Annotated in this window: 102 protein-coding genes and 1 pseudogene (2 of these 103 only partly in view); 46 read left to right on the top strand and 57 right to left on the bottom strand. The window is 67.5% G+C overall.

From position 1 onward, the window contains the following. The 3 genes from ACM1PE_RS07895 to ACM1PE_RS07905 form a co-directional block, all read left to right on the top strand. Positions 1 to 1,478: the 3' portion of an acyl-CoA synthetase gene (locus ACM1PE_RS07895; RefSeq protein WP_419342918.1), read on the top strand. 145 nt of this gene lie to the left of the window's left edge; only the last 1,478 of its 1,623 coding nucleotides appear in the window; the start codon falls outside the window, past its left edge; its stop codon occupies positions 1,476 to 1,478. A gap of 145 nt (positions 1,479 to 1,623) precedes the next feature. Next, the gene (locus ACM1PE_RS07900) at positions 1,624 to 3,480 is read left to right on the top strand and encodes a phosphoenolpyruvate carboxykinase (GTP) (protein WP_059379349.1); all 1,857 of its coding nucleotides are present in this window, start codon (positions 1,624 to 1,626) and stop codon (positions 3,478 to 3,480) included. A gap of 166 nt (positions 3,481 to 3,646) precedes the next feature. Further along, positions 3,647 to 4,276 (top strand): class I SAM-dependent DNA methyltransferase, encoded by a 630-nt coding sequence (locus ACM1PE_RS07905; RefSeq protein WP_419342921.1) that lies wholly within the window; start codon positions 3,647 to 3,649, stop codon positions 4,274 to 4,276. A 1-nt stretch (position 4,277) separates the two neighbouring features. Here ACM1PE_RS07905 and ACM1PE_RS07910 read toward each other — a convergent pair whose 3' ends face one another. The 7 genes from ACM1PE_RS07910 to ACM1PE_RS07940 form a co-directional block, all read right to left on the bottom strand. Then, positions 4,278 to 4,775 carry an ureidoglycolate lyase gene (locus ACM1PE_RS07910; protein ID WP_419342923.1) on the bottom strand — a complete coding sequence of 166 codons (498 nt, stop codon included), beginning with the start codon at positions 4,773 to 4,775 and terminating at the stop codon, positions 4,278 to 4,280. Beyond that, complete coding sequence (locus tag ACM1PE_RS07915; protein WP_059379352.1) at positions 4,775 to 5,509, bottom strand: ABC transporter ATP-binding protein; 735 nt, start codon at positions 5,507 to 5,509, stop codon at positions 4,775 to 4,777. Before ACM1PE_RS07915 ends, ACM1PE_RS07910 begins: the two co-directional genes overlap by 1 nt. Next, positions 5,502 to 6,239 (bottom strand): ABC transporter ATP-binding protein, encoded by a 738-nt coding sequence (locus ACM1PE_RS07920; RefSeq protein WP_419342925.1) that lies wholly within the window; start codon positions 6,237 to 6,239, stop codon positions 5,502 to 5,504. The genes ACM1PE_RS07915 and ACM1PE_RS07920 overlap by 8 nt, the downstream gene beginning before the upstream one ends. Then, positions 6,239 to 7,219: a branched-chain amino acid ABC transporter permease gene (locus ACM1PE_RS07925; protein WP_419342926.1), complete on the bottom strand. Its 981-nt coding sequence runs from the start codon at positions 7,217 to 7,219 to the stop codon at positions 6,239 to 6,241. The genes ACM1PE_RS07920 and ACM1PE_RS07925 overlap by 1 nt, the downstream gene beginning before the upstream one ends. Before the next feature lie 2 nt (positions 7,220 to 7,221). Next, positions 7,222 to 8,112 carry a branched-chain amino acid ABC transporter permease gene (locus ACM1PE_RS07930; RefSeq protein ID WP_059379354.1) on the bottom strand — a complete coding sequence of 297 codons (891 nt, stop codon included), beginning with the start codon at positions 8,110 to 8,112 and terminating at the stop codon, positions 7,222 to 7,224. A gap of 150 nt (positions 8,113 to 8,262) precedes the next feature. Next, positions 8,263 to 9,471, bottom strand: a complete 1,209-nt coding sequence (locus ACM1PE_RS07935; protein WP_419342927.1) for an ABC transporter substrate-binding protein — start codon at positions 9,469 to 9,471, stop codon at positions 8,263 to 8,265. A 165-nt stretch (positions 9,472 to 9,636) separates the two neighbouring features. Next, positions 9,637 to 11,208 (bottom strand): amidase, encoded by a 1,572-nt coding sequence (locus tag ACM1PE_RS07940; RefSeq protein WP_059379356.1) that lies wholly within the window; start codon positions 11,206 to 11,208, stop codon positions 9,637 to 9,639. Positions 11,209 to 11,382: 174 nt separating this feature from the next. On the opposite strand from ACM1PE_RS07940, the gene ACM1PE_RS07945 reads away from it, so the two are divergent. Then, complete coding sequence (locus tag ACM1PE_RS07945; RefSeq protein ID WP_054459156.1) at positions 11,383 to 12,072, top strand: FadR/GntR family transcriptional regulator; 690 nt, start codon at positions 11,383 to 11,385, stop codon at positions 12,070 to 12,072. Between the two features lie 6 nt (positions 12,073 to 12,078). Here ACM1PE_RS07945 and ACM1PE_RS07950 read toward each other — a convergent pair whose 3' ends face one another. Genes ACM1PE_RS07950 through ACM1PE_RS07960 form a run of 3 tightly spaced genes read right to left on the bottom strand, consistent with a single transcriptional unit; the run spans position 12,079 to position 14,613 of the window. Then, positions 12,079 to 12,660 carry an amino acid synthesis family protein gene (locus tag ACM1PE_RS07950; protein ID WP_419342928.1) on the bottom strand — a complete coding sequence of 194 codons (582 nt, stop codon included), beginning with the start codon at positions 12,658 to 12,660 and terminating at the stop codon, positions 12,079 to 12,081. Positions 12,661 to 12,696: 36 nt separating this feature from the next. Beyond that, a complete protein-coding gene (locus ACM1PE_RS07955; protein WP_419342929.1) occupies positions 12,697 to 13,662 on the bottom strand; it encodes a Bug family tripartite tricarboxylate transporter substrate binding protein in 966 nt (321 codons plus the stop codon). Positions 13,663 to 13,704: 42 nt separating this feature from the next. After that, positions 13,705 to 14,613, bottom strand: coding sequence for an NAD(P)-dependent oxidoreductase (locus tag ACM1PE_RS07960; protein ID WP_059379359.1), 909 nt, complete (start codon positions 14,611 to 14,613; stop codon positions 13,705 to 13,707). A gap of 125 nt (positions 14,614 to 14,738) precedes the next feature. Between ACM1PE_RS07960 and ACM1PE_RS07965 the strand changes: the two genes are divergently transcribed. The 6 genes from ACM1PE_RS07965 to ACM1PE_RS07990 all read left to right on the top strand — a co-directional run bounded on the left by ACM1PE_RS07965 (position 14,739) and on the right by ACM1PE_RS07990 (position 20,942). Next, complete coding sequence (locus tag ACM1PE_RS07965) at positions 14,739 to 15,659, top strand: LysR family transcriptional regulator (RefSeq protein WP_059379360.1); 921 nt, start codon at positions 14,739 to 14,741, stop codon at positions 15,657 to 15,659. 179 nt (positions 15,660 to 15,838) lie between these two features. Further along, positions 15,839 to 16,627: an SDR family oxidoreductase gene (locus ACM1PE_RS07970; RefSeq protein WP_059379361.1), complete on the top strand. Its 789-nt coding sequence runs from the start codon at positions 15,839 to 15,841 to the stop codon at positions 16,625 to 16,627. A 20-nt stretch (positions 16,628 to 16,647) separates the two neighbouring features. Further along, entirely contained in the window at positions 16,648 to 17,889 is a 1,242-nt protein-coding gene (locus tag ACM1PE_RS07975; protein WP_059379362.1) for a styrene monooxygenase/indole monooxygenase family protein, read from the top strand. Then, a complete protein-coding gene (locus ACM1PE_RS07980) occupies positions 17,886 to 18,413 on the top strand; it encodes a flavin reductase family protein (protein WP_059379363.1) in 528 nt (175 codons plus the stop codon). Before ACM1PE_RS07975 ends, ACM1PE_RS07980 begins: the two co-directional genes overlap by 4 nt. A 25-nt stretch (positions 18,414 to 18,438) precedes the next feature. Next, the gene (locus ACM1PE_RS07985; RefSeq protein WP_419342930.1) at positions 18,439 to 20,049 is read left to right on the top strand and encodes a phytoene desaturase family protein; all 1,611 of its coding nucleotides are present in this window, start codon (positions 18,439 to 18,441) and stop codon (positions 20,047 to 20,049) included. After that, positions 20,046 to 20,942 carry a SphA family protein gene (locus ACM1PE_RS07990; RefSeq protein ID WP_059379365.1) on the top strand — a complete coding sequence of 299 codons (897 nt, stop codon included), beginning with the start codon at positions 20,046 to 20,048 and terminating at the stop codon, positions 20,940 to 20,942. Before ACM1PE_RS07985 ends, ACM1PE_RS07990 begins: the two co-directional genes overlap by 4 nt. Here the strand turns inward: ACM1PE_RS07990 and ACM1PE_RS07995 are convergent. The 6 genes from ACM1PE_RS07995 to ACM1PE_RS08020 all read right to left on the bottom strand — a co-directional run bounded on the left by ACM1PE_RS07995 (position 20,887) and on the right by ACM1PE_RS08020 (position 27,290). Then, entirely contained in the window at positions 20,887 to 22,122 is a 1,236-nt protein-coding gene (locus ACM1PE_RS07995) for an MFS transporter (protein ID WP_419342931.1), read from the bottom strand. The two genes, ACM1PE_RS07990 and ACM1PE_RS07995, sit on opposite strands and share 56 nt — an antisense overlap. Positions 22,123 to 22,146: 24 nt before the next feature. Beyond that, positions 22,147 to 22,494: a DMT family protein gene (locus tag ACM1PE_RS08000; protein WP_059379367.1), complete on the bottom strand. Its 348-nt coding sequence runs from the start codon at positions 22,492 to 22,494 to the stop codon at positions 22,147 to 22,149. 78 nt (positions 22,495 to 22,572) lie between these two features. Further along, positions 22,573 to 23,085, bottom strand: a complete 513-nt coding sequence (locus ACM1PE_RS08005; protein WP_419342933.1) for a hypothetical protein — start codon at positions 23,083 to 23,085, stop codon at positions 22,573 to 22,575. Positions 23,086 to 23,386: 301 nt separating this feature from the next. Next, positions 23,387 to 24,721 (bottom strand): sigma-54-dependent transcriptional regulator, encoded by a 1,335-nt coding sequence (locus tag ACM1PE_RS08010; RefSeq protein ID WP_419342934.1) that lies wholly within the window; start codon positions 24,719 to 24,721, stop codon positions 23,387 to 23,389. Next, the gene (locus tag ACM1PE_RS08015) at positions 24,706 to 26,073 is read right to left on the bottom strand and encodes a sensor histidine kinase (protein WP_419342935.1); all 1,368 of its coding nucleotides are present in this window, start codon (positions 26,071 to 26,073) and stop codon (positions 24,706 to 24,708) included. Before ACM1PE_RS08015 ends, ACM1PE_RS08010 begins: the two co-directional genes overlap by 16 nt. 188 nt (positions 26,074 to 26,261) lie before the next feature. Further along, positions 26,262 to 27,290, bottom strand: a complete 1,029-nt coding sequence (locus tag ACM1PE_RS08020; protein ID WP_059379371.1) for an AraC family transcriptional regulator — start codon at positions 27,288 to 27,290, stop codon at positions 26,262 to 26,264. Positions 27,291 to 27,507: 217 nt separating this feature from the next. On the opposite strand from ACM1PE_RS08020, the gene ACM1PE_RS08025 reads away from it, so the two are divergent. Continuing rightward, positions 27,508 to 27,975: a MarR family winged helix-turn-helix transcriptional regulator gene (locus ACM1PE_RS08025; RefSeq protein ID WP_118933967.1), complete on the top strand. Its 468-nt coding sequence runs from the start codon at positions 27,508 to 27,510 to the stop codon at positions 27,973 to 27,975. Continuing rightward, on the top strand, positions 27,965 to 28,423 hold the full coding sequence (locus ACM1PE_RS08030; protein WP_118933966.1) for a hypothetical protein: 459 nt from the start codon (positions 27,965 to 27,967) through the stop codon (positions 28,421 to 28,423). The genes ACM1PE_RS08025 and ACM1PE_RS08030 overlap by 11 nt, the downstream gene beginning before the upstream one ends. A 47-nt stretch (positions 28,424 to 28,470) precedes the next feature. On the opposite strand, the gene ACM1PE_RS08035 is transcribed toward ACM1PE_RS08030, so the two are convergent. Continuing rightward, positions 28,471 to 29,334: a pirin family protein gene (locus tag ACM1PE_RS08035; protein WP_419342937.1), complete on the bottom strand. Its 864-nt coding sequence runs from the start codon at positions 29,332 to 29,334 to the stop codon at positions 28,471 to 28,473. A 168-nt stretch (positions 29,335 to 29,502) separates the two neighbouring features. On the opposite strand from ACM1PE_RS08035, the gene ACM1PE_RS08040 reads away from it, so the two are divergent. The 4 genes from ACM1PE_RS08040 (at position 29,503) to ACM1PE_RS08055 (ending at position 35,247) form a co-directional block, all read left to right on the top strand. Then, positions 29,503 to 30,033, top strand: a complete 531-nt coding sequence (locus ACM1PE_RS08040) for a DNA-deoxyinosine glycosylase (protein ID WP_419342938.1) — start codon at positions 29,503 to 29,505, stop codon at positions 30,031 to 30,033. A gap of 127 nt (positions 30,034 to 30,160) precedes the next feature. Then, a complete protein-coding gene (gene dsrO, locus ACM1PE_RS08045; RefSeq protein WP_059379375.1) occupies positions 30,161 to 30,931 on the top strand; it encodes a sulfate reduction electron transfer complex DsrMKJOP subunit DsrO in 771 nt (256 codons plus the stop codon). A gap of 19 nt (positions 30,932 to 30,950) precedes the next feature. After that, positions 30,951 to 31,985, top strand: coding sequence for an NrfD/PsrC family molybdoenzyme membrane anchor subunit (gene nrfD / locus ACM1PE_RS08050; RefSeq protein ID WP_059379390.1), 1,035 nt, complete (start codon positions 30,951 to 30,953; stop codon positions 31,983 to 31,985). Positions 31,986 to 32,046: 61 nt separating this feature from the next. After that, positions 32,047 to 35,247: a tetrathionate reductase subunit A gene (locus tag ACM1PE_RS08055; RefSeq protein ID WP_419342940.1), complete on the top strand. Its 3,201-nt coding sequence runs from the start codon at positions 32,047 to 32,049 to the stop codon at positions 35,245 to 35,247. 27 nt (positions 35,248 to 35,274) lie between these two features. On the opposite strand, the gene ccmI is transcribed toward ACM1PE_RS08055, so the two are convergent. The 15 genes from ccmI to ACM1PE_RS08130 form a co-directional block, all read right to left on the bottom strand. Then, positions 35,275 to 36,570 (bottom strand): c-type cytochrome biogenesis protein CcmI, encoded by a 1,296-nt coding sequence (ccmI, locus tag ACM1PE_RS08060; RefSeq protein ID WP_419342941.1) that lies wholly within the window; start codon positions 36,568 to 36,570, stop codon positions 35,275 to 35,277. Beyond that, on the bottom strand, positions 36,567 to 37,061 hold the full coding sequence (locus ACM1PE_RS08065; protein ID WP_118933963.1) for a cytochrome c-type biogenesis protein: 495 nt from the start codon (positions 37,059 to 37,061) through the stop codon (positions 36,567 to 36,569). The genes ccmI and ACM1PE_RS08065 overlap by 4 nt, the downstream gene beginning before the upstream one ends. Further along, a complete protein-coding gene (locus ACM1PE_RS08070) occupies positions 37,058 to 37,579 on the bottom strand; it encodes a DsbE family thiol:disulfide interchange protein (protein ID WP_059379378.1) in 522 nt (173 codons plus the stop codon). Before ACM1PE_RS08070 ends, ACM1PE_RS08065 begins: the two co-directional genes overlap by 4 nt. Then, positions 37,579 to 39,585, bottom strand: a complete 2,007-nt coding sequence (locus tag ACM1PE_RS08075) for a heme lyase CcmF/NrfE family subunit (RefSeq protein WP_419342942.1) — start codon at positions 39,583 to 39,585, stop codon at positions 37,579 to 37,581. Before ACM1PE_RS08075 ends, ACM1PE_RS08070 begins: the two co-directional genes overlap by 1 nt. Continuing rightward, complete coding sequence (gene ccmE / locus ACM1PE_RS08080) at positions 39,582 to 40,037, bottom strand: cytochrome c maturation protein CcmE (protein WP_059379380.1); 456 nt, start codon at positions 40,035 to 40,037, stop codon at positions 39,582 to 39,584. Before ccmE ends, ACM1PE_RS08075 begins: the two co-directional genes overlap by 4 nt. Continuing rightward, positions 40,034 to 40,201, bottom strand: coding sequence for a heme exporter protein CcmD (gene ccmD, locus ACM1PE_RS08085; protein ID WP_118933961.1), 168 nt, complete (start codon positions 40,199 to 40,201; stop codon positions 40,034 to 40,036). The genes ccmE and ccmD overlap by 4 nt, the downstream gene beginning before the upstream one ends. After that, a complete protein-coding gene (gene ccmC, locus ACM1PE_RS08090) occupies positions 40,198 to 40,986 on the bottom strand; it encodes a heme ABC transporter permease CcmC (protein ID WP_118933960.1) in 789 nt (262 codons plus the stop codon). The genes ccmD and ccmC overlap by 4 nt, the downstream gene beginning before the upstream one ends. 7 nt (positions 40,987 to 40,993) lie before the next feature. After that, positions 40,994 to 41,659, bottom strand: a complete 666-nt coding sequence (gene ccmB, locus ACM1PE_RS08095; protein WP_419343821.1) for a heme exporter protein CcmB — start codon at positions 41,657 to 41,659, stop codon at positions 40,994 to 40,996. Beyond that, complete coding sequence (gene ccmA, locus ACM1PE_RS08100) at positions 41,625 to 42,299, bottom strand: heme ABC exporter ATP-binding protein CcmA (protein WP_419342943.1); 675 nt, start codon at positions 42,297 to 42,299, stop codon at positions 41,625 to 41,627. The genes ccmB and ccmA overlap by 35 nt, the downstream gene beginning before the upstream one ends. Beyond that, positions 42,286 to 42,924, bottom strand: a complete 639-nt coding sequence (locus tag ACM1PE_RS08105) for a cytochrome c3 family protein (RefSeq protein WP_059379383.1) — start codon at positions 42,922 to 42,924, stop codon at positions 42,286 to 42,288. The genes ccmA and ACM1PE_RS08105 overlap by 14 nt, the downstream gene beginning before the upstream one ends. A 15-nt stretch (positions 42,925 to 42,939) precedes the next feature. Then, on the bottom strand, positions 42,940 to 43,416 hold the full coding sequence (locus tag ACM1PE_RS08110; protein WP_059379384.1) for a nitrate reductase cytochrome c-type subunit: 477 nt from the start codon (positions 43,414 to 43,416) through the stop codon (positions 42,940 to 42,942). Between the two features lie 20 nt (positions 43,417 to 43,436). Next, positions 43,437 to 45,932, bottom strand: coding sequence for a periplasmic nitrate reductase subunit alpha (gene napA / locus ACM1PE_RS08115; protein WP_419342944.1), 2,496 nt, complete (start codon positions 45,930 to 45,932; stop codon positions 43,437 to 43,439). Beyond that, on the bottom strand, positions 45,916 to 46,233 hold the full coding sequence (locus tag ACM1PE_RS08120) for a chaperone NapD (RefSeq protein WP_059379386.1): 318 nt from the start codon (positions 46,231 to 46,233) through the stop codon (positions 45,916 to 45,918). Before ACM1PE_RS08120 ends, napA begins: the two co-directional genes overlap by 17 nt. A 23-nt stretch (positions 46,234 to 46,256) precedes the next feature. Next, the gene (gene napE / locus ACM1PE_RS08125) at positions 46,257 to 46,415 is read right to left on the bottom strand and encodes a periplasmic nitrate reductase, NapE protein (RefSeq protein ID WP_013393095.1); all 159 of its coding nucleotides are present in this window, start codon (positions 46,413 to 46,415) and stop codon (positions 46,257 to 46,259) included. Between the two features lie 232 nt (positions 46,416 to 46,647). Beyond that, positions 46,648 to 47,556: a LysR family transcriptional regulator gene (locus ACM1PE_RS08130; RefSeq protein WP_419342945.1), complete on the bottom strand. Its 909-nt coding sequence runs from the start codon at positions 47,554 to 47,556 to the stop codon at positions 46,648 to 46,650. Between the two features lie 868 nt (positions 47,557 to 48,424). Between ACM1PE_RS08130 and ACM1PE_RS08135 the strand changes: the two genes are divergently transcribed. Next, the gene (locus tag ACM1PE_RS08135) at positions 48,425 to 53,263 is read left to right on the top strand and encodes a YadA-like family protein (RefSeq protein ID WP_419342946.1); all 4,839 of its coding nucleotides are present in this window, start codon (positions 48,425 to 48,427) and stop codon (positions 53,261 to 53,263) included. A 71-nt stretch (positions 53,264 to 53,334) separates the two neighbouring features. Beyond that, complete coding sequence (locus tag ACM1PE_RS08140; protein WP_280014941.1) at positions 53,335 to 53,859, top strand: SecDF P1 head subdomain-containing protein; 525 nt, start codon at positions 53,335 to 53,337, stop codon at positions 53,857 to 53,859. A gap of 16 nt (positions 53,860 to 53,875) precedes the next feature. On the opposite strand, the gene ACM1PE_RS08145 is transcribed toward ACM1PE_RS08140, so the two are convergent. Next, positions 53,876 to 54,730 carry a 3-keto-5-aminohexanoate cleavage protein gene (locus ACM1PE_RS08145; RefSeq protein ID WP_419342947.1) on the bottom strand — a complete coding sequence of 285 codons (855 nt, stop codon included), beginning with the start codon at positions 54,728 to 54,730 and terminating at the stop codon, positions 53,876 to 53,878. Then, positions 54,727 to 55,689 carry a 3-hydroxyacyl-CoA dehydrogenase family protein gene (locus ACM1PE_RS08150; RefSeq protein ID WP_419342948.1) on the bottom strand — a complete coding sequence of 321 codons (963 nt, stop codon included), beginning with the start codon at positions 55,687 to 55,689 and terminating at the stop codon, positions 54,727 to 54,729. The genes ACM1PE_RS08145 and ACM1PE_RS08150 overlap by 4 nt, the downstream gene beginning before the upstream one ends. Before the next feature lie 122 nt (positions 55,690 to 55,811). Here ACM1PE_RS08150 and ACM1PE_RS08155 point away from each other — a divergent pair, with 122 nt between their 5' ends. Then, entirely contained in the window at positions 55,812 to 56,720 is a 909-nt protein-coding gene (locus ACM1PE_RS08155) for a LysR family transcriptional regulator (RefSeq protein WP_059378440.1), read from the top strand. A 198-nt stretch (positions 56,721 to 56,918) separates the two neighbouring features. Beyond that, positions 56,919 to 57,386: a MarR family winged helix-turn-helix transcriptional regulator gene (locus ACM1PE_RS08160; RefSeq protein WP_370127811.1), complete on the top strand. Its 468-nt coding sequence runs from the start codon at positions 56,919 to 56,921 to the stop codon at positions 57,384 to 57,386. Between the two features lie 18 nt (positions 57,387 to 57,404). On the opposite strand, the gene ACM1PE_RS08165 is transcribed toward ACM1PE_RS08160, so the two are convergent. Continuing rightward, complete coding sequence (locus ACM1PE_RS08165) at positions 57,405 to 58,394, bottom strand: XdhC family protein (protein ID WP_419342949.1); 990 nt, start codon at positions 58,392 to 58,394, stop codon at positions 57,405 to 57,407. A gap of 61 nt (positions 58,395 to 58,455) precedes the next feature. On the opposite strand from ACM1PE_RS08165, the gene ACM1PE_RS08170 reads away from it, so the two are divergent. The 5 genes from ACM1PE_RS08170 to ACM1PE_RS08190 all read left to right on the top strand — a co-directional run bounded on the left by ACM1PE_RS08170 (position 58,456) and on the right by ACM1PE_RS08190 (position 62,868). After that, on the top strand, positions 58,456 to 59,082 hold the full coding sequence (locus tag ACM1PE_RS08170; protein WP_419342951.1) for a nucleotidyltransferase family protein: 627 nt from the start codon (positions 58,456 to 58,458) through the stop codon (positions 59,080 to 59,082). Positions 59,083 to 59,330: 248 nt separating this feature from the next. Further along, positions 59,331 to 60,293, top strand: coding sequence for an amidohydrolase family protein (locus ACM1PE_RS08175; protein ID WP_059378445.1), 963 nt, complete (start codon positions 59,331 to 59,333; stop codon positions 60,291 to 60,293). 20 nt (positions 60,294 to 60,313) lie between these two features. Next, positions 60,314 to 61,138 carry an alpha/beta fold hydrolase gene (locus ACM1PE_RS08180; RefSeq protein WP_419342952.1) on the top strand — a complete coding sequence of 275 codons (825 nt, stop codon included), beginning with the start codon at positions 60,314 to 60,316 and terminating at the stop codon, positions 61,136 to 61,138. Between the two features lie 30 nt (positions 61,139 to 61,168). Further along, positions 61,169 to 62,236: a 2,5-dihydroxypyridine 5,6-dioxygenase gene (locus ACM1PE_RS08185; protein ID WP_419342953.1), complete on the top strand. Its 1,068-nt coding sequence runs from the start codon at positions 61,169 to 61,171 to the stop codon at positions 62,234 to 62,236. 11 nt (positions 62,237 to 62,247) lie between these two features. Continuing rightward, on the top strand, positions 62,248 to 62,868 hold the full coding sequence (locus ACM1PE_RS08190; protein WP_059378449.1) for an N-carbamoylsarcosine amidohydrolase: 621 nt from the start codon (positions 62,248 to 62,250) through the stop codon (positions 62,866 to 62,868). A gap of 73 nt (positions 62,869 to 62,941) precedes the next feature. Here the strand turns inward: ACM1PE_RS08190 and ACM1PE_RS08195 are convergent, their stop codons facing one another. Genes ACM1PE_RS08195 through ACM1PE_RS08210 form a run of 4 tightly spaced genes read right to left on the bottom strand, consistent with a single transcriptional unit; the run spans position 62,942 to position 66,422 of the window. After that, positions 62,942 to 63,460: an aromatic-ring-hydroxylating dioxygenase subunit beta gene (locus tag ACM1PE_RS08195; RefSeq protein ID WP_059378451.1), complete on the bottom strand. Its 519-nt coding sequence runs from the start codon at positions 63,458 to 63,460 to the stop codon at positions 62,942 to 62,944. Positions 63,461 to 63,477: 17 nt separating this feature from the next. Then, positions 63,478 to 64,767 (bottom strand): aromatic ring-hydroxylating dioxygenase subunit alpha, encoded by a 1,290-nt coding sequence (locus ACM1PE_RS08200; protein ID WP_059378452.1) that lies wholly within the window; start codon positions 64,765 to 64,767, stop codon positions 63,478 to 63,480. A 39-nt stretch (positions 64,768 to 64,806) separates the two neighbouring features. After that, positions 64,807 to 66,105: an NAD(P)/FAD-dependent oxidoreductase gene (locus ACM1PE_RS08205; RefSeq protein ID WP_118933893.1), complete on the bottom strand. Its 1,299-nt coding sequence runs from the start codon at positions 66,103 to 66,105 to the stop codon at positions 64,807 to 64,809. A gap of 2 nt (positions 66,106 to 66,107) precedes the next feature. Then, entirely contained in the window at positions 66,108 to 66,422 is a 315-nt protein-coding gene (locus ACM1PE_RS08210) for a non-heme iron oxygenase ferredoxin subunit (protein ID WP_054459045.1), read from the bottom strand. A gap of 403 nt (positions 66,423 to 66,825) precedes the next feature. Here ACM1PE_RS08210 and ACM1PE_RS08215 point away from each other — a divergent pair, with 403 nt between their 5' ends. The 9 genes from ACM1PE_RS08215 to ACM1PE_RS08255 all read left to right on the top strand — a co-directional run bounded on the left by ACM1PE_RS08215 (position 66,826) and on the right by ACM1PE_RS08255 (position 77,435). Then, entirely contained in the window at positions 66,826 to 67,929 is a 1,104-nt protein-coding gene (locus ACM1PE_RS08215) for a TRAP transporter substrate-binding protein (protein WP_059378455.1), read from the top strand. A 23-nt stretch (positions 67,930 to 67,952) separates the two neighbouring features. Continuing rightward, entirely contained in the window at positions 67,953 to 70,355 is a 2,403-nt protein-coding gene (locus tag ACM1PE_RS08220) for a xanthine dehydrogenase family protein molybdopterin-binding subunit (protein ID WP_059378456.1), read from the top strand. Further along, entirely contained in the window at positions 70,352 to 71,179 is an 828-nt protein-coding gene (locus ACM1PE_RS08225; RefSeq protein ID WP_059378457.1) for an FAD binding domain-containing protein, read from the top strand. Before ACM1PE_RS08220 ends, ACM1PE_RS08225 begins: the two co-directional genes overlap by 4 nt. Before the next feature lie 5 nt (positions 71,180 to 71,184). Beyond that, complete coding sequence (locus ACM1PE_RS08230) at positions 71,185 to 72,405, top strand: xanthine dehydrogenase family Fe-S subunit (RefSeq protein ID WP_419342954.1); 1,221 nt, start codon at positions 71,185 to 71,187, stop codon at positions 72,403 to 72,405. 63 nt (positions 72,406 to 72,468) lie between these two features. After that, complete coding sequence (locus ACM1PE_RS08235; protein WP_059378459.1) at positions 72,469 to 73,494, top strand: ABC transporter substrate-binding protein; 1,026 nt, start codon at positions 72,469 to 72,471, stop codon at positions 73,492 to 73,494. Next, positions 73,491 to 74,300 (top strand): ABC transporter ATP-binding protein, encoded by an 810-nt coding sequence (locus ACM1PE_RS08240; RefSeq protein ID WP_059378461.1) that lies wholly within the window; start codon positions 73,491 to 73,493, stop codon positions 74,298 to 74,300. The genes ACM1PE_RS08235 and ACM1PE_RS08240 overlap by 4 nt, the downstream gene beginning before the upstream one ends. Next, positions 74,297 to 75,073: an ABC transporter permease gene (locus ACM1PE_RS08245; RefSeq protein WP_059378462.1), complete on the top strand. Its 777-nt coding sequence runs from the start codon at positions 74,297 to 74,299 to the stop codon at positions 75,071 to 75,073. Before ACM1PE_RS08240 ends, ACM1PE_RS08245 begins: the two co-directional genes overlap by 4 nt. Positions 75,074 to 75,147: 74 nt before the next feature. Beyond that, entirely contained in the window at positions 75,148 to 75,774 is a 627-nt protein-coding gene (locus tag ACM1PE_RS08250; RefSeq protein ID WP_059378463.1) for a TRAP transporter small permease subunit, read from the top strand. 2 nt (positions 75,775 to 75,776) lie between these two features. Beyond that, the gene (locus ACM1PE_RS08255; RefSeq protein WP_059378465.1) at positions 75,777 to 77,435 is read left to right on the top strand and encodes a TRAP transporter large permease; all 1,659 of its coding nucleotides are present in this window, start codon (positions 75,777 to 75,779) and stop codon (positions 77,433 to 77,435) included. Between the two features lie 35 nt (positions 77,436 to 77,470). Here ACM1PE_RS08255 and ACM1PE_RS08260 read toward each other — a convergent pair whose 3' ends face one another. From ACM1PE_RS08260 to ACM1PE_RS08275, 4 genes are all read right to left on the bottom strand, one after another. Then, positions 77,471 to 78,271 carry a class I SAM-dependent methyltransferase gene (locus ACM1PE_RS08260; protein WP_118933887.1) on the bottom strand — a complete coding sequence of 267 codons (801 nt, stop codon included), beginning with the start codon at positions 78,269 to 78,271 and terminating at the stop codon, positions 77,471 to 77,473. 308 nt (positions 78,272 to 78,579) lie between these two features. Beyond that, the gene (locus ACM1PE_RS08265) at positions 78,580 to 79,404 is read right to left on the bottom strand and encodes a class I SAM-dependent methyltransferase (protein WP_251880691.1); all 825 of its coding nucleotides are present in this window, start codon (positions 79,402 to 79,404) and stop codon (positions 78,580 to 78,582) included. A 123-nt stretch (positions 79,405 to 79,527) separates the two neighbouring features. Beyond that, complete coding sequence (locus ACM1PE_RS08270) at positions 79,528 to 80,211, bottom strand: GntR family transcriptional regulator (protein WP_419342955.1); 684 nt, start codon at positions 80,209 to 80,211, stop codon at positions 79,528 to 79,530. A gap of 11 nt (positions 80,212 to 80,222) precedes the next feature. Next, positions 80,223 to 81,998: an IlvD/Edd family dehydratase gene (locus ACM1PE_RS08275; protein WP_280014926.1), complete on the bottom strand. Its 1,776-nt coding sequence runs from the start codon at positions 81,996 to 81,998 to the stop codon at positions 80,223 to 80,225. A gap of 220 nt (positions 81,999 to 82,218) precedes the next feature. Between ACM1PE_RS08275 and ACM1PE_RS08280 the strand changes: the two genes are divergently transcribed. Beyond that, positions 82,219 to 83,214 carry a Bug family tripartite tricarboxylate transporter substrate binding protein gene (locus tag ACM1PE_RS08280; protein WP_059378475.1) on the top strand — a complete coding sequence of 332 codons (996 nt, stop codon included), beginning with the start codon at positions 82,219 to 82,221 and terminating at the stop codon, positions 83,212 to 83,214. A 287-nt stretch (positions 83,215 to 83,501) separates the two neighbouring features. Continuing rightward, a complete protein-coding gene (pdeR, locus tag ACM1PE_RS08285) occupies positions 83,502 to 85,499 on the top strand; it encodes a cyclic di-GMP phosphodiesterase (RefSeq protein ID WP_059378477.1) in 1,998 nt (665 codons plus the stop codon). Between the two features lie 24 nt (positions 85,500 to 85,523). Here the strand turns inward: pdeR and ACM1PE_RS08290 are convergent, their stop codons facing one another. After that, on the bottom strand, positions 85,524 to 86,408 hold the full coding sequence (locus ACM1PE_RS08290) for a crotonase/enoyl-CoA hydratase family protein (RefSeq protein WP_054459094.1): 885 nt from the start codon (positions 86,406 to 86,408) through the stop codon (positions 85,524 to 85,526). Positions 86,409 to 86,754: 346 nt separating this feature from the next. After that, a complete protein-coding gene (locus tag ACM1PE_RS08295) occupies positions 86,755 to 87,498 on the bottom strand; it encodes an SDR family oxidoreductase (RefSeq protein WP_059378479.1) in 744 nt (247 codons plus the stop codon). Positions 87,499 to 87,614: 116 nt separating this feature from the next. Between ACM1PE_RS08295 and ACM1PE_RS08300 the strand changes: the two genes are divergently transcribed. Next, on the top strand, positions 87,615 to 88,526 hold the full coding sequence (locus tag ACM1PE_RS08300) for a LysR family transcriptional regulator (RefSeq protein WP_419342956.1): 912 nt from the start codon (positions 87,615 to 87,617) through the stop codon (positions 88,524 to 88,526). On the opposite strand, the gene ACM1PE_RS08305 is transcribed toward ACM1PE_RS08300, so the two are convergent. The 4 genes from ACM1PE_RS08305 to ACM1PE_RS08320 form a co-directional block, all read right to left on the bottom strand. Next, complete coding sequence (locus tag ACM1PE_RS08305) at positions 88,505 to 89,899, bottom strand: GntP family permease (RefSeq protein ID WP_059378482.1); 1,395 nt, start codon at positions 89,897 to 89,899, stop codon at positions 88,505 to 88,507. The two genes, ACM1PE_RS08300 and ACM1PE_RS08305, sit on opposite strands and share 22 nt — an antisense overlap. An 86-nt stretch (positions 89,900 to 89,985) precedes the next feature. After that, positions 89,986 to 90,795, bottom strand: coding sequence for an aminoglycoside phosphotransferase family protein (locus ACM1PE_RS08310; RefSeq protein ID WP_059378484.1), 810 nt, complete (start codon positions 90,793 to 90,795; stop codon positions 89,986 to 89,988). Positions 90,796 to 90,824: 29 nt separating this feature from the next. Then, positions 90,825 to 92,090, bottom strand: coding sequence for an MFS transporter (locus tag ACM1PE_RS08315; protein WP_419342957.1), 1,266 nt, complete (start codon positions 92,088 to 92,090; stop codon positions 90,825 to 90,827). An 8-nt stretch (positions 92,091 to 92,098) separates the two neighbouring features. After that, positions 92,099 to 93,523 carry an amidase gene (locus tag ACM1PE_RS08320; RefSeq protein WP_419342958.1) on the bottom strand — a complete coding sequence of 475 codons (1,425 nt, stop codon included), beginning with the start codon at positions 93,521 to 93,523 and terminating at the stop codon, positions 92,099 to 92,101. A 124-nt stretch (positions 93,524 to 93,647) separates the two neighbouring features. Here ACM1PE_RS08320 and gcvA point away from each other — a divergent pair, with 124 nt between their 5' ends. After that, positions 93,648 to 94,544, top strand: coding sequence for a transcriptional regulator GcvA (gene gcvA, locus ACM1PE_RS08325; RefSeq protein ID WP_419342959.1), 897 nt, complete (start codon positions 93,648 to 93,650; stop codon positions 94,542 to 94,544). Between the two features lie 4 nt (positions 94,545 to 94,548). Here the strand turns inward: gcvA and ACM1PE_RS08330 are convergent. After that, positions 94,549 to 94,990: pseudogene (locus ACM1PE_RS08330) on the bottom strand (NUDIX hydrolase). Positions 94,991 to 95,138: 148 nt separating this feature from the next. Between ACM1PE_RS08330 and ACM1PE_RS08335 the strand changes: the two are divergent. The 4 genes from ACM1PE_RS08335 to ACM1PE_RS08350 all read left to right on the top strand — a co-directional run bounded on the left by ACM1PE_RS08335 (position 95,139) and on the right by ACM1PE_RS08350 (position 98,918). Beyond that, the gene (locus tag ACM1PE_RS08335; protein ID WP_059378492.1) at positions 95,139 to 96,014 is read left to right on the top strand and encodes a LysR family transcriptional regulator; all 876 of its coding nucleotides are present in this window, start codon (positions 95,139 to 95,141) and stop codon (positions 96,012 to 96,014) included. 131 nt (positions 96,015 to 96,145) lie between these two features. Continuing rightward, on the top strand, positions 96,146 to 96,931 hold the full coding sequence (locus ACM1PE_RS08340; protein ID WP_059378493.1) for an aldolase: 786 nt from the start codon (positions 96,146 to 96,148) through the stop codon (positions 96,929 to 96,931). A gap of 44 nt (positions 96,932 to 96,975) precedes the next feature. Continuing rightward, a complete protein-coding gene (locus ACM1PE_RS08345; protein WP_419343822.1) occupies positions 96,976 to 98,313 on the top strand; it encodes an MFS transporter in 1,338 nt (445 codons plus the stop codon). Between the two features lie 11 nt (positions 98,314 to 98,324). Continuing rightward, on the top strand, positions 98,325 to 98,918 hold the full coding sequence (locus tag ACM1PE_RS08350; RefSeq protein WP_118933898.1) for a 2-hydroxychromene-2-carboxylate isomerase: 594 nt from the start codon (positions 98,325 to 98,327) through the stop codon (positions 98,916 to 98,918). Between the two features lie 60 nt (positions 98,919 to 98,978). Here the strand turns inward: ACM1PE_RS08350 and ACM1PE_RS08355 are convergent, their stop codons facing one another. Together ACM1PE_RS08355 and ACM1PE_RS08360 are read right to left on the bottom strand one after the other, a co-directional pair. Continuing rightward, a complete protein-coding gene (locus ACM1PE_RS08355; protein WP_410469187.1) occupies positions 98,979 to 100,295 on the bottom strand; it encodes an MFS transporter in 1,317 nt (438 codons plus the stop codon). 252 nt (positions 100,296 to 100,547) lie between these two features. Continuing rightward, on the bottom strand, positions 100,548 to 101,438 hold the full coding sequence (locus ACM1PE_RS08360; protein WP_419342960.1) for a LysR family transcriptional regulator: 891 nt from the start codon (positions 101,436 to 101,438) through the stop codon (positions 100,548 to 100,550). Positions 101,439 to 101,537: 99 nt separating this feature from the next. On the opposite strand from ACM1PE_RS08360, the gene ACM1PE_RS08365 reads away from it, so the two are divergent. Further along, positions 101,538 to 102,893 carry a dihydroorotase gene (locus ACM1PE_RS08365; RefSeq protein ID WP_306632969.1) on the top strand — a complete coding sequence of 452 codons (1,356 nt, stop codon included), beginning with the start codon at positions 101,538 to 101,540 and terminating at the stop codon, positions 102,891 to 102,893. Between the two features lie 11 nt (positions 102,894 to 102,904). Further along, the gene (locus ACM1PE_RS08370; RefSeq protein WP_419342961.1) at positions 102,905 to 104,167 is read left to right on the top strand and encodes a Zn-dependent hydrolase; all 1,263 of its coding nucleotides are present in this window, start codon (positions 102,905 to 102,907) and stop codon (positions 104,165 to 104,167) included. A 34-nt stretch (positions 104,168 to 104,201) separates the two neighbouring features. Here the strand turns inward: ACM1PE_RS08370 and ACM1PE_RS08375 are convergent, their stop codons facing one another. From ACM1PE_RS08375 to ACM1PE_RS08390, 4 genes are all read right to left on the bottom strand, one after another. Further along, positions 104,202 to 105,440 (bottom strand): ABC transporter substrate-binding protein, encoded by a 1,239-nt coding sequence (locus ACM1PE_RS08375; RefSeq protein ID WP_419342962.1) that lies wholly within the window; start codon positions 105,438 to 105,440, stop codon positions 104,202 to 104,204. 122 nt (positions 105,441 to 105,562) lie between these two features. Then, the gene (locus ACM1PE_RS08380) at positions 105,563 to 106,306 is read right to left on the bottom strand and encodes a GntR family transcriptional regulator (RefSeq protein WP_059380589.1); all 744 of its coding nucleotides are present in this window, start codon (positions 106,304 to 106,306) and stop codon (positions 105,563 to 105,565) included. Positions 106,307 to 106,308: 2 nt separating this feature from the next. Continuing rightward, positions 106,309 to 107,925, bottom strand: coding sequence for an AMP-binding protein (locus ACM1PE_RS08385; protein WP_419342963.1), 1,617 nt, complete (start codon positions 107,923 to 107,925; stop codon positions 106,309 to 106,311). A gap of 3 nt (positions 107,926 to 107,928) precedes the next feature. Then, complete coding sequence (locus ACM1PE_RS08390; protein ID WP_419342965.1) at positions 107,929 to 108,969, bottom strand: cyclase family protein; 1,041 nt, start codon at positions 108,967 to 108,969, stop codon at positions 107,929 to 107,931. 103 nt (positions 108,970 to 109,072) lie between these two features. Here ACM1PE_RS08390 and ACM1PE_RS08395 point away from each other — a divergent pair, with 103 nt between their 5' ends. Then, positions 109,073 to 110,068, top strand: a complete 996-nt coding sequence (locus tag ACM1PE_RS08395; protein WP_059380587.1) for a Bug family tripartite tricarboxylate transporter substrate binding protein — start codon at positions 109,073 to 109,075, stop codon at positions 110,066 to 110,068. Then, positions 110,065 to 110,787 (top strand): SDR family oxidoreductase, encoded by a 723-nt coding sequence (locus ACM1PE_RS08400; protein WP_118935018.1) that lies wholly within the window; start codon positions 110,065 to 110,067, stop codon positions 110,785 to 110,787. Before ACM1PE_RS08395 ends, ACM1PE_RS08400 begins: the two co-directional genes overlap by 4 nt. Here the strand turns inward: ACM1PE_RS08400 and ACM1PE_RS08405 are convergent. Further along, positions 110,784 to 111,181: the 3' portion of a GlxA family transcriptional regulator gene (locus tag ACM1PE_RS08405; protein WP_419342966.1), read on the bottom strand. 478 nt of this gene lie beyond the right edge of the window; 398 of the gene's 876 nt are visible here — the last part of the coding sequence; its start codon lies beyond the right edge, outside the window; its stop codon occupies positions 110,784 to 110,786. The two genes, ACM1PE_RS08400 and ACM1PE_RS08405, sit on opposite strands and share 4 nt — an antisense overlap.

Genomic DNA, 111,181 nt, shown 5'->3' on the forward strand with positions numbered 1-111,181 from the left:
GCGCGCAATCGCGCTACACCTTCGATCAGATCAGGACCCAGTCCAACCGCCTGGCGCACAGCCTGGAGCGCCACGGCGTCAAGCGCGGCGACCGCGTCGCCGTCTACCTGCCGCAGGCGCCCGAAACGGCGGTGACCCATATCGCGGTCTACAAGATGGGCGCGGTGGCGGTGCCGTTGTTCACGCTGTTCGGCGTGGACGCGATCCAGTACCGCCTGGCCAACAGCGGCGCGGCCGCATTGGTGACCGATGCGGAAGGCTGCCGCAAGCTGCGCGAGATCCGCGCCGGGCTGCCCGACCTGAAGGTGGTCTATTGCATCGACCCAGACTGCCCGGACGACGCCGTGCCTTTCCACGCTGCGCTGGCCGCCGAATCCGACGACTACACGCCGGTGGCGACGGCGGCCGACGACCCGGCCGTCATCATCTATACGTCGGGCACCACCGGCAAGCCCAAGGGCGCGCTGCACGCGCACCGGGTGCTGCTGGGCCATCTGCCGGGCGTGGAGATGTCGCACGAATTCTTCCCGGAGAATGCCGCGCTGATGTGGACGCCGGCCGACTGGGCCTGGATCGGCGGCCTGCTGGACGTGCTGTTGCCGTCCTGGCACCACGGCGTGCCGGTGCTGGCGCGCCGCTTCGAGAAGTTCGACGGCGCCAGCGCCTTCGAGCTGATGGCGCGCCATGGCGTGACTCACACCTTCCTGCCGCCCACCGCACTCAAGATGATGCGCGGCGCCGAGCTGCCGGCCGGCGCCGGCGCGCTGGCGCTGCGCTCGGTGGCCAGCGGCGGCGAGTCGCTGGGGGCCGAACTCATAGACTGGGGCCGGCGCGTGCTGGGCGTGACCATCAACGAGTTCTACGGCCAGACCGAATGCAACATGCTGGTGTCGTCCTGCTCGTCCCTGTTCGACCCCTGCATTGGCGCCATCGGCCGCGCGGCGCCGGGCCACCGGGTTGCTATTGTGGATGACCGTGGTGTCGAAGTGGCGGATGGACAGGAGGGGAATATCGGCGTATTGCGGCCGGACCCCGTCATGTTCCTGGGCTATTGGAACAACCCCGAGGCCACCGCCGAAAAATTCGCGGGCGACTACCTGCTGACCGGCGACCAGGGCGTGCGCGATGCGCAGGGTTTCATCCGCTTCGTCGGCCGCAACGACGACGTCATTACCAGCGCCGGCTACCGCATCGGCCCGGGACCCATCGAGGACTGCCTGATCGGCCATCCGGCCGTGCGCATGGCCGCGGTGGTGGGTGTGCCGGACGCCCAGCGCACCGAGATCGTGATGGCCTATGTGGTGCTGAACGCAGGCTACGAAGGCAGCGACGCGCTGGTGCAGGAGCTGCAGGCCCACGTGCGCAAGCGCCTGGCGGCCCACGAGTATCCGCGCGCGGTCCGCTTTGTAACCAGTTTGCCGACGACCGCCACCGGCAAGATCATCCGCCGCGAGCTGCGCGACGGCCGCTACGTCTGACCCGTCTCAACCGGTGACAATGTCGTCCAAGAGGATGGGTTGACGGGCAACCAGCCGCTGCAAGTATGATGGCGCAAATTGATACGGCCCCATGCCAATTGGGGCCGTATCACCATTCGCCTTACTAGTATGGAGATAAACCCCGATGAATAAGCCTTTGGATGGGGGATTGGCAGCCTTGAACGTGCCTGCCTATGTGAAGCACCGCGGCCTGATCGACTGGGTCGCCAGCTTTGTGGCGCTGGCCAAGCCGGACCAGGTCGTCTGGTGCGACGGTTCCCAGGAAGAATATGACCGGCTGTGCGAACAGATGGTCCAGGCGGGCACGATGCGCAGGCTGAACCCCGCCAAGCGGCCTAATTCCTTCCTGGCGTGCTCGGATCCTTCCGACGTCGCCCGCGTGGAGGACCGCACCTTCATTTGCTCCGATCGCGCCGAGGACGCCGGCCCGACCAACAACTGGGCCGAGCCCGCCGCCATGCGCGAGACGCTCAACGGCCTGTTCGACGGCGCCATGCGCGGCCGTACGCTGTATGTCGTGCCGTTCTCGATGGGTCCGCTGGGTTCGGACATCGCCCACATCGGCGTGGAATTGTCCGACAGCCCCTACGTGGCCGTGAACATGCGCATCATGACGCGCATGGGCAAGCAGGTCTATGACGTGCTGGGCGCCGATGGCGACTTCGTGCCCTGTGTCCATTCGGTGGGCAAGCCGCTGGCCGCAGGCGAGGCCGACGTGGCCTGGCCGTGCAACCCGACCAAGTACATCGTCCATTTCCCCAAGACCCGCGAAATCTGGAGCTTCGGCTCGGGCTACGGCGGCAACGCGCTGCTGGGCAAGAAGTGCTTCGCGCTGCGCATCGCCTCCACCATGGGCCGCGACCAGGGCTGGCTGGCCGAACACATGCTGATCCTGGGCGTGACCTCGCCCAAGGGCCGCAAGTATCACGTGGCAGCCGCGTTCCCGTCGGCCTGCGGCAAGACCAACTTCGCCATGCTGATCCCGCCGCAAGGCATGGACGGCTGGAAGGTCACCACCATCGGCGACGACATCGCCTGGATCAAGCCCGGCAAGGACGGCCGCCTGCACGCCATCAACCCGGAAGCCGGCTACTTCGGCGTGGCCCCGGGCACCAGCGAGCAGACCAACTTCAACGCCATGGCCACGCTCAAGGCCAACGTCATCTTTACCAACGTGGCGCTCACCGATGACGGCGACGTCTGGTGGGAAGGCATGACGGACGAACCGCCGGCGCACCTGATCGACTGGCAGGGCCAGGACTGGACGCCCGCCATCGCGCGCGAAACCGGCCGCAAGGCCGCGCACCCGAACGCGCGCTTCACCGCGCCGGCCGCGCAATGCCCGTCCATCGACCCCGAATGGGAAAACCCCGAAGGCGTGGTCATCGACGCCTTCATCTTCGGCGGCCGCCGCTCCACCACCGTGCCGCTGGTCACCGAAGCCCGCAACTGGGTCGAAGGCGTCTACATGGCCGCCACCATGGGCTCGGAAACCACCGCCGCCGCTGCCGGCCAGCAGGGCGTGGTGCGCCGCGATCCCTTCGCCATGCTGCCGTTCTGCGGCTACAACATGAGCGACTACTTCAGCCACTGGCTGAAGCTGGGCAAGCAGCTGGAAGCCGCCGGCGCCACCTTGCCGCGCATCTACTGCGTCAACTGGTTCCGCAAGGGTCCGGACGGCAAGTTCGTCTGGCCGGGGTTCGGCGACAACATGCGCGTGCTGCGCTGGATGCTGGGCCGCATCGACGGCCAGTCCAAGGGCGTGGACCAGGTGTTCGGCATTTCGCCGAGCTACCAGGACATCGACTGGACCGGCCTGGAGTTCAGCCCGGACAAGTTCGAACAGGTCATGTCGGTCGACGCCGCCGCCTGGCGCGACGAACTGGCATTGCACCAGGAACTCTTCGCCCAGCTCAAGCAGGGCCTGCCCGCAGACCTGCCGGCCACCAAGGCCAGCATCGAAGGCCGCCTGGCGGCCTGAGGCCGGCAGGGCGTCGAGAGGGTGTCCGACGCTGGCGCACTGCCGGCGTCTGACACTCCATGGGAAGCTTGCGCAGGTTGAGACGGATCCGCCCGGTTGCCAGACAGCCGGACGGAGCCGGCCTCCGGCGACGGCCGCATGCGGTTTTTTGCGGCACAATCACCCCATGAAACTCGACGCCGAAGACCTCGCCAAGATCAGCTCCCTGACCGTCGCGCACTACCAAGAGAACGCGGAATCGTTCGAGGCCGGCACGCGCGACCATGACGTCAGCCAGAACATTGCGGCGCTTCTGCGCCACATCGAAGGCGATCCTCCCTACGACATCCTGGATTTCGGCTGCGGGCCGGGCCGCGACCTGAAAACGTTCGCGGCCCTGGGCCACCGGCCGGTCGGTCTGGACGGGACGCCGCGCTTCGTCGAGATGGCGCGGCAGGCCACTGGCTGCGAGGTCTGGCAGCAGGACTTCCTGCGCCTGGCGTTGCCGCCAGAGCGCTTCGACGGCATCTTTGCCAACGCCGCCTTGTTCCACGTGCCTGGCCAGGAACTGCCGCAGGTGCTGCGCGCCTTGCATGGCGCGCTCAAGCCGCGCGGCGTGCTGTTCAGCTCCAACCCGCGCGGCGGCAACCAGGAAGGCTGGAACCGCGGGCGCTACGGCGCCTACCATGACCTGGAAGGCTGGAGCGCGCTGCTGACGGCGGCCGGCTTCGAGGCGCTGGAACACTACTACCGGCCGCAGGGCCTGCCGCGCGAGCAACAGCCCTGGCTGGCCAGCGTCTGGCGGCGTACGGCGTAGTTCAGGCGGCCTGGATGGTCCAGGGCGCATCCGGCAGATCGATCACTTCGCAATCCACCGTGGGGCCTGCGCGCTCCAGCACGGCGAATTCGCCGTCCGTCAGCGCCATCAGCGGGTGGTGCCAGACATCCCTGCGCAGCGTGATGCCCACGCCCACGCCCGCCATGAAGGCGCGCAGCGTGGCCAGGTCCGGCGCCTCCGCGCCCAGTGCCACCAGCACCACATAAGGCGTGCCTGCCAGCGGCAGGAAGGTCTGGCTGCCCAGCCTGTGGCGTTCCAGCATGCGCGCGGCAAAGGGCAGGGCGATCGCCTGCGCACGGAAAACCGATAGCGAAGGCCGGCCTTCCGCGTCCAGCAGATCGGGTTCGCCCATTTCCACCCGCAGCGAGGTGCCGGCGTTGATGGAACGGCCGGCGCGGCCGGCGCTGCTGACGACCTCGCCATAGGGAGCGAAGGTCTCGGGTGTCAGGGGCTGGGCGATCAGGGTGCGGGCAGCCATCAGAAATTGATCCCCAGCCATTCGCGCACCTGCTCGTGCAGGTCGCCGGCGAAGTCCTCCGGCGAACCCGAGGCGGTGATCTCGCCCAGGCTCAGCACGTAGATGTGGTTGGACATGGCCACCACCCGGCGCACGTTGTGGTCCACCAGCAGGATGCCCATGCCGGCGTCGGCGAAGGCGCGGATCCATTGGAAGACTTCGGCCGCGACGCGCGGCGCCAGGCCGATGCTGGGCTCGTCGATCAGGCAGACCTGCGGCTGCACCATGTAGGCCTTGGCGAATTCCAGCGATTTCTGCTGGCCGCCGGACAGGTTGCCGGCCTGGTCCTTGAGCTTTTCCTTCAGCACCGGAAAGCGCTCCAGCGTTTCCTTGAAGCGCGGCTCCAGCACGTCGCCGTAGCGCTTGCGCCGGCCTTCCAGCGGCAGGCGCAGGTTCTCTTCCACCGTCAGGTAGGGGAACAGGCTCGACTCCTGCGGGATGTACCAGAGGCCGTCGTCGATCATGCGGTGCGGCGGCTGGCCCGAGATGTCGCGCCCGGCGCGCGTGACGCGGCCGGACTTGGGCCGCAGGAAGCCGCAGATGGCTTTCATCAGCGTGGACTTGCCCGCGCCGTTCAGGCCGATCAGGCCGCTGATGCGGCCGGCCTGCACCGTGAGCGAGACGTTGCGCAGCACGTCGATGTCGCCCATGTAGCCCGCGGTCACGCCTTCCATGGCGAGCAGCGTGTCAGGCATGGTCCTGCTCCTCTTGTCCCGGTTCGCCCAGATAGGCTTCGATCACCGCGGGTTCGCGCAGCACCTGCTGCGTGGGGCCGTCGGCCAGCACGCGGCCGGCGTTCATGCACACCGAGCGCGGGCACAAGTCCACCACCACCGGCATGTCGTGGCTGACCAGGATGAAGGTCTGGCCGCTCTGGTTGCGGCGGCGGATGAATTCCGACATGGTTTCCTTCATGACTGGATGCACCGCGGCGAAGGGCTCGTCCAGCAGCGCGATGCGCGGCTGCGCCATGAAGCAGGCGCCGAACTCCAACAGCTTCTTCTGTCCGCCCGATAACTGTCCGGCGTCCAGGTGCATGACGTGGGCCAGCTTGAGCTCGTCCAGCAGATCCAGCGCGCGGCGGCTTGCGGCCGTTTCGTCCAGGCCCATGGCCAGCCCGCACACGATCAGGTTGTCATAGGCGCTGACCCGGTTGAAGACGCGGGTCATCTGGAACATGCGCAGCACGCCCAGCCGCGTCAGCCGCGTGGGATTCAGGCCCATCACGCTGCGGCCGTCCAGCAGCACCTGTCCCGCGTCCGCCGCCAGGTGGCCGGACAGCACGTTGAGCAGGGTGGTCTTGCCGGAGCCGTTGGGGCCGATCAGTCCCAGGAGCTCGCCGTCGGCGACGTCCATGCCCGCGGCGTTCACGGCCAGCAGGCCGCCGAAGCGTTTTTGTATTCCGGATATCTGCAGCAGTGGCATCAGGCCCCCCTGGCGCTGGCGCGGGCGTCGCTGGATCGGCGCAGGAAGGCGCGGCGCGCCAGGCCCCACAGCCCTTCGCGGAAGAAGCGCGCGAAGATGATGACCAGCAGCGCGAATACGATCATCTGGATGTTGCCCGCGTCGCGCAGCAGTTCCGACGCGACGTACACCAGCACCGCGCCCAGGAGCGGCCCGACCAGCGTGCCCATGCCGCCGATCACCACCATGGCAATCACCATGCCGGTCTGCGTCACGATGCCGAGTTCCGGGCTGACCAGCTGCGCGAAGGTGCCGTACAGGCCGCCGGCGAAGCCGCAGATGGCGCAGCTGGCCAGGAACGCCAGCGTCTTGTAGCGCACCACGTCGATGCCGCGGCTGGCCGCGCCGATCTCGTCGTCGCGGATGGCCTGCAGGAAGCGCCCCGGGCGCGCCCGCAGCAGCACGAAGATCAGCAGCGTCACCGCCGCCAGCGCGGCCAGGAACAGGTAATAGTTGCCCACGCGGCTCTCCAGCAGCGCCGGCACGTGCAGACCCTGGTCGCCCCGCGTGAAGTCGATGGAGTTGTAGATCACCAGGCGCACGATCTCGGCGAAGGACAGCGTGGTCAGCGCCAGGTAGGGCCCGGACAGACGCAGCACGATGCGGCCCAGCACCAAGCCGACCAGTCCGGGCACCACCGCGGACAGCGGCAGGCCCAGCCACAGCGGCACCTGCCAGTGATAGGCCAGGAGACCAGTGGTGTAGCCGCCCAGCATGGCGAAGGCGGCCGGCGCCAGCGAGAACTGGCCGGCATAGCCCGCCAGCAGGTTCCAGCCGCAGGCCAGCATGGCGAAGTACATGCTGACGATCAGCACGCCCAGCCAGTACGGCGAGGACACGCCCAGCGGCAGCAGCGCCAGCACGGCCAGGAACGCCAGCGACAGCCGCATTTCCTGGGTCAGCTTGTTGCGCAGCAGATTGGGATGGGTCAGCGGATCCATGTTCAGACCTCCCGCGCGCGCTCGCCGAACAGGCCCTTGGGCCGGAACAGCAGGATCAGGATCAGCAAGGCCAGGCCGAAGGTGTCGCGGTAGTCATAGGACAGGTAGACCGCGCCGAAGCTCTCCAGCACCCCCAGCGCCAGCGCCGCGACGATGCTGCCGGGAATCGAGCCCATGCCGCCTATGACCACGATCACATAGGACTTGATCGCCGGAAACGCGCCCACGTCCGGCGCCGGGTTGATGACCGGCGCCAGCAGCGCGCCGGCCAGCGCCGCCAGCACGCCGGAGGCCATGAAGATGATGCTGCTGGCGCGCGCCGTGTCGATGCCGGCGATAGAGGCGCCCAGCCGGTTCTGCGCCACCGCCTGCACCTGCCGGCCCCACAGCGAGCGCTTGATGAAGAGCGCCAGTCCGATCAGCAGCACGATGGACAGGCCCGCGGTGATCAGCTTCTGGCCGCTCATCATGAAGGGGCCGATCGCCATGCGCGTCACGTCGGACAGCGCCGGGCCGCGCATGGGGTAGGGGCCCACGACCTTGTCCACCAGGTTGATCAGCAGCAGCGACAGGCCGAAGGTAACGACCACCGCGTACTCGTCCTTCATCAGCCCCCAGGAGCCGTAGCCCGCATACAGCGGACGCATCAGCCAGCGTTCCGTGGCCCAGCCCAGCAGCGCGCCAGCGGCGGCTGCCACGGGCAGCGCCAGCCAGGGCGGTACGCCCAGGGCCAGCGACACCAGGGTGTAGGTGTAGGCGCCTATCATGTAGAACTCGCCATGGGCGAAGTTCACGACCTTCAGGATGCCGAAGATCATGGTCAGGCCGACCGCCATCAGCGCGTAGTACAGGCCGATGATCAGGCCGTTGACGAACAGGTCCAATGCCAGCACTCGATTCTCCCTGGCGCCGGGGCGGGGCCCCGGCCTGTGTTGCGGTCATGCTGTCGAGACGATCCGGTTCTTTTCGCCGCCGGGCCGCCCCAAGGCAAAAAGCGCCCCCTCGGGGGGCAGCAAGCCGAAGGCGCGGCGTGGGGGGCACCATTACTTGGCCGGTTTGACCAGCTTGTCGACCTGCAGCGGTTGGCCGGTGGCTTGGATCAGCGTGGTCTTGCTCAGTGGCTGGTCCACCTCGGTCAGCTGATAGGTGACGTAGGGAATGTCGACCCACTGCTGGTAGGTGTAGCCGGGCTGCTGCGAGAACCCGAACTTGCCGCGCACGCCTTCGAACTGCATGCCTTGCAGCGCCTTGATGATGGCGGCGCTGTCGGTGGACTTGGCCTCTTCGATGGCGCGGGCGATCAGGAGCACCGAGTCCGCGGCCTGGAAGATCAGGCGATTGGGTTCGGTCTTGGCCTGCTTCTGGTAAGTGGCGGCCACGTCCAGGCCCATCTGCGGCATGGGCATCTGCGGGTGGTAAAGGCCGAAGGCCAGCATGTACTTGCCGGCTTCCTTCACGTTCTTCCAGAAGTCCGGATAGTCGGCGATGCCGGCGCCGTCGTAGAACCAGGTCTTGGCGCTGGGCGCCACGCCTTGTTCGTAGAGCTGGTTCATCAGGATGTAGGCGGCCGGCGGCAGCATGATGTTGACCACCAGGTCCGGCGGGCTTGCGCGCAACGGCAGCACGGCCGGCGTGAAGTCCTTGCCGGCGCGGTCCAGCGCCACGTACTTGTACTGGGTCTGCGGCGCGGCCTTCTTGAGGAACTCGCCCAGCAGCTTGGCCTGGCCGATACCGTAGTCGGTGTTCTCGGCGAAGGCGATCACGTTCTTGACCTTCAGCGCCGCGATGGTGTCGGCCATGGCGCTGGAGACGCGGGTGTTGTAGTTGGCCGGATTGAAGACTTCCGGATAGCCCTTGGCGCGCACGTCGTCGGACCAGCAATTGGTGTTGACGTAGGGCACCTTGTAGCGGTGCGCGACTTCGATTTCGGCCAGGCAGACCGAGCTTTGGTGGCCGCCCGTCACGGCCACGACCTTGTCGCGCGAGATCAGTTTCTCGGCCGCCGCGCGGCCTTTTTCCGGAATGCCCTGGTTGTCTTCGTAGACGATCTTCAGCGGCCGGCCCAGCACGCCGCCCTTGTCGTTGATCATCTTGGCGATGATTTCCACGCCGTCCTTCACCTGGGTGCCTTGCACCACCGAGCCGGGCGGGGACTGCGCGATGCTCACGCCGATGACGACAGGATCGGCGCCGTGGGCGGCAGAGGCAAGTACGACCGCGGATACGGCTGCGGCTAAGCGGAGCAGTTTCATCGTGGTTTCCTTTTGGAAAGGATCAACGGCGATGCCGTCGCTCGCGCGGGCGAGGCGTCGGCGGGCGGGAACTCTGCTTGTTTGTAATCTTGTAGTACCGGTCTGACCAGTTAGGGCTTACCAGCATGGAGACCGGGGCCGGCGATGGCGCCGGCCCTGGCGGCGTCAGGCCGCCAGCAGGCTTTCCACGCGCGCGGCCGTGTTCAGCACGCGCCAATCGGCGCCGCGCGCACCGGCGATCTGCAAGCCCAGCGGCAAGCCGTTGCGGCCGCTGCCGCAGGGCAGCGTCAACGCCGGCATGCCGGTCAGGTTGAAGGGCATGGTGAGGCCCGTGACGGCGGTGTGCAGCGGCACTTCGCGGCCCCCGATGGTGACCGCGCCGGCGCCGGAGCGCGGCGGCTCGATGCGCAGCGTGGGGGTGACCAGCACGTCCACCGACTGCATCGCCTGGTCGAACATGCGCGCCAGCGCGGCGCGGCCGCGCTGCGCCCGCGTGTACCAGGTGGCAGGGAAGAACTGGCCGATCTCCAGGCGCACGCGCACGTCGTCGCCCAGCGTCTCGGGCTGGTCGACCAGCCGGCGCCAGTGGATGTCGGTGGCTTCGCTGCACAGGGTGGCGAATTGCAGCGCCGCGCTGTGCTCGACGCCGGGCAGGTCCAGCGGCACCAGCGTGGCGCCGTCGGCCTGCATCCGCGCCAGCGCATGGTCGACTGCCTGCGCCACGTCCTCGGCCAGCGGGTCGTAGAAGTAATTGCGCGGCACGCCCACGCGCAGGCCCGTCAGCGCGCCGGCGCTGACGGTGCGTTCGGCCTGGCCCGACATGATCGAATAGGCCAGGGCGGCATCCGCCACGCTGGCGGCAATGGGACCCAGGTGGTCCAGGCTGGCGCCCAGCGCCTGCGCGCCCTCGCGCGAAATGGCGTCGAAGGTGGGTTTGAAACCGACCACGCCGCAGCAGGCGGCGGGGATGCGGATGGAGCCCGCGGTGTCGGTGCCGATGGCCAGGCGGACGATGCCGGCGGCCACCGCCGCGGCCGAGCCGCCGCTGGAGCCGCCCGCGGTATAGCCCGCCCCGCGCGGATTGCCGACCCAGCCGTAATGCGGGTTTTCGCTGGTGATGCCGTAGGCGAGCTCGTGCAGGTTGGTCGTGCCCACCACCAGCGCGCCGGCTTCGCGCAGCCGCGCCACGGCCAGCGCATCGTGCAACGCGGGCGGCGGCTTCAGGCCGCCGCTGCCGTTGGTCTGGGGAAAGCCTGCGACCTGCATCAGGTCCTTGACGGCGATCGGCACGCCCATCAGCGGCATGGCCGCGCCTTCGCGCAGCCTGCGCGCGGCCGCGGCCGCGGCGCCGTCCAGCGCCGGGGTGTCGGACAGGCTGATGAAGGCATTCAGACCGGCCTGCTGCCGGGCTGCGGCCAGCGCGGCGCGGGCGGCGTCGGCGGCGCGTGCCGGGTCCTCGCGGCATTCGCGGGCAATCGCGGCGATGCCGCGCGCGTGGCGCGACACCGCGACGCCGCGGCCGGCCTGCGCGGCGGGCAGCCGTTCAGCGGGCGCGGCGGGCGGCGGCGCCAGGTAGCCCAGCTCGGCTTCCGGCGCCAGCGAGTCCAGCACGGTGAGTTCGGGCAGATTGACGCGCAGCCGGTCCAGCCAGGCCTGGCGGCGTTCGGAATAGGGGTAGTCAGCCAGTCGGGCCATGGCGTCGACGGCGCGGGCAAATCGATCGTAGAGGTCGGTCATGAGCGGCGCTATGTACGAGAGAGTGCGTGGGGCCCGCGGCCGTGCCGGGGCGCTTTGCAGTACGGCTTTATCCTAACCGGTCAGACCAGTTGAATGTCATAATGCCCAGGCAGTATATGGCTGTCAACGCCAAACCGGGCGGTAGCCGCGCACCCCTGCCTTGAGAATTCCGCGATGAACACCGTCGAACACATAGCCCAGCAGTTGCAGGCCCGCATCCGCCAGCGCGATTGGGCCGAGGCCGGCAAGCTGCCGGGGCAGCGCCAGTTGGCCGAGGAACTGGGCGTGAGCCGCGCCTCGCTGCGCGAGGCCATCACCATGCTGGAAGGGCTGGGACTGCTGCGCAGCGAAGCTGGCCGCGGCGTGTTCATCGCTCGGCCCGGCGAAAAAGGCCTGGGCAGCGCCTACGGCCGCTGGCGCTTCCAGGGCCGCTATGCCTTGCGCGACGTCTATCTGGTGCGCAACCAGCTGGAGGAGTTGGCCGCCGGCCTGGCCGCGGGCGTCGTCACCCAGGCGGGGCTGGCCCGCCTGCGCGCCACCATCACGCACATGGAGCAGGCCGCCGACGCCGGCGACCTGGTGGCCATGTCGGAAGGCGACCGCGCCTTCCACGCCTGCCTGTACGAGATCGCCGGCAGCCCCATGCTGCTGGACCTGGCCGAGAACATCGCCGAAGTGGTGGACGGCAGCCGGCAGGTCGCGTTCGCCGATCCGGCGCGCGTGCGCGAGCCGATCTACGAGCACGCGGCCATCATCGACGCGCTGGCCACCGGTTCCGCCGACGCCGCGCGCCGCGCCATGCGCGCCCATATCTGCAACGTGGCCGACCGCGCGGGCCTGTCGCTGACGATCCCGGGCGCCTGAGTCTCCCTAGCGCTGTCCGTCGTGCACGGACACGGCTTCCTTGGTCAGTCCGCCCAGCCGCGAATGCACCCGGCCGCCCGTGCCCATGACCAGGGCGAACAGGATCTCGTTGGCGCGCGGCGCATCCTGGATGCCGATCTCGATGCTGTTGAAGTGGCTGCGCACATACGAAGCGTGGATGTAGTGCACCGGCACCATCATGCGGTAGCCGGCCACGGCCACGGCCTTGACGGCGGGCACCATGGCTTTGGGTTCGCCCAGCACGCTGCGCATGGCCCAGCCGCCGGCCTCGTGCCAGACCGCGCCATGCTCCATTTCGCCATCCAGGCCGACGATGGCGGCCTTGCTGTAGACCTCGATCTGGTCCTTGCCGCCCAGCGTTTCGACCAGCTCGGTCGCCAGCAGCGTACCCAGGCTGCGCAGTTCCGCCATGAAGGGCATCAGGTCCGGTTCGTAGCGGCCGGCGTAGGGATTGCGGATGACGGCGCAGGAAGCCGCCAGCTTGAGCGGGCGTTCGGGGGCCGGGCCGTTCTCGTGATACGTGGTCTCGACTATGAGGCAGCGTTTGCGGATATCGATCAGCGACATGCGGGGAATTCCTGGTAGCGGTTGAAAGAGGGTGTTCTATTGCGGCGGAATGCCGGTTTCCTTGACGATGGCGGCCCATTTGTCGATCTCGGCGCGCACGAAGCCGCCGAATTCGGCCGGCGTCTGCTGCTTGACGCTCAGGCCCTGGCGTTCATAGGTCTGCTTGAGTTCGCCGTTGGCCAGGGCCTTGCCCAGCGATTGCGACAGGCGTTCGACCACGGGCGCGGGCAGGCCGGCCGGACCCATCAGGCCGAACCACACGGTCAGGTCGAAGCCGGCGGCGCCGGTTTCGTTGAGCGTGGGAATGTCCGGGGCCAGCGGAAAGCGTTCGGGGGTGCTGACGCCGTAGGTCTTGACCTTGCCGGCGCGCGCCTGCTGCAGGCCGTTGGCCAGATCGGTGAAGGTAAGGTCGACGGTGCCGCCGATGACGTCGGTGAGCGCCTGCGGACCGCCGCGATAAGGTACGGGCGTGACGTTGATCTTGCCCATGGCCGCGAGCTTGGCGCCGAACACCTGCGCGCTGCCCGAGCCATAGGCATAGGTCAGCTTGCCCGGATGCTGGGCGCCGTAGGCAAACAGATCGGATACCTGGGTGCCCGGCATGCGTGGCGAACCCACCAGCAGATAGGGCGTTTCGGCGACGGCGCCGATGGGCGCGAGGTCGGTGGCGGGGTTGTAGGGCAGGTCCTTGAACAGGCTCACGCCGCTGGCCGCCGTGGACACGCCCACCACCACCAGGGTGTAGCCGTCGGGCTTGGCGCGGGCCACGTCGTGGGTGCCGATGATGCCGTTGGCGCCGGGCTTGTTCTCCACCACCACCGGCTGGCCCAAATCGTCGGCCATGGCTTTACCCAGGCTGCGGGCCACCACGTCGGTGATGCTGCCTGGCGGGAAGGGCACGACCATGCGGATGGGGTGGTCGGGGTAGCCCGCGGCGACGGCGGGCGCGAGCGGCGCGCCCAGCCCCAGCGCCAGCGCAAGCGCGGCGGCGGATCGTTTCATGCTTGTCTCCTGTGGATCTCGTTATCGTTGGCGTCCGGCGCTTCAGGCCGGCGCCGGGGCTTCCAGGCCTTGCAGGTAGCGGTGGATTTCGGTGTTGTCGACGCCGGCGGGCATGTCGGCAAGCGCGCGCTGCCACAGCGCCGTGCACAGCGACAGCTGCGAGGCCGGAACGCCGGCCAGGGTCTGCAGCGCATCGGCGGTGCGCAGGTCCTTGGCCATCAGCGCCAGGGCAAAGCCGCCGTTGTAGCTGCCGGGCACGATGAACTGGCGCAGCTTGGTTTCGGTGGCGACGTTGCGGCCGCTGGAGGCGTTGAGCACGTCGGTGAACACTTCCAGGTCCAGGTCCATGCGCTGCGCGATCAGGAGCGCTTCGCTGGCCGCCAGCAGGCCGGCCGCGTAGACGTAGTTGTTCAGCGCCTTCATGGCATGGGCGGAACCCACGGCGCCGGTGTGGATGAGCGAAGCGCCCATGCGCGAGAGCAGCGGGCGCACGCGCGCCAGGCCGTCGGCATCGGCGCCCACCATGATGGCCAGGGTGCCGGCGGCCGCCTTGGCCACCGCGCCCGACACCGGGGCATCGATGAGCGTCACGCCCGCCGCGCGCAACAGCGGCGCCAGCCGCAGCGTTTCGGCCGGGCTGGACGAACCCATGTCCAGCAGCACGGAGCCGGGGCGCATCACGCCCGCCAGTCCGTGTTCGCCTTCGATCACCGCGTTGGTGATGGCGCTGTCGGGCAGCATGGTGATGACCACGTCGCAGGCGGCCAGCGCCTGCAGGCCGGCGGCCGGTTTGAGCGTCTGGTTCCAGGCGGGGTGGTCCGCCAGGCGCTCCAGGCGCGCGGGGTCGCGGTCATACGCCAGGATGTTGTAGCGCTCCTCGCCGCGGGCGAGGTTTTCCAGCATGGGCAGGCCCATCATGCCCAGGCCCACGAAACCTACTGTGAGTGTCATGCATTCCCTTTATCGAATCGTCCTGGAAAGCGCGCCAGGAGCCATCTGGGATGCTAATGAATGCGTGATTTCAGCGCTTATGCTAAGTTGGCCAGGGGTTATAACAAACGATTATCGGATCAGCCATGCGATTCAAGCTCAGGCAGATGGAAGCGTTCCGGGCGGTGATGCTGACCGGTTCTATGAACGGTGCAGCCAAGCTGCTGTTCGTGTCGCAGCCCGCGGTCAGCCGCCTCATCGCTCATACCGAGCAAAGCCTGGGCCTGCAACTGTTCGAACGCGACAAGGGCAAGCTCACGCCCACCCCTGAAGCGCAGCGCCTGTTCCAGGAGGTGGGGCCGTTGTTCGACGAAGCCCTGCGCATCGACGAACTGGCGCGCGACCTGGCCGAGCGGCCGGAGGGCGCGTTGACCCTGTGTTCCAGCCCCAGCCTGGCGTTGAACTTCGTGCCGCCCGTGATCGCGCAGTACATGGAGCTGTACCCCAACGTCAGGCTCAAGTTCCACACCACGCTGCTGTCCGACATGGCGCACGAGCTGTTGGGGCGCAAGGCGGAATTGGCCGTGTCGGTGCTGCCGATAGACCATCCCAATCTGGTGGTCGAGCCGCTGGCCACCGGCGAGATGGTTTGCATCTTGCCGCAAGGCCATGCCCTGGCCGCAAAACGGGCGGTCAGCCTGGCCGAGCTGGCCGAGTGCCGGCTGATCCTCTACAACCGCAACATTCCGTTCGGACAGTTGGTGGCCGCGGCCTTCCAGCGTGCCGGCGTCGGCTGGAATCCGGCCGTGGAAATCGTGCGCGCCGAACTGGCCTGCGCCCTGGTGCGGGTGGGCGCGGGCGTGGCCATCGTCGACGAGTTCTCGGTCGGGCAGCAGGGCTGGCCCGGCGTGGTGACGCGGCCGCTGCGCGAGTCCATCCCGCTGTCGCTGAGCCTGGTGCGTTCGCGCTTCGAGCGCCCCGGCCGCCAGGTGCAGCGCTTCGTGCGCCTGATCAAAGAGCACGCGCGGACCTCGCGCAAGCCGGGCCGCGCCCGGCCGGCTGCGTAGCCGGCATCCGCAGGGAACGGACAGCCGGCGCATTTTCCGGACACGCCTGTTGGACCTGGCGCAAGCTTGCCTCGAATAAACGCAGTTTGCGGATAGCGTCGGCCGGATCCGGCTAACGCGGCCGCGGCGCGCGGCGCCAGTATTCGCCTCACTCAATCAGCCAACGGTGAGGTGATGCGATGAAGGGTCTGGACAATAAAGTGGCCATCGTGACCGGCGGCGCCACGCTGATCGGCGCGGGCGTGGTCGCCGCGCTGCGCGCCTACGGCGTGCGCGTGGCGCTGTTCGATATCGACGCGGCCGGCGGCGAACGCGTGGCCGCCGCCGATCCGGCCGGCACGCGCTTCTGGCCGGTGGACATCGCGGAGGACGCGCAACTGGAACGCGGCGTGGCCGATGCCGCGGCGCATTTCGGCCGCATCGATTTTCTCGTCAACCTGGCCGCGACCTACCTGGACGACGGCGCCGCATCGGGCCGCGCCGACTGGCTGCGCGCGCTCGACGTGAACGTGGTCAGCGCCGTGATGGCCGCGCGCGCGGTCCATCCGCATCTGCTTGCCGCCGGCGGCGGGGCCATCGTCAATTTCACCAGCATCTCCTCGCGCGTCGCGCAGACCGGACGCTGGCTCTATCCGGTGTCCAAGGCGGCGCTGCTGCAGGTCACCCGCAACATGGCGATGGACTATGCCGCCGACGGCATACGCGTCAACTCCGTGTCGCCAGGCTGGACCTGGTCGCGCGTGATGGACGAGCTGACGCAGGGCGACCGCGCCAAGACCGACCGGGTGGCTGCGGACTACCACCTGCTGGGCCGCGCCGGCGATCCGGCCGAAGTGGCAGAGGTGGTTGCCTTCCTGCTTTCAGACCATGCCAGCTTCGTCACCGGCGCCGACTACGCGGTGGACGGCGGCTATTCCGCCATGGGCCCCGAACAGGCCAAGCCCGCGATTCCGCGCCTGGCCGCCTAGCCATACAAAGGAGAACAGACATGCGTCGAATCGCGATCGTGGGTGGAGGGCAGGCCGGCCTGCCCCTGGCGTTGGGACTGCTGGACAAAGGGTATGAAGTGACTGTCGTCACCAACCGCGAGCCGGACGATATCCGGCGCGGCAAAGTGATGTCCAGTCAGTGCATGTTCGATGCCTCGCTGCAGGTCGAGCGTGACTTGGGTTTGAATCAGTGGGAGGCCGACTGTCCGACCGTCGACGGCATCGGCCTGGCGATACCGCATCCTGAGCGGCCCGGCCACAAGCTGATCGATTGGGTCGCGCGCCTGGACCGTCCCGCGCAGGCGGTGGACCAGCGCATCAAGATGCCCGCCTGGATGGAGCTGTTCGCCGCGCGCGGCGGCCGGCTGCTGATCCAGGACGGCGGCGTGGCCGAACTCGAATTGCTGGCGGCCTCGCACGACCTGGTGTTGCTGGCCGCGGGCAAGGGCGAGGTGGTCAAACTGTTCGAGCGCGATGCGCTGCGCTCGCGCTTTGACCGGCCGCAGCGCGCGCTGGCGCTGACCTATGTGCACGGCATGCGCCCGGCGCCGGAGCATTCGCGCGTCGCCTTCAACCTGATTCCGGGCGTGGGCGAGTACTTCGTGTTTCCGGCGCTGACCGTCAGCGGTCCCTGCGAGATCATGGTGTTCGAAGGCGTACCCGGTGGTCCGATGGATTGCTGGCGCGACATCAAGTCCCCGCAGGAGCATCTGGCGCAAAGCCTGCATATCCTGCACGCCTATCTGCCCTGGGAGGCCGAGCGCTGCAGCGCGGTGGAGCTGACCGACGCCAACGGCATCCTGGCCGGCAGCTTCGCGCCCACGGTGCGCAAGCCGGTGCTGACCTTGCCGTCGGGCCGGCTGGTGTTCGGCCTGGGCGATGCGGTGGTGACCAACGACCCGATCACGGGGCAGGGCTCTAACAACGCCACCAAGGCCTGCGCCGTGTACCTGGACGCGATCCTGTCGCATGGCGACGCCACCTTCACGGCGGAATGGATGCAGCGCACCTTCGAGCGTTTCTGGGACTACGCGGGCGCGGTGGTGGAATGGACCAATTCGATGTTGTTGCCGCCGCCGCCTCACCTGCTCAAGCTGCTGCAGGCCGCGGACCACACGCCGGCGATCGCCAGTACCATCGCCAACGGCTTCAACCATCCGCCGTCGCTGTACCCCTGGTGGGGCGACGCCACGGCCTGCGAAGCCTTCATCGCGGCGCAGCCGGCGCGGGCGGCGGCATGAAGCCCGATTGCGCGGCGGGCCTGCCCCTGGACTGGGGCTGCACCGATCTGCACCCCAAGGTCCTGCGCGGCGTGCTCGGCAGCTATCCGACCGGCGTGGCCATCGTCGCCACGCGTTGTCCGGACGGCCGCCGGGTCGGGCTCACCATCAACTCCTTCGCCTCGCTGTCGCTGGACCCGCCGCTGGTGTTGTGGAGCCTGGTGAACCATTCGCCCAACCTGGCGGCGTTCCGCGATTGCAGCCACTTCACCATCAGCGTTCTGGCCTGCGGCCAGGAAGAGTTGGCAATGCGCTTTGCCAGTTCCGCGGTGCCGGACAAGTTCGCGGGGGCGCCCGTGCACGACGTGCCGGAAGGCGTGCCCGCCATCGAAGGGGCGGTGGCCACCCTGGTCTGCGCCAACGACCAGCAAAGCCCCGCGGGCGACCATCTGCTGTTGTTCGGCCGGGTGCTGCGCGTGGCCAGCGTGGCGGCCACGCCCCTGGTGTTCCATGCCGGGCGCTTTACCGCGCTGACCGCCGCATAGCGGCCCACTTTCATCGGAGCGCATCATGCCCCTGGAGTCAGAGGCGCAGGTCATCATCGTCGGCAGCGGCATGAATTCGCTGGTCTGCGCCGCCTTGCTGGCGCAGCGCGGCAAGTCCGTGTTGGTGCTGGAACGCAACGACAGGCTGGGCGGCTGCATCCGCACCGAGGAGCTGTTCCCCGGCTACCGCCACGACGTGCTGTCCTGCTGGTATCCGCTGTTCATGGGCAGCCCGGCCTACGCGGCGCTCAAGCCCGCGCTGCACGAGGCCGGGCTGGAATTCATGCAGGGCGAGTACGCCACCGGGTTGGTGCTGCCCGACGGTTCGGGCCTGGCCTTGAAGCAGGACGTGGCGGACAGCGCGCGGCGGCTGGATGCCTGGGCGCCCGGCGACGGCGCGGCCTTCGGCGCGATGGCGCAGCGCCTGTTCGGCGAGGACGCGGCGCTGACCTTCGGCCTGCTGGGGCAGAACCCCTACGGCGCGGGCATGCTCAAACTGCTGTTCGGCGAATGGCGCAAGCGCGGCATGAACGGCCTCGCGGCCTTTGCCGCCGACTCGATGGAGAGCTTTCGCCGCTGGTCCGAACGCGCGCTGCAGTCGGATGCCGCGCGCGCGCTGATCGCGCCCTGGGTGCTGCACACCGGCCTGGGTCCGGACGATGCCTGTTCCGCGCTGATCGGCAAGCTGACTTTCGCCGCGGTGGTGGCCGGCGGCATGCCGGTGGTCAAGGGCGGCGGCAGCGGCGTGGTGGACGCGCTGGCCGCCGTCATCGAACGGCACGGCGGCCACTGGCAGACTGGCGTCGAGGTCGAACGCGTCATCACTAGCGGCCAGGGCAAGAGGCGCCGTGCGGTGGGCGTGCTGGCGGGTGGACGCGAGTATCGCGCGACAGAAGCCGTGGTCTGCAACGTGACGCCCGGCCAGTTGTACGGGCGGTTGCTGCCCGATGCGCCACCCGCCGTGCGCGAACGCGCCGCCGGCTATCGGTACGGCCGCGGCGGCATGCAGATCCATTTTGCGCTGAACGCGCCGCCGGACTGGCTGACGCCGGAGCTGCGCTACGTGCCGCTGGTGCACCTGACCGAGAGCATGGAGCAGGTCTGCGCCTCGGTGACCGAGGCCAACAACGGCCTGCTGCCCGCGCGTCCCACGCTGGCCATCGGCCAGCCCGTCGCGGTCGACCCCACGCGCGCGCCGCCCGGCGGCTGGATCCTGTGGGTGCAGATGCAGGAACTGCCGGCGCGGATCAAGGGCGATGCCGCGGGCGAGCTGGCCGCGCCCGCCGACGGCCGCTGGAACGAGGCCTTGCGCGAGGCGATGGCCGACCGGGTGCAGGCGCGCATGGAGCGCGTGATGCCAGGCCTGGCGCGGCGCATCGTCGGCCGGCGCGCGTACTCGCCGGCGGACCTGGAAGGGCTGAACTGCAATCTGGTGGGCGGCGATCCCTACTCGGGCGTGTGTTCGCCCGACCAGTTCTTCTGGCTGCGGCCCTTTGCCGGCGACCAGGGCGCGCGCGGCCACCGCACGCCGCTGCGGAATCTCTTTCACATCGGCGCCGCCACCCACCCGGGCCCCGGCCTCGGCGGCGGCTCCGGCTATCTCGTCGCACAACAAATAGGCAGGAGGGGAACATGAACGGACACCTGAAACTCCGGCGGCTGGCCAGCGCCTTGGCATTGGCGCTGGCCAGCGCGGGGGCCCAGGCCACCGAGGGCGGCGGCCTGGGCATCTACCCGGACGGCCTGGAAAACTTCATGTCGGGCGCGCTGCCGCCGCCGGGCGTGCATATGCTGGTCTATGCCGGCGGGGCGCGCTACGACACGCTGCGCGGCAATGACGGCCAGCGCGTGCCGGTGCCCGGCTTCAAGGTGGACGTCAACGTGCTGGCCCCGCGCCTGATCTGGGTCACGCAACAGCAGGTCATGGGCGGACAGCTGGCCTTCCATGCCATCGCGCCGCTGCTGGACGTGACCGCCAAGGCGGCCGGACAGCGCAACCGCAGCACCGGCCTGGGCGACATGACGCTGGGCGTGGCGCTGGGTTATCACCCGTCCGAAAGCCTGCATTACGTAGTGGGGCTGGACATGTACGCACCCACCGGCGAGTACGACCGCAAGGACCCGTCCAGCCTGGGCAAGAACTACTGGACCGCGCAGCCGGTGTTCGCATTGAGCCGCATCAGTCCGGACGGTTTCAACGCCGACCTGAAAGTCATGTACGACTTCAATTTCACCAATTCCGCCACCGACACGCGCTCGGGCCAGGCCCTGCACGCCGACTACGCGCTGGGCTGGGGCGTGGGCAAGGGCTGGGTGCTGGGGGTGGGCGGCTACGCCTTCCAGCAGGTCACGGACGACAGCGGCCCCAACAGCGCCGCCGGCCGCGCCCGCGCCTTCGGTGTCGGCCCTTCGGTGCGCTACATGAACGAAAAAGGTTGGTTGTTCACGGCGAAGTGGCAGCAGGACTTCAAGGTCAAGAACCGGCCCGAGGGCGCGCAGCTGTATGTGAAGCTGGGGATTCCGTTCTAAGGCGGGACACCTCCGCCAGCGCCACTGTCGCGACTGCGCTCAGCGCAATGAACGCTGAACCGTAACCGTAGCGTTGCGCGATCGCGCCAGCAAGCGCGGGGCTCAGCGCCGCACCGATCCCCTGGATGGTCATGACGGCGCCCAGCCCTGCGTTGACGTGACCGCTGCCTCTCAGGATCGAGGCGACCAGTCCAGGGAGCGCCACGCCGAGAAGGCCGGCGCCCACGCCGTCCATGAGTTGCACCGGAATCAGGGCCAATGGCGAGGGCCAGGCGGCTGCGACCAAGCCGCGTAGCGGCAGTACCCAGCAGGCCAGCGCAACCAATTTCCAGTAGCCGTGTTGCTGGGCGTACCGTCCGGCAAGCAAGGCGACCGGAATCATGGCGAGTTGGGAGACGATGATCGTAAGCGCCGTGAAGGCGCTGGCGTCAGCCTGGCCGCGCGAGACGGCTGCCTGACCCAGCAAGGGCAACATCGCCGCGTTGCCCAGATGGAACAGCATCATCACCAAGGCCACTCGGCGCAGCGGCCCCGACCGGGCCAGCACCCGCCAACTGGACGGTGCGCAAGTCGTAGCGGCTGGGCCGGCAGCGACAGCGGTGTCCAGGCCGCGGGCGACGGCATGATCGATGTCCTCGGGCCGAATTCTGCGCAGGTAGAAGAATGCGCCGAAAGGCATCACGACCATGAGCATGAATACGGCCGACAAGCCCCATCGGTAACCGGCGATGCCCGCGAGCGCCGCCGCCGCCACGTTGCCTGCATGGTTCCAGGCCTCGTTCCGACCCAGTTGCCGGGGCAGCCCGCGCGGTCCGACCAGGCCCAGCGTCAGGCCCATGATGGCGGGGCCGAACAACGCTCCAACGATTGCCGCAAGAATCTGCGTGATCACCGTTACGCTCACGACGGGCATCGCCCATAGCGCCAGGTTGGCGATGATCAAGGCGAGCGAAGCGCCGGCCAGCAAGCCCCGCTTGCGATGGGAAGAGTCCACCCAAGCTCCCATCGGTGTCGTGGCCAGCATTCCCGCCAGGCCGGCGGCTGTCATCAGATAGCCGATATCGTCGGCGCGCCAACCATGGCTCAACAGAAACACGCCAAGAAAGGGCCCCAGCCCGTCGCGCACATCGGCAAGGAAAAAATTCACGCCTGCCAATGCACGATGCGAGCCTTTGCGCATGTGCCGGATCCGCATCATCGTTTCCTAGTTCAACGGCCCTTTGAATACGAAAAAGGCGCCCAGCCCGATAAAGCCGAATCCCGCCAGGTGGTTGTAGGTCAGCCGCTCTCCCAGGTAGAACACCGAGAACACGCTGAATACCGTCAACGTGATGACCTCTTGCATGGTCTTGAGCTCGGCGGCGCTGTAGACGTTGTGGCCGATGCGGTTGGCGGGTACCGCAAAGCAATACTCTGCAAGGGCGATCAACCAGCTGACCAGTATCACCAGGTACAACGGCTTGCCGCCAAACTTGAGGTGTCCATACCAGGCGAAGGTCATGAACACGTTGGAGGCCAGCAGCAAGACGATGGGTAGTAGCTTTGGAGACATTTGCGAACAATGAAAATGATGGGCGACGGGAGGCCTCGAGCCGGCACGCTGGCCGGACCCGATATACATGCGCTGCGCTCAGGGCGCGCTGCCATACAAGGGTTGCAGCGCCGAGAGGCTAGTTCCCACGCTGATGGCCTCGATGGATACCCCCAGGGTGTTGCGCGTGCCCACGCCATTGGCCGCAAACGGCGCGCCGGGCTGTACTGACAGGCGCAGGCTTTCGGGCGGAAAGCGGACGATGCTGCCGTCGGACAAGATGACGCCATTGGCTTCGCCGCGCGGCCCGGTGAGAATGGCATCGACCTGGCCCTCGACTTGTTGCGGACGCAGCGCCTGTGCGCGCAAATGAGGCGGTAAAGGCGGCAAGCCCACGCCAGGCGTCGGGGGCTGGTCATAGATGGTTTGCCCGCTGGTGGTGTTGACGATGGCGTCAGCTTTGACCGTACCCCGCACTTGCAGCCGGCCGATGATGCGTACGGCATCGCCAGGCTTGACCGCGGCATTCAGCGCCGTGGACAGGTGCGGCGGAAACAGAACCAGCGTGCCGTCGGCCAGACGCAGTCCGTCTATCTCCCCATAGGGGTTCATCAACATCCGCGTGACTGTGCCTTGCGCCGCGTCGGCGGCAGCGTCAACCCTGGGCAAGGGCGGTGGGGCAGCAGGAGGCGGTGGGGCGGCGTGCGCGTAAGGCGCGCTGAGCGCAAAGGCCATTCCCAGCAGGCAAAGTGGGCGTCGAAACATGGTGAACTCCTTGGAGGTAGGGATCGTCCACGTCTAGATGCAATTGCCATGCCAGGGATAAATCGCCGTCAAATCATGGATCTACGATTCCATGCGGCTAGAAGCTGTCCGATTCTTTGACACGTCGGCGTCGCAGAATCGGACACTTTTATTCGAGCCCGTGTTCAGCCAGTTTGCGATACAGCTGCTGTCGCGATAGTCCAAGCCGGCGTGCCGCCTCGGCCCGGTTGCCGCTTGCTGCGGCCAGGGCCCGCCGGATCATTGCGCATTCGAGCGCGGCCACCGCCGGGGCCAGCGGACCATCCAGTGCAATACCGGGTACGTTTGCGGCAGGGTCCGCCACTAGCACGCCAAGATGTTCCGGCTCAATGGCCGATCCGCGGCTCAGTACCGCCGCGCGTTCCATCGCATTGCGCAATTCGCGTACATTGCCAGGCCATGAGTGGGCCAACAGCCGTTGCGCCGCGGCAGCCGTAAGACGCTTGGGAGCCCGCCCTCCGATCCTCCGGAGAAAATGCTCGGCTAGCAGCAGGACATCGCCCAGCCGCTCGCGCAAGGGGGGCAGCTCTATGGGCACTACCTGTAACCGGTACCACAGGTCTTGCCGAAACCTGCCAGCCTCGACCGCGGCCGGCAGGTCGCGGTGCGTAGCCGCAACGATGCGCACATTCACGGGCACGACGCGCGTGCCGCCTACTGGCGTGATCTCGCGTTCCTGCAGAACACGCAGAATCTTGGACTGCGTGGACAAGGGCATATCGCCGATTTCGTCGAGGAACAGCGTTCCGCCCTCCGCTTCACGGAAACGCCCGGCACGATCGCTGGTAGCGCCGGTGTAGGCTCCCTTGACGTGACCGAACAGTTCGCTTTCCATCAGTTCGGCGGGAATGGCGGCGCAGTTGACCGCCACGAACGCCCGCGCCGCGCGAGGGCTGTTGCGGTGCACGGCGCGTGCGACCAGCTCCTTGCCTGTACCGGTCTCGCCCAGAATCAGCACTGTGGCGTCGCTGCCTGCCGTCATCCCGATGCGCTTGAAAACATCGCGCATGGCCTCGCTGCCGCTGACAAGCTCAAGATCTTCGCCGGGACTCGATTCCGTCTGGGCGGTGTTAATGTCAGCCACTGGCGACTGCTGCAATGCCCGTTCCAGCGTCTGTACCAGCGTGGCGCGCGACACGGGTTTGGTCAGGTGATCGAATGCGCCCAGCCGCAAGGCTTCAATGGTGTTGCCGCCACTTGCATATGCCGTCAGCATGATGCACGGAACCGGCTTGATTGCCGCGGCCTTGCGTAGGAAGACCAAGCCGTCCTCATCGCGCATGCGCAGGTCGACAATTGCCAAATCCACGGCTTCGGTCCGTAACCTGTTCAAGCCTGCACTGGTGGATGTGGCCTGAAGCACGGAATGGCCCAGGTCATGAAGGGTCTCGGACAAACTGTCCAGAAACGCCACGTCGTCATCGACGATCAGGATGCGGGCCATGGCAGCTCCATTTCGATACGGGCGCCACGTGGCGACTTCGCCAGCCGGACTTGTCCGCCGTGTGCTTCGATGATTTCTTTTACCAGTGCGAGCCCGAGGCCCGTGCCGCCGGCACGCGCGGTGGCAAAAGGTTCGAAGAGGGTGTCACGCAGGCCGTCCGGCACCCCTGGGCCGTTGTCGGCTATCCATAAAAACAGAGCGCCCTGCGGCGTGCGGCCTGCGCCCAACTCAATGACGCCGTCTTCGCCGGTATGCGCCAGCGCGTTGAGCAGCAGATTGTCGTACACCCTTGCCATCTGGACGGGATCGAACCAGGCGCGTACGGGCAGGATTTCAGTATCGCTTGCCTCTGACAGCAGCAGCCGTACCCCCGCCTGTTGGGCTGCTGCGGCATGCGTCAGTATGCGCTGGTCCAGAAACGCGCGCAGAGCAAGCGGCTGGCGCTCGACCCGGAACGGTTGTGTCAGGGCCAGTAGCGTGGACACCAAGGACTCCAGGCGTTCGGTCTGTGTCAGTACCGCCTCCAGCGCGCTGGCCACGCGCGCCTCGCGCACGGGCTCGGGCGCCACCAGCGCGTTCTCGACTTTCATGCGCATGGTGCCCAACGGGTTGCGTATCTCATGCGCGAGGCCGGCCGACACACGGCCCAACGTGGCAAGCCGCTCAGCCTGTTGCAATTGCCGTTGCAGTTCGTCGGAGCGTGCCCGCCAGCGGGAGAAGGTGCGGCCCAGCCATATCCCTGATAGCACCACTGAGCTCAACAACAGACTGATCGCAAGAATCAGGGAATTAATGACGTCGCTGCCTATCAGCGGAACGCGAGCCAACGTCCAGGCGGCCAATGCCGGCAAGGAACTATCGGCAGGACAGGCTGCGAAGACCACCGCTTCGCGTAGCCCTGGCCGTACGTCCGTGATCAGTGCGGACGCGTCCAGCGCCCGCTGTGCCGTCGCGCCGATGCGTTCAAGTTCTGCGCTGGGCGGGTCGCGTTTGATGCCCGTGCCATCGTAGGTGGGAAAGGCGTAAGCCACGACCCCGGCGTCCGCCTGCCAGAACCCTCCTTCCATGCCGGCGCGGTCGCGTAAGGCCAGGTCCAAAATGGCCTGGGCGCCGGGAAGGGGCCGTGTCCCGGAGGCCTGGCCTGGCGTCGTCGCCAGATGCAGGCGTGTCGCTCCGGCACGCAGGGTTTCGCAGCTGACCGCGGCCAAGTCGCGCGCCCGTGCGATCTGCGGGCCGGCACTTTGGCGAATAAGCACCACCAGCAGGCCGGCCAGCACCAGTGAGACAATGACGATCCAGAACCAGAGGATGGCCAAATCCCGACGAATCGACTTTTGCGGTGACAGCGCCATTCTCCTTGGTGTGAGCACTCGCAAGAATAGCTTATGAGCCGGGCCATGCCGCTTCCCCGTCCTTCCGTATGGCTGGAGGATGGTGGCGTTCGCAGGAGGTGACAGATTGCGTTCCGCCCAGTACTTCTGGCTTCTGACGGAAGCGGCGCTGGCCTGGGTCTGGACGGGCGCTGTCCGTGCCCGCCGCCTCAGGCGCGCCGCCGCAGGCTCTGGCTGGGGCTTTCCCCGTAGCGTTCCTTGTAGCCGGCGCTGAAGCGCCCCATGTGCGCGAAGCCCCAGCGCAACGCCACGCCGGCGATATTGCGGCTTTCGCCCGAGACCAGCTCGGCGTGCGCGCGCTCCATGCGCAGGTCGCGCAGGTAATGCATGGGACTCACGCCCAGGAATTCCTTGAATCCCGCGTACAGGCTGCGCACGCTGACGCCGGCGATGCGCGCCAGCTGTTCGGCGCTGACGGGTTCGTGCGCGTGCGCCTGCAGGTAATCCTGGACGCTGCGCACGTGGCGCGGCAGCACCGCGCCGCGGCGGCCGGGCAGGGCGCCGGTGTAGTTGTGGGGCTGGGCCGACAGCAGGGTGGCGGCGACCAGCTGTTCCATCTGGTGCACGATGAGCTTGTGCTCGGCCAGGTTGGCATGCTGCGTCGAGCAGTCCAGCAGATAGCTCATCAGGCAGCGCCAGGCGGGACATTCGCGCCAGCGGAATCCCAGTTGGAAACGTAGCGGCCGGTCCAGCGCACAGCCCAGATGGCCCACCAGCGTGCGTTCCAGCAGCGAACGGCCCACGCGCAGCATGAACTGGTCGTTGTCGTCGGCCCAGCGCATGGCCAGGTCGTCGTCCGGGCTGACGACCGAGGCGACCTCGGGCGTCGAATCCAGCTGCTGCGGGCCGCTGCTGATGCGGGCGCAGCCCGACAGTGGCATCTGCACCAGGAAGAAGTCCTCCAGCGGACCGGGACGGATCTCGACGTTGGCGCCGTAGCGCAGGCGGTTCAGCGAGACCTCGCCCAGCGGCTGGTGGTGCATGCGGGCGTCCAGGCGCTGCAGCGCGCCGACCACACCCAGGTGGTGCGGACGCATGACGCGGCCGACCATGGAACGGGCTTCGTCCAGATCGCCGGAGGCGAACAATTGCTGCGCCGGCAGGCCCAGGACCGACTCGATCCGCGGCGCGGCCGGCGGCCAAGTCGTGCTGGTGGCGGACTGCATCGTGTCGAGCATGGGGAAACTCCACTGCCGGGGTCTTGAAGGCTTTGATAGTAAAGCTGCGCCGGACAGGGCGGACTGGTGGAAAACCCGTCCAGAGGCAGGGGACGCTATCCGTTTTTTGCGGCGGCTGTCCGGTGTACGCAGAAAAACAGTCGAGATTTATATTGACAACCAGTTTCCATAGTTGGAAACTGGTTGTCAATTAAGCCAAAAGACCGGGAGGCCAGCAATGAATCCAACCAAGGAAGAACGGCTCACCGGGGTGATCCTGACCTTGTTCCAGTTGAACGGCGCGCTGCTCGATTGGGGCGATGCCTTCGTCGCGCCGCAGGCGCTGACCAGCGCGCGCTGGCAGATGCTGGGCGCCCTGGCGTTGGCGGGACAGCCTCTGAGCGCGCCGCAGGTCGCCGCCGCCATGGGCGTGACGCGCCAGGGCGCGCAGAAGCAGCTCAATCTGCTGTCCGAGGCGCAACTGGTGGAGGTCCGCCCCAATCCGCAACACAAGCGCTCGCCGCTGTACCGGCTGACCGATGAGGGGCGGCGCGTCTATGGCGCCATCGACGCGCGCTGGAAGGAGCGCGCGCGCCAACTGGCCGGCGGCTTCAGCGCCGCTGAACTGGAAACGGCGGGGAGGGTGCTGGCGGGCCTGCTGGCCGCGCACGTTCCCGCGCACGGGGAGCAAGGTCATGAAACATAGAATCCATGCCGCTGCCGCCATGTCGACGCTGCTGTTTTTGGCGGCGTTCTGGATTTCGACGGTGGTGTCCGAACTGTTCCTGACCGCGTCCGCGGTGGCCCAGGTCAAGCTTGCCATCGCCTATGCGCTGTTGGGTTTCGTGCCCGTCATGATGCTGACCGCCGCCAGCGGCTTCCTGATGGGCGGCAAGGGCAGGCACCCGCTGCTGCTGGCCAAGCGCAAACGCATGCCTTTCATCGCGGCCAATGGTTTGCTGATTCTGGTTCCCGCGGCGGTGTTCCTGGCGCTGCGCGCGCAGGCGGGCTTGCTGGATGGGGTGTTCTACGGGGTGCAGGCGGTGGAGCTGGCGGCAGGCGCGGCCAACCTGACGCTGATCGGATTGAACATCCGTGACGGCCTCAGGCTGGGCCGCTTGCGGCGGGGCGCGCGAGAACAGGGCCGGTCCTAGCCTCCCGTCCCGCTGTTCGGGGCGAGAGGCCAGCCGGCCCTGTTGCCTCAGTGCATCTTGCCGTAGCGGCCGGCGTTGAAGTCCTGGATCGCTTCAACAATTTCCGCCTGCGTGTTCATCACGAAGGGGCCGTAGCCGACCACCGGCTCGTCGATGGGCTCGCCGCTCAACACCAGGAACACTGCGTCGTTGTTGGCTTCGACGGTGATGTCCTCGCCCTCCAGGGAGAACAGCGCCAGCTGCGCATCGCGCGCCACGGTTTCGCCGTTGACCAGCATCGTGCCGCGCAGCACCACCAGCATGCTGTTGCGGCCCTCGGCGACGGGGAAGGTCGCCGACTTGCCGGCGGCCAGCCTCACGTCCCACACGTCCATCGGCGTGAAGGTGCGCGCCGGTCCCGCGTGGCCCGCGTAATTGCCCGCGATCACGCGCAGCGTGCCCGCGCCGTCAGGCAGTTCCACCGCCGGGATGTCCGCGTTGAGGATGCCCTGGTAGCCGGCCGGCGCCATCTTGTCCTTGGCGGGCAGGTTGACCCAGAGCTGCACCATTTCCAGCTCGCCGCCCTTGCGGGTGAAGGCGTGGGAATGGAATTCCTCATGCAGGATGCCGGAGGCCGCCGTCATCCATTGCACGTCGCCGGGACCGATGACGCCGCCGTTGCCGGTGGAATCGCGGTGCTCGACTTCGCCGCTATAGACGATGGTCACGGTTTCAAAGCCGCGGTGCGGATGCTGCCCGACGCCGCGCGGATGCTCGGCCGGCTCGAACTGCGCCGGTCCGGCGTAGTCCAGCAGCAGGAACGGGCTGGTGTTCTTGCCTTTGTCGTTGTAGGAGAACATGGAGCGCACCGGGAAGCCGTCGCCCACCCAGTGGGGACGGGGGCTGGCATGCAATCCGAGGATCTTCTTCATGGTCGTATTTCCTGTTGCGCGGCCCCATCGGGGCCGTTCGTCATGATTAATAAGATAAGGGCGCCACCTCTTCGGCGGTAGTCCCCGGCATTGATAAGCACTGTTCCATGAATCGGACAGTGGGGCCGGAACTTGCGGCTGGCGTATCCTTCGGTCATGGAAGACGGCATGAATACGGCCCAGGCGGGCGGCAACAACGATCAGGTCCAAGGCTTTGCCCCGGTGGTGGGGGCTGGCGCGCGCGTGCTGGTGCTGGGTTCGATGCCTGGCGTGGCATCGTTGCGGCAGGGCCGCTATTACGCGCATCCGCGCAACGCCTTCTGGCCCATCGCGGCCAGCGTCTTCGGCTTCGATCCCGGCCTGGACTATGCGCAGCGCTTGCAGGCCCTGCAAGCCGCTGGCGTCGCCTTGTGGGACGTGCTGCAAGCCTGCGAGCGTCCCGGCAGCCTGGACGCCGATATCCGTGGCGACACCCTGGTCGCCAACGACTTCGCCGCATTCCTGGAACGCCACCCCGGCATCGTCCGGGTCTGCTTCAACGGCGCCAAGGCCGCGGCGATGTACCGCCGCCACGTGCTGCCCGGGCTGGCCGTCTCGTTGGAATACATGGACCTGCCGTCGACCAGCCCGGCGCATGCGGCGGCGTCGTTCGAGCACAAGTTGGCTGCCTGGGGCCGGGCGCTCAAGATCGAGGATTGACGGGTTGGGCCGCAGACCGGCTCCGGGTTTACACTTATCCGTCCCCGGTTTGATACTTATCAAGTCTCTATATAACTCCAAGTGATAAGTTAATTCCTGTAACAGAATTAACGCTTGGAGAAGCACTATGAGTACCCCCGCCAGCCCCCCGGAACCGCCACTCCCGGGTAAACGTGGCTTCCTGAAGGGCTTATTGGGGTTGGGGGCCGCGGCCACCGTCATACCCATCCGCGCCGAGGCCGCCGGCATCAACGGCCAGCCGCCGCGCCGCCCCGGCATGGCGGGCAAGCGCTACGGCATGGTCGTGGATATGCGCAAGTGCATCGGCTGCCAGTCCTGTACGGTCAGCTGTTCCATGGAGAACCTGCCTCCCATCGGGCAGTTCCGCACCACCGTCCTGCAATACGAAGTCCTGCCCGACGCCGGCGGCCCCGCCTCCATGGTGATGCTGCCGCGCCTGTGCAACCACTGCGACAACCCGCCTTGCGTGCCCGTCTGTCCGGTGCAGGCCACCTTCCAGCGCGAAGATGGCATCGTGCTGGTCGACAACGAGCGCTGCGTGGGCTGCGCCTATTGCGTGCAGGCCTGTCCCTACGACGCCCGCTTCATCAACCACGAAACGCAGACCGCCGACAAATGCACCTTCTGCGAGCACCGCCTGGAAGCGGGGCTGCTGCCGGCCTGCGTGGAAAGCTGCGTGGGCGGCGCGCGCGTCATCGGCGACATGAACGATCCCGACAGCGCGATTTCCAGGCTGCTGGTCGAGCACAAGCAAGACATCAAGGTGCTCAAGCCCGAAATGAAGACCGATCCCCACGTCTATTACATCGGCCTGCCCGATGCGTTCGTCCATCAGGTCGACGGCCAGGCCGGCGTGCGGCTGGCTGGCGGCCATTGAGCCATTAAAGGGGATGAGCATGCAGATCTCTGAATTGTTGACGCCGGTCTACGACGCCGCCTGGCTGCCGTGGGCCGTGCAGTACTTCTTCCTCATCGGCATCAGCGCCACCACCGCGCTGACCGCCGCGTTTGCGGCCTTTGGCAGCGCGGGCTCGCCTGCCCGTCGCCTGCTGCCCGCGGCCGTGACGGTGCTGCTGGTCAGCGCCATCGCCGCGCCCGTGTCGCTGTTGGCGGACCTGCACCAGCCGGGCCGCTTCTGGCACTTCTACGCGCATGTCACGCCCTGGTCCTGGATGTGGCTGGGCGCCTTGCTGCTGCCGGTGTTCGTGACCCTGGCGCTGTTGTTCTGTGCCGCCTGGTGGTGGGGCCGCATCGGCTGGGTGCGCGTGCTGGGCATGGCGCTGGCGGTGTCGGCGCTGTCCATCCTGGTCTATACCGGCGCGGAAGTGATGGTGCTGCGTTCGCGGCCGTTGTGGCACACGGTGTTCCTGCCGGTGAACTTCGCGTTGACCGCCTGGCTGGGCGCGTTGGGGGCCATGTTCCTGGTGGGCCGCTGGCTGCGCGGCGGTACGCAGGCCATGCCGGTGGAACTGTTGCGCAGCCTGAGCGTGACCGCGGTGGTGATGATGGCGCTGGGCGCCGGCGCCTGGGCGCTGCTGGGCCTCTTGGGCATGGACCCTTCGTTCGACGCCGCGCTGCGGCTGTTCGCGGAGTTTCCGATCTGGCGCGTCAGCCTGGCGGGTGCGGTGGCGACCGGCTTCTGCATGATCGCGCTGTTGCAGCGTCCGGCGCGCACGCTGGCCGCGCCGCTGCCTTCAGCCGCGCTGGCGCTGACCATGCTGGCGGCCGCGTGGATCTTCCGCTGGGTGGTCTTCATGAGCGTGCAGGGCGTGCCGAAGTACGGCGCCGGCCTCTATCTGTACGACATGCCCTGGGGCAGCGATGGACTGCTGGGCATGGTGGGCGTGCTGGGCCTGTGCGTGGCGCTGATCGCCGCCGTGACCTACGCGCTGGAGCTGTTTCCGGCGCGCACGCGCGGCCTGGCGGCCTGAGCGCCGCCGCCTGGGCCTGTGTGTGCACAGGTCCTAGACGAAAGAACATGGAATGAAAGCAATGGACAAGCAACACGAAGACGACAAGCGCGGCGCCCCGCCGGACGAGGCCGCCGATCAACCGCGCGACGAGGCGCGGCGCAAGATGATGGTGCGCGGCGGCGTGGTCGCCGGCGGCATGGCGGCGTTCGCGGCGGGCTACGGCGAGACCGTGGTCCGGGCCGTGAAGGGCCTGGCTCAAGGCACGGCGGGCGTGCCCACGGCGCATGCCGTGCGCGGCAATTCGCTGACGCCGGAATTCCGCATCGATCCCCTGACCGGCGTGCTCAGCGCGCAGCCGGGCCAGACGGTCAGCCCCTCCAGCTGCCTGGGCTGCTGGACCCAGTGCGGCGTGCGCCTGCGCGTGGATACACAGGAAAACCGCATCCTGCGCGTGGCCGGCAACCCCTACCATCCGCTGGCCACGACCCGGCCGGCCGCGATGGACGCGCCGGTGCGCGAGGTCTACGCGCAACTGGGCGGCGACAACGGCCTGGAAGGGCGCGCCACGTCCTGCGCGCGCGGTTCGGCCATGCTGGAGCAGATGAACAGCCCGTTCCGCGTGCTGCAGCCGCTCAAGCGCGTGGGCAAGCGCGGCGAGGGCAAGTGGCAGACGATCTCGTTCGAACAGCTGGTGCAGGAAGTCTGCGAAGGCGGCGATCTGTTCGGCGAAGGCCAGGTGGACGGCCTGCGCGCCATCTTCGACCGCGAAACGCCGCTGGACCCGCAGAATCCCGAGTACGGCGCCAAGGTCAACCAGTTCCTGTTCACCGATGCATCCAACGAAGGCCGTACCCCGCTGATCCAGCGCTTTGCCGGGCAATCGTTCGGCACGGTCAATTTCAGCAACCACGGTTCCTATTGCGGCCAGAGCTTCCGCGTGGGAGCGGGCGCGGCGCTGGGCGATCTGAAGGGCATGCCCCACGGCAAGCCGGACTGGGACAATGCGCGCTTTGGCCTGTTCATCGGCGCGGCCCCGGCGCAGGCCGGCAACCCGTTCCAGCGCCAGGCCCGCCAATTGGCCGAGGCCCGCGTGCGGCCGGAAGAGACTGGTTTCACCTACGTGGTCGTGTCGCCGATGCTGCCGGCCTCGTCCAGCCTGTCGACCGGATCGGGCAATGAATGGGTGCCGGTCAATCCGGCCGGCGACCTGGGCCTGGCCATGGGCCTGATCCGCTGGATCCTGGATAACGAGCGCTACGATGCCCGCGCGCTGGCGCAGCCCGGCCCTGCGGCCATGAAGGCCGCGGGCGAGGCGGCCTGGACCAACGCCACCCATCTGGTGGTGGCGGAACCCGGCCATCCGCATCTGGGCAGTTTCCTGCGCGGCGCCGATCTGGGCTGGCCGCGCCCGGCCGATGCCGGCGAGAAGTGGGAAGACGTGTACGTCGTGCGCCTTGAAGACGGCACGCTGGCGCCGCATACCGCGGCCGCGCCCGCCACGCTGTTCGTGGACGACACGGTCGCCGCGCCCGGCATGGACGGCGCGCCGCAAGCGCTGCGCGTGCGCAGTTCGCTGTCGCTGCTGCGCGAGGAAGCGCGCCGCAAGACGCTGGACGAATACGCGGAACTGAGCGGCGTGCCGGCCGCCAAGATCGCGTCGCTGGCCGAGCGTTTCACCAGCTACGGCAAGCGCGCCGTGGCCGACGCGCACGGCGGCACCATGAGCGGCTCGGGTTTCTATACGGCCTATGCCATCGCCATGCTGAACACGCTGGTGGGCAACCTCAATGTCGAAGGCGGCCTGGTGCTGGACGCCGGCCCGTTCCCGCCCTACGGGCAGGGGCCGCGCTACAACATCGCCGGCTTCGCCAACCGCGCCACGCCCAAGGGCGTGGGCCTGTCGCGTAACCGCTTTCCGTACGAGAAGTCCAGCGAGTTCAAGCGCAAGAAGGCCGCCGGCCAGCCGGCCTATCCGGCCGCCGCGCCCTGGTATCCGGCCACCGGCGGGCTCAGCTCGGAAATGCTGGCGTCCGCGCTGGCGGGCTATCCGTACCATGCCAAGGTCTGGTTCAACCACATGAGCAACCCGATCTACGGCATCGCCGGCTTGAAGAGCGTCATCATCGACAAGATGAAGGATCCGCGCCTCTTGCCGCTGTCGGTATCGATCAACCCCTTCATCAACGAGACCAACGCGTTGGCCGACTACATCGTGCCGGACACGGTGACCTACGAAAGCTGGGGCGTCTCCGCGCCCTGGGCGGACGTGGTGGCCAAGGCGTCCACCGTGCGCTGGCCTGCCGTGCAGCCGCGCGTGGCCCGCACGGCCACGGGCGAGCCGGTCTGCCTGGAGACCTTCCTGATCGCCTGCGCCAAGCGGCTGGGCATGCCGGGCTTCGGCGCGGGCGCCATCTCCGACAAGGACGGCGTCAAGTACGCGCTGGACACGCCGGAGGACTTCTTCCTGCGCGGCATCGCCAACATCGCCTTCGCGGCCGGCAAGCCGGTGCCGGAGGCCAGCGATGACGACATGGCGCTCACCGGCGTGGACCGCTACGGTCCGTTGTTGCAGCAGAAGCTCAAACCGGGCGAATGGCGCCAGGTGGCCATGGTGATGAGCCGCGGCGGGCGCTTCGACAAGATGCAGGACGCCTGGGTGGAAGAGGGCGGGACGCGCCAGACGCGCGCCGCCTACGCCAAGCCGCTGCAGGTCTGGAGCGAGGAACTGGCGGGCTTTCGCCATTCCATGACGGGCGAGCGCTATAGCGGCTGTCCGACCTGGTACCCGACGCGGCTGGCCGACGGCAGTGATATGCGCGCGCAATACACGCGGCAGGACTGGCCCTTCCTGCTCAGCTCGTTCAAGTCCAACCTGATGAGCTCCATGTCCATCGGCGTGAACCGCCTGCGCCAGGTGCATCCGCACAACCCGGTGTCGATCAACCGGCAGGACGGCGAACGCCTGGGCATCCGCAACGGCGATACGGTGCGCATCGTGACGCCGGGCGGCGCGGTGACCGGGCTGGCGCTGCTGCGCGACGGCATCCAGCCGGGCGCGGTGGGTATCGAGCACGGCTACGGCCACACCGAGCTGGGCGCGCGCGCCCACGTGGTGGATGGCAAGCCCATGGCGCACGATCCGGCGCTGGCCGCGGGCGTGAACCTGAACGACCTGGGATTCGGCGACGCCACGCGCGGCGAGCATGCCAACGTCTGGATCGATTGGGTGTCCGGCGCGGCGGTGCGCCAGGGGCTGCCGGCGCGGATCGAGCGAGTCTGAGGGCGCAGGCGGCCGGTATCGTGTGCCTCAGGGCACGACGGTATCGGCCACCAGCGTCAGTCCGTTCGCGTGGACGCCGATGCCGGATAGCGCGCCGCCCAGGTCGCCCGCCCGCGCGGCCGCCGTGCCGGACTTGCTGACGCGGATCTCCACCCGCACCTTGCTGGCACGCGACAAGGTCGCGTCCGGCGACATGGCGCTGCTATCGTCCAGCACGAAATCCCGCGGCAGGTCCGAGACCTGCATGCGCAGGATGGCCAGCGGCATGCGCGATCCCTCCTCGGGACGCGCCAGGATGAACACGGTATCGGAGGGCTGGACCCGGCCGCGCAGCGCGTCGGCGATGCTGGCGCGTCCGCTGATGCGGGCAGCGGTGACTGCGGGCGTAGGCGCTGCGCCAGCGGCGGGAGGAGCCGATGCCGAGATGGGGGCGGATCCGGAGGCCGAGGCTGTGGCAGTTGTACTGGCAGGCGCGCCCGCCATGGCGCGCGCCTGCGCGATGTTGGACTGGATCTGGCGCGCGGCTTCCGAGTCCGGCGGCAACTGTGCCTGCAGCCGTTCCCAATGCGCCAGCGCCTCGGCCGCGTCGCCGCGGCGCAACGCCATCATGCCGGCCAAGGCCAGGGCCTTGGGTTGGTCCGGCTGCGCGGCCAGGGCTTGCGCCACCGCCGCGATGGAGGCGTCGTCGGGGTTGCCCTGGTTGGCCGATAGCAGCGCGTCGGCCAGGTCGGCCAGTACCGCGGGCTGGCCAGGAACCAATCGCAGCACCTGTTGGTAAGCCGCTACCGCATCGGTATAGCGTCCCAGGGTTTCATACGAACGCGCCAGCATGTACCAGCCGTCGGCGTCATCGGGCGCGGTCCGCAGCCGCTGGGCCAGGGCATTGATGGCCAGCGTCATGTCATTGCCGGCGTCCGCCGCATGCGGTTCGGCGGGTTGGCCCGCGCTGGCGCTGGCCGCCGCGCGCGGGTTGCCCAATTGGCCGTACAGCAGCACGGCCGCCACCGGAATCAGCACGGTCAGCAGGCAGGCGGCGGTGATCCCGGCGCGTTGTCCAGCCCAGGGCGCGCTGCGGCCGCGCCGCAAGTCCAGGTCCTGCAACAGGTCGCGCTGCAGCTCTTCCTCCGCGCGTATGCCGGCGGCGGCAGTGAGGCTGCCGTTGTCCATGTCCCGCCGCAATTGCTCGCGCTGCGCCAGATAAAACGCGCGCACATTGGCCTCGGACGTGGGTTGTGCGGCGGGCGCGCGTCGCAGCAAGGGCGGAATCAGGCAGAGCAGGGTCGCCAGCAGCAGGAGCACCACGATGATCCAGAGTGCGGTCATGAGCCGGTATCCAGGAAGCGCGCCGCGCGCGCGCGTTCGTCGGCGGTCAGGGGCGCGCGCGCGCCGGCGCGGCGCTTCAAGGTGCGCACCAGCACCACGAAGCCCAACGCCAGCAGCGCGAACGGCCCCAGCCATAGCAGCCAGGTGATGGGTTTGAAGGGCGGGTCGTAGCGCACGAAGTCGCCATAGCGGTCTTCGAAGAAGCGCATGATCTGCGCGTCGCTGCGGCCTTCGGCCAATTGATCGCGGATCAGCTTGCGCATGTCCTGGGCCAACGGCGCGTTCGACTCGGCCAGGGTCTGGTTCTGGCATACCAGGCAGCGCAGTCCGTGGGCCAGCTTGTCGGCGCGTTGTTCCAGGACAGGGGGCAAGGGCTGCGCGGCGCCGGCGTGGACCTGGGCGCGCGCGGCAGCGGTCAAGGCCAGCGCCAGCAGCAAGGCGCGCAGGGCGGTCCGCAACAAGCGGCAAGGCAGGGCGGCGGGCCGTTTCATTGCAGCGCCTCGATGGCGGGCTGGATGCGGTCGCGCCAGATCTCCGGCGTGATCAGGCCCAACTGCTTGTAGCGGATACGGCCGTCGCGGTCGATCACGAAGGTCTCGGGCACGCCGTAGACGCCATATTCGATGCCGACGCGGCCATCGATGTCGCTGGCGGACGCGATGTAGGGGTTGCCGTTGCGCGCCAGCCAGGCTTCGGCTTCTTCCGGCTTGTCCTTGTAGTTCAAACCATACAGCGGAATGCCGTGGCGCCGGGCGGCTTCGCGCAGCACCGGCAGTTCGTCCTTGCACGGCCCGCACCAGGACGCCCACACGTTCAGCAGCCAGACCTGGCCGCGCAGCGATTGCACTTCCAGTTTCCTGCCGGGGTCCAGCAGCACGGGCAGGCCGATGGCGGGGGCGGGCTTGTCTATCATGGCCGAGGGCACCGCGCGCGGATCGCGCGACAGGCCCATCGCCAGGAACACGGCCATCGCCAGGAAAGCGGCCAGCGGCACCAGGTAGCGCAGCATCAGGCGCCCTCCCGCGTGGGCCGCGCGGCCCCGGGCATGGTGGGCTGCGGCGCGCGCGCCGGCTCCTGCGCGCGGCGGTAGCGCTTGTCGCCGGCCGCAAGCAGGCCGCCCAGCGCCATCAGGATGCAGCCCGTCCAGATCCAGGTCATGAAGGGCTTGACCTGCAGGCGCACCGTCCAGGCCTTGTCGCCCACCGGTTCGCCCAGCGCCACGAACAGGTCGCGGGTGAAGCCGCTGTCGATGTCGGCCTGGCTCAGCGCCATGTCCTGCACCGTGTAGAGGCGCTTTTCCGGATACAGGGTGAGCACCGGCTTGCCGTCGCGGGTCACCGGGAACACGGCGCGCTGCGCGCTGTAGTTCGGCCCGGCAGCCGGGGCGATGCTGGCGAAGGTGAAGGCGTAGCCGCCGGCTTCCTGGGTGGCGCCCAGCTCCATCCGCAGCTCCTGCTTGACCTCATAGCCATTGGCCAGCGTGACCCCGGCGATGAAGACACCCATGCCCGCGTGTGCCAGCAGCATGCCGTACCAGGAGCGCGGCTGGCGCCCCAAGCGGCGCAGCCAGTTGCCGTCGCCGTCCGTCAGACGCTGCCAGGCGTGCGCGGCGGCGCTGGCGACCGACCACGCGGCCAGCCACAGGCCCAGCATCACCATGGGCGAGCCCAGCCGCGCCGGGCCCGGCATGGCCAGTGGCAGCAGCACGGCCGTGGCCACGCTGACCGCGAAGGCGATGCGCAGGCGGCGGCCCAGGTCGGGCAGCTCGGCCTGTTTCCAGCGCGCCACCGGACCGACGCCCATCAGGAAGATGGCAGGCGTCATCAGCGGCACGAATACGGCTTCGAAATAGGGCGGACCGATGGAGATCTTGCCCCACTCCAGCACGTCCAGCACCACCGGGTAGAGCGTGCCCAGCAGCACCGATCCCGCCGCCACGGTCAGCACCACATTGTTGGATAGCAGCAGGGATTCGCGCGACAGCAGCGAGAATCCTCCGCCCAGGCCCACCGTGGGCGCGCGCCAGGCATAGAGCGCCAGCGATCCGCCCACGATCACCAGCATGAATCCCAGTATGTACAGTCCGCGGCCCGGGTCCACGGCGAAGGCATGGACGGAAGTCAGCACGCCCGAGCGCACCAGGAACGTGCCCAGGATGCTGAGCGAAAACGTGCAGATCGCCAGCAGCACGGTCCAGCTGCGGAAGGCGCCGCGCCTCTCCGTGACGATGAGGGAATGGATCAGCGCGGTACCCGCCAGCCAGGGCATGAAGGAGGCGTTTTCCACCGGATCCCAAAACCACCAGCCGCCCCAGCCCAGCACGTAATAGGCCCAGGCGCTGCCCAGGAGGATGCCTATGGTCAGGAAGGTCCAGGCCGCCAGCGTCCAGGGGCGTACCCAGCGCGCCCACATGGCGTCCAGCTCGCCCGACAGCAACGCGGCGATGGCGAAGGCGAAGGCCACCGAAAAGCCCACGTAGCCCATGTACAGCATGGGCGGATGCACGATCATGCCGGGATCCTGCAACAGCGGATTTAGGTCGCGGCCGGCCATGGCGGGCGGCATCAGGCGTTCGAAGGGGTTGGACAGGAACAGCAGGAACAGCAGGAAGCCCACGCTGATCCAGCCCATCACCGCCAGCACGCGGCCGACGAAGGGCAAGGGCAGGCGGCGGCTGCACAGCGCCACGGCCAGGGTCCAGGCGGTCAAGAGGTAAAGCCACAACAGCAGCGATCCTTCATGTCCGCCCCAGACGGCCGCGAAGCGGTAGGCGGCCGGCAGGTCCGCGTGGGAGTTGGCGGCCACGTACAGCACGGAAAAATCATTGTCCAGGAATGCCCAGGCCAGGCAGCCTATGGCCACGGTGGTCAAGCCGAACTGGCCGATGGCGGCGGGCCGCGCCACCCGCAACCCCGCTTGCCAGCCGGTGGTGGCGCCCACCAGCGGCAGCACGCCCTGCGCCAGCGCCACCAGCAGCGCCAGGATCAGGCTGAACAGGCCGATCTCGGGAATCATTGCGCCTCCGCGCGCATGGCGTTAGGCCCGGCGCCCGCGCGCTTGATCGCATCGGCGGCCTCGGGCGGCATGTAGTTTTCGTCGTGCTTGGCCAGCACCTCGGTCGCGCGGAACACGCCGTCTGGTCCCAGCTTGCCGGCCACCACCACGCCCTTGCCCTCGCGGAACAGGTCGGGCAGCAGGCCCTGATACGTGACCGGCACGGTGTGCGCGGTGTCCGTCACCACGAAGCGCAGGGTCAGGCCGTCGGCCTCGCGGCGCAGCGAGCCTTGCTCCACCAGGCCGCCGACGCGGAAGCTGCCGTTGGCGGGCGCTTCCTGCGCCACCACCTGGGTAGGGCTGAAGAAGAACACCAGGTTGGATTGCAGGGCGTTGAGCACCAGCGCGGCGGCCGCGGCCAACAGGCCCAGGCCGCCCACGATGGCCAGCGCGCGGCGCTTGCGCGGGCTCATGGCGCCGTCCCGTCCACGCGGGCGGCAGCCTGCGCCGCGCGCCGGACGCGGCTGCGCCGCCACAGCACCAACGCTTCCAGGCCGATCAGCGCCAGCGTCACGCCATACGCGCCCAGCAGATAGGGGCTATGGCCTTGCAGGGAGAACAGCGCGTCCCAGCTCATGCCGCCTCCCGCCGCGTCCTGTCCGCCCGGACCGCGCCCGGCTCGCGCTCGGCAATGATGCCGCGCACACGCGCCAGCGCCGCCGCCGCGCTGTAGAGCCAGAACGCCGCCACCATCAGCAGCATTGCGGTCACCATGATGTGGGCCATGCTGGGCGCGGTGGTGAGGTTGATCGACGCGCCCTGGTGCAGCGTGCTCCACCAGCGCACCGAGAAATAGATGATGGGCACGTTGATCACGCCCGCCAGCACCAGGATGGCGCCGCCGCGGTCGGCCCGCTGCGCGTCGTCGGCAGCGGCCGCCTGCAAGGCCATGAAGCCCAGGTACAGGAACAGCAGTATCAGTTCGGAGGTGAGCCGGGCGTCCCAGACCCACCAGGCGCCCCAGGTCGGCTTGCCCCACAGCGCGCCGGTCCACAGGGTCAGGAAGGTGAACAACGCGCCGGTGGGGGCCAGCGCCCGCATCATCATGAACGACAGGCGGGTGTTGAAGATCAGTCCCAGGGCGGCGTACAGCGCCATGACCAGGTACAGGAACATTGACATCCATGCCGCCCCGACGTGGATGAAGAGGATGCGGTAGACCTCGCCCTGCTGGCTGTCGGTGGGCGCGACCGCCAGCCCCACGTACAGGCCTGCGGCCGCGAACAGCGCGGCGCCCAGCGCCAGCCATGGAATCATGCGGCCGGCCAGCGGATAGAACGCGGCGGGCGAGGCGTACCGCAGCCAGCCCGCGCCGGCTGCCGCGGCGGGCGGATATGCGTTCAGGGCAGGGTGCTTGTGCATGGCGTCCTCAGTCCAGCGCCACGCGCAGCGCCGCCGAGGCGCTCCAGGGGCACAACAGGATGGCCAGGCACAGGCATGCGCCCAGCAATGACAATTGCGGTCCGGCGCCCATTCCCGCGTGCGAGGCCGACACCGCGCCCGCGCCGAAGATCAGCACCGGCACGTACAGCGGCAGCACCAGCAGCGGCAGCAGGGCGCCGCCGCGCAGGCCCAGCGTCAGCGCCGCGCCCAGCCCGCCCACCAGCGCCAGCGTCGGCGTGCCCAGCAGCAGCGACAGGACCAGGATGCCGATGGCCTGCGGCGACAGGCCGAACTGCAGCGCCAGCACCGGGCTGGCCAGGATCAGGGGCAGGCAGCTGCTGAACCAGTGCGCCGCCAGCTTGGCGCCCACCAGCAGCGGCAGCGGGTGCGGCGACACCAGCAGTTGTTCCAGCGCGCCGTTGTCGTAGTCCTGGGCGAAAGGCCGGTTCAGCGTCAGCAGGATGCCGAGCAGGGCGCAGACCCACAGCACGCCCGGTCCGATGGCCACCAGCAGCGCGGGGTCGGGGCCGACCGCCAGGGGGAACAGCGTGCCGGCCACGATGAAGAACAGGGTGGCGCCCAGCGTGTCCGCGGGCCGTCTCCAGGCCAAACGGATTTCACGCAATGCCAACTGCGACAGCGTAGCCAGCATCCGCGTAGTCATCCATGTTCAGGGTTTGGGTATGCGTGGCGGCGGTGCCGGGTTCGCGGTGCGAAGCGAGCACGGCGGCGCCGCCGGCCGCGAGGTGGGCTTCCAGCGCCAGGCGCAGATGTTCCAGGCTGGCCGCGTCCAGGCCGGCGTCGGGTTCATCCAGCAGCCACAGGGGCTTGGCGCCGAGCACGACCGCCGCCAGCGCCAGCCGCCGGCCCTGTCCCTGGGACAGGCGCAGCGCGGGCATGTCGGCACAGGATTCCAGGCGCCATGCGCGTAGGGTGCCCGATAACCGAGCTTCGGCCTGCGGCGTGCCGGCGACGTGCAGGGCGTAGCGCAGGTTCTCGGCGGCGCTCAGTTCGCCGCACAGGCCGTTGCCGTGTCCCAGGTAGGCCATGCAGGCGCGGTAGCCGGCGGCATCGCGGCGCGCATCGTCGCCGCGCCACAGCACGCTGCCCGCCAGCGGCCGCAGCAGGCCGGCCAACATGCGCAGCAGGCTGGTCTTGCCGCTGCCGTTGGCGCCGCGCACGTGCAGCAACTGGCCGCCATGCAGCTCGAAATCCACGGGCGCGGAACATCCGCGGCGGCTGGCCAGGCCGCGCGCGCAAAGCATGGGCGGCGGCGCGTCAGCGGGCCGCATGCGCCACTTCCTTCGCCGGACCTGCCGGCGCCGGCGCCATGGAGGTCGGGCCCGGCCCCATGTTGGGCAGCTTGTGGGCGATGCCCTTGTGGCAGTCGATGCAGGTCTTGCTCTTGTCCGCCAGATAGGTCGAATGCATGTTCTGCGCGCGCGGACTCTGGCGCGTGAAGTCCATGTATTCGTAGTTGTGGCAGTTGCGGCATTCCAGCGAGTCATTGGCCTTGAAGCGCGCCCATTCGTGCTGGGCCAGCTCCAGGCGCTTTTCCACGAACTTTTCGCGCGTGTCGATGGTGCCGAAGATCTTGCCCCAGACCTCCTTGGACGCCTGCATCTTGCGCGCGATCTTGTCGGTCCAGTTGTGCGGCACGTGGCAGTCCGAGCACAGCGCCCGCACGCCGGAACGGTTGGTGAAGTGGATGGTGCCCTTCAACTCGGCGTACACGTTGTCGCGCATCTCGTGGCAGCCGGTGCAGAACTTCTCGGTGTTGGTGAGTTCCATGGCGGTGTTGAAGGCGCCCCAGAACAGGATGCCGCCGATGAATCCGCCGACCGTCAGGAAGCCCAGGCTGAAATGCACGCTGGGCCGTCGGATGATGTTCCAGTAGCGCTTGATGAGTCCGAGCATGGCTGCCTCCGTCGCTTACTTCTTGGCGGGCGCCGGGGCGGTCAGGCGCTTGAGGATCACATCGATGTCCTGGTAGGTATTGGACACCAGCGGCTTGGCCTCGGTCTGCGGCACGTGGCACTGCACACAGAAGTAGCGGCGCGGCGAGACTTCCGCCAGCACGTTGCTGTCGCGGTCCATGTAGTGGGTCACGCTCAGGGGCGGGGCCTGGGTCTCCTCGGTGTTCACGCGCGCGTGACAGGCCAGGCAGCGGTTGAAGTCCTTGTCGACCTGGTAGCCGTCGATCTTGTGCGGAATGGTGGGCGGCTGCATCGAATACGTGCGCATGCGCCGGATGTCCTTATTTTCGACCGGGCTGATGAGCGGCGGGTCGGTTTCCTGCGCGACGGGGGTGGGGCCGCGCATGGGGTCTTCGACCTCCAGCGGCGGCGCCGCCCAGGCGGCCGAACCAAGGATGACGCATGTCGCGAGAGTAAGGGCGCGTAGGTTCATGGCTGTCTCCGGTTCGCCTTTCAGACCTTGACGATCTTGACCGCGCACTTCTTGAAGTCGGTCTGGAACGAGATCGGATCGGTGGCGTCCAGCGTGACCTTGTTGATCAGCTGGCCGGCGTCGAACCAAGGCACGAACACCAGGCCGCGCGGCGGCTTGTCGCGGCCGCGGGTCTCCAGGCGCGTGCGCATCTTGCCGCGCCGCGACACGACCTCCACCTCGACGCCGCGCCGCAGGCCCATTTCCTGGGCGTCGTCGGGGTGCATGAAACAGACCGCGTTGGGAAAGGCGCGGTATAGCTCCGGCACCCGCCGCGTCATCGAGCCGGAATGCCAGTGCTCCAGGACGCGTCCGGTGGACAGCCAGAACGGGTATTCCTTGTCCGGCGATTCGGCGGGCGGTTCATAGGGCAGGGCGTAGATCACCGCGCGGCCGTCGGCGTTGCCGTAGAACTCGAAGCCGGCGCCCGGCTTCACGTAGGGGTCGCTGCCTTCGCGGTAGCGCCACAGCGTTTCCTTGCCCTTGACCACGGGCCAGCGCAGGCCGCGCACTTCATGGTAAGTATCGAACGGCGCCAGGTCATGCCCATGGCCGCGCCCGAATTCGGCGTATTCCTCGAACAACCCCTTTTGCGCATAGAAGCCGAAAGCCTCGGCTTCCTGGTTGGCGTAGTCCTTGTCGCGCTCGGTGTTGGGGTAACGATTGACCTTGCCGTTGGCGAACAGCACGTCGAACAGCGTCTTGCCCCGGTACTCGGGCTTCTTGGCCAGCAGATCCGCGGGCCAGACCTCCTCGACCTTGAAGCGCTTGGAGAACTCCATCAACTGCCACAGGTCCGAGCGCGCCTCGCCCGGCGCGTTGACCAGCTGGTGCCAGAACTGGGTGCGGCGTTCCGCGTTGCCGTAGGCGCCTTCCTTTTCGACCCACATGGCGGTGGGCAGGATCAGGTCGGCCGATATCGTCGTGACCGTGGGGTAGGCGTCCGAGACCACGATGAAGTTCTCGGGGTTGCGGTAGCCGGGCAGGCCTTCGTTCATCAGGTTGGCCGCGGCCTGCATATTGTTGTTGACCATCACCCAGTAGGCGTTGATCTGGCCATCCTTGAGCATGCGGTTCTGCAGGACGGCATGCGCGCCCACCTTGCTGGGGATGGTGCCGTCGGGCAACTGCCAGATTTCCTCGGCGTGCGCGCGGTGCTTGGGATTGGTCACCACCAGGTCGGCCGGCAGACGGTGCGAGAACGTGCCCACTTCCCGGGCGGTGCCACAGGCAGAGGGCTGGCCGGTCAGCGAGAATGGGCTGTTGCCCGGGGTGGAGATCTTGCCGGTCAGCAGATGGATGTTGTAGGCCATGTTGTTGGCCCACACGCCGCGCGTATGCTGGTTGAAGCCCATGGTCCAGAAAGAGGTCACGCGTACTTTCGGGTCGGCATAGAGTTCGGCCAGTTCCTCCAGTTGCTTCTTGGGCACGCCGCTCAGCTTGGCGGTGTAGTCCAGATCGTACTTGGAGACGAATTTGGCGAATTCGTCGAAAGTCATCGGCTTGGAGCCGCCGGCATCGCGGGCGTTCTTGGCGGCTTTTTGCAGCGGATGGTCGGGGCGCAGCCCATAGCCGATGTCGGTATTGCCTTCGCGGAACGTCGTGTGTTTGTCGACGAAGTCGCGGTTCACGCGCTTGGTCTGGATGATATGGTTGGCGATGTAGTTCAGGATCGCCAGGTCCGTCTGCGGCGTGAACGTCAACGCCATGTCGGCCAGCTCGTAGGAGCGGTGCTCGAAGGTGGACAGCACCACCACCCGGGTCTTGGGGGCGGACAGCCGGCGGTCGGTCACGCGGGTCCACAGGATGGGGTGCATCTCCGCCATGTTGGAGCCCCACAGCACGAAGGCATCGGCGTTCTCGATGTCGTCGTAACAGCCCATGGGTTCGTCGGCGCCGAAGGTGCGCATGAAGCCCACCGCCGCCGAGGCCATGCAGTGGCGCGCGTTCGGGTCCAGGTTGTTGGTCCGGAAGCCCGCCTTCATCAGCTTGAGCGCGGCGTAGCCTTCCCAGATGGTCCATTGCCCCGAGCCGAACATGCCCACGGCCTCGGGGCCCTTGTCCTTCAGCACTCGCTTGAATTGCTCGGCCATGACGTCGAAGGCCTGGTCCCAGGACACCGGCGCAAATTCCCCGTCCTTGGCGTACTTGCCGTCCTTCATGCGCAGGAGCGGCGTGGTCAGCCGGTCGTTGCCGTACATGATCTTGGACAGGAAATAGCCCTTGACGCAGTTCAGGCCCTTGTTCACCTCGGCGTTGAAGTCGCCGTGCGTGGCCACGACCTGGTTGTCCTTCACGGCGACGTTCACGCCGCAGCCGGTCCCGCAGAACCTACAGGGCGCCTTGGACCACTTGAGCTTGGCGGCCTCGGATTCGGTGACGATGTTCTGCGTGTAGCCGACGATGGGTATGCCGGCCACGGTGGCGGCTGCTGCGGCGGCGGATTGCTTGATGAAGTCTCTACGAGCCATTGCCATCGTCAATCTCCTCGTTCATCGCGTCCAGCGAGTCGGCATGCTGGTAGACCAGCGCCGAAGCCAGCACGCCATCCAGGCGCTGGATCTCGGAGATCCGGGCCATCATGTCGTCGGTGGAGGGGGCTTCCAGGGTGACCACCAGTTTTCCGGTGTCGGAAGCGCCATGGATTTCCGCTCCGGAGATCGCAAGAATCGCCAGGCGGACGTCGGGCAAGCGGCGCGGCGCGGCGTGCACCACCATGCTGGCGATATGCAGCTCTGGCGGCGCCGCAGGCGGCGCGGAATGGGGGAGCGCGGACATGGGAGGGGTTCCGTCGCGTCGCATCAGCTACCGGGGGGGCCGGCGATCAGTTGATAGAACCAGACGAGGAAACCGTAACCTGCCACGATGATGACCGACAGGACGGGGGCCATGACGGCCGTCAGGAACAGGAAACTTCGAAGTTCCTGAGGCTTGGTGTAGCCATCGGACTCGTTTTGCACACAGCACCTCACTACGACAGTTGGGGCATTGCGTTTAACGTGCGGATATCGAGGCTTTTAGCAGATGGCTTTGAAAGGCGTCAATGTTGCACCACGGCGTAACAATGTGCGCGCGGCGCTGTATAGCAAGATGCAAAACGGTCAGGCTGGCGATGAAAAAACCGTCATTGAAAGATCTGGCTGCAGATGGATGACCCGAAGGCGCGCCAAGGCGCAGAGGCCGACGCGCGGTTCAAACCGCGGGCTGGAGCAGCGCCGGAATGTCCCGCTTCAGCAGTTCCAGGACCGCCCGCACGCGTTGCGGCATCGGACGCAGGGGCGGAAGCAGCGCATTGAGCGGAAGCGGCGGCACGCGATAGCCGTCCAGCAGTTCGACGAGGCGTCCTTGCGCCAATGCCTTGGCGCACGCGGGATGCTGCAGGATGCCGATGCCGCCGCCAGCGAGGATCAGATCGTACATGGGGCGCCAGTGGCTGACGGTCATGGCGGTCTTGATGCGCGTCTGGGTCACCGGGCCGTTCTCGCGCGCCAGCGGCACTTGATCGTTCGCGAAAATAGCCTTCAAACGGATGAACGGATGGGACGCCAGGTCCGCCGGCGCTTCTATTGGGCCGTGAGCCGCAAGGTAAGACGGCGCCGCTACCAGCTTGCGGGCCACCCAGCCAAGCGGAAAGGCAATGTAGCCCCCGTTTTCGTTGAGACGGCCCAGGCGCAGCGAAATGTCGAGGCCTTCGGTGACCGGGTCGGCGATGGTGTCGTTCAGCATGAGATCGATGTGCAGATCGGGGTGGGCCGTGCGCACGTTCATCAGAGCTTTGGGAACCACGATCTCGCCCAGGCACTGCGGCACGGCGAGTCTCAAACTTCCTTGTATCTGAAGGTTGCTCAATGATACGGAATTTATCGTCATTTCCGCCGCATCCAACAACTGCTTGCCCTGTTCGCAGAACGTCCGGCCTTCAGCGGTGCAGCTCAGTTTGCGCGAACTGCGCACCAAGAGGCGGGCACTGAGGAAACGCTCCAGCTTGTCGATGCGTTCGCTCACTGACGGTTGGCTCAGGTCGAGATCTCGTGCCGCGCCCGAGATGGTTCCGCGTTCCACCACGCGGAGAAAGATGCGTATCGCTGCCAGCAAATCCACGGAACCGCTCCTCAAGAAACCCATGCCCCGATCCACAGACGGATGAGCGGTCCATTTGTTTAGTGGGCGCAGCGGCGGGCATGCCAGTTCCGGCTGTTACCCGCTAGCGGCCTGCCGGTATAGGCAGGCTAAGCCGATACGTCCCATAGGCCCAAGTGCAATGTGCGATTGCAATTGCGCGCCGTAGTCTTGGTCTCAATGCATCACCCGATGCAGTCGCTGCGGGACTCCTCCGCCGGCAAGCGAGGCGTCCCGCGATGGTCCCGGCGCATTTCCTTTTCCATCTCCATCAATAGATCGACCGCTTGCGTAGCGCAGTTGGCGAGAGTCCGGCTTCGGCCAGAGCGCTTGCGTAGCCGGGTGGCGTGAGTCGCCGCAGCGTGTTCACGGTGCCGTCAGCGCCGCAGGGAATGGCTGCGAAGACGAGAAGTTCCCTAGAGTTTTTGAACTGGAGCACCCATTCATGAACAAGATACTCAGGAACGTTTGGATCAGTGCGGACGAAGACAGGGCGGCAGGCGGGCAATCCGTTCGGAAGCGCCCGAAGCTGAACATGAGGCTCGATATTGCAGCGGGACTTGCGGTACTGGCCAGCCTGGTGGGAACGAGTCCGCAAGTTCATGCGGCAACGTACAACCCGAATGGTTGCGCTTCTCCCAAAGGGACGGGACCTGACGGCATAGCCTATCCTGCGGGTAAGGGTCCGCGCGATGGATCCGGCCTGTGGTCCAACGTGATTGGATGCGATGCCGATGGCGGCAATTTCGTAGGCGTGCAGGTCCTGGGTTTTCAAGCGACGGCGACGGGCAATGCCGCGACCGCCCTGGGGTTTGCGGCTACGGCGGCAATCCGCAGCACAGCCGTAGGCATGCAGGCGGGAGCCCTCGCCCTGGGCTCCACCGCTCTTGGCCAATGGGCGCGCGCCACGGCGGTCGGCAGCGTCGCCATCGGCGGCAATAACTCCTCCAATACCGCGGCGGCGGGGGCGCAGGCTTCGGGTCTCAATGCCGTCGCGATCGCAGGGGAGTCGCGTGCCATGGGGGCGGATTCCGTTGCGATAGGCACGCGTGCGCAGGCTCGGCGCGATGGCGATGTGGCCGTCGGCATCGACAGCGTGGCGGATGGCGCCACAGGGAATTTCTCGGCCGTGGCCATCGGCCGCGGTAGTTCGGCGATCGGTGAAAACTCGGTGGTGTTGGGCAATGCCAATCGGGCCACCGGAGCCGGGGCCGTCGCGCTGGGCAATAGCTCGGCGGCTGCGGGCGCCGCGGCATTGGCTGTTGGCAACGATGCCAACGCGCTGGCCGCGCGCAGCATGGCGTTGGGGTTCGATTCGGTCGCAACCAACTCGGACGACGTCGCGCTGGGGGCGGGATCGGCCACCTCGGCAGCCGTCGGCACGTCCGGCGCCGCAATCGCGGGGCGATCCTACTCGTTCGCCGGGGCGACGCCCGCCAGCACGGTCAGTGTGGGCAGCACGGGTGTGGAGCGCTCCATCACGAACGTTGCGGCAGGGCGGCTCGGCGCTCTCAGCACGGATGCCGTCAACGGCTCGCAGCTTCATGCCACGAATCAGGCGGTGAATGCCTTGGGCGACCGGGCGGTGACCTATGACGGCAACGAGGGCGATCCCAAGAGCCTGATCACATTGGCGGGTTCCGCGTCCACGGACGGCGGCGCGACCGGCGGCACCAGGCTGACCAATCTCGCACGGGGGGCGTTATCGGCCACCAGCACCGATGCCGTGAACGGCGCGCAGTTGCATGAGACGAACCAGGACGTGCAGCGCGTGGGCGACCGGGTGACGACCATGGGCGACACGGTGACCAGCATGGGTAACACCGTGACGACGATGGGTAACACGGTGACGACCCTGGGTGACACCGTGACGAACCTCGGCGACACGGTCACGAGCATCGGAGGCACCGTCACGACCCTGAACGATACGCTCACCAGTCTTGGCGGCTCGTTGGCGAACCTGACCGGCGATACGAGCGGGACGTATACCGATGCCAATGGCCTGGGCATCCGCTATGCGCGGACTAACGAACGGGGGCTGACGCCCAGCGACGCCTACGCGCAGAACCCGGGTAGTACAGCGCTGGGCTACAACGCGCGGGCCACGGCCGACAATGCGCTGGCAATTGGGCGCGAAGCTCAGGCAAGCCATGCCGGCAGCGTGGCGCTGGGCGCGAACGCGGTCGCCAACGGCGCGACGCTGGGCGCGGCGGCGTATCGGTCAGGTACGGCAGCGGTGGCGGGCGCGGCGCCGGTGGGCGAGGTGAGCATAGGCTCGACGGGCGCAGAGCGCCGCCTCACTCACTTGGCTGCGGGCGCTTCCGACACGGATGCGGTGAACGTAAGCCAGCTCAAGTCCGTGGCCGAGAATGTCGGCAGCCTGGGCGACCGGGCGGTGACCTATGACGGCAACACGGGTGATCGCAAGAGCCTCATCACGCTGGCGGGATCGGCATCCACGGACGGTGGCATGACGGGCGGCACCAAGCTCACCAACCTGGCGCGGGGGACGCTGTCGGCCACCAGCACCGACGCGGTGAACGGTTCGCAGCTGCATGAGACGAACCAGGAAGTGCAGCGCGTGGGAGACAGGGTGACGACGATAGGCGACACGGTGACGAACCTCGGCGACACGGTCACGACCATCGGGGGGACCGTCACGACCCTGGGCGATACGCTCACCAGCCTTGGCGGCTCATTGGCGAACCTGACCGGCGATACGAGCGGGACGTATACCGACGCCAATGGCCTGGGCATCCGCTATGCGCGGACCAACGAACGCGGATTGGCGGCCAGCGATGCCTATGCCCAGAACCCGGGTAGTACAGCGCTGGGCTACAACGCGCGAGCCACGGCCGACAACGCGTTGGCGTTGGGCCGCGAGTCCCAGGCGAACCATGCCGGCAGCGTGGCGTTGGGCGCGAACGCGGTCGCCAATGGCGCAAAGCTGGGCGCGGCGGCGTACCGGTCGGGTACGGCGGCGGTGGCGGGCGCTGCGCCCGTGGGCGAGGTGAGCATAGGCTCGACGGGCGCGGAGCGCCGCCTCACTCATCTGGCCGCGGGCGCGTCCGACACGGACGCGGTGAACGTAAGCCAGCTCAAGTCCGTGGCCGAGAATGTCGGCAGCCTGGGCGACCGGGCGGTGACCTATGACGGCATTGCAGGTGATCCCAAGAGCCTTGTCACCCTGGCGGGATCCGCGTCCCTGGACGGCGGCATGACAGGGGGCACCAAACTCACCAACGTGGCGCGGGGAACGTTGTCGGCCACCAGCACCGATGCGGTGAATGGTTCGCAACTGCACGAGACGAACCTGGACGTGCAGCGCATGGGCGGCAGGCTGACCGACCTTGGCGATACCTTGACGACCATGGGCGACACGTACACACACTTGACGGGGAACCCCAACCTGACCAACAAGGCCGACAACGGGCTGGGCTTACGCTATGCGCGGACCAACGAATCGGGGCTGGCGGAAGACGACGCCTACGCGCAGGGCGTGGGCAGCACGGCGCTGGGCTACAACGCGCGGGCCTCGGCCGGCAACGCGCTGGTGCTGGGCCGTGAGGCCCAGGCGAGCCAGGACGGGAGCGTGGCGCTGGGTTCCGGTTCTGTGTCCGCCCGGGCGTTGACGCCGACCACGGGCAGTCTTGCGGTCGGCAGCGGCGGCGCCCTGGTGCCGTTCAACACGGCGGATCTCACCTTGCTTGGCGCGGTATCCGTGGGCCACGATGGCGCGTACCGTCAGATTACCAACGTGGCGGACGGTACAGACGAGCATGATGCGGTGACCTTGCGCCAACTGACTGGCGCGATCGGCTCCTTGACGACCACGGGGACTCAGTACTTCCATGTCAACTCGGCGGCTTCCGATTCCCTGGCGGTGGGGATTGAGTCGATCGCGGTCGGACCGCAGGCGGTGGTCAATGGCGACCGCGGTCTGGGGATCGGGGATCGGGCTGTGGTGGATCAGGGCGCGCCCGGCGGCATCGCCCTGGGACAGCAGGCGCGCACGACGTCGGCGGATGGCATCGCGATGGGAACGCAAGCCTTGGCTGACGCGGCCCAGGGAGTCGCCTTGGGCGCGGGCAGCCAGGTCGTCGCGGGCGGTGGCGTAGCGATGGGCGCGAGATCGGTCGCCAAGGCGGTGGCCGGGGCAGCAGGGTATGTGCCCCTGGGCGCCAATGGCGCGGCCGTGAACGCCACGCGCAGCACCTTGGCCGCGTTGTCCGTGGGTGACGCCGATACCGGTATGTATCGGCAGATCAACGGGGTGGCTGCGGGTACTGTGGATTCCGACGCTGTGAACGTCAGCCAGTTGAAGGCGCTGGCCTCGAATGTGAGCGGGCTCGAAGCGGGAGGGGTGAAATATGACCTCAATGCGGACGGCACCACCAACTACGCCATGGTGACCTTGAACCCCGGCGGCGCAGCCTCCGTGCTGAGGAACGTGGCGCGGGGCGCGCTGTCGGCGGACAGCACGGAGGCGGTCAATGGCTCGCAGCTGTTCGAGACCAATCAGTACGTCAAGTCGATCGGCGATACGGTCGATAACTTCACCAAGGGAGGCGCTGGGATCAAATACTTCCATGCCAATGGCGGGGCGTCGGCGATGCTGCCGGACTCGCAGGCCAACGGCGTCGGGAGTATTGCAATGGGACCGGGCGCGGCGGCCAATGGCGGCGACTCGGTTGCCTTGGGCAATGGCGCGGCAGCGGGCAAGGACGGCGATGTCGCGCTGGGCGCAGGCGCCGTGGCGGACAGGGGCGCGGAGAACTACGCCGGCAAGTATTCGGACACGCAAAACAAGTCGGTCGGCACGGTATCCGTGGGCTCGTCGGGGGCGGAGCGCACGCTCAGCAATCTGGCCGATGGCCGCGAGGCCACGGACGGCGTGAATCTGCGGCAGCTGGACGGCGCGCTCAAGCAGGCCAACGACTATACCGACAAGCGCTTGCAAGATGTGGCAGGCAATGTGCTCCAGGTCGGCGACCAGCTCACCGCGCTGGATGAGCGTGTGGCCAATGTCGAAGGCGATGTGACGAGCATCAGCAATGGCGCCGCCGGCATGTTCCGGACCAGCCAGGAGGAAAAGGCGGCCAAGCCGCCCAAGGCCAGCGGCAGCAATTCGGCGGCGGGCGGTGCAGGCGCGGTGGCCTCGGGCAAGAACAGCACCGCGATCGGCAATGGCGCGCAGGCGACCGGCGCGGGAACCACCGCGTTGGGCAACGGCAGCAAGGCGTCGGGCAGCAATGCCGTGGCGCTGGGCGCGGGGTCTGTCGCCGACCGCGACAACACGGTTTCGGTGGGCTCGGCCGGGGCCGAACGCCAGATCACGCACGTGGCCCGCGGCACCGCCGGAACCGATGCGGTGAACGTGAACCAGTTGCGGGAAGTCGCGAGCGGCTTGAGCAACCAGGTGGCGGGCTTGCGCAAGGACGTGCAAGGGCTGGACAACCGGTTGAGCGCCGGCGTCGCTTCCGCCATGGCGATGTCGGCGCTGCCTCAGGCCTATCTGCCCGGCAGGAGCATGCTCAGCATGGGCGGCGGCACGTGGGGCGGGGAAAGCGGCTTCGCCATGGGGCTGTCCACGGTGTCCGACAGCGGCAGATGGGTGGTGAAGGGCCTGGCCAGCAGCAGTTCGCGCGGCGACTACGGCGCGAGCGTGGGAGTGGGATATCAATGGTGAATACATGCCGCACGAACGCAGGCTCGCGGCCTGCCGCCGCGGACTCAATGATTCATGAGAGGTATACAGCCATGACACGTCGCATCATTCTTCCGGCTTTGATTGCATCGAGCGCATTGCTGGCGGCTTGCCAGCCCATGGCGCCTCAGAAGGGCGCGAATGCCGCGACCCCTGCCATCCAGCCTGCGCCGCAAGACACCGCGGCGCAGGCGCGGACTGCCACGCCGGCGGTCGAGTTCCGCCTGGCCCAGGACCGGCCGGGCGCCGATCTGCGCGAGCTGCGCATGTCCGACAAGACCTACTACTTCCTGCTGGCGCCCGCGCTTACCCGGGCGGATCTGAATGCCGCCACGCCCATGAAGACCCGGGAGGGACAGCCTTTCGTCAGCCTGCGGTTCACGCCGCCGGGTGCGCAGAAGCTGGCGCAGATCGGCCGCCAGTACCCGGGAAAGTGGCTGGTCTTCACCATAGACGGCAGGCTGGTGGGCGTGCCGCGCATCGCAGGCCCCATGGAGGAGGGCATCCTGAACCTGACGATGAACTCGGAGGAACAGGCAATCAACGTTGCGCAGGCGATAGAAGGGGCGGCGCAGTAGCGCCGCCCAGGCCGCGTCAGCCGATCGCCCCATAGATGCGGCGCGCGTCGGCGGCCGTGGCCAGCGGGCGGCCCAGCGCCTGCGCGCCTTGCGCGGCCTGCAGCACCAGCGTCGAATTGCCCGGCGCGGTGCTGCCGTCGCGCAGCTTCAAGTTGTTTTCGAAGCCCACGCGCATGTGGCCGCCGAACGCGGCGGCGGTGGTGACGCAGGCGTTCTCCTCGGGGCCGAAGGCGCATACTGCCCAGGGCAGGGACTGGTCGTACGCGGCCAGGAAGGGCAGCAGGTCATAGGCCGAAGAGGTCTGGCCCGCGCTGTAGCGGCCCAGCACGAACAGCACCGACCACGCTCCCGGCGGCACCAGGCCGCGCGCGCGCAGCGACAGCCAGCGGCGCACGTCGCCTTCGTCGTACAAGATGATCTGCGTCATGATGCGGCGTTCGGCGATCCAGGCCAGGAAAGCCGCAAGCTCGCTTTCCGGGATATCCGGCACGGCGATCTCGCGCAGTCCGATGGACACGGCCTCGGGTTGCAGCTCGCGCACCAGGGCGATCTGCTCTGCCGCCTTGTAGACGCCGGCGGCCTCGCTGGTCACCTGCACCAGCAGTTCGTCGCCCACGGCGCCGTGCACCGCGGCCAGGGCGTCACGGTAGGCCTGGGCGTCCAGCAGGTGGCTGCCGTCGGGTTTGCGCACGTGCATGTGCATCATGGCGGCGCCGGCGTCCAGGCAGGCGCGCGCTTCGCGCGCCAGCGCCTCGGCGGTAAGGGGCATGGCCGGATGGTCGGCGGCCTTCTTGTAGGCGCCATTGGGCGCCACGGTGATGATGACGGGCGAGTCGGCCAGCGCGGCGCGGGGCAGGGGGGTGTTGCTCACGGCTTGATCTCCGGCAGTTCGGGGGCAATCAGGTCCAGGCCCGCGCGCAACAGGCGGTCGTAGCGCGCGCGTTCGGCACTGATGGTTTCGGGCGTCCAGGCGTAGAAGCCCTCGCCCGTCTTCATGCCGTGGCGGCCGTCCTGGGCGCGTTCGGTCAGGCAGCGCGCCGGTTCGCTGGCGTTGCAGAACGTGGGGTACATGGTGGCGCCGGCCGCGGCATGCACGTCGATGCCGGCATGGTCGCGCTGCATCACGGGGCCGGCCGCCAGGAAGCGGAAACCGAAGCCGAAGCGCACCGCCGCGTCCACGTCTTCCGGCGAGGCGATGCCGCGGTCGATCAGGTCGAAGGCTTCGCGCGACAGCGCGTGCTGCAGGCGGTTGGCCAGGAAACCCGGCAGGTCCTGGCGCACCTTCACCGGCACGCTGCCGCAGCGCCGCATGAATTCGATCAGCGTGTCGGCGCAGGCGTTGTCGCTGGCTTCGCCCAGCACCACTTCCACCAGCGGCACCAGATGCGCGGGCATGAAGAAGTGCAGGCCCAGCATGCGGCCACGGGTATCCAGGCCCTGGCTGATGGCGCTGATCGGGAAGCTGGAACTGTTGCTGGCCAGGATGGCGTCGGGCCGGGCGCGTTGCGCCAGGTCCGAGAACAGCGCCTGCTTGATGTCCAGGCGTTCGGGGATGCACTCGATGACCAGGTCCACGCCGGACCAGTCCACCTCGTCCAGGCTGGCGGCGGTGGACAGCAGGGCGGCGTTCGCCTCCCGGCCTATGGTCTTGAGGTTTTCCGCGACGCGGGCGGGCACGCCCGCCGCGCGCCCGGCATTCGATTCGATCACCGTCGTGCGGCAGGCCGCGCGGGTCAATACCACGGCCACGTCGGCTCCCATGGTGCCGCCGCCCACCACCACCGCATGCGCCGCGCCCGGATTGGGCAGCGCGATCGCGTCCGTCTGCATGGTTTGCTCCTTCATCTGAAACTACGCTGCAGGCGAGTGTAGAGAACCCGCTTTGATTGATGAATCAGATTTTTTGGATAGAATGATCTTGTATTTAGATCAATAGAGAGGCCGCGCCCGGCATGCAGATCAATCTTTCGATGCGCGATATCGATACCACGCTGGTGCTGGGCCGCACGCTCAACTTCCGCCAGGCGGCGGCGCAGCTGCACCTGTCGCAGTCGGCCCTGTCCACGCAGATCCAGCGTATCGAAGACGCGCTGGGCGTGCGCCTGTTCGACCGCACCACGCGCACCGTCCGCCTCACCGCCGCGGGCGAGGTCTTCATGCAGCAGGCTGCCGCCCTGCAAGCGGCCTTCCGCGACGCCATTGCCGCGGTCAGCGGCATCGTCAATGCGGAACAGGGCCAGGTATCGGTGGCGGCCTTGCCCTCGATTGCCGCCCGCCTGCTGCCGCGGGTGCTCATGGCCTATCGCCAGGCCCATCCGCTGGTCGCCCTGAAGGTGCGGGACACCTTGTCGGGCCCGGCTTTCGACTTGGTGCGCGCGGGCGAGGTCGACTTCGCCCTGACCGCGGCCGACCCGCAGCACGGGGATCTGCACTACGTGCCGCTGATGTCCGACAGTTTCCTGCTTTTGATCCCCGAAGCCCATCCGCTGGCGCGCGCCCGCGGGCCGCTGCGCTGGGCCGATACGGCGGATGCGGCGCACGTGTCCATGGTGCAGCCCAGCAGTGTGCGGCAGTACACGGAATGGGCTTTCCTGCAGAACCGGATACGCTTTACGCCTGCCTTCGAGGCCGAACATCTGACCACCATCGTCGCCATGGTCGAATGCGGATTCGGCGTCGCCGCGCTGCCCGAAATCGCTGCCGCGGCGGTGGCGCAAAATGGCATCGTGCAGCGTCCCCTGATCGGACCGGTGGCCGAGCGTTCGATCGGGCTGGTCACGGCGCGCAACCGCAGCCTGTCGCCCGCCGCGGCGGCGTTGGTGCAGACGTTGAAGGAATATCTGGCGCAGCAGGCGCGATAGGCCGGGTGGCTGGTTCCGCGGCTGCGCGCTGTGCGGTTTTGATTTCACGCAAGCGTCGGCAGTGTGCCGCTCGACAGGCGGGAGGCGGTGGTATTATCCTCAGTACACTAACTAAACTGGAGCTGCCTCAACGTGCCGGATGTACAGAAAAAGACGACGTCCCAGAAGCGCGTCGCAACTCATAAGGCAGACACCAAGATCTTCGATCCGGCCAAGCAGGTGCTTTGGTCGCGTCCTGGATATCTGGTGCGGCGCCTGAACCAGATCCACTACGCCATGTTCTACGAGGAGTGCAAGACGCAGAACGTGACGCCGGTGCAGTATGGCGTGCTGACCGCGCTGTCGCTCAGCCCCTGGCTGGACCAGACCGCCATCGGCATGGAGCTGGGCCTGGATCGCACCACCACGGCGGATGTGGTCAAGCGCCTGCAGGAACGCGGCCTGGTGGAACGGCGCATCAATCCCAACGACAAGCGCTCGCGCCAGGCCGTCATCACCCAGGAAGGCCTGCGCATCATGGGCATCTTGCAGGAGGGCATGGCCCGCGCCCAGCAGCGCCTGCTGGAGCCGCTGTCCACGCGCAACCAGGAAATCTTCATGAAGCTGCTTTCCACCCTGGTGGAAGCCAATAACCAGTACAGCCGCACCACGCTCAAGCCCATGTAGGACAGGGGCCTGCCTGCTTCAGCCTGGCAGCGCGCTGGTTTGGGGCGCGCTGCGGGTGGCCTCGCCGTCGCCCAGCGTATTGCGGACCCAGATCAGTTCGGCGGCGATCGCCACCGCAATCTCGGCCGGCGTCTTGCTGGCGATGCGCAGGCCCACCGGGCCGTGCAGGCGCGCGATCTGGCTGTCGTCCAGGTCGAACAAGCGCAGCCGTTCGCGGCGCTTCTGCTGGTTGGCGCGCGAACCCAGCGCGCCCACATAGAAGGCCCGCGATTTCAGCGCTTCCAGCAAGGCCATGTCGTCGAGCTTGGGATCGTGGGTGACCGCCACGATGGCGGTGCGTTCGTCGGTGCCGATTTCCAGCACGGCGTCGTCGGGCATGCTGGTGAGCAGGGTTGCCTGGGACAGATTCCAGTCGCCGTAGAACTCCTCGCGCGGGTCGCAGACCGTGACGTGGAAATCCAGCGTGGCGGCGATGTTGGCCAGCACCTGCGCGGTCTGGTTGGCGCCGATGATGAGCAGCCGCCAGCGCGGACCGTAGACGCTGCGGAAGATGCGGCCGTCGAAATCCGGGCCGTCGGCCGGGCCGGCGGGAGACACCGAGCTGCTGCCGTCCTGCAGGTCCACCGTGCGCTGGATCAGGCCATGGCCGCGTATGGCTTGCAGCACCAGGTCCAGCCATTGGGTGTCGCGCAGCGGTTCGCTGATCAGGCGCAGCGTGCCGCCGCAAGGCAGGCCGAAGCGTGCTGCCTCGTCGCGGGTGACGCCGTAGGTCAGGCGCGCCGGGGCGTCCGCGAGCGTGCCTTCGCGGGCGCGCAGCATCAGGTCGTCTTCGATGCAGCCGCCGGAAACCGAACCGACCATGCGGCCATCCTCGCGCACGGCCAGCATGGCGCCCGCCTGGCGCGGGGCCGAGCCCCAGGTCTGCACCACGGTCACCAGGTGCACGCGGCTGCCCGCGGCTACCCAGTCCCGCGCATGTTGCAATACGTCCAGATCCAGAGCGTTCATCGGCTTCTCACAGTGAAAGGCCGCGGCGCTGCCACGGCTTATATTCACTATACTGATCATTATGGCGACTGTCTCTAGTGTCTATCCCTACCCGGGCCCCGCGCGCGCCGGCATCCTGCTGGCGGCGGGGCAGGGCTCGCGCTACGCCGCGCAGCGGCCGGGCGCCGACAAGCTGCTGGCGCCGCTGCCGCAGGGCGTGTGCGTGGCGGCGGCCAGCGCCCGGACGCTGCGCGCGGCGGTGGACATGGTCGTCGCCGTGGTGCGGCCCGGCCGCGCCGCGCTGGCTGGATTGTTGCGGGCGGAAGACTGCGTGGTGTTGGAGACGGACCGGGCGGAGGAGGGCATGGGGGCCAGCCTGGCCGTGGCAGCGCAGTATCTGCAGGGCCTGCCCGGCACGCCTGCCGCGGTGCTGGTCGCGCTGGCCGACATGCCCTGGATCCGCCGCGCAAGCCTGGAGAGCGTGCTGGATGCGCTGCGCGATGCGCCGATGGCCGCGCCCGCGTACCAGGGGCAGCGCGGCCATCCGGTGGGATTTCGCGCGGAATTGCTGCCGCAGCTGGCGGCGCTGAGCGGGGACGAAGGCGCGCGGCGGCTGCTCAAACAACCCGGACTGCAATGGGTCCCCACCGAAGATCCCGGGGTGTTGCGCGATGTCGACACGCCTGCCGACCTGGACGACGGCGGCTGAACACCGCCTGTAGGCCAGGCCGCCGCGGCGGCCTTTTTTTGCGCTCCGGGATTTCCCTAATTTGTCAGTACGCTGACTATAAAGTCAGTATACTGACGTAAATTTGGAAGCCCTCGCAGGACTTTTCCCAATGGAAAAGCGGCTGCGCGCGATTCCGATTGTTCCGATGTAATAGTCAGTGTACTGATAAACAATGCTGACGCGCCGTGGCAGGACAGGGTCCGCGCCATCAAACTGGGAGTAGGGGAATGAGCAAAGTACGCAAGATCGCGTTTGAGGAGCACTACACCGCGGTCGGATTCAAGGACTATTCGAAGAGCTTCGCGCAGCACATCGATCCCGCCGTGCTGGCCGACCTGGCCGCGCGCCTGGTGGATTTCGACGAAGTCCGGCTGGGCGAAATGGACCGCGGCGGCATCGACTACGTCATCCTGTCGCAGACCGGGCCGGGCGTGCAGGCTGAAGCCGACGCCGCCGTCGCGCTGCGCCGCGCCAAGGAAAACAACGACTTCCTGGTCGAGCAGGTGGCCCGCCACCCGACGCGCTACGGCGCCTTCGCCACCGTGCCCATGCATGATCCGCTGGTCGCCGCCGCCGAACTGGAGCGCTGCGTCAAGCAGCTGGGCTTCAAGGGCGCGCTGATCAACGGCCACACCAATGGCGTGTACTACGACGGCCGCGCCTACGACCCGTTCTGGGAAAAGGTGCAGGAGCTGGACGTGCCCGTCTACCTGCACCCGTCCGATCCCTACGTCATTCCGCAGGCCTACTCGGGCCACCCCGAGCTGGTGGGCGCGTGCTGGGGCTGGGGCGTCGAAACCGCCACCCATGCGTTGCGCCTGCTGTTCGGCGGCGTGTTCGACCGGTTCCCCGCGGTCAAGCTGATCCTTGGCCACATGGGCGAAGGCCTGCCGTTCCTGCGCTGGCGCTTCGACAGCCGCTTCGCGGTCTATTCGCACGGCATCAAGCTGGCGCGCGCGCCTTCCGAATACCTGGGCAGCAACATCCTCATCACCACGTCCGGGGTCTGTTCGCCTCCCACGCTGATGGCCGCCATCGCCGAAATGGGCCGCGAGGCCGTGATGTTCTCGGTGGACTATCCCTACGAATCGACCGCGCTGGCCGTGGAATTCATCGAGCAGACGCCGATGGACGACGCGACCCGCGAACTGATCTGCAACGGCAACGCGCGACGCCTGTTCAAACTCTGAGCCCAGCCCGGGAGACTGACATGAGCAACTTCCTGTATGGCGGCAACGTCCATGCCAATGGGATCCGCCAGCATTACCTGCGCTACGGCGGCGAACGCGGCGCTGGGCGCGATCCAGTCATCATCGTGCCGGGCATCACCAGCCCGGCGGTCACCTGGGGTTTCGTCGGCGAGCGCTTCGGCGCGGCTTTCGACACCTATGTGCTGGACGTGCGCGGCCGCGGCCTGTCCGCAGCCGGCGCCACGCTGGACTACAGCCTGGACGCGCAGGCCGCCGACGTGCTGGCCTTCGCAGAGGCGCTGGGCCTGGCGCGCTACAGCCTGGTCGGCCATTCGATGGGCGGACGCATCGGCGTGCGCGCCGGGCGCGGCCAGCCGGCAGGACTGAGCCGCCTGGTCCTGGTGGACCCGCCGGTGTCCGGTCCCGGCCGCCGGCCGTATCCCGCCAAACTGCCCTGGTATGTCGATTCCATGGCGCAGGCGCGCCACGGCATGGACGCCGAGGCCATGCGCGCGTTCTGCCCGACCTGGACCGAGGAGCAGCGCCAGCTGCGCGCCGAATGGCTGCACACCTGCGACGAGCGCGCCATCATCCAGAGCTTCGAGGCCTTCCAGAGCGATGACATCCACGCCGACCTGCCGCTCCTGGACGTGCCGGTCCTGCTGATCACGGCGGAGCGGGGCGACGTGGTGCTGGACGCCGACGTGGCCGAGATCCAACGCCTGGCTCCCGGCACGCAACATCACCGCGTGCCCGCCGCCGGCCACATGATTCCGTGGGACAACGAGGAAGGCTTCTATGCCGCCTTCGGCGATTTCCTGGGCGCGCCGCTGGCGCGCGGCTGAAGCGCGCGACCGTCAAGCAAGGAGGGCATCATGCCTATAAGCGACTACGAAATGGTGAAGGCCTGGCAGCAGGTATTGACCCTGTCCAAGCTGCAAGCGGGGCAGACCGTCACGGTGCTGACCAGCGCGGCTACCCATCCGCAAACCCTGGCGACGGCGCTGATCGCGACGCAAGCCATGGGCGCCATCGTGAACCGTCTGGACCTGCCGCCCGTCAATGGCGAGCGGGCGCTGAGCCGGGACTCGCTGGCCTACCTGGGCACCACGCCGTTGACCGGCAACAAGGCCGCCATTGCGGCCCTGAAGGAAAGCGACCTGGTGCTGGACCTGATGACGCTGCTGTTCTCCCCGGAACAGCACGAGATCCTGGCCACCGGCACCAAGATCCTGCTGGCGGTGGAGCCGCCGGAAGTGCTGGCGCGGCTGGTGCCGACCGAGGCCGACCGCGCGCGGGTCAAGGCGGCGGCCGCGCGCATCGGCGCGGCGCGCGAGATGAGCGTGGTATCGGAGGCGGGCACGGACTTGCGCTGCCCGCTGGGCGAGTTCCCGGCCATCAGCGAGTACGGCTTCGTCGATGAACCCGGGCGCTGGGACCATTGGCCCAGCGGCTTCGTGCTGACCTGGCCGAACGAAGGCGGCGCCAACGGCAAGATCGTGATCGACGTCGGCGACATCCTGCTGCCGCAGAAGCTCTACGTGCGCTCGGCCATCGAGCTGACCGTAGAGAACGGCTACGCCACGCGCATCGACGGTGGCGTGGATGCGGAACTGCTGCGCGAGTACGTGGCCTCGTTCAAGGATCCGGAAGCCTACGCGATTTCGCACATAGGCTGGGGCCTGCAGCCGCGCGCGCACTGGACCACGCTGGGCCTGTACGACCGCGAAGCCACCATAGGCATGGACGCGCGGGCCTATGAGGGCAACTTCCTGTTCTCGCTGGGTCCCAACAACGAAGCCGGCGGCAACCGGACCACCACCTGCCACATCGACATCCCCCTGCGCGCCTGCACGGTGCGGCTGGACGGGGAAGACGTGGTGCGCCAGGGCAAGGTGCTGGACGGCGCCGGCCCCAGGCTTAGCACGCAATCACCGTACTAGGAGTTCCCTACATGAATGACGATATCTCGGCCTACGCGCGCCAGGGCTTCGGCACGGCGATGGCGCCCAAGGCGCCCTACGGCCTGCTGATCGTGGACCTGGTCAACGGCTTTGCCGATCCGGCGGTGTTTGGCGGCGGCAATATCCCCCAGGCCATCGAACAGACCGTGGGCCTGTTGGCGCATGCGCGCAAGCAGGGCTGGCCGGTGGCGCACAGCCGCATCGTGTTCGCCGACGACGACGCGGACCACAACATCTTCACCTTGAAGGTGCCGGGCATGCTGACGCTGAAGGAAGCGGACCACAACAGCGCCATCGTGCCGCAGCTTGCGCCCGCGGCCGGCGAGCTGGTGGTGCGCAAGACGGTGCCCTCGGCGTTCTTCGGCACCAGCCTGGCGGCCTGGCTGTCGCAGCGCGGGGTGCAGACGCTGCTGGTGGCGGGCGCGGTCACCAGCGGCTGCGTGCGGGCCAGCGTGGTGGATGCCATGCAGTACGGCTTCCGGCCGCTGGTGGTGTCGGATTGCGTGGGCGACCGCGCCATCGGCCCGCATGACGCCAACCTCTTCGACATGCAGCAGAAGTACGCCACCGTGCTGACGCGGGACGAAGCCGTGCGCGCCACGCAGGCCTGAACCGGCGCGGCATGCGGGAAAAAAAAGGGTTGCGCCTCGCCGGCGCAACCCTTTTGTGTTGGTCTCCCGCGTTCTAGACGGGATAGACCAGGTCGTTGGCCAGGATGGTGGTGTCATACACCACCTGCCGTTCCTTCAGCTTGAGCACGCCGTCCTGCCGCGTGTAGCGGTCGTAGTAGGTGCCGGCCAAGTGCAGCGTGGTGGGGCCTTCCACCAGCGTCTGCATCAGCATGAACGCGGCCTGGGACTCGATCTCGCCGTTGGCGGATTCGCTGATGACGCGGGTGTTGCTGACCAGATGCAGCATGTAGCGCGGGGCGAACATCTGGGTGCGTGAAATGGCCACGGCGCGGTCATGCATCATGGCGCGGCCTTCGGAGTACACCAAGCCGACGGGCAGGCCCAGTTCGGCGTTCTCGCGCGCGGTGACGCGGTACAGGCCGTCCTCGGTGAAGAAGTCCGGCCAGGCCTCGACCTGGCCCGCATCCAGGGCGGCGCAGTAGTCGGCGTGGAATTCCTCGATCTCCAGTCGCAGCGCGATGGCGCGCGCGGGATCGATCTTGCGGGGGGAGTATTCGAATCGGGTTCTCATGTTTCCTGGTTCCTGCCTCAGAAGCCCATCACGCTGCGGTAATAGCTGTACATGGAGCGGATCGCGGCTTCCGAGATCAGCGTGTTGGAGGTGCCTTGCTTGCCGGATTCCAGCTTCAGCACGTTGACGTCGGTGCTGGCGCGGCGCACGCCTTCCTGCACGAACTTCATGGCTTCGTTGTCCTCCAGGCCGAGGAAGCCCGCCGGCCCCATCAGGTTGCCCTGGCGCAGACGGTGGCGCTCCATCTCGGGCGTGTCGTCCTCGTAGCCGAACATGGTCCATTGCATGATCATGCTGTCGGGTCCGTTGGGCACGATCTGGCGCACGCCCAGCGTGTTCATTTCACGTTGCACGATCAGGTTGGGCCAGACGGTCTGCATGGTGACCGACCAGGGCGAATCGAATTCCTTGACGAACTCCAGGAAGCGATCGTCCTGCAGGTGCAGGCCATCGTGGAAGGAGCGCATTTCCTTCTTGTTCTCTTCGCTGACGTTGGCGTATTTGTCCTCGCTCTTGGCCGAGGCCATGGTGCCGTGGCGGCCATGCACCGGGTCGACCAGCATGGCGGACTTGTTGCCCGCCACCAGCAGCCCGAACACCACCAGGAACGAATGCAGCAGCGTCGCGTGGTACGGATCCTTCAGATTCTCGTGGTACATCTTCCAGTTGCACGGCAGCTCGTTGCGGTAGTAGCCGTGGATCTTGAGCTTCTTGCCCGGGAAGACGGTATCGAAATCGGCCAGGATCTCCGGCGTCAGGTATTCCTCGATGGGTTCGACCTCATCGCTGTAGGACGCGAAGATGACGCCGTTGCGCGTGGTGACGCGCAGCTTGCGCAGGCCGTGGTCTTCGTTCTTGAAGTCCTTGGGCATGCCGCCCTCGCGGTTCACGCCGCGCTTGAAGGGGATGCCCTGCAGATTGCCCTTGAGGTCGTAGGACCACTGGTGGTAGGGGCAGACGAATTCCTTGGCGTTGCCCTGGCTGTGGCGGCAGAACTCCGCGCCGCGGTGGGCGCAGCGGTTCTCGAACACATTGACCGAGCCATCTTCGGCGCGCGACACCACCACCGGGGTCGGCCCGACGTAGGACCGCTTGTAGTCGCCCGCGTTCGGCAGCTCGGCTTCCAGGGCCACGTAGTTCCAGGTCTTGCCGTGAAAGATCTTCTCCACTTCCTGGTCGTAGACGGCGCGGCTGGTGTAGACCCAGTCCGGGATGTAGTGCAGCGCGTCTTCCGGCCAGACACAGTCGGCCAGGGCAGTGTCCTTGGACGCCATCGTAAGGCCGATGACGGTTTGCGATTGATACATGAAAAGCTCCTGTCGATGCGGGGGCGGTATTGGTGGGGTTCAGGACGCGGCGGCGTTCTGCTGGCAGGCTTTCACCAGCGGCTTGAGCGCCACGGTTTCGTCGGCGTAGCGCTCGGGATCGATGGCGATGCCTTGTTCGAACAGCACGCGCAGCTGGCGCAGGTCGCCGCCGGCGTTGATGGCGATGGCATGCACCGGCACGCCGTCGCGGTGGCCAAGCCAGATGAACTTGGGCGCCTCGGCCTGCGCTTGGGGCACGCCGCGGCAGGCATAGACGAGGTCCGGCTGGGGCAGGCCCAGCATCTGCACGTTGCAGCCGTATTGGTCGGTCCAGAACCACGGATAGGGCTCGGCCGGCGCGGGCTGGTCCAGCATGCCGGCCGCGGCCGCGCGCGCCTGTTCGTTGGCGTTCTGCCAGGATTCCAGCCGCAACGCCATGTTCAGGTGGCGCCGGTGCTGGCTGGCGCAATCGCCGGCCGCATATAGATAAGGGTCGCTGCTGCGGCAGGCGGCGTCCACCGCGATGCCGCCATTGGCGGGGTCCAGCGCCAGGCCGGCCTGCGCGGCCAGCGACACGTCGGGCACCAGGCCGATGGCCACGACCACGACGTCGGCCTCGATGGAGGAGGCGTCCTGCAATTCAATGTTGAAGCGCGCCTGATGCCGCACAGCGGTATCCGCATGGGGCTGCCAGTCGGTGCGGACGATGCGCGCATCCAGGCGCAGGTCCACGCCGGCGTGGCGGACGCGTTCGGCCAGCCAATCCGACAGGGCCGCGGGCAGCACGCGTTCCAGCAGGCGGGGCGCGCTTTCCAGCACGGTGACTGCGGCGCCCAGGGCGCGTGCGGTGGACGCCACCTCCAGGCCCAGGAAGCCGCCGCCGATGACGGCCACGCGCGCCTGCGGCGTAAGGCCGGCGCGCAGCGCCGCGGCATCGTCCAGCGTCCTGATGTAATGCACGCCCGGCGTGCCGCGCGGCAGGCTGGGCAGTTCGCGCGCGCGCCCGCCGGTGGCGAGCAGGCAGCGGCTATAGGGGAGGCTGCGGCCGTCGGCCAGTTCGACCAGGCGCTTGGCAGCGTCGATCCGCAAGGCCTCGATGCCGGTCAGCAGCGTGACGCCTTGCTGTTCATAGAAGTCTTGGGGGTGGACTGCGGTCTGGCCGTGCGCGCCGGGGTTCTGCAGCACGTCCTTGGACAGGGGCGGACGCTCGTAGGGCGCGTGCGCTTCCTGGCCGATCAGCGTGATGGGGCCAGCGTGGCCCAGGCCGCGCAGCGTGGCCGCCGCCACCGCGCCGGTCTGGCCGGCGCCGATGATGAGGATCGGATCTGCGTCAGCCATGGTCAGCCTTGCAGGTTGGCATAGATGTCCTGGCCTTCGACCTTGACCGGATAGATGCGGATGCCGGTGGTGGCGGGCGCGCACATGGCCTGGCCGGTGCGGATGTCGAATTTGGCCTGGTGCAGCGGACATTCGATGCAGCCGTCTTCCAGATAGCCGTCGGACAGCAGCGCGTAGGCGTGGGTACAGACATTGTCGGAGGCGTGGAACTCGCCTTCGATGCGATACAGCGCAAGCTGTTTTTCGCCGGCGGCGACGGGGATCACCTCGTCGTCTTCGGTCAGTTGGTCGGTAGAGGCAATGCGGATCCAGTTCATATCAACTCGCTCGTCAGTATGCTGAGTAATTGTCGTCAGTGTACTGCCTAAAAAAACAAGTCAGGAGCTAGGGATTTCCCCGACAGGCGGCGGGTCGAAGGGCGGCGGCGGGGGCCTATTATGCACGGCGTTCGCAGCCCGCAATCGCGGCCGTCCGCTATATGTAAGGAGTACCCGCAAATAGCCCTCGGACCCGTGAAAAAAATTCGCCGAAATGAGTGCAAACCCAGGCGTTTCGCGGGCGTCGGCAGTGGGGATTTACCTTGTTGACACTCAAAATTACTGTCAGTATGCTGATCAACAATTCAGTGTGCTAACGTTTTTTTCGGGTGTACGCGAGTGGCGTTGGCATGAGTTGAGGCGGGTCCAAGGGGACTCAATCGAACCAGATCGGGAGCAATGAATGCAACGACGCCGTTTCCTCGCACAAGCCGCCGGCGCAGCCGGCGCGGGCCTCGCCACTGTGGGCATGCCTGCCGTGGCGCAATCCGCGCCGTCGGTGCGCTGGCGCATGTCCACCAGCTGGCCCAAGAGCCTGGACACCATCTACGGCTCGGCCGAAGAACTCTGCAAGCGCGTGGCGCAGCTGACCGACGGCAAGTTCGAGATCCGCGCCTTTCCCGGCGGCGAATTGGTGCCCGCGGCGCAGAACATGGACGCGGTCAGCAATGGCACGGTGGAATGCAACCACGTGCTGAGCACGGCCTACATCGGCAAGAACACCGCCCTGACGTTCGACACCGGCCTGTCCTTCGGCCTGAGCGCGCGCCAGCACAACGCCTGGATCGCCTACGGCGGCGGCTTGAAGATGCTGCGCGCGCTCTACAAGAAGTACAACATCGTCAACCACGTCTGTGGCAACGTCGGCGTGCAGATGGGCGGCTGGTACCGCAAGGAAATCAAGTCCGTCGCCGACCTGAAGGGCCTGAACATGCGCATCGGCGGCATCGGCGGCATGGTGCTGTCCAAGCTGGGCGCGGTGCCGCAGCAGATCCCGCCGGGCGACATCTATCCCGCGCTGGAAAAAGGCACCATCGACGCGGCCGAATGGATCGGCCCCTACGACGACGAGAAGCTGGGCTTCAACAAGGTGGCGCCGTACTACTACTCGCCGGGTTGGTTCGAAGGCAGCGCCTCGATCACCAGCATGGTGCACGACAAGGCATGGGAAGCCCTGCCGCCGGCCTACCAGGCCGCGTTCGAGGCGGCGGCCGGCGAGCAGACCATGCGCATGCTGGCCAACTACGATGCGCGCAATCCGCTGGCGCTGCGCAAGCTGATCGCCGGCGGCGCCAAGGTCAGCTTCTTCCCCAAGGAAGTGATGGACGCGGCGTACAACGCCTCGCAGGAACTGTGGGTCGAGCTCTCGGCCAAGAACCCGGACTTTGCCGCCATCTTCCCCGATTGGAAGAAATTCCAGGCCGAGCAGGCGGCTTGGTTCCGCGTGGCTGAAAGCCCGCTGGACAACTACACCTTCGCCGCCGTGGCGAAGGCCCAGGCCAAATAACAAGCAGGAGATAAAGGGTAGTCATGACGACAGCAAACGCCGATACGCACGGCCGGCCAGGCAAGCCGCAGGGAGTAGGCGCGCGGGTGCCGCGCAAGGAGGACGCGCGTCATCTGCACGGCAAGGGCAATTTCGTGGCCGACATGGCCATGCCCGGTCTCTGCGAGGTGGCTTTCCTGCGCAGTCCGCTGGCGCATGCGCGCATCGCCTCGGTGCGCGTGGCCGAGCAGATCGCGGACAAGGCGTTTGTGCGTCAGGCCATGGCCGACGCGCGCGACATCGTGGCGGATTCCACCTTGCCCAGCTACCAGGTCTCGGCCCAGCCGCCGCTGGCCTCGGGCAAGGTGCGCTTCGTGGGCGAGCCCGTGGCCATGGTGTTCGCGCCGACTCGCGCCGAAGCCGAGGACTACGCCGAGATGATCGAGGTCGACTACGACGATCTGCCGGTGTATGCGGACGTCGTCAGCGCCCAGGCCGCCCAGGGCGATTTCGTGCACGAGCAGTGGCGCGACAATGTCTTCGTCACGCTCAACGTCGACAAGCAGTTCGACGAGCTGGCGGCGCAGGCCGACGTGGTCGTGCGCCGCAAGATCGACCTGTCGCGGCAATGCATGGTGCCGATGGAAGGAAAGGCCGTGCTGGCCTACTGGGACCATCAGGCCGACCAGCTGGTGGTGGTCAGCGCGACCCAGGTGCCGCACATGATACGCAGCGTGCTGGCGCAGTGCCTGGACCTGGAGCAGGGCCGGGTGCGGGTGGTGTCGCCGGACGTGGGTGGCGCCTTCGGCTACAAGTGCGTGCTGCAGCAGGAAGAGCTGTGCGTGGCCTGGCTGGCCAAGACCTTCAAGAAGCCGTTCCGCTTCATCGAAGACCGCCGCGAACACCTGACCGCGGGCGCCAATTCGCGCGAGCACCATTATGAAATGGTGGCCTACGCCGACCGCCGCGGCAAGCTGCTGGCGCTGGACGCCAAGATCACCATCGACGGCGGGGCCTATTCGGTCTGGCCGTTCACCATCGGCCTGGAACCGGGCCAGGCCATCGGCAACCTGCCGGGACCTTATGCATTCAAGGGCTATCGCTGCGTGACGCGGGCGGTGGCCACCAACAAGCCGGGCTTCGTGCCGTATCGCGGCGTGGCGCGCACGGGCGTGTGTTTCGCCATGGAACTGACGATGGACGCGATCGCCCGCGAGGTCGGACGCGAGCCTTGGGAAATCCGCCAGGAGAACCTGGTGCAGGGCGAGCAGATGCCCTATGTCAACGTCACCGGCAAGCACCTGGACAGCGGCGATTATCCGGCCAGCCTGCAGCAGGCCATGGACATGATAGGGGTGGACGCCGTCCGCGAGCGTCAGCGCCAGGGCGAAGCGGACGGCCGCCTCATCGGCGTGGGCCTGGCGACGTACACCGAGCAGGCCGCGCACGGCACTTCGGTGTTCGCCGCCTGGGGCACGCCCGTGATACCGGGCTTCGACCAGGCGACCGCGCGGGTCACGCCGGACGGCGGGCTGGAACTGCGGGTCGGCGTGCATTCGCACGGGCAGGGCATGGAAACCACCTTCGCCCAGATCGCCAATGAGATCCTGGGCGTGGACGTCGCCAGCATCAAGCTGCTGCACGGCGATACGGGCCAGACGCCGTTTTCCACCGGGACCTACGCCTCGCGTTCGCTGGTGATGTCCGGCGGCGCCGTGTCGCAGGCCTGCAAGCGCCTGCTGCCGCGGCTCACGCATATCGGCGCGCATCTGCTGCAGGCCGACCCCGCCAGCGTGACCTGGAACGGCGACCGGCTGGAAGCCGGCGGCAAATCGGTGTCGGTCAAGGACGTCGCCGACGCATGGTACTTGCGGCCGCAATTGCTGCCGCCCGACGTGGACCCCGCTGGCCTGGAAGTCACCGTGGGCTACAAGCCCAAGGTCGACACCGGCTGTTTCACCTATGCCACCCATGCGGCGGTGGTGGCGGTGGACCCGGGCACGGGCGGCGTGGAAATTCTGGATTATGTAGTGGTGGAGGACTGCGGGACCATGATCAACCCCATGGTGGTCGAAGGCCAGACCATAGGCGGCGTGGCCCAGGGCATAGGCACCGCGTTCTACGAGGAAACGCCTTACGACGACAACGGCCAGCCGCTGGCTTCGACCCTGGCGGACTACATGCTGCCTGGGGCCACCGAGGTTCCGAACATGCGCCTGCACCACTTCGAGACGCCGTCGCCGCATACCGAATTCGGCGCCAAGGGCATGGGCGAGGGTGGCGCCATCGCGCCGCCGGCGGTGCTGTTCAATGCGGTCAACGACGCGCTGCGGCCGTTGGGCGCGGCCGAACTGCTGCGCACGCCCTTGTCTCCGACGCGGGTGCTGGCCGCCATCGCTCAGGGCAGCCGCAAAACCGCAACCGTCGCCGCGGAGGTGACGGCATGAAGGCCGCCGCATTCGAATATTCCCGCCCGGACACGCTGCAGGACGCCTTGCGGGCGCTGCGCGGGCACGAGGGCCGCGCCAAGCTCATGGCCGGCGGCCAATCGCTGGGTCCCATGTTGAACCTGCGCCTGGCGCGTCCGCCCGTCGTCATCGACATCTCCGGTTTGTCCGAACTGCGCACGGTCTCGCGGCAGGATGGCAGGCTGCGCGTCGGCGCGGCCGTGACCCATGCCGAGATCGAGGACGGCGTGCACGAACTGTTGCGCGGGACGCCCATGCAGCAGGTGGCGCCGGGCATCGCCTATCGCGCCATCCGCAACCGCGGCACGCTGGGCGGCAGCCTGGCGCATGCCGATCCGGCCGCCGACTGGGTGCTGACCGTGGTCGGCCTGGGCGCGACGCTGGAGATCGCCGGGCCGGACGGCGTGCGCATGCTGCCGGCGGAAGACTACATGCAGGGCGCCTACACCACCGGGCTGCGCGAAGACGAGCTGATCGCCGCGGTGCACATCCCGGAAGCCGGGCCGCAGGCGCGCTGGGGCTACTACAAGTTCTGCCGCAAGACCGGCGAATTCGCCGAGGCCAGTTGCGCCGCGTGGTTCGATCCGTCCTCGAAGACGGCGCGCATCGCGGTGGGGGCCCTGGACGGCGCGCCCAGATTGCTGCCCCAACTGGCCGCGCGCATCGCGCAGCACGGACTGGCGGGCCTGGATGACGCGCTGCTGGCCAGCGAGCTGGCCGGCGTCATGCAGGACAAGGATGAACACCATCGCAAGCTGCACGGGACCGCGGTGACGCGCTGCCTGGCGCAGGCCTTGGGTTGACAGGAATGAGCATGGTTCAGGTGACATTGGAAGTAAACGGCAAGCGCGTGTCGCACGAGGCGCCAGCGCGCATGCATCTGGGGGATTTCCTGCGGGATCAGGCGCGCCTGACCGGCACCCATCTTGGCTGCGAGCACGGCGTCTGCGGCGCCTGCACGGTGCTGGTGGATGGCGCGCCGGTGCGCTCCTGTATCTCCTTCGCAGTGGCCTGCGAAGGCCGGCAGGTGACCACCATCGAAGGCTATGACGCCGATCCGGTGATGCAGCGGCTGCGCGCCGCCTTTACCAGACACCACGCCTTGCAATGCGGTTATTGCACCCCGGGCATGCTGGCGACCTCGCGCGATATCGTGCTGCGCTTGCCGGATGCGGACGAAGGCCGGGTGCGTGTCGAGCTGTCCGGCAATCTGTGCCGCTGCACCGGCTACATGGGCATCGTCGCCGCCGTCATGTCGGTGCTGGCCGAGCTCCGGGAACAACCCGACCCCGCGGTAGAGGCGCTGCGCGCCGCCCAGGCGCAGGGCCGCGGCGCCGCGCCTGCGGCGGAAAAGCCGGTGGCGTTCGCGGGGTTCACGCCGGCCGCGGCCAGCCAGCCGGCTGCAAGCGCCGCTGCGGCGCCGGCTCCGGCAGCCGCCCCGGCCGGTAGGAAGGAAGGCAAGAAGGAAGGCCGTGGCAGCCAGATCGACGGCGGCTTCAAGGTGCCTTTCCCGGCTGCGGAGGTCTGGGCCTTCATGGTGGATCTGCCGGCCCTGGCCAGCTGCCTGCCGGGCGCCTCGATCGAGGAGCACGAGGGCGACCGGGTCAAGGGCAAGATCGCGATCAAGTTCGGCCCCATGTCCGCCGCCTTCAATGGCGCGGCCCGCCTGGAACGCGACGACGCCGCCATGCAGGCGGTGTTCCGCGGGGCAGGGCAGGACTCGCTCAGCCAGTCGCGGGCCAACGGCGACATCACGTATCGCGTGGAGGCGCTGTCGCCTACGGAAACGCAGGTCCACGTGAACCTGCTGTATTCGCTGCAGGGACCGTTGGCGCAGTTCTCGCGCTCCGGCCTGGTGCAGGACTTCGTGCGCCGCATGATCGCGGATTTCGGCAACAACGTTACCGCCCGGCTGCGCCGGCCCGCCGCCGCGGGCGAAGCGCCGGTCCAGGCCAGTTTCAATCCCACGGCCATGTTCTTCAGCGTGCTGTGGGCGCGCATCAAGCGGTGGTTCGGCCGCGGCGGCTGAACACGCGTGGTACCGGCGGCCGCGGGCGCGGCCGCACAGTGTCGACACATAACGGGGAAAATCATGCTCGCGGTATTCGCAAGAAACTGGCGCAACGCATTGTTGGGCCTGGCCGCTGTCGCGCTCAGCGCGCCCGCCTGGTCCCAGGCTTTGGAGCCTTTGAAGGTGCGGCTGGACTGGACGCCCTGGGGCGTGCACGGCGCGTTCCACCTGGCGCAGCAGAAAGGCTGGTACAAGCAGGCCGGCCTGGACGTGACGCTGGAAGACGGCAACGGATCCGTCACGACGGTGCAGATCGTCGGCGCCGGCGACAGCTTCGACCTGGGGCATGCCGCCCTGGCTTCGGCCATGATCGCCCGCGAGAAAGGCATGCCGGTCAAGGCCGTGGCCGTGTTCGCCCGGCAGAGCGATATCGGGCTGCTGGTCCCGGCCGACGCCGGCATCACCGGCCCGGCGCAGCTCAAGGGCAAGAAGGTGGCCTATACGGCGGGCTCGCTGGAAGCGCCGTTCATCGACGCCTTCCTGGCCGCGGGCAAGCTCAAGAAGAGCGATCTGGAACTCATCAACGTGGATGCCGCCAGCAAGGCATCGACCTATGCCGTGGGACGGGCCGACGCGGCATTCTCCACCATTCCGTTCTTCCTGCCCGTGGTGTCGCAGAACCGCCCGTCCAGCGCGGTGCGCTTCGCCGATTACGGCCTGAACATGCCCAGCTTCGGCCTGTTTGCCAATGAGTCCAAGCTGGCACAGCGGCGCGATGCCATCGCGCGCTTTGCCAGCGTCAGCGCGCGGGCCTGGGAGTACATCTACGCGGGACACCAGGACGAGGCGGTCGCCGCCATCCTGGCGCAGCGGCCGCAGGCGCGGCTGGACAAGAAGGTGCTGCGCGGGCAGATCGACGCCTTGCAGCCGTACTTCGGCCAGCCGGCGGCGGGCGCGCGGCTGGGCGCCATCGTGCCGCAGGACTGGACGCAGGCCGTAACGACCTTGTCGACGGTCGGGTTGATCAGCGCCAGCGCGCAGCCCGCCACGTTCTATGCGCCCGACCTGGTGCATCCGGAACGCTACGACAGCCTGGTGCAGCCATGACGCAATGGGCCGTGTCCGCCAAGGACGTGCGCAAGCGCTACCCGGGCGCGGCAGGCGTCGAAGCGCTGGCGTCGGTGTCGGTCGACGTGCCGCGCGGCCGCTTCGTCAGCATCCTGGGACCCAGCGGCTGCGGCAAGAGCACGTTCCTGCGTTGCGTGGCCGGGCTGGAGACCGTCTCCAGCGGCGAGCTGCGGGTGGAGGGCGTGCCGGTGCAGGGGCCGCCGGACGGCATGGGCATGGTGTTCCAGCGCGACGCGCTGCTGGAATGGCGCAGCGTGCGCCGCAACATCCTGCTGCCGGTGGAATTCGCGCACAAGCCGGTGGCCGCCTATGCCGACAAGGTGCGCGCGCTGCTGGCCCTGACCGGGCTGGAGAAGTTCGCCGAGAGCTACCCGCGCGAGTTGTCCGGCGGCATGCGCCAGCGCGCCGCCATCTGCCGGGCGCTGGTGGACGATCCGAAGCTGCTGCTCATGGACGAACCCTTCGGCGCGCTGGATGCGCTGACGCGCGACCAGATGAACGTCGAGCTGCAGCGGATCTGGATGGAAACCCGCAACACGGTGCTGTTCGTGACGCACGGCATCGCCGAGGCCGTGTTCCTGGGCGACGTGGTGATGGTGTTCTCGCCGCGCCCGGGCCGCATCCTCGAAACCATAGAAATCGACCTGCCGCGGCCCCGGCCGCTGGCGCTGCGCGAGACGCCGCAATTCGGCGAATACGTGCGGCACATCCGCGGCATGTTCCAGAGCATGGGCCTGATAGACGAGGGCGCGCGCGCCGCGTCCGGCGTGGAGTCCGTCCAATGAGCGCGCTCTTGAAAGGCGCGGGCCGGCGCATGGCCGGGCTGGTGTCGGTGTTGGTCTTCCTGCTGCTGTGGGAAGCCGCGGCGCGGATTTTCCATGTGCGCGCCATCATGCTGCCGCTGCCTGGCCAGGTGGCGCTGGAGCTGGCCGCGGAATGGAGCTGGTACGCCGGCCATGCCGCCTACACGCTGATGACCACGCTGGCCGGCTTTGCGCTGGCGGTGGTGGCCGGCGTCGCGATCGCGGTCATGCTGGTGGGATCGCGTTGGTTCGAACGCTTCATCTATCCCTTGATCGTGGCCCTGAACAGCGTGCCCAAGGTCGCCATCGCGCCCTTGTTCGTGATCTGGATGGGCACGGGCGCCGAACCCAAGATCGCCATTGCCTTCCTGATCGCCGTGTTCGCGATGATCGTGGACACCGTCCACGGCCTGCGCTCGGTGCCGCAGGACGTGCTGGACCTGGGCCGCGTGCTGAAAGGTTCGCGCCGCGATTTCTTCTTCAAGGTGCGGCTGCCGAGCGCGCTGCCTTCGGTCCTGGCGGGCATGAAGGTCTCGATTTCGCTGGCGCTGGTGGGCGCCATCGTCGGCGAGTTCGTCTCCTCGCAGCGCGGTTTGGGCTACGTGATCATGAGCGCCCAGGGCACCTTCGACACGGTGCGGGTGTTCGCCGCGATCTTCGTGCTGGCCCTGATGGGCATGCTGCTGTTCGCCTTGCTGGGGTGGCTGGAAAGGCGCGTGACGCCCTGGCTGCGCCACCACCGCGAAGACGACTGACAGGTTCAAGCCCGGGGCACCACGGGCTGAATGTGGGGCAGGTGCGTGATTAGAAACGATTCTGGGGAAAACAGATGCAAGCACTACTCGCCTTGTCGCGTGGCATAGACGCGATCAATCTGCGCATGGGCCGGGCCGTGTCCTGGGTCACGCTGCTGGTTGTGCTGGTGAGCGCCGGCAACGCCATCATGCGCAAGATATTCCATGACAGCTCGAACGCCTGGCTGGAGCTGCAGTGGTACATGTTCGGCGCCATGTTCCTGCTGACCGCAGGCTACACGCTGCTGAAGAACGACCACGTCAGGGTGGACATCGTTGCGTCGCGGCTATCGCGCCGCGCGCAGATCGGGATCGAGATCTTCGGCGTGCTGTTCTTCCTGCTGCCCGCCTGCCTGCTGATCATGTACCTGTCCTGGCCGGTGTTCATGGATTCGTACCTCAGCAACGAGCATTCCTCCAATTCCGGCGGACTGATCCGCTGGCCGGTCAAGCTGCTGATTCCGGTGGGCTTCGCGCTGCTGGTGCTGGCCGGCGTGTCGCACCTGATCAAGTGCGTGGGCTTCCTGATGGGACGCTGCCGCGATCCGCGCGAACGCGAAGGCGCCAAGAGCGCGGAAGAAGAACTGGCCGAGGAAATCGCCCGCGAAGCGCAGGCGCGCGAAGCGGCCGCGCAGAACGAACTGGATAAGAAGGGCCGCTGATCATGGAGTTTCTCATTGCCAATCTGGCGCCGATCATGTTCGCGACGCTGATTATCTTTCTTCTGTTGGGCTTTCCGGTGGCGTTCGCGCTGGCGGCCAACGGCATTCTGTTCGGCCTGGTCGGCATGGAGCTGGGTCTGCTCAACTCCTCGCTGTTCCAGGCGCTGCCGCAGCGCGTGTTCGGCATCATTTCCAACGACACGCTGTTGGCGGTGCCGTTCTTCACGCTGATGGGCCTGGTGCTGGAACGATCCGGCATGGCCGAGGACCTGTTGGAGACCATAGGCCAGCTGTTCGGCTCGATCCGTGGCGGCCTGGCCATCGCGGTGGTCTTCGTGGGCGCGATGTTGGCGGCGACCACGGGCGTGGTGTCGGCCTCGGTCATTTCCATGGGCTTGATCTCGCTGCCCATCATGTTGCGCAACGGCTACGACCGCAAACTGGCCAGCGGCGTGATCGCGGCGTCCGGCACGTTGTCGCAGATCATTCCGCCTTCGCTGGTGCTTATCATCCTGGCGGACCAGCTTGGACGTTCCATCGGCGACATCTACCGCGCCGCCATGGTGCCGGGCTTCATCCTGGCGGGCCTGTACATCGTCTACGTCGTCATCATGAGCCTGCTGAAGCCGGATTCGGCGCCCGCGCTGCCGGAAGAGGCGCGCCGCTTCCAGGAGCCGAACGGCGGCCGCGGCGGACGTTCGCTGCTGGTGCTGATGACGATTTCCGCCGTGTCGGCCTACTTCCTGGGACTCTGGGTCGAGAACAACACCGCGCCGATGGACGAGCGCATCGTGGTGGCGCTGCTGTTCTGGGGCGCGACGGCCTTCGTCATCGCGCTGGTGAACAAGGCGCTGGGCCTGGGCCTGCTGTCGGCCCTGGCCGAACGCGTAACCTTCGTGATGATCCCGCCGCTGGCGCTGATCTTCCTGGTGCTGGGCACCATCTTCATCGGCGTGGCCACGCCCACGGAAGGCGGCGCCATGGGCGCGGTGGGCGCCATCCTGATGGCGGTGGCGCGCCGCCGCCTGTCGCTGGACCTGCTCAAGCAGGCCATGGACACGACCACCAAGCTGTCCTGCTTCGTGGTGTTCATCCTGGTGGGTTCCACCGTGTTCGGCCTGACCTTCCGCGCCGTCAACGGCGACCTGTGGGTCGAGCATCTGCTGACCGGCCTGCCGGGCGGACAGTGGGGCTTCCTGATCGTGGTCAGCATCCTGACCTTCGTGCTGGCCTTCTTCCTGGACTTCTTCGAACTGGCGTTCATCATCGTGCCGCTGCTGGGGCCGGTGGCCGACAAGCTGGGCATCGACCTGATCTGGTTCGGCGTGATCCTGGCCGTCAACATGCAGACCTCGTTCATGCACCCGCCGTTCGGCTTCGCGCTGTTCTACCTGCGATCCGTGGCGCCGCGCGACCGCTACAAGGACCGGGTCACGGGCAAGATGATCGAGCCGGTCACCACGGGACAGATCTATTGGGGTTCGGTGCCGTTCATCGTGATCCAGCTGTTGATGGTGGCCGCGGTGATGGCGTTCCCGGGCATGGTGATGCACTACAAGGGCACGGCCGCCGTCGTCGATCCCAGTTCGGTTTCGCTGGAGGTCGGGGGCAGCGGCTACGGGGGCAGCGCCTACGGCGCGGATGCCAATCCGTTCAAGTGATGCGGCAGGGGCGCCCAGGGGGCGCCCCTTGATTTTCAGGGCTTGACCGCGTGTGTGGCCAGGAACGTCGGCAGGAAACGGTCGATCAGGAAGCGCGGCTGAGGCTGCTCATCCTCATAGAATCCCTTCAACAGGAATCCGGCTTCCAGCTGGCCGCCGATCTGTTCGCCCAGACTGTGCCCGAACACCAGCGCGTCGCCCCGGCCCTGCTTTTCCGCCAGTTCCGATGCGCTCAGGTCGCGCAGGTCGGAGTAGGGCAGCCGGAAGCGCGGCCGGATCAGACCCTGTTCGGCCAGTTCCGGCGCGCGGTCTCCGACGAACACGACCGGGTTGTAGAAGCTGCTGAGCAGCCTGCCGCCATGCTTCAACACCCTGAAGCACTCCCGCCATACGGGCCGCACGTCAGGCACGTACAGGTTGGAGATCGGATGCACGATGCAGTCGAAGGACGCGTCGGCGAACGCCGAAAGATCCCGCATGTCTCCCTGCGCGGTTACGAGCGCCAGGCCGTCGCGGCGCGCGACCATCTCGTCCTGGGCCAGCTGCAGCGGCGAAGCGTCGAACACGGTCACGTCCGCGCCGGCCGCGGCCAGCACGGGCGCCTGTTGGCCGCCGGCGGAGGCCAGGCACAGGATGCGCGGAGCCGGAGTCATCGCCGGCAGCCAATCCGCGGGCAGGGCGCGCGGCGTGATGTGCACCCGCCAGTCGCCGCGGCGCGCGGCCTCGATCGTTTCGGGGCCGACCGGTTGCGACCAGGCGCATTGCTGCGCGGCCTGGCGGTCCCAGGCGGCGCGGTTGTGTTGATAGATATCGATGGTGGTGTCAGTCGCAGGCATTGCATTTTCCTTGTGTGAAGGGGAAAACTGCCGATGCGCGGAATCCGCGAGCCTGAGCCTTGCGGGGGCAGTCCGCGGCGCGCCGATGGGCGCCGGGTCCTGCAAGACATCAGAATGGAACAAGCAATGCGGCTCGCGCGCCAGGCAGCGCGGGGAGTCAAGATGCGCGTGGGCATCCCGGCATTTACTTGTTCACTCTGAGTGCTCCGGTGGAAGGGGAGAGGGTTGCAAGCTTAACCCGGGCGGCGCGGCGGGGACAAATGACGGTCTGGAACCGGCGCAGGCTCGACGCGGCGCCGGACCCGCCACTACGCGCCGCGCGGCGCCGTGATGACATGCGCCTGGATTCTTCCTGTGATGGGACCCGCGCCGTAGCGCGCGCGCAGCGCGTCGGCCGCCGCATTGACGGCCTGATCCAGCATGTCCGCGCCGCGGGCCTCGATCTCGTTGCGCAACGGCGTACCCTGGCAATAGGCCATGGCAGCCGTTTGGGGCGTGTCCGCACGGCTTTCGAAGGCAACGGTTTCCAGCGTCTGCCGGTCGGTGAATCCGGCGCGGGCCAAGTCGGCTCTGATGACGGCTGCGTCGTAATAGCCATGGGGAATCCGGCTCATGAACCGGGGCGGGTCGCCGGGGAACAGCCGAGCCAGCGCCTGCTCCACCGTATCGGCAAACGCGTTGTCCTCGATGCGGTCCCAGACGTTGAACAGGAAGGCGCCGCCGGGCCGCAAGACCCGGCGCGCTTCGGCGTAGGCTGCGGCCTTGTCCGGCAGGAACATGTAGCCGAACTGGCAGACCACGGCATCGAAGGCCTGGTCCTCAAACGGCAGCTTCAGGGCGTCGGCCTGGCGCCAGGTGACTGCGCGGCTTGTGCCCAGGGCCTGGGCCTGTTCCAGCATGGCCGGATTCAGGTCGGTCGCGACGATGGCCGCGCCAGCGGGCAATTGGTCCGCGAGCTGGCGCGTCACCGCGCCGGTGCCTGCGGCGACCTCCAGCACGGCGGAAGGGCGCAGCGCTGCGGTTCGCGCGGCGATGTCCGCCGCATAGGGTTGGAAGACGAGAGGAACCATGTACCGCTGGTAGAACTGCGGAATGGATCCGGAGAAAACACGATCGCCAGGGGTGGTGTTCATGATGTTCGACTCCAAAGCGGCCGCGCGGAGCGGTCTTCAGATTGAACGCAGCCGCGTCCGGCGGCTGGGAAACACCATTTTAGGCGCGGCGTGGCCTCCTGGCGACTGGCGCCGGGCACGGCCTTATGGCCCCAGCCGCGCCTGTTCCGCCGCCAGATAAGCGTCCCGCGACGGCAGCAGATGCTCCCGGCACAGCGCCATCAACCCCTCCCGGTCGCCATCCCGCAGCGCGTGGATCATGGCCCAGTGTTCCTGGCGGGCGCGTTCGCGGTAGCCGGCGGCGGCCAGCGAGCCGAAGCGGATGGGGTGGGTGCGGCGGGCGTATTCCTCGATGGCCTGGCCCAGCACCGCGTTGTCCAGCAGGCTGAAGAACTCGCGATGAAAGCGCTGGTTGCTGCGGAACACGCGACGCGCGTCGCCATCGGCGACCGCGGCATCGTGTTCACGCTGCACGGCCACCAGCGCCGCCAGCCGCGCCTGCGGCATGGGCAGCGGGATCTGGCTGGCGGCATGCACTTCCAGCACCTGGCGCAGCGCGTACAGCTCCATGACTTCGCGCACTGCGTACGCGCGCACGACCGCGCCGATGTTGCGCTTTTTCTCCACCACGCCGAGCGCCTCCAGGTCGGCCAGCACCTGGCGCACCATGTGGCGCTTGAGCGAGAAGCGCGCCATGAGTTCGTCTTCGGTCAGGCGCTGGCGCGGGTGCAGCCGGCCGAAGACGATGTCTTCTTCCAGGATGGCGACCGCGGCCTGCGCGGCGTCCGGGGCCAGTACCGGCGCGGAGTCGGGGGCGAGGGCGTCCATGGGCTTGCCGCCTACTTCTTGGGCACGGTGTCGCGCGTGACGCCGGCGCGCAGGAAGTCGAAGTCCACGCCCTGGTCGGCCTGGGTCACGGTCTGCAGGAACAGCTTGCGGTAGCCGCGTTCTGCGACGGGGCGGACGATGGGCTGGGCCGCGGCGCGGCGCGCCAGTTCGGCGTCGTCCACCAGCAGCGCTATCTCGCGGTTGGCCACCGACAGGCGGATGCGGTCGCCGTTCTGCACGTAGGCCAGCGGGCCGCCGATGGCGGCTTCGGGCGTGACGTGCAGCACGATGGTGCCGGCGGCGGTGCCGCTCATGCGGCCGTCGGAGATGCGCACCATGTCCTTGACGCCGGCGCGCGCCAGCTTCCTGGGGATGGGCATGTAGCCGGCTTCGGGCATGCCCGGCGCGCCGGTCGGGCCGATGCGCTTGAGCACCAGGATGTCTTCGGCGGTGACGTCCAGCGCCTCGTCGTCGATGCGCCGCGCCATGTCCTCGGCGTCCTCGAACACCACGGCGCGGCCTTCGTGCTCCATCAGCTTGGGGTTGGCGGCGGATTGCTTGATGATGGCGCCGCCGGGGGCCAGGTTGCCGCGCAGCACGGCCAGGCCGCCCACGGGGTATATGGGCGAGGCCGCCGTGCGGATCACGTCCTGCGGGAAAGCGGGCGGGGCGTCGTCGAGTTCCTCGCCCAGCGTGCGGCCCGACACGGTCAGCGCGTCCAGGTGCAGGTAGGGACGCAGCTCGCGCAGCAGCGCCGGCATGCCGCCGGCGTGGTGGAAGTCTTCCATGTAGTGCTGGCCGGAGGGCTTGAGGTCGACCAGCACGGGCGTTTCGCGGCTGATGCGGTCCAGTCCGGCCAGGTCGATGTCGATGCCCAGGCGGCCGGCGATGGCCGTCAGGTGCACGATGCCGTTGGTGGAGCCGCCGATGGCCAGCAGCACGCGCAGGGCGTTCTCGATGGACTTGCCGGTGAGGATGCGCTCGGGCGTCAGGCGCGAGGCGGCCATGGCCACGGCGGTGGCGCCGGTCTTCTCGGCGACGCGCACGCGGTCGGCGGTGACGGCCGGGGCCGACGCGCCGCCGGCCACCATCATGCCCAGGGCTTCGGTGATGCAGGCCATGGTGCTGGCCGTACCCATCACGGAACAGGTGCCCACGCTGGCGACCAGCTGGTTGTTCACGTCCGAGATCTCGGCCGCGTCGATTTCTTCGGCGCGGTAGCGGCCCCAGTAGCGGCGGCAGTCGGTGCAGGCGCCCACGCGCTCGCCGCGGTGCGAGCCGGTCAGCATGGATCCCGTGACCAGCTGGATGGCGGGCACGCCGGCGGACGCCGCGCCCATCAGTTGGGCCGGTACGGTCTTGTCGCAGCCGCCGATCAATACCACGGCGTCCATGGGCTGGGCCCGGATCATTTCCTCGGTGTCCATGGACATGAGGTTGCGCAGGTACATGCTGGTGGGCTGGGAGAAGCTCTCGTGCACCGAAATGGTGGGGAAGTCCATGGGCAGGCCGCCGGCCAGCATGACGCCGCGCTTGACCGCCTCGATCAGTTGCGGGGCGTTGCCGTGGCAGGGGTTGTAGCTGCTGCCCGTGTTGACGATGCCGATGATGGGGCGCGACAAGGCGTCGTCGGTCAAGCCCGCTCCCTTGATGAAGGCCTTGCGCAGGAACAGCGAAAAGCCGGTGTCGCCGTAGTTGGTGAGCCCGCGGGCCACGCCGCGCGCCGTGGCGCCGTCACTGCTGAAAGGGCCCGGCGCAGCTGCGTCGTTCTTGGTCTCGTCCTTCATTTTTGATCTCGATAATATTATTGATAATCTGATGGCGGCATCATAGCCAGCCTTTGAAAACGCCCGCAAGCGATTTATCAGTGCCGTTCAATTGATCTTATAAATAGATCAGTCGATAGAAAAATTCTGATTCTTCAATCAAGTTGCCGAACCTACACTGGCCCGGTTGACGAGCCGGGCGTCCGTTTCATTCCTATACCCATCCCGGCAGGAGACCTACATGTCAGACCTGCGTCTGCGGCCGCGCCGCGCCGTGTTGTTTTCCCTGCTGGCCTTGTGCGCCGGCATGTCCGCTCCCGCCCTGGCCGCCGACGCCTACCCCGACAAGCCCATCCGCATGATCGTGCCGTACCCGCCCGGAGGCGCGACCGACGTCATCGGCCGCGTGCTGGCGCAGGAGCTGACCGGCGCGCTGGGCCAGTCGGTGATCGTGGAGAACCGGGCGGGCGCCGCCGGCAACATCGGCGCCGACCAGGTCGCCAAGGCGCAGCCCGACGGCTACACGCTGCTGATGGGCGCGCTGACCAGCCATTCCATCAACGCCGCCCTGTACCGCGGCCGCGTCACCTATGACGTGGAGAAGAGCTTCGCGCCGGTGTCCATCGTGGGCACGGTGCCGCTGGTGTTCGTGGTGAATCCGTCGGTGCAGGCGAAAACGCTCGCCGAGTTCATCGCGCTGGCCAAGTCCAAGCCCGGCTACATCACCATGGGTTCTGCCGGCAACGGTTCGCCGCAGCATCTGGCCGCCGAAATGTTCAAGCGCACCGCTGGCGTGGAAGTGCTGCACGTGCCCTACAAGGGCAGCGGCCCGGCCATGACCGACCTGATGGGCGGGCAGGTGCTCAGCATGATCGAAACCGTGCCCGCGGCGCAGGGCAGCATCAAGGCCGGCAAGCTGCGCGCGCTGGCGGTGACGTCGGCGCAACGGGTGGACGCGCTGCCGGACGTGCCGACCGCGGCCGAAGCCGGCCTGAAGGATTTCGAGGTCAGTTCGATGTTCGGGATCGTGGCGCCGGCCAATACCCCGGCGCCGGTGATCGAGCGTTTGAATGGCGAGCTGAAGAAGATCCTGGCCAAGCCGGAGGTCCAGGCCTCGCTGCTGAACCAGGGCGCCATCGCCACCTGGACCACGCCGGCCGACGCCGGCGCCCGCGTGTCGGCCGAACTGGCGCGTTGGACCAAGGTCATCGACGAAGCGGGCGTGAAGGGGGATTAATACCCCTAAAGTTGTGGCTATACGTCACACGCCGGAAGTTCCGCCGGGAACCTCCGGCGATTTTGTTTGTGCGCGCGCTCGCGAAAGACGCAACAAGGCTTGCGCGCAAACTGAGGAATACGCACTGAAAAAAGGGTGCATGCAAAGTTTTGCGCTATGAACCGCCAAAAGGGACGCAATAAACCGCAATAAAGCTCTCGCGAGATTGTATACAGTGGTTGACCCCGAATAGACTAGGCCGTAATGTAGTTTGCGGGCCTTCCCAGGACGGCAGAAGGGGGATAACAATGACAGACGACCAGGACGAAAAGTCGATTCTGTACACGCATTTCGGAACGCATAGTCCGTATTGGCGTCTGTCCGCCGATAGCGACGCGTTCGAACTTGCAGCAGTCAAGGGCGCAGCCAATATCGCGATGGCATTGCGCCCGGAACAAGCCGAGACGATACGCAGCCTGACGGGCATCACGTCCAGCGTGCGCATCGACATCTCGCTGTACGGCGACATGCTCAGGCTCCACCTGGTGGGCCGCAAGATCAATCCCAACGAATGGGCCGGCACCGCGTCCGCCCATTCCGACACTGAATCCGTGGCCAAGGATCTGGTCGAAGGCCTGTCCTTTGCCGAGACCGTGGTGTCCGAGGCCAACTCGGTCATCGTCATCGTCGACCAGAACGGCCGGGTGCAGCGCTTCAACAAGCTCAGCGAGGAATACACCGGCAAGCGCGAGCAGGACATCATCGGCCGCAGCGTGTTCGAGATGTTCATGACGCGCGAAGAGGCGATCGCCTCGCGCCGCAATATCGCCGAGTTCTACAAGCGCGGGCAATCCTACGAGGCCGAGCGCCTCATCAATACGGTCAAGGGGCCGCGCCTCTTCCTGTTCCGCAACAAGTTCGTCACCAGCGGCAGCGGCGAAAAGCGCGTCTACCTGATCTGCTCGGGCACCGACATCACCGAGGAACGCCAGGCGCAGGAGCGCTTGCGGGTGCTGGCCAATACCGACATGCTGACCAACCTGCCCAACCGCCACGCGATCACGACGCGGCTGAAGGCGGCGCTGGCGGCGGGCGAGGACGGGCGGGGCGGCGTGCTGTTCCTGGACCTGGACAATTTCAAGCGCATCAACGATCACTACGGCCACGGCTTCGGCGACCGTCTGTTGAAGTCGGTGGCGGTCGCGATCTCGTCCTGCCTCGCCGAAGGCCAGACCCTGGCGCGGCTGGGCGGGGACGAATTCATCGTGCTGCACGAGGCCGCGCAGACCTGGGAGCTGGAGGCGACCGCCCAGCGCATCATCGAACGGCTGCGCGAGCCTTTCCGCCAGGGGTTGATCGAGGTCTACACCAGTTGCTCCATCGGCATCGCCATGTATCCGGAGCACGGCGCCGACCTGGACAGCGTGGTGCGCAGCGCCGACATCGCCATGTATGTGGCCAAGGAAGCGGGCCGCCATACCTACCGCGTGTTCCAGCCCGAGATGGACCGCCGCAACGCGGACTACGTCTGGCTGGACACCAATCTGCGCAAGGCGCTGGCCGAAGACCATCTGATGCTGTACTACCAGCCCAAGCTGGCCGGCCGCAATGGCGAGGTCGACGGGGTCGAAGCTCTGGTGCGCTGGCGTTCGCCGGAACGCGGCATGGTCGGCCCCGCCGTCTTCATTCCGTACGCCGAGGAGTCGGGCCTGATCTCGCCGCTGGGCGTATGGGTCATGCGTGAAGCGGCCAGGCAGGCCGCGGCCTGGAAGCGCGACGGCCTGAACATCCGCATCGCCATCAATATGTCGGCGCGGCAGTTGAATGACAAGGGCGTGGTCAGCGACTTCATGCGCGCCATCGGCGACGCCAGCCTGGATCCCTGCCTGCTGGACATCGAACTGACCGAAAGCTGCCTGATCGACGACGAAGGCGCCGCCATCGAGCTGATCAAGCAGTTCCGCCAACTTGGCGCGCGGGTCCATCTGGACGACTTCGGCACCGGCTACTCCTCGCTGTCGCAGCTGGCCCGCATTCCGTTGGACGCGATCAAGCTGGACGCCAGCTTCGTGCGCGGCGTCAACGAGAACCCGGTGTCGCAGGCGCTGGCGCGCGCCATCGTCGCGGTGGCGCGCACGCTGGAGCTCAAGGTGATCGCCGAGGGCGTGGAAACGACCGAAGAAGCCGTGTTCGTCGACACCCTGGGCGTGGACGCCAAACAGGGCTACCTGTACGCCAAGCCCATGCCGGCGGCGGAGTTCACCGCCTGGCTGGCTCAGCGCCGCCGGCTGCATCTCATTGCCTGACGCAGCCGGCAGCGCGTTACCGCATCAATGCATGGTGGCTTCCAGCGCGGACTCCGCGCTGGAAGAACTGCGGCGGTTCTGCGCCATCACCAGGCGCTCCATGTAGGCGCGGTCCTTCGGGTCGATCGAGAACGCGGCTTCGACCCAATCTTCGGTAATGTCCATCAGCTCCGAGCGCGACAGGCTCAGCACGCGCTGGCGCGCGCGCAGCATGGCGCGCATGCCGTTGAGCTTGGGCCGCATCACGTCGATGAAGGTGCGCGTGGCCTTGTAGGCGTCGCCCGGCTCGAACAGCACGTCGACCAGGCCGCGGCCATGGAACCATTCGGCGGTGTGGGATTCGCCCGTGCCTATCAGTTCTTCGGCCAGCTTCATGCCCGAGCGCCGCGCCACCAGCGAGTAGCCGCCCATGCCAGGGAAGAGGTTGAACGCCATTTCAGGAAAGCCCATGCGGGCGGTGTTCTGCGCCAGCACGAAGTGGTGCGCCAACGCGGCCTCGAAGCCGCCGCCCAGGGCGGTGCCTTCGATCATCGCCAGCGAGATCGCGCCAGTGTCGAAGCCGCGGGTGGCGGCATGCACGCAATCCACGCAAGCCCGGGCGTACGCCCGCAGCGCTTCGCGCTTGCCGGTGCGTATGGCTTCCGCGAAGAAATTCAGATCGCCGCCCACGTTATAGATCTGAGGAACGAGCGAGCCGGTGACCCAGAAGTCGATCGGCAGGCCAGAGTCCTTGGCGGCGCGCGCCAGGGTCATGATCTCGTCGATCAGTTCATGGTTGAAGCACGGACGCGGTTGAGCGCGCAGCATCATCCACATGACCCGACGTCCCTCCTCGTAGAACGCCGAGAGCTGCTTCAGGTTGCCGGCGGCGGTGAAGGGGTGGCAATCCGGATGAATGAGTTGATTCATTTACTTTCGTCCAATTGATCAAGGTGAGTCGGAGTACTACGGGATCAGCCTAATACAGACCTTCCGGCTCTCGTCTCATGCAAAACTCGTCCAGCTGGCCAGACTTGTCCGTAAGTCAAAGGCCCGAGTGATCAACGGAGAAACGCGATGAGCGGACGCGGCCGCTCAACCCATCAGGCGATGGGGGCATGGGTAAAACGGATGAGGGGTACACGCAATTTCGCGGCTATCGGGGCGATGCGCCGCGCGTGCGCCGAAGTCGGCGCGCTCATGCGTAGGGATGAGGGATGGCGCGGCCGGGCGGCCGCGCGCGGGCTTGCGTTTTGCGGTTCTGGAATGCGCCAGGTCAGGCGACGCCGCCGTTGGCGCGCAGGATCTGGCCGTTGACCCAGCCCGCCTCGGGGCCCGCCAGGAACGACACCACGTTGGCGATGTCATCGGGCTGGCCCAGGCGCTCCAGCGGCGGCATCTTGGCATAGTGCTCGATCAGCTCGGGGCTCTTGCCGTTGAGGAAGAGGTCGGTGGCGACGGGGCCGGGCGCCACCGCGTTGACGGTGATGCGGCGGCCGCGCAATTCCTTGGCGAACACCTGGGTGAGGCTTTCCACCGCCGCCTTGCTGGCGATGTAGACGGAGTAGTTCGGCAGGTTGAGCGCGATGGTGGTGCTGGACACGTTGACGATGCTGCCGCCGTCGGCCAGGCGCGTGGCGGCTTCGCGCAGCGTGTTGAAGGTGCCGCGGGTGTTGATGCCGAAGGTCTGGTCGTAGAGCTCGTCGCTGGTTTCGGCCAGCGGCACCATCTTCAGGATGCCGGCGCTGTTGACCAGCACGTCGATGCGCCCCAGCTCCGCTTCCACCTGGTCGAACATGGCGCGTACCTGGTCCGACCGCGACACGTCGGCGCGCACGGCCAGGGCGCGGCCGCCCGCCGCGCGGATGTCATCGGCCAGGGTTTCGGCCTCGGCGGCGCTGGAGGCGTAGTTGATGGCGACGGCGTGGCCGTCGCGCGCCAGGCGGCGGACGATGGCGGCGCCTATGCCGCGCGATCCGCCGGTGACGAGCGCGATGCGTTGCGTGGCCTGGGTGTTCATGTCGTATCTCCGGTTGGATTGGGGGGTGAGGCGTATCTTGAACTATTCCAGAAGAAAGATAATTACTCTATATTCGCTAACATAATTTCATCTGCATTAATAATAGGTGAGTGACGATGGACCGGTTCCAGGAAATGCTGGTGTTCGTGCGCATCGCCGAAAGGCGCAGCTTTTCCAAGGCCGCCGAGGACCTGCAGATTCCGCGCCCCACGGTCACCAACCTGGTCAAGCGGATGGAAGCGCGCCTGGGGGCGCGGCTGCTTGAACGCACCACGCGCCAGGTGCGGCTGACCCATGACGGCGAGGCCCACTACCAGCGCTGCGTGCGGCTCCTGGCGGATCTGGAAGAGGCCGACGGCGCATTCCTGGACACCTCGCCCAAGGGCCTGCTGCGCGTCAACGCGCAGGGCACGCTGGCCAGGTTCTTCGTCATGCCCGGACTGCCGGCCTTCCTGGAACGCTATCCGGACATCGTGCTGCAGCTGGGCGAGGACGACCGGCTGGTGGACCTGGTGCGCGAAGGCGTGGATTGCGTGCTGCGTACCGGCACGCTGCAGGATTCTTCGCTGGTGGGACGCCAGATCGCGCTGATGCCGCAAGTCACGGTGGCCAGCCCCGCCTATCTGGCGCGCTACGGCGAGCCGCGGCGGCTGGAAGACCTGGAAGGCCACCGGGCGGTGGACTACCTGTCCAGCGCCACGGGGCGCAGCCTGCCGCTGGATTTCACGGTCGATGGCAAGAACGTGCAGGTGCGCCCCAGGGCCGTGGTCAGCGTGACCGGCGCGGAGCTCTACACCAGCGCCGCGCTGGCCGGACTGGGATTGGTGCAGGTGCCGCGTTACCGCGTCGAGCGCGAGCTGGCGGCGGGCGAGCTGAGGATCGTGCTGCCCGGCGCGCCGCCCGCGCCCATGCCCGTGTCGGTGCTGTATCCGCAGAACCGCCAGGTGTCGGCGCGGGTGCGCGTCTTCACGCAATGGCTGGCAGAGGTCATCGCCGCCGGCCTGGCTCAGACGATGCCGGTCAGGTAGTACACCGCGATCGCCAGGAAGACCGAAGCGGTCGATATCAACGTGATGGCGAAGATGTCGCCGTAGGACTGGCGGTGCGTCAGGCCCGTGACCGCCAGCAGCGTGATGACCGCGCCGTTGTGCGGCAGCGTGTCCATGCCGCCGCTGGCCATGGCGGCGATGCGGTGCAGCACCTCCATGGGGATGCCCGCCGCGTGGGCGCTGTCGATGAAGGTCTGCGCCATGGCCGCCAGCGCGATGCTCATGCCGCCCGAGGCCGAACCTGTGATGCCGGCCAGCGAGGTCACGGCCACTGCCTCGCCCACCAGCGGGTCGGGGATGGCCTTGAGCGCGTCGGCCACCAGCAGGAAGCCGGGCAGGGCGGCAATGACGCCGCCAAAGCCGTATTCCGCCGCCGTGTTCATCGACGCCAGCAACGCGCCCGACACTGCGTTCTTGCTGCCTTCGGCGAAGTGCGCCTTGATGCCGCGGAACGAGAACAGCAGGATGGTGACGATGCCTGCGATCAGCGCGCCCATCACCGCCCACAGCGCCACCTGGTCTTCGGCATTGACGGGCATGGGCTTGGGCAGGCCGGGCAGCGCGACTTCGGAGCCGGCCGGATACCAGCCCGGTATCCAGCGCGTCAGCAGGTAGTTGACGACGCCCACCACCACCAGCGGCAGCAGGGCGACCAGCGGATGGTGTTCGCGTTCATTGGGCGGCGTGACCGGTTCGTTGCGCAGGTCGGTGCCGTAGGTCTCGCCGGCGGCCGCCGCGCGCTTGCGCCGCCACTCCAGATAGGCGATGCCAGCGGTCAGCGTGAAGCAGGCGCCGATCAGGCCCAGCCAGGGCGCGGCCCAGGTGGTCGTTTCGAAGAAGGTGGTGGGGATGATGTTCTGGATCTGCGGCGTGCCGGGCAGGGCGGTCATGGTGAAGGTGAACGCGCCCAGGGCGATCGCGCCCGGCATCAGCCGCTTCGGGATGCCGCCCTGGCGGAACATCTCGGCCGCGAACGGATAGACCGCGAACACCACCACGAACAGCGACACGCCGCCGTAGGTCAGCACCGCGCAGACCAGCACGATGGCCATGATGGCGCGTTCGGCGCCGATCAGGCGCAGCACCGCCTGCACGATGGCGCGCGAGAAGCCCGACAGCTCGATCAGCTTGCCGAACACGGCGCCCAGCAAGAACACGGGGAAGTAGAGCTTGGCGAAGCCCGCCATGCGCTCCATGAAGATGCCCGAGAACACGGGCGCCAGCGCCGACGGGTCGGTCAGCAGCACCGCGCCCATGGCCGCAATGGGCGCGCACAGGATCACGCTATAGCCTCGATACGCCGCCAGCATCAGGAACGCCAGCGCCGCCACCACGATGAACAATCCGGTCATTCGGTACTCCGGGAATGAAGAGATAAGGGGTGTGGGGCTACACCTTACCGCATCAAACCGGATACCTTGTTTGCAACGGCCGGGATTCAGCGATCCAGCAGCGCCTGCGCCTGGCGGGCGATATCCAGGTCGATCGCGGCGTCCTCGCCTCCACCCATGAACCACGCGGCGGACAGGCCGCACCAGGCCAGGATCCATTGCAGCAGCCGGCGGCGCTCCAGGCCGGATTGCGCCACGACAAGTTCCAGCCGCCGCTCGAAGCGTCCTGGCACGATGGCGACGGGCGGGATCGGATCCGCCAGGTCCGGGTTGCAGAAGATGTTGGCGTAGTCGAAGGCGCGCTCGCCGTGCAGGCGCTTGGGGTCGATGACCAGCCAGCCGCGCTCGCCGAAGTCCAGGATGTTGTCGTGGTGCACGTCGCCGTGCAGCACTGTCGGGTCGCGCGGACTGTCGAGCAGGGCGCGGGCGTGGCGCGCGCTGTGCGCCAGGATGCCGCCTTGCGCCTGCGCCATGGGCCACAGTTCCTCGAACCATTCTTCCAGCGGACGCAGCGCGGGCAGCGGCCGGGCGCGCGGCGCGTGCAGATCCTGCAGCACGCCGCAGATGATGCGGGTGGCCTCGTCGTCGCGCCCATTGCGGGCGTAGTCGGCCAGCGAGCGCGTGCCGGTGGCCCGCTCCAGCAGGATGGCTGCGTCGTCGTGCGCCAGCACGCGCGCGGCGCCCTGGCCGTCCCACCAGCGCATCAGCACGCCGCCTTGCTTCTCGTCTTCCTCGTGCGAGACCTTGAGCATGGCGGCTTGGCCGCGATGGCGCACGGGCAGCAATTGGGCGGCGCGCGTGATGATGGGAGCGCCGTCGGGGGTCAGTTGCCAGCGGGAAAGGTAGGTGTCGAACATGGGCTTGCAGGGAGTGCTGGGACGGACCTCTATAGTAGAACCCGGCGCGGCATGGCCTGCGTCGCGCGTTGCCGCGGCAGCAATGCCGTAATCGCCGCCGCCAGCGCATTGCCTGCCGCGCTGGCGACGATGGGCAGCAGATAGGAGCCGCTGAGGTCGTACGCATGGCCCGCCGCCACCGGGCCGATCAGCGTGCCGAACGCCACGCTGGTGTAGAGCGCGCCGATGATGCCGCTGACGTGGCGGCCGCCGAAGTAATCCATGACCACCGCCAGCATCAAGGCCACCCAGCCGCCGTAGAACGCGCCGAACACCAGCGCGAACAGCGCCAGCGTCCAGAACTGGCCGCAAGCACCCCATAGCGCCAGCGACGCCGCCATGCCGCCATACATCGTGGCGAGCGAGGCGCGCCGGCCCAGCCGGTCGGCCAGCGAACCCAGCAGGAACCGGCCCGCCGTGCTGCCCACGCCGACCATGCCCAGCAGCAGCACGGCCCGTCCCGGCGCGATGCCGTGATCCAGGGCATAGGGGATGAGATGCACGAAGGGCACGAAGACGCCGAAGGCGCCGGCCATGGCCGCCAGGTACAGCAGCAGGAAGACCCTGCTGCGGATGGCGGCGAGCACCGGCACGCCGGCAGGCGCGGATGCAGGCGCCGCGCGGACGGGGGGCGCGGCGTCGCCATCGGGCTGCAGTCCCCGGTCTTGCGGCGAATTTTCAACCCAGCGCGCCGCGGCGCAGCCCAGCACCGCCACGGCGGCGGCCAGCGCCAGATAGGCGGCGCGCCAGCCCCACAGGTCGATCAAGGCAGAGGCGAGCGGCGGCACCAGCAGCGTGCCCACGCCGATGCCGCTGACCGCCAGCCCCGAGGCCAGCGCGCGCCGGCGCAGGAACCAGCGCTGCACCGCGCCTACCACCGGCACGTAGGCGCAGCCCACCCCCAGCCCGACGCCCAAGCCGTAGGCCAGGTAGATCTGCATCATGCTCTGCGCGGCGCTGGCAAGCGCCAGGCCCAGCGCCACCAGCAGCATGCCTATCCAGGCCATGCGGCGCGAGCCGTAGCGGTCCGCCAGCGGACCGCTGACGACGCCAAAACCGAAGTAGAGGAATCCCGCCAGCGAGAACACCAGCGACACTGCGCCGCGCGTGGCCGAGAAGTCGCGTTGCAAGGCGTCGACGAAGGCGCTGAAGGAATAGGCGCTGCCAAAGCCCAGCAAGGTGATGGCGAAGGCCGCGGCCACCACCCGCCAGCCATGGAAGATCGCGCTGGCGCCGTGTTGCGCATGCAGGTTCATCGTCGGCCTCACAGCGCCGGCCGGCGCAGATGCCAGCTTGTCGCCGCCTGGAACGCGGCGCCCAGCCGGAACAGCACGGATTCGTCCAGATGGGCCGCCACCAGTTGCATGCCCATGGGCATGCCGGCTTCGCACTGCCCGGCGGGCAGCGTCAGGCAGGGATGACCCGTCATGTCGAACACGCAGGTGTAGCGTTGCAGCGCTTCGACCAGTCCGGGCTGCAGTCCCAGGACGCTGATGGCTTCGAGCGTGAGCGGCGCCATGGGCTGCACCGGCGTCAGCAGCGCATCGACCCGGCCGAGCAAGGCATCGACCTTGCCTCGCGTGGCCATGCGGCGCAACAGGATGCGCTGGTATTCGAGGCCGGAGAGCGCGCTTCCCGCTTCGATCACGCCGGCCAGCACCGGTCCGTACTCCGCCTTGCGGGATGGATAGGTGCCGGCGTGCGCAACCGCTGCTTCGACCGCGCAGAGCGGGGCCCAGTCGCGCACGGCCTGCGCCGCGTCCTCGATGGGGAACTGCAGCGGCACCAGGGCCGCGCCCAGCTGTTCGAAGACCCGCATTGCCGTTTCCATCATGCGCTGAGTCCGCGCATCGACGTTGCCGTGGTTCCAGTTCACATCCACGCCGATCCGCAGGCCGGCGACCGGAACGGCGGCCTCCAGGGTGTAGCGCGGCACGGGCGCTTGCAGCGCGGTCGGATCCTTCGCATCGGGGCCGGCTATCGCTTCCAGCAGCGCCGCGGCGTCGGCCGCGCTGCGCGCGATGACGCCGGCGTGATCCAGCGAGGCCGCCAGTTCGAACACGCCGTGGCGGCTGACGCGGCCCCAGGTCGGCTTGATGCCGGTCAGCCCCGCGGCCGCGCAAGGCCAGCGGATGGAACCGCCGGTGTCCGAGGCGGTCGCGCCGAAGCACAGGCCGGCGGCCGTCGCCACCGCCGATCCGCTGGATGAGATGCCGATCCAGTAATCCGCGTGCCAGGGATTGCGCGGCGGCGCGACGTCGGGGTGATGGTCGGAGTACGCGCCTTCGGTCATTTGAAGTTGCCCCAGCAGCACGGCGCCCGCGTCGCGCAGGCGGCGGACTACCGTGGCGTCATGGTCGGCGGGCACGTCGCGGTGAATCGCGGTGCCGGCAGCCGTCGGCACGCCCTTGCGCCGGAACAGGTCCTTCAGCGCGAGGGGGACGCCATGCAGGGGGCCGCGGTAGCGCCCCTGGCGTATTTCGTTTTCGGCGGCCTGCGCTTCCTGCAGCGCGGAGGCCGCGGTTACATGGGCATAACTGCGCAGATCGCCGTCCAGCGCTTCGATGCGCCGTAGTTGCGCGCGCGTGATCTCCACCGGCGAGACCTCGCCCGACCGGATCAGGGCGGCGAGCGCCAGCAGGTCGAGGTGGTGCAGGTCGGCGGCCTTGATGTCTTCCGTATAGTTCATCTATTCTTTATCCATCTTGTACATGTCACAGACCCGATCAAGTTAATGTCTGTATGGCGTGGGTACAAACCATGATTTCTATTCGATTTGAATTAGAAAAACTAAATTATTAAATTTTTCGGACATGACCACTCCGCGACTGCCTCCGCTCAACGCGCTGCGCGCCTTCGAAGCTGCCGCCCGCCATCTGTCGGTGAAGGACGCGGCGCAGGAACTGTGCGTGACGCCCGGGGCGGTCAGCCAGATGATCAAGTCGCTGGAGCAGCATCTGGGCGTGGCCCTGTTCCTGCGCGTGAACCGCGGCATCCAGCTGACGGACGCCGGTCACGGTTTCCTGCCGCCGGTGCGCAACGCCTTCCGCCAGATCCTGGCCGCGTCCGCCCGCGTTGCCCAACCGCCCGAAAGCCGCGTGCTCACCGTCAGCACCACCGCGTTCTTCGCGTCGGCCTGGCTGATCCCCCGGCTGCACGAGTTCCAAGCCCGCCATCCGGAGATCGATCTGCAGCTCGTCACCAGCAACGCGTTGGCGGCTTTCGGCCGGGACGGCGCAGACATCGCCATCCGCCACGGACTGGGCCGCTATGCGGGACTGCAAAGCGAACACCTGCTGACCGTGGAAGTGGTGCCGGTGGCATCGGCTGCTTTGGTAACCAAGCTGGGCATGCCGGCCGGTGTGCGGGATCTGCTGCGCTGGCCGCGCGTGCACGACGAAGCGCGCAACGGCTGGCAACTGTGGTTCGCGGCCCAGGGCGTGGAGGACGCGGGCATGCCTAGAGGCCCCGCTTTCGATGATGGCAGCCTGTTGCTGCAGGCCGTGGCCGCGGGCCAGGGGGCGGGCCTGCTGCCCGTGGCGATGGTGCAGGACGACGTGGCGGCCGGACGCCTGGTCCGGCTGGCCGGCGACGCCTGGCTGGATGAGTTCGGCTACTACCTTGTGTGGCCGGGCAGGGGCGCCATGCCGGAGAAGGCGCGGGTGTTTCGCGATTGGCTGCTGGAAAGCGGCCTGGGGGCGCCTGCCTGAAGCGCTACGGCGCGGCGGACGACAGCGTCGCGGCCTTGCGCGCCAGTTCGGCCACGCCGAAGGGTCGCGAGCGAATGATCTTCCAATGCTTCCTGCGGCACCCAGCGGGCGTCGGCGGCGTCGTCGCCCGCCACCGGCTCGCCGGATTGCCAGCGGCACAGCACCGCGATCAGGATGAAGTGGCGACGCAGCGCGCCCGCGTCGTCGCGGTCGTAGACGTCCACCGCGTCGAATACCTGCAGCGGTAGCGCGCGCACGCCGGTTTCCTCCAGCAGTTCACGCGCGGCGGCGGCAAGCACGCCTTCGCCCGCATCGATCTTGCCGCCGGGAAAGGCCCAGCGGCCCTGGTCGGGCGGGTTGGCGCGTTGCACCAGCAGCACGCGGCCGTCGCGCACGACTGCGGCGATGGTGGCGGCGATGGGACGTTGGGGCGGGGGCGCGGTCATGCGGGGTTCCTTTGCGCAGGTGGGGGCCGAGTATGCCAGGGTACGCCAAGCCGGGCTTAGCGCAAATCACCGTGGTGCCGGACCGGCCCCTGGTGCACACTGTCAGCCGCGCCGCATGAGCGCATCGAAAAGGGGGCGGGAGGGCAGCATGGATACACCGGACCGGCAGTTGCGCTATTTCTTGCGCATCGCGGAACTCAAATCGCTATCGCGCGCGGCGGAAGACCTGGACCAGACCCAGTCCGGGCTGAGCCGGCAACTGGCGGCGTTGGAAGCCCACGTGGGCAAGCCGCTGTTCGTGCGCACCGGCCGCGGAGTCGAGCTGACCGAGGCGGGCGCGCGGCTGTTCGACGGCATCCAGCCCGCGTACAAGAACATCGACCGGGTGCTGGAGGCCGTGCGCCAGCGCGAAGGCGTGACGCAGGGCACAGTCCGGCTGGCTACCGTGCATACGCTCAGCTACTACTTCATGGCCGAGGTGGTGGCCAGTTTCGTCAGCAGCCATGAACACGTGAACCTGTCCGTGATGGGCCGCAGTTCGCCCGAGGTGGTGGCGCTGGTGGAAAGCGGCAAGGCGGACGTGGGCTTTGTCTACGACGCGGCGGTCGCCTCGGACAACCTGGCGTCGGCCACGCTGTTCGACGACGACATGTGCCTGATCGTGCGCGGCGACGTGGAACTGCCGGACGACGTCGACCTGGCCGGCATGGACCTGCGGCTGGTGGGCTTTCCGCCGCACTACGCGCTGCGCAAGATGATCCATAGCGCGGGACTGGAGCCGGAGTTCGTGGCCGAGGCCGAAACCATAGACGCCATGCTCAAGCTGGTGTCCTCGGGCGTGGGCGCCTGTATCCTGCCGTCCCGCATCCCCGACAAGCTGCTGACCGAATACGGCCTGCGCAAGGTCCGGGTCCAGAGCCCCATCTTGCGGCGCCGCGTGGTCGCCATCACCTTGGCCAACCGCCAGCCTCTGCCGCTGGTGAGCGAACTGCTGGCCGTCGCCCACCGCATCGCGCTGCAGTAGCGGAGCCGGCAGGCTCGAATAGCAGCTATGACCCTGGCTGCATGGCTGTATCGCGGCTGGCTTTCCATACTGTGCATACCTCGCGCGGCGTCCGGTGGCGCCGATGACGCGGGTATTACACAGGGGAAGGCATGAGCACCGCATTAAGAGAGAAATCCTATTTCGACTCCCGCGCCACGCAGGAAATGGCGCAGCATCTGCGCGCCGTGCCGCGCAGCATCCAGGAAACCATGGCCTATGCCTGTCGCATCCTGGCCATGACCGAGCAGGAAGCCGGGCTGGCCGGCCAGATCAGCGTGCGCTCGCAGCGTCCGGGCGCCTACTGGACCTTGCGCTTCGGGCTGGGCTTTGACGAAGCCACGCCGGCCGATTTCATCGAAGTCGACCGCGACCTGCACACGCTGACGGGGGAAGGCATGGCCAACCCGGCCACGCGTTTTCATCTGTGGGTGTACGAGGCGCGGCCCGACGTGCAGTCCATCATCCACACGCATTCGCCCTGGGCCTCGGCGCTGGCCGCGGCGCGCCAGCCGCTGGTGATCTCGCAGATGGACATGACGCCGCTGCACGACGACTGCGCCTTCCTGGGCGAATGGCCGGGCGTGCCGATCGCGGACCAGGAAGGGGTGATCATCTCCGGCGCGCTGGGTAAAAAGCGCGCCATCATCCTGGCGCATCACGGCTACCTGACGGCCGGCGTTTCGTGCGAAGAGGCGACCTACCTGTCGGTCTACCTGGAGCGCGCGGCGCGCATGCAGATCCGCGCGCAGGCGTTCGGTCCGCTGACGCCGGTCGATGACGCGCTGGCGCGCGAAGCGCACGACTATCTGCTCAAGCCCTCGATCGTCAACGCGACGTTCAATTACTGGGCTCGGCAGACGCATGGCATTGCGCCCTTGCCGCTGCCCGCCGCCTGATACGCGCAGCTCCATTCTTCCAGCACTTTTTTCGGGGAGTCATGATGATGACGACCAAGCCTGCGGCTGCGCGCTCGCGCCGCGATTACGTGACGGCCGGACTGGCCAGCATGATGGGCACCACCATCGAGTGGTACGACTTTTTTCTCTACGGCACCGCTGCCGCGCTGATCTTCAACAAAATCTTCTTTCCGTCCTTCGACCCGTTGACGGGCACGCTGGCGGCGTTCGCCACCTATTCCGTGGGCTTTTTCGCGCGGCCGCTGGGCGGCGTGATCTTCGGCCATTACGGCGACAAGATCGGCCGCAAATCCATGCTGCTCATCACCCTGTTGCTGATGGGCGTGCCCACCATCCTGATCGGGTTGATCCCTTCGTATGAGCAGATCGGCTACTGGGCCGCAGTGCTGCTGGTGCTGATGCGCTTCCTGCAAGGCATCGCCGTCGGCGGCGAGTGGGGCGGGGCGGTGCTGATGGCGGTGGAGCACGCGCCGGACGGCAAGAAGGGCTTTTTCGGCAGCCTGCCGCAGGCCGGCGTGGCGCCGGGCCTGATCCTGTCGTCGCTGGCGATGGGGGCGGTGGCCAGCCTGCCCGAGGCCGACATGCTGGCCTGGGGCTGGCGCCTGCCGTTCCTGGCCAGCGTGGTCTTGCTGCTGGTGGGCTGGTTCATCCGGGTCAAGGTGGCCGAGTCGCCCGACTTCGAGCAGATGAAGGAGAAGGGCGCCAAGGTCGAGGTGCCGGTGGCGGAAGTCCTGAAGCACCACCGCCGCGCGCTGCTGGTGGTGGTGGGCGCCAGGCTGGCGGAGGTGACCTGGTTCTACACCGTGGTGACCTTCTCGCTGGCCTACGCCACGGGCACCGTGGGCATCGCGCGCTCGGTGATGCTGGATGCCACGATCTGGGGCGCGGCCGTGGCGCTGTTCACCATGCCGCTGTTCGGCATGCTGGGCGACAAGATCGGCCACAAGTGGGTATTCATGGTCGGCACCCTGGGCATCCTGGCCTGCGCGCCGGTGTTCTTCCATCTGCTGGGCACGCGGGACACGGGGTGGATCATCCTGGCGGTTTGCCTGGCGGTCGGCCTGGTCTACGCTTGCCTCTACGGGCCGGAAGGCACCTTGTTCTCCAGCCAGTTTCCGGCCGAGGTGCGCTACACCGGCATTTCGCTGGCGGTGCAGGTGTCCGGCGCCATCGGCGGCGGCCTGGCGCCCATCGTGGCGACCTGGCTGCTGGCCAAGGGCGGGGGCGATCCGCAGTACGTGGTGTGGTACTTGAGCATTCTCGGTGTGATCGCCTTGTTCAGCGCCTGGCTGATGCGCAGCGAGGCGCCTGCGGTTGCGGCCCTGCGGGTGCCTGCCCGCGCCAACCTGAGAACGCCATGATTGAGGACGCCATGAAGACCATCGACTACTACTTCTGGATGAACTCCGACTGGGCCTACCTCGGCGCCGACAGGCTGGAGGCGCTGGCGGCCCGGCAGCAGGCGCGGATCCGCTATCTGCCGGTGGACCTGCCCGAGGTCTATGCCCGCACCGGCGGCATCCTGCTGGGCCTGCGCGCGCCCGAGCGCCAGGCTTACCGCGTGACGGAGCTGGCGCGCTGGTGCCGCAAGCTGGACATCCACGTCAATCCGCAGCCGGCCTACATGTGCCCGGATGCCAGCCTGGCTTCGCGCATCGTGATCGCGGCCGACCACGCCGGCCTGCCGGTGGCGGCGCTGTACAAGGCCATCCTGAAAGCGGAGTGGTGCGACGAGCAGGACATCTCCGACGAGGCCACCCTGCGCGCCATCCTGCGGCAGCAGGGGCTGGACGCCCCGGCATTGCTGACCGCGGCGGACGAGCCCGGCATCGAGGCCGTCTACCGCCGCAACACCAACGACGCGGTCGCGGCCGGGGTGTTCGGATCGCCTTCGTATGTGTACCGGGGCGAGGTGTTCTGGGGCCAGGACCGGTTGGAGATGCTGGAGGAGGCCGTGGCGGCCTGAATAAAGCAGGAGTTGGCGGGCCGTTGTGAACTTCTTGCTCGACGGCCCGCCAGGGCGATGTCAGATATGCTTGCCCTGCGGCAGCACGGTCAGGGCTAGCAGCGCGACGAGACTGGCGGCCATGACATACAGCGCCGGGGCAAAGGCCACGCCCGTGGTGTAAGTGATCCAGGTCAGGATGGCCGGAGCGAAGCCTCCCAGCACGGTTACCGCCGTGTTGTACGTCAGGGACATGCCCGAGGAACGTACCGCGGTGGGAAAGACCTCGGACAGCGCGGCGGGCGCCACGCCGACATACATAGCCACCATCAGACAGAACAATGACTGCACCACGATCAGCGTCATCTGCGTGTGCGATGCCTGCAGCCACATCATCAGGGGATAGACGGCGACCATCAGCACTGCGGCGGCGGCGCGCAGCATGTTGCGGCGTCCGTAGCGGTCCGACAGGGTGCCGGAGAACACACAGCCTCCAGTCAAGAACAGATTGCCCACCAGCGCCGCCAGGAAGGCTTCCGAACTCGTGAACCCCATCGATTTCTGTACGTAGATCGGCATGAAAATGATGAGGGCATAGGGGCCGACTGCCCAGAGCACTGACATGCAGAGGCCGGTCAGCAGTTCCTTGGGATAGTCACGGATGACGGCCAACAGGGGCGCCTTGACGCGGGCATTCTGGCGGGCCTGGCGTTCCTGTTCCTCGCGGAAGTGCGGCGTTTCGTCCAGCGCCGCGCGCATCCACAAGCCCACCGGCGCGATGGCCAGGCCCAGGATGAAGGGTATGCGCCAGCCCCATTCACCAACCTGTTCTTCGGTAAGCAGGGTGGTGACCAGGGTTGCCACGAGCGCGCCCAGCAAATTGGAGATGCCCATGCTTGCCTGCAGCCAGGAAGCGTACTGGCCGCGTTTGCCTGCGGGGGCGTGCTCCACCAGGAAGGCCGTGGCGCCGCCGACTTCGCCGCCGGCCGAGAAGCCTTGCAACACTCGGCCGCAGACGATCAGGAGCGGGGCGCCCACGCCGATGGCGGCATAGGGAGGCGCGGCAGCGATCAGCAGCGTGCCCAGGGCCATCAGCATGATGGTTAGCGTCAGGGTCGCCTTGCGGCCGGCCCGGTCGCCATAGGAGCCAAGCACCAGCGCGCCCAGCGGACGGACCACAAAGCCCAGACCGAAGGCCAGGAACGACGTCATCAATTGCACGGTCGGGTTGGCGTTCTGAAAAAAGTTCTGCCCGATGTAGACCGCGAACAGGGCATAGACGGTGAAGTCATACCATTCGAGCGCATTGCCTGCCGAAGCGGCAATGACTGCCTTGCGTCCGCTGTGATGCTGCGCGGATTGGGTCGCGTTGCGGGTCGGCACGGCCTCGGCTCCCAGGTTCATCGATATGTCCTTCATTGTTTCCCAGTTCAGATCGTGAGCGTTCGGGGGGCGTCCTGGCGCATAGATGACCAGTTCCCCGGAACAGACGAGCGCATCATAGAAATCAATGCCGATAATGTCGTATTACCTTTTGTTCCTGGTCCATAACATCACATTAATCATTCGCCCACGCCATAGCGGGGCGTGGGGGACGGTTCAGGTCAGGATAAGGGATAACCCCAGGAGGCTTGAGCGGACCAGGAGAACCTAGTTGTGCCGCTCCAACTCGTGCAGCACGTTGATGAAAGCCAGCGCGGGGCGCGACAGGGGCTGCAACTGCAAGTAGAAGACGTTCACTGGCGCGTTGACGGTGCCCCGGATGGGCACCGCCACCACGTTCGACCAGGTAGGGCCAGCCACCGTGATTTCGTCCACCAGCGCCACGCCTGCGCCCGCCTGCACCAGGGCGCAGGCGACATGGGCCTGCTGCACCTCGATGAGCGGCTCGGGCCGCGAGTCCTCGTTGCCGAATAGCCGGTTGATCAGCATGCCAAAAGGGATGTCGGCGCTGTAGCCGATCAGGGGTTCGTTGACCAGATCGGGCACCTCTACCTGGCCTTGCGCCGCCAGCGGATGTCCCTTGGGCAGGACCGCGACGATCTTGTTTTCGTAGAGAGGTTGAGAGGCCAGGCTCGGGTGTTCCACCGGCATATAAGCCACGCCCAATTCGATCTGCTGCGTCAGCAAGGCCTGTTGCAGTGTTGCCGGTATCTGAGTTTGCAGCACGATGCGCATCTGGGGATAACGCTTGCGGAACAGCGCGATCGCGCGGGGCAGCAAGGACTGGCCCAGGCTGGGGCTGCAGGACAGCCGCAGTTGCCCCTCGCGGTTTTCGGCGAGATTGTCGGCGACCTCGTTCACGCGCTGCACGTTCTGGTATAGCGCCGTGACTTCCACGAACAGGCGGTGGGCCTCAGGCGTGGGGTAGAGCCGGCCCTTGATGCGCTGGAACAGCATCAGGCCCAGGCGCTGCTCCGTATAGGCGATCAGCCGGCTGACCGCGGGCTGGGACACGAAAAGCAGCTTGGAGGCGCCACTGATGGAACCGCTGAGCATGATCGCCCGGAAGATCTCGATCTGCCGTAGATTCAATTTCATATGATTAACCTGATGTTAATTCTCACGCACATATAAGCATAAGACGTTTTGGATGGCCGCTCCTACACTGCCTGCACTCAACACAGGATGGAAGCGGTCATGAGCGATTTCGATTTGGTGGTGCGCGGCAATATCGTCGACCCGGATGGCGTGGTGATGGATGGCTGGCTGGCGGTGAGAGACGGCAGGATCGCGGCGCGCGGCGCTGGCCAGGCCCCCGCGGGCCGCGACAGCGTGGATGCGCGGGGCCAGTGGATCGTGCCCGGCGTGGTCGACGGCCAGGTGCACTCCGGCAGCCAGCTGAACCAGGAAGGACTGGGCTGGGCGTCGCGTGCGGCCGCCGCCGGCGGGGTGACGGTCATGGTGGACATGCCCTACGACGATCCGGAACCCGTGGCTTCGCGTCCGCAGCTGGACGCCAAGATCGCCGAGGTGGAGCGCGATTGCCATGTGGACGTGGCGCTGTTCGGCACCCTGAACACCCAGCACGGCCTGGCGGCTGCGGCGGGTCTCATCGAAGGCGGCGTATGCGCCTTCAAGTTTTCGACCTTCGAAGCCACCCCGGGCCGCTTTCCCCGCATCGAAGAAGACGACCTGTATGAAGCCTTCCGCCTGATTGCTCCGTCCGGACTGGTTTGCGGCGTGCACAACCAGATGCAGGAACTGACTCGCAAGAACATCGCGCGGCTGGTCGAGGCCGACGATACCGGCTGGGACGCGTTCATGCGGGCGCATACGCCGCTGATCGAGAACCTGGCGACGGCGCTGATCTATGAAATCGGCGCCGAAACCGGCGCGCGCGCCCATGCGGTACACGTATCGACTTCCCGCGGTTTCGAGATCTGCAACATGTACCGCCGCAATGGCCATCGCGCCAGCATTGAAACCTGCGTGCAGTACCTGATGCTGAACCATGAAGAGCACACCCGCCGCTTCGGCGCGAAAACCAAGCACTATCCGCCGATCCGTCCCAAGGCCGAGGTCGATCTGCTCTGGACCCATATCGCCAAGGATGAATGCACCTTCGTGTCGTCGGACCATGTCAGTTGGGGCCTGGAGCGCAAGCAGAATCCGAACGTATTCAAGAACTCGTCCGGCGGCCCCGGCCTGGAAACGCTGTTGCCCGCTTTCTGGACCGGCTGCGAAGAGCACGGCATCGCGCCGTCCATGGTGGTGCGCCAACTGAGCCGCAACCCCGCGCAGCACTTCCTGTTGGATGACCGCAAGGGCTCGTTGGAGGTGGGCAAGGACGCCGACATCGTCATCCTCAAGCCGGAACGTTATGCCTTTGATCCGTCCACCAGTCTGTCGGCGGTGCAGTGGAGTTCGTTCGAAGGCCGCGAGTTCACCGTGCGCGTCGCGGGCACCTGGTGCCGCGGCCAGCAAGTCTATGACGGCAAGGGCATCGTCAACCAGAAGGGCGACGGCCGCTTCCTGCGTCCGCGCCAGGCCTGAGGGAAACGGCTATGTCTGTGCAGTTTCCCCCCCTGAACGCCGAACGCCTCTGGGCCCGCGTCGAAACCCTTTCCCGCTACACCCTGCCCGAGGTCCCCTGGACCCGCCGCGCGTTCTCGCCGCTGTTCGACGAAGCCCGCGCCTGGCTGCGCAGCGAGTTCGAGGCCGCGGGCCTCACGACCCGCCTGGACGCGGGCGGCAACCTGATAGGCACGCTGGCCGGGCGCGACCCGGCGCGCAAGCCCATCGCCACCGGCTCGCACTGCGACACCGTGATGGCCGGGGGCCGTTTCGACGGCATCATCGGCGTGCTGGCCGGCATCGAAGTGGCCCACACCTTGCGCGAACAGGGCGTGCAACTGGAACACCCGTTCGAGGTCATCGACTTCCTGTCCGAGGAGCCCAGCGACTACGGCATTTCCTGTGTCGGCAGCCGCGCGCTCTGCGGTCAGTTGACGCCCGACATGCTGGCGGCCCGCAACCCCGAGGGCGAGACGCTCGCGGCCGGCATTGCCCGCATCGGCGGCGACCCGTCGGCGCTGGGCGCGTCATTGCGCGGCCCGGACGGCACCGCGGCGTTCGTGGAACTGCATATCGAACAAGGCCCGGTGCTGGAAAGCCGCGGCCTGCCCATCGGCGTGGTCACCAACATCGTCGGCATCCGTCGCGTGCTGATCACGGTGGAAGGCCAGCCGGACCATGCCGGCACCACGCCCATGGACATCCGCCGCGACGCCCTGGTGGGCGCGGCCCGCATCATCGATGCCGCCCACCGCCAGGCCAGCGCCGCCAGCGGCAATCCGCATTACGTGGTCGCCACCGTGGGCCGCCTGTCCATGACGCCCAACGCCGCCAACGCGGTGCCGGGCCGCGTCGAACTGACGCTGGAAATGCGCAGCGACAGCGACGCCGTGCTGGACGCCTTCCCCGAGACTCTGATGGCCGGCGTGGCCACGGACCTGACCGCGCTGCGCCTGTCCGCAAGCTTCACCCAGCTGAGCCGCGCGCGGCCCACCGACTGCACGCCGCTGGTGATGGACGCGGTGCAGGCCGCCGCCGACCAGCTGGGCTACGCCTCCATGCGCCTGCCCAGCGGCGCGGGCCACGACGCGGTCTACATGGCGCCCACCGGCCCCATCGGCATGATCTTCATCCCTTGCCTGAACGGCCGCAGCCATTGCCCGGAAGAGTGGATCGAACCCGCGCAGCTGCTGGACGGCACCCGCGTGCTGTACCAGTCGGTGCTGGAACTGGACCGCAAGCTGCGGGCATAGCGAGGCGGGCGCCTGCCGGGCGCCCGCAAAACCGCTACTTCTTCACCAACGGGCAGGACGAGCGCGACAGCGGCATGAAGGCCTGATCGCCGGGCAGGGTGGCCACGAGCTTGTAGTAGTCCCAGGGGCGCTTGGACTCGGACGGCTTCTTCACTTCGAACAGGTACATGTCGTGCACCATGCGGCCGTCCTCGCGGATGCGGCCGTTGGTGGCGAAGAAGTCGTTGATGGGCATGGACTTCATCTGCTTCATCACTGCCGTGGGTTCGTCGGTGCCGGCCGCCTGCACCGCCTTCAGGTAGTGCATCACCGATGAATATGTGCCGGCCTGGCTCATGTTGGGCATCTTCTTGAGCTTGTCGTAGTAGCGCTGGGACCAGGCCCGGGTCTGGTCGTTCATGTCCCAGTAGAAGGCTTCGGTCAGCGTCAGCCCGGCGGCGGCGTCCAGGCCGATGGCGTGGATGTCGTTGATGTACAGCAGCAGTCCGGCCATCTTCTGGCCACCCTTGGTCAGCCCGAATTCGCTGGCGGCCTTGATGGCGTTGACCGTGTCGCCGCCGGCGTTGGCCAGGCCCACGATCTGCGCGCGGCTGGCCTGGGCCTGCAGCAGGTACGAGGCGAAGTCGCTGGAGCCCAGGGGGTGGCGCGACGCGCCCAGCACGGTGCCGCCGTTGGCCTTGACGACTTCGGTGGCGGACGCCTGCAAGGTGTGGCCGAAAGCGTAGTCGGCCGTCAGGAAGTACCAGCTCTTGCCGCCTTGCTCGACCGTGGCGCGCGCCGTGGTGTTGGCCAGCGACCAGGTGTCGTAGGTGTAGTGCACGGAATAGGGCGAGCACAGGTCGTTGGTGATGCGTTCGGTGCCAGGCCCGCTGAACACCACGATCTTCTTTTTCTCGCGGGCCACTTCCAGCACGGCCAGCGCGGGGGCGGAGCCGGCCACGTCCATGATGGCGTCGACCTTCTGGGTGTCGTACCACTCGCGCGCCTTGGCGGCGGCGATGTCGGCCTTGTTCTGGTGATCCACCACCATCAGGTCGATCTTCTTGCCGAGCACCGTGCCGCCGAAGTCGGCGATGGCCATTTCGGCGGCGGTCGCGCTGCCCTTGCCCGTGACGTCGGCATACACGCCGCTCATGTCCAGGATCAGGCCCAGGCGGACCATGTCGTCGGAGATTGCCTGCGCCATGGCGCTGGGCGCGGCGGCAAAGGCGGATAACAGGGCTAGCGTGCTGCGCAACTTCAGGGAAATCCGGGGGGTTCTACGGCATTGCATGGTTGTCTCCTTTATGCCGGATCTTGTTCGGATACTGCTGGCGCTTGGGGATCTGCTGCGGCGCTCTGTTCTGGCTTGACGCTGGCGGGTCGAGGTGGGGGACTCCTTGTCTTGAATGTGGTCTAGCGATGGGACAGCAGGTCGAATTCCATCCGCACCTTGCTGAACGGGAACTCCAGCCGCGCGTAATACACCACGCGGCCGTCGATGCAGGCGTAGCGGCGTATTTCCGCCACGGGCGAGGACACGGGAATCTGCAGGGACTCGGCGGATTCCTGGCCGGCTTCGATCACGTTCAGCACCTGGCGCGCTTCGCTGATGCGCGCGCCGTAGAACTGGTCCAGCACCGGCGCCACGGTGCTCTTGCGGATTTGGGCGCGGTGCTTGCGGAACAGCGCGCTGTCCAGGAAGACCTCGCTGTAGCAGAAGGGGGCGCCATCAGTGGTGTGCACCCGCCGCAGGTACTGGAAGCTGCCGCCGCGGTCGGCGTCGCAAGGCATGCCCAGGGTGTCGGGCAGGGGCGAATCGGCGCTGGACTCCACCAGTGAAACCGTACCCAGCTGGTTGCTCAGCTCCACGGTTTCGGCCCAGGTCTTGGGGATCAGCAGGGTGGGCGTTTCAGGCAGTTCGGCATTGACGAAAGTGCCCGACCCGCGCGAGCGGCGGATCAGGCCATCGTCTTCCAGCAGGCCGAATGCCTGGCGGATGGTCGCCCGCGAAATGCCATAGGTTTCCATCAGCGCTTCCAGCGGCGGAATCTGCTGGCCGGGCCGCCACGTGCGGTTCTGGATATTGCTGCGAAACAGCGCCGCCGCCTGCAGATACAGCGGCTGCGGGCTGCGCGAGAAGAGCTTGGGGTCGGGCATGTTCAGGCGGAGGGCGTCGTGGTCGGAGCCGCGAGTATGGCATCGGCCATTTCGCGCAGCCGGTGCTTCTGGATCTTGACCGAGTTGGCGCTTTCCACCGAGGGGAATTCATCCAGCACGGTAAAGCCCGCCGGCGTCTTGAAGCCCGCCATCGCGGCTTTGCACGCGGCGGTCCAGCCCGCCGGGTCGGCCGCGGCGCCCGGTTGCAGCAGCACGAAGGCGTAGGGCACGGTCTTGCCCTTTTGCGTCGCGCCGACCACCTGGCAGGCGCGCACGCCCTGCAGGGTTTCGACCACCTGTTCGATTTCCACCGGATTGACCAGGAAGCCGGACAGGCGCAATGAATCGCCCATGCGGGTCTGGAACACGAACTGGCGCGGATTCAGCGTGTAGCCGAGATCGCCGGTCTTGAAGTAGCCGTCATCCGTGCAGGCGCCGCGGGTGGCCTCGGGATTGTCCAGATAGCCCTGCATCAGGCTGGGCGAGAGGATTTCGAGTTCGCCGGACTGGCCATGCGGCAGGATTTCGCCCGTGGCGGGATCGCGGGCGCGCACGCGCGCCTCGGGGTAGATCAGCGTGCCGCCCGGCTGGTGGCGCGCGGACACGTCGCCCTCGGCGGGATCGCGCGGCTGGCCGGCGACCAGGGCCACCAGCTCGCTGGAACCGTACAGGCCGGTCAGCGGCACGCCGGCCTCGCGGGCCAGGTCCAGCATGTTGTCCAGCGCCGGCGTGAAGCTGGCGAAGCCGAACAGCCGCACCGAGTCGAAGTCGCCTTGGGCTCCCGCCCGCATCATGCCGACCAGGGCCTCGTTGTTGGCGTAGGTGTGCGTCACCGCGTGGCGGCGCACCGCGGCAGAGGACTGGGCGGCGTCGAACACCGGCGCGCAGACCACGGGCGCGCCTTGCGCCAGGCCGCCGGCCAGCGTCGCGAAGCCGAAGGCGCCGCAGAAGGGCGCGCTGGCGAGCACGCAGCTTCGGTCGTCATAGCCATAGGCCCGCGCCACGGTCGCGCCGTGGTTCAACAGCGTGCGCTGGTCGTGCAGCACGAACTTGGGCTTGGACGTGGTGCCGGACGTGGTGAAGCACAGCACGCCCGCATTGGTCTGGGCCGGCGGCGCCGCGTCTGTGCAGGACCGCAGGTCCTGGTAGCGGTGGGCAGGCTTGCCATGAAAGCTGGCGGGCAGCGTCTCGTCGGCATTCGTCAGCGCGATCACGCCTTGCAGGCGCTCCAGATGTTCCGGCGCGACCTCGCCCAGGATGCCCTGGAAGTCTATGCCCTTGAACCCCGGCCAGAACACCAGCCAGTCCGCCTTGCCGCGTCCCAGGATGTCGGCCAGCTCCAGCGCCCGGAAGCGCGTGTTGACCGCCAGCACCAGCGCGCCCAGGTGCGCGCAGGCCAGGAACGATTCCACCCAGGCGGCGCAATTGGGCAGCCAGACCGCCACGCGCTGCCCCGGGCGCACGCCGATGCGGGCAAGGCCGGCGGCCAGCGCGCGGCTGTGCGTCCGCAGTTGCGCCGCGCCGATGGGCTGGTCCTGGTCGATCAGCAGCGGCGCATCGGGCTGGTGCGCGGCCAAGGCGTCCAGGTGTTCGGAGAAAGTCGAGTACGGCATGTTCATGGCTTACACCGTGGCGATGGGCGTCACGGGAGAACCCACCGCGCCAGGCATGCGCAAGGGCGGGGCGGTCAGCAGGAAGCGGTTGCGGCCTTGCGCGTGCAGCCAGTCGGCCAGGTCCTTCAGGTACCAGAGTTCGGCCAGCGGCAGGCCCAGCTTGAAGAGGCAATGGTGGTGCAGCGGCAGGATCGAATGCCCAGGGCCGGAGGTGCGCGCCGGATAGGCTTCGACCGCATAGTTGTCCGCGCAGATCGCGGCGATGCCGGATTGCGTGATCCAGTCCAGCAGCGCCGGGTCGGAGCCGTCCAGCACGGCGCCGGTCTGTTCCAGCTTGTGCGGGTCGGGCCGGCCGTCCATGGCCACGATTTCCTCGGCAAAGCCGGTGCGCAGCACCAGCATGTCGCCGCGTTCCACCGTGACGTTCTGCGCCCGCATGGCGGCCTGCAGGCCCGCCAGGTCGACGACCGTGCGGCCGGAGCCGTAGGCGCGCGCCAGGTCCACCAGCACGCCGCGGCCCTGCATGCCTTTCTCGGCATAGCGGTTGATGCCGAGCTTGCGCGCATACGATCCGCCGGGCGGGCAGCAGGCGTCGTCCGAGTTGTCGGGATCCGCGCCGCCGAACACGTCCACGCCGGCCGCGTAGCCGTTGTAGTAGACGCGGCGCGCCTCGCCGTCCCCTTGGATGTCGAACAGCGCGCCCACGTGGCACAGGCCGTCCCACTGGGTGGAGTACTGCATGGACAGCGTGACCTGGTCGTCGGACAGTACGTCCACGGCTTCGGGCTGCACCTGCGACATCTGGAAGTTCAGATAGGGCGTGCCTTCGCGGAAGGTGGGCTTGAGTGTGGGGGCGTGGCGGCGCGGATTCAGCACGTTGCCGCCCGGCAGGTCCAGCGGCAGCGACAGGCAGAACACCTTGCCCGCGCGCACTTCCCGCACCGCCTGCAGCACTTTTTCCTCGGTCAGCAGGTTCAGGCGGCCGATCTCGTCATCCGGGCCGAAGTCGCCCCAGGTGGAGCCTTCGGGGCGTTGGGTCCAGCGTTTCATCTGCTTGTCTCCTGGAGGTTTTCTATGTTCTTATGAATATAGTACGTATTTACGTACTTTAAAAAGAAATCCGCAATCAGCGGGTTCGATAGGAGACAAGCCCATGACGCAATTCCTGCAGCGCAGGTTGGCGATCACTGCGCCGGCCCTGGCCGCGCTGGCCTTCCTGACCTTGCCCGCGGCGCACGCCGCCGGCTATCCCGATCATCCCGTCACCGTTGTCGTGCCTTATCCGCCGGGCGGGGGCGCCGACATCTTCGGCCGCGCCATCGCCCACGCGCTGGAACCGGGCCTGAAGCAGACCGTGCTGGTTGAGAACAAGCCCGGCGCCGGCGGCAACATCGGCATGGCCTACGTGGCGCGCGCCAAGCCCGACGGCTACACGCTGGGCCTGGGCACCATCGGCACCCAGACCATCAACCAGTTCCTCTACAACAACATGGCGTTCGACCCCGAACGCGACCTGGTGCCCATCGCGCTGGTGTCCACCACGCCCAACGTCATCGCCGTCAGCGCCAAGTCGCCCTACAAAACGGTGGCGGACGTGATCAAGGCGGCCCAGCAGTCCAAGGATAAGAAACTGACCTATGCGTCGCCCGGCATCGGGTCCTCGGTGCACCTGACCGGCGCTTATTTCGAAGCCATGGCGGGCGTGACCATGCTGCACGTGCCGTTCAAGGGCACGTCCGCATCGCTGCCGGCGGTGGCCGGCGGGCAGGTCGACCTGCTGTTCGACAACCTGCCGGGCGCGCTGGCGCAGATCAAGGACGGCAATCTGGTCCGAGGCGTGGCGGTCACGTCCGCGGCTCGCGATGCTTCGGTGCCCAACCTGCCCACCGTCGCGGAATCCGGCCTGCCGGGCTTTGACGTCACCGCCTGGTTTGCGCTGTACGCTCCGCGCAACACGCCGGAGCCCGTGGTCCGGCAGCTGATCGAAGCCGCGCGCAGCGGGCTGAAGAATCCGGCCGTCGCGGCCAACTTCGCCGGCATGGGCGCCAAGCCTGGCACGCTCTTCGGCGCGGACCTGGCGGCCTTCGAGGCCGCGGAACGCAAGAAGTGGGGCGGACTCATCAAGGACAAGGGAATCACCGCGCAATGAACACGCCCACCGCACTGGTCACCGGCGGCAGCCGGGGCATAGGCCGCGCCATCATCGCGCGCCTGATCGATGATGGCTTCCAGGTCGTCAACTTCAGCCGCGGCGCGCCCGAAGCCCTCTTGCCTGGCGAGACGTTCCGCTCGGTCGACCTGGGCGACCCCGCAGCCACCGTGGCCGCCGCGCAGGAGTTGGCGGCCGAACGCCGGGTCCTGCATCTGGTCAACAACGCCGGCATGATCCAGGTCGCGCGCATCGGCGACGTCACCCAGGAGCAGATGGCGCGGATCATGGCGCTGAACGTCACTGCGCCGGTCCTGCTGATGCAGGCCCTGCTGCCCGGCATGCGGGCGGCGGGCTACGGGCGTGTGGTGAACATCGGCAGCCGCGCCGCCCTGGGCAAGGACGGACGCACCGTCTACGGCGCGTCCAAGGCGGCGTTGGCCGGGATGACGCGGACCTGGGCGCTGGAGCTGGCGGGCAGCGGCATCACGGTGAACACCGTGGCGCCCGGACCCATCGCGACTGAACTGTTCAACCAGTCCAACCCGCCGGGCGCGCCACAGACCTTGGCCTTGGAGGCGGCGATTCCGGCAGGAAGGGTGGGCCGGCCCGAAGAGGTCGCGCATGCGGTCTCCATGTTCATGGACCGGCGGGCGGGTTTCATGACGGGACAGATGCTGTACGTGTGCGGCGGCGTGTCGGTGGGGCTGGCCGGCTAGCCGCTCAGCGCCTGACCCAGCTGCGCCATTTCCTTCCTGGACATCTTGCCGGATGCCGCCAGCGCCTGCGCCCGCTCCAGGCGCAGGCGCTTGAGCACTTCGGTGGGCGCGACGCCGAAATGCGCGGCGAATTTCCGCTGGAAGGTGCGGCGCGACATCTGGCAGGCATCGGCCATGTCGTCGACCGACCAGCGCGCCGACAACTGCGCCTCGATTTTTTCCACCAGGTCGCGGAACGGCGCGGCCACGCGGTCCTGCATACGCAGCGCCTGGCTGTACTGGCGCTGGTCGCCGTTGCGGCGCATGAATACGACCAACCGGCGCGCGACCCGCTGCGACAGGTCGGCGCCGAAGTCGCGTTCGATCAGCGCCAGCGCCAGGTCGATGCCGGCAG

This window comes from Achromobacter sp. PD1 (genome assembly GCF_048541815.1).
Taxonomy (GTDB): Bacteria; Pseudomonadota; Gammaproteobacteria; order Burkholderiales; family Burkholderiaceae_B; genus Achromobacter; species Achromobacter bronchisepticus_A.

Bases quoted from the DNA above. Each gene is read 5' to 3' on its own strand.
- ACM1PE_RS07900 (WP_059379349.1), top strand. From the start codon at position 1,624: ATGAATAAGCCTTTGGATGGGGGATTGGCAGCCTTGAACGTGCCTGCC.
- ACM1PE_RS07905 (WP_419342921.1), top strand. From the start codon at position 3,647: ATGAAACTCGACGCCGAAGACCTCGCCAAGATCAGCTCCCTGACCGTC.
- ACM1PE_RS07910 (WP_419342923.1), bottom strand. From the start codon at position 4,775: ATGGCTGCCCGCACCCTGATCGCCCAGCCCCTGACACCCGAGACCTTC.
- ACM1PE_RS07915 (WP_059379352.1), bottom strand. From the start codon at position 5,509: ATGCCTGACACGCTGCTCGCCATGGAAGGCGTGACCGCGGGCTACATG.
- ACM1PE_RS07920 (WP_419342925.1), bottom strand. From the start codon at position 6,239: ATGCCACTGCTGCAGATATCCGGAATACAAAAACGCTTCGGCGGCCTG.
- ACM1PE_RS07925 (WP_419342926.1), bottom strand. From the start codon at position 7,219: ATGGATCCGCTGACCCATCCCAATCTGCTGCGCAACAAGCTGACCCAG.
- ACM1PE_RS07935 (WP_419342927.1), bottom strand. From the start codon at position 9,471: ATGAAACTGCTCCGCTTAGCCGCAGCCGTATCCGCGGTCGTACTTGCC.
- ACM1PE_RS07940 (WP_059379356.1), bottom strand. From the start codon at position 11,208: ATGACCGACCTCTACGATCGATTTGCCCGCGCCGTCGACGCCATGGCC.
- ACM1PE_RS07945 (WP_054459156.1), top strand. From the start codon at position 11,383: ATGAACACCGTCGAACACATAGCCCAGCAGTTGCAGGCCCGCATCCGC.
- ACM1PE_RS07950 (WP_419342928.1), bottom strand. From the start codon at position 12,660: ATGTCGCTGATCGATATCCGCAAACGCTGCCTCATAGTCGAGACCACG.
- ACM1PE_RS07955 (WP_419342929.1), bottom strand. From the start codon at position 13,662: ATGAAACGATCCGCCGCCGCGCTTGCGCTGGCGCTGGGGCTGGGCGCG.
- ACM1PE_RS07960 (WP_059379359.1), bottom strand. From the start codon at position 14,613: ATGACACTCACAGTAGGTTTCGTGGGCCTGGGCATGATGGGCCTGCCC.
- ACM1PE_RS07965 (WP_059379360.1), top strand. From the start codon at position 14,739: ATGCGATTCAAGCTCAGGCAGATGGAAGCGTTCCGGGCGGTGATGCTG.
- ACM1PE_RS07970 (WP_059379361.1), top strand. From the start codon at position 15,839: ATGAAGGGTCTGGACAATAAAGTGGCCATCGTGACCGGCGGCGCCACG.
- ACM1PE_RS07975 (WP_059379362.1), top strand. From the start codon at position 16,648: ATGCGTCGAATCGCGATCGTGGGTGGAGGGCAGGCCGGCCTGCCCCTG.
- ACM1PE_RS07980 (WP_059379363.1), top strand. From the start codon at position 17,886: ATGAAGCCCGATTGCGCGGCGGGCCTGCCCCTGGACTGGGGCTGCACC.
- ACM1PE_RS07985 (WP_419342930.1), top strand. From the start codon at position 18,439: ATGCCCCTGGAGTCAGAGGCGCAGGTCATCATCGTCGGCAGCGGCATG.
- ACM1PE_RS07990 (WP_059379365.1), top strand. From the start codon at position 20,046: ATGAACGGACACCTGAAACTCCGGCGGCTGGCCAGCGCCTTGGCATTG.
- ACM1PE_RS07995 (WP_419342931.1), bottom strand. From the start codon at position 22,122: ATGCGCAAAGGCTCGCATCGTGCATTGGCAGGCGTGAATTTTTTCCTT.
- ACM1PE_RS08000 (WP_059379367.1), bottom strand. From the start codon at position 22,494: ATGTCTCCAAAGCTACTACCCATCGTCTTGCTGCTGGCCTCCAACGTG.
- ACM1PE_RS08005 (WP_419342933.1), bottom strand. From the start codon at position 23,085: ATGAACCCCTATGGGGAGATAGACGGACTGCGTCTGGCCGACGGCACG.
- ACM1PE_RS08010 (WP_419342934.1), bottom strand. From the start codon at position 24,721: ATGGCCCGCATCCTGATCGTCGATGACGACGTGGCGTTTCTGGACAGT.
- ACM1PE_RS08015 (WP_419342935.1), bottom strand. From the start codon at position 26,073: ATGGCGCTGTCACCGCAAAAGTCGATTCGTCGGGATTTGGCCATCCTC.
- ACM1PE_RS08020 (WP_059379371.1), bottom strand. From the start codon at position 27,290: ATGCTCGACACGATGCAGTCCGCCACCAGCACGACTTGGCCGCCGGCC.
- ACM1PE_RS08025 (WP_118933967.1), top strand. From the start codon at position 27,508: ATGAATCCAACCAAGGAAGAACGGCTCACCGGGGTGATCCTGACCTTG.
- ACM1PE_RS08030 (WP_118933966.1), top strand. From the start codon at position 27,965: ATGAAACATAGAATCCATGCCGCTGCCGCCATGTCGACGCTGCTGTTT.
- ACM1PE_RS08035 (WP_419342937.1), bottom strand. From the start codon at position 29,334: ATGAAGAAGATCCTCGGATTGCATGCCAGCCCCCGTCCCCACTGGGTG.
- ACM1PE_RS08040 (WP_419342938.1), top strand. From the start codon at position 29,503: ATGAATACGGCCCAGGCGGGCGGCAACAACGATCAGGTCCAAGGCTTT.
- dsrO (WP_059379375.1), top strand. From the start codon at position 30,161: ATGAGTACCCCCGCCAGCCCCCCGGAACCGCCACTCCCGGGTAAACGT.
- nrfD (WP_059379390.1), top strand. From the start codon at position 30,951: ATGCAGATCTCTGAATTGTTGACGCCGGTCTACGACGCCGCCTGGCTG.
- ACM1PE_RS08055 (WP_419342940.1), top strand. From the start codon at position 32,047: ATGGACAAGCAACACGAAGACGACAAGCGCGGCGCCCCGCCGGACGAG.
- ccmI (WP_419342941.1), bottom strand. From the start codon at position 36,570: ATGACCGCACTCTGGATCATCGTGGTGCTCCTGCTGCTGGCGACCCTG.
- ACM1PE_RS08065 (WP_118933963.1), bottom strand. From the start codon at position 37,061: ATGAAACGGCCCGCCGCCCTGCCTTGCCGCTTGTTGCGGACCGCCCTG.
- ACM1PE_RS08070 (WP_059379378.1), bottom strand. From the start codon at position 37,579: ATGCTGCGCTACCTGGTGCCGCTGGCCGCTTTCCTGGCGATGGCCGTG.
- ACM1PE_RS08075 (WP_419342942.1), bottom strand. From the start codon at position 39,585: ATGATTCCCGAGATCGGCCTGTTCAGCCTGATCCTGGCGCTGCTGGTG.
- ccmE (WP_059379380.1), bottom strand. From the start codon at position 40,037: ATGAGCCCGCGCAAGCGCCGCGCGCTGGCCATCGTGGGCGGCCTGGGC.
- ccmD (WP_118933961.1), bottom strand. From the start codon at position 40,201: ATGAGCTGGGACGCGCTGTTCTCCCTGCAAGGCCATAGCCCCTATCTG.
- ccmC (WP_118933960.1), bottom strand. From the start codon at position 40,986: ATGCACAAGCACCCTGCCCTGAACGCATATCCGCCCGCCGCGGCAGCC.
- ccmB (WP_419343821.1), bottom strand. From the start codon at position 41,659: ATGCTGGCTACGCTGTCGCAGTTGGCATTGCGTGAAATCCGTTTGGCC.
- ccmA (WP_419342943.1), bottom strand. From the start codon at position 42,299: ATGCGGCCCGCTGACGCGCCGCCGCCCATGCTTTGCGCGCGCGGCCTG.
- ACM1PE_RS08105 (WP_059379383.1), bottom strand. From the start codon at position 42,924: ATGCTCGGACTCATCAAGCGCTACTGGAACATCATCCGACGGCCCAGC.
- ACM1PE_RS08110 (WP_059379384.1), bottom strand. From the start codon at position 43,416: ATGAACCTACGCGCCCTTACTCTCGCGACATGCGTCATCCTTGGTTCG.
- napA (WP_419342944.1), bottom strand. From the start codon at position 45,932: ATGGCAATGGCTCGTAGAGACTTCATCAAGCAATCCGCCGCCGCAGCA.
- ACM1PE_RS08120 (WP_059379386.1), bottom strand. From the start codon at position 46,233: ATGTCCGCGCTCCCCCATTCCGCGCCGCCTGCGGCGCCGCCAGAGCTG.
- ACM1PE_RS08135 (WP_419342946.1), top strand. From the start codon at position 48,425: ATGCAGGCGGGAGCCCTCGCCCTGGGCTCCACCGCTCTTGGCCAATGG.
- ACM1PE_RS08140 (WP_280014941.1), top strand. From the start codon at position 53,335: ATGACACGTCGCATCATTCTTCCGGCTTTGATTGCATCGAGCGCATTG.
- ACM1PE_RS08150 (WP_419342948.1), bottom strand. From the start codon at position 55,689: ATGCAGACGGACGCGATCGCGCTGCCCAATCCGGGCGCGGCGCATGCG.
- ACM1PE_RS08155 (WP_059378440.1), top strand. From the start codon at position 55,812: ATGCAGATCAATCTTTCGATGCGCGATATCGATACCACGCTGGTGCTG.
- ACM1PE_RS08165 (WP_419342949.1), bottom strand. From the start codon at position 58,394: ATGAACGCTCTGGATCTGGACGTATTGCAACATGCGCGGGACTGGGTA.
- ACM1PE_RS08170 (WP_419342951.1), top strand. From the start codon at position 58,456: ATGGCGACTGTCTCTAGTGTCTATCCCTACCCGGGCCCCGCGCGCGCC.
- ACM1PE_RS08175 (WP_059378445.1), top strand. From the start codon at position 59,331: ATGAGCAAAGTACGCAAGATCGCGTTTGAGGAGCACTACACCGCGGTC.
- ACM1PE_RS08180 (WP_419342952.1), top strand. From the start codon at position 60,314: ATGAGCAACTTCCTGTATGGCGGCAACGTCCATGCCAATGGGATCCGC.
- ACM1PE_RS08185 (WP_419342953.1), top strand. From the start codon at position 61,169: ATGCCTATAAGCGACTACGAAATGGTGAAGGCCTGGCAGCAGGTATTG.
- ACM1PE_RS08190 (WP_059378449.1), top strand. From the start codon at position 62,248: ATGAATGACGATATCTCGGCCTACGCGCGCCAGGGCTTCGGCACGGCG.
- ACM1PE_RS08195 (WP_059378451.1), bottom strand. From the start codon at position 63,460: ATGAGAACCCGATTCGAATACTCCCCCCGCAAGATCGATCCCGCGCGC.
- ACM1PE_RS08200 (WP_059378452.1), bottom strand. From the start codon at position 64,767: ATGTATCAATCGCAAACCGTCATCGGCCTTACGATGGCGTCCAAGGAC.
- ACM1PE_RS08205 (WP_118933893.1), bottom strand. From the start codon at position 66,105: ATGGCTGACGCAGATCCGATCCTCATCATCGGCGCCGGCCAGACCGGC.
- ACM1PE_RS08210 (WP_054459045.1), bottom strand. From the start codon at position 66,422: ATGAACTGGATCCGCATTGCCTCTACCGACCAACTGACCGAAGACGAC.
- ACM1PE_RS08215 (WP_059378455.1), top strand. From the start codon at position 66,826: ATGCAACGACGCCGTTTCCTCGCACAAGCCGCCGGCGCAGCCGGCGCG.
- ACM1PE_RS08220 (WP_059378456.1), top strand. From the start codon at position 67,953: ATGACGACAGCAAACGCCGATACGCACGGCCGGCCAGGCAAGCCGCAG.
- ACM1PE_RS08225 (WP_059378457.1), top strand. From the start codon at position 70,352: ATGAAGGCCGCCGCATTCGAATATTCCCGCCCGGACACGCTGCAGGAC.
- ACM1PE_RS08230 (WP_419342954.1), top strand. From the start codon at position 71,185: ATGAGCATGGTTCAGGTGACATTGGAAGTAAACGGCAAGCGCGTGTCG.
- ACM1PE_RS08235 (WP_059378459.1), top strand. From the start codon at position 72,469: ATGCTCGCGGTATTCGCAAGAAACTGGCGCAACGCATTGTTGGGCCTG.
- ACM1PE_RS08240 (WP_059378461.1), top strand. From the start codon at position 73,491: ATGACGCAATGGGCCGTGTCCGCCAAGGACGTGCGCAAGCGCTACCCG.
- ACM1PE_RS08245 (WP_059378462.1), top strand. From the start codon at position 74,297: ATGAGCGCGCTCTTGAAAGGCGCGGGCCGGCGCATGGCCGGGCTGGTG.
- ACM1PE_RS08250 (WP_059378463.1), top strand. From the start codon at position 75,148: ATGCAAGCACTACTCGCCTTGTCGCGTGGCATAGACGCGATCAATCTG.
- ACM1PE_RS08255 (WP_059378465.1), top strand. From the start codon at position 75,777: ATGGAGTTTCTCATTGCCAATCTGGCGCCGATCATGTTCGCGACGCTG.
- ACM1PE_RS08260 (WP_118933887.1), bottom strand. From the start codon at position 78,271: ATGCCTGCGACTGACACCACCATCGATATCTATCAACACAACCGCGCC.
- ACM1PE_RS08265 (WP_251880691.1), bottom strand. From the start codon at position 79,404: ATGAACACCACCCCTGGCGATCGTGTTTTCTCCGGATCCATTCCGCAG.
- ACM1PE_RS08270 (WP_419342955.1), bottom strand. From the start codon at position 80,211: ATGGACGCCCTCGCCCCCGACTCCGCGCCGGTACTGGCCCCGGACGCC.
- ACM1PE_RS08275 (WP_280014926.1), bottom strand. From the start codon at position 81,998: ATGAAGGACGAGACCAAGAACGACGCAGCTGCGCCGGGCCCTTTCAGC.
- ACM1PE_RS08280 (WP_059378475.1), top strand. From the start codon at position 82,219: ATGTCAGACCTGCGTCTGCGGCCGCGCCGCGCCGTGTTGTTTTCCCTG.
- pdeR (WP_059378477.1), top strand. From the start codon at position 83,502: ATGACAGACGACCAGGACGAAAAGTCGATTCTGTACACGCATTTCGGA.
- ACM1PE_RS08290 (WP_054459094.1), bottom strand. From the start codon at position 86,408: ATGAATCAACTCATTCATCCGGATTGCCACCCCTTCACCGCCGCCGGC.
- ACM1PE_RS08295 (WP_059378479.1), bottom strand. From the start codon at position 87,498: ATGAACACCCAGGCCACGCAACGCATCGCGCTCGTCACCGGCGGATCG.
- ACM1PE_RS08300 (WP_419342956.1), top strand. From the start codon at position 87,615: ATGGACCGGTTCCAGGAAATGCTGGTGTTCGTGCGCATCGCCGAAAGG.
- ACM1PE_RS08305 (WP_059378482.1), bottom strand. From the start codon at position 89,899: ATGACCGGATTGTTCATCGTGGTGGCGGCGCTGGCGTTCCTGATGCTG.
- ACM1PE_RS08310 (WP_059378484.1), bottom strand. From the start codon at position 90,795: ATGTTCGACACCTACCTTTCCCGCTGGCAACTGACCCCCGACGGCGCT.
- ACM1PE_RS08315 (WP_419342957.1), bottom strand. From the start codon at position 92,090: ATGAACCTGCATGCGCAACACGGCGCCAGCGCGATCTTCCATGGCTGG.
- ACM1PE_RS08320 (WP_419342958.1), bottom strand. From the start codon at position 93,523: ATGAACTATACGGAAGACATCAAGGCCGCCGACCTGCACCACCTCGAC.
- gcvA (WP_419342959.1), top strand. From the start codon at position 93,648: ATGACCACTCCGCGACTGCCTCCGCTCAACGCGCTGCGCGCCTTCGAA.
- ACM1PE_RS08335 (WP_059378492.1), top strand. From the start codon at position 95,139: ATGGATACACCGGACCGGCAGTTGCGCTATTTCTTGCGCATCGCGGAA.
- ACM1PE_RS08340 (WP_059378493.1), top strand. From the start codon at position 96,146: ATGAGCACCGCATTAAGAGAGAAATCCTATTTCGACTCCCGCGCCACG.
- ACM1PE_RS08345 (WP_419343822.1), top strand. From the start codon at position 96,976: ATGATGACGACCAAGCCTGCGGCTGCGCGCTCGCGCCGCGATTACGTG.
- ACM1PE_RS08350 (WP_118933898.1), top strand. From the start codon at position 98,325: ATGAAGACCATCGACTACTACTTCTGGATGAACTCCGACTGGGCCTAC.
- ACM1PE_RS08360 (WP_419342960.1), bottom strand. From the start codon at position 101,438: ATGAAATTGAATCTACGGCAGATCGAGATCTTCCGGGCGATCATGCTC.
- ACM1PE_RS08365 (WP_306632969.1), top strand. From the start codon at position 101,538: ATGAGCGATTTCGATTTGGTGGTGCGCGGCAATATCGTCGACCCGGAT.
- ACM1PE_RS08370 (WP_419342961.1), top strand. From the start codon at position 102,905: ATGTCTGTGCAGTTTCCCCCCCTGAACGCCGAACGCCTCTGGGCCCGC.
- ACM1PE_RS08375 (WP_419342962.1), bottom strand. From the start codon at position 105,440: ATGCAATGCCGTAGAACCCCCCGGATTTCCCTGAAGTTGCGCAGCACG.
- ACM1PE_RS08380 (WP_059380589.1), bottom strand. From the start codon at position 106,306: ATGCCCGACCCCAAGCTCTTCTCGCGCAGCCCGCAGCCGCTGTATCTG.
- ACM1PE_RS08385 (WP_419342963.1), bottom strand. From the start codon at position 107,925: ATGAACATGCCGTACTCGACTTTCTCCGAACACCTGGACGCCTTGGCC.
- ACM1PE_RS08390 (WP_419342965.1), bottom strand. From the start codon at position 108,969: ATGAAACGCTGGACCCAACGCCCCGAAGGCTCCACCTGGGGCGACTTC.
- ACM1PE_RS08395 (WP_059380587.1), top strand. From the start codon at position 109,073: ATGACGCAATTCCTGCAGCGCAGGTTGGCGATCACTGCGCCGGCCCTG.
- ACM1PE_RS08400 (WP_118935018.1), top strand. From the start codon at position 110,065: ATGAACACGCCCACCGCACTGGTCACCGGCGGCAGCCGGGGCATAGGC.